The 115,343-nt window shown below is 54.0% G+C and carries 109 protein-coding genes, 7 tRNA genes and 1 pseudogene (2 of these 117 only partly in view); 67 read left to right on the forward strand and 50 right to left on the reverse strand.

The window, feature by feature from the left end; all coding sequences use genetic code 11:
- From phrB to J9880_RS01515, 3 genes are all read right to left on the reverse strand, one after another.
- Nucleotides 1-303, reverse strand: partial view of a deoxyribodipyrimidine photo-lyase gene (phrB, locus tag J9880_RS01505; protein ID WP_119826614.1) — the beginning only. 1,128 nt of this gene lie to the left of the window's left edge; 303 of the gene's 1,431 nt are visible here — the first part of the coding sequence; it begins with the start codon at nt 301-303; its stop codon lies beyond the left edge, outside the window.
- A gap of 10 nt (nt 304-313) precedes the next feature.
- Entirely contained in the window at nt 314-1,267 is a 954-nt protein-coding gene (locus J9880_RS01510; RefSeq protein WP_119826616.1) for a YbgA family protein, read from the reverse strand.
- Nucleotides 1,268-1,550: 283 nt separating this feature from the next.
- A complete protein-coding gene (locus J9880_RS01515) occupies nt 1,551-1,757 on the reverse strand; it encodes a YbfA family protein (protein WP_095921190.1) in 207 nt (68 codons plus the stop codon).
- Between the two features lie 303 nt (nt 1,758-2,060).
- Here J9880_RS01515 and J9880_RS01520 point away from each other — a divergent pair, with 303 nt between their 5' ends.
- The 6 genes from J9880_RS01520 to kdpE are packed head-to-tail and all read left to right on the forward strand — an operon-like array spanning nt 2,061 to nt 9,951.
- Nucleotides 2,061-2,150: a K(+)-transporting ATPase subunit F gene (locus tag J9880_RS01520; RefSeq protein ID WP_071823630.1), complete on the forward strand. Its 90-nt coding sequence runs from the start codon at nt 2,061-2,063 to the stop codon at nt 2,148-2,150.
- Nucleotides 2,151-3,839, forward strand: coding sequence for a potassium-transporting ATPase subunit KdpA (gene kdpA / locus J9880_RS01525; RefSeq protein WP_195816837.1), 1,689 nt, complete (start codon nt 2,151-2,153; stop codon nt 3,837-3,839). It abuts the gene before it with no gap.
- A 43-nt stretch (nt 3,840-3,882) separates the two neighbouring features.
- Nucleotides 3,883-5,949: a potassium-transporting ATPase subunit KdpB gene (gene kdpB, locus J9880_RS01530; protein ID WP_119826621.1), complete on the forward strand. Its 2,067-nt coding sequence runs from the start codon at nt 3,883-3,885 to the stop codon at nt 5,947-5,949.
- A gap of 33 nt (nt 5,950-5,982) precedes the next feature.
- Nucleotides 5,983-6,561, forward strand: coding sequence for a potassium-transporting ATPase subunit KdpC (gene kdpC / locus J9880_RS01535; RefSeq protein WP_195817015.1), 579 nt, complete (start codon nt 5,983-5,985; stop codon nt 6,559-6,561).
- A 7-nt stretch (nt 6,562-6,568) separates the two neighbouring features.
- Nucleotides 6,569-9,265: a two-component system sensor histidine kinase KdpD gene (gene kdpD / locus J9880_RS01540; RefSeq protein ID WP_232769996.1), complete on the forward strand. Its 2,697-nt coding sequence runs from the start codon at nt 6,569-6,571 to the stop codon at nt 9,263-9,265.
- On the forward strand, nt 9,262-9,951 hold the full coding sequence (kdpE, locus tag J9880_RS01545) for a two-component system response regulator KdpE (RefSeq protein ID WP_095921184.1): 690 nt from the start codon (nt 9,262-9,264) through the stop codon (nt 9,949-9,951). Before kdpD ends, kdpE begins: the two co-directional genes overlap by 4 nt.
- Here the strand turns inward: kdpE and J9880_RS01550 are convergent.
- From J9880_RS01550 to seqA, 3 genes are all read right to left on the reverse strand, one after another.
- Nucleotides 9,941-10,657: a PadR family transcriptional regulator gene (locus J9880_RS01550; RefSeq protein WP_119826625.1), complete on the reverse strand. Its 717-nt coding sequence runs from the start codon at nt 10,655-10,657 to the stop codon at nt 9,941-9,943. The two genes, kdpE and J9880_RS01550, sit on opposite strands and share 11 nt — an antisense overlap.
- Nucleotides 10,658-10,841: 184 nt before the next feature.
- Entirely contained in the window at nt 10,842-12,485 is a 1,644-nt protein-coding gene (pgm, locus tag J9880_RS01555; RefSeq protein ID WP_095921182.1) for a phosphoglucomutase (alpha-D-glucose-1,6-bisphosphate-dependent), read from the reverse strand.
- A gap of 25 nt (nt 12,486-12,510) precedes the next feature.
- The gene (seqA, locus tag J9880_RS01560; RefSeq protein ID WP_095921181.1) at nt 12,511-13,065 is read right to left on the reverse strand and encodes a replication initiation negative regulator SeqA; all 555 of its coding nucleotides are present in this window, start codon (nt 13,063-13,065) and stop codon (nt 12,511-12,513) included.
- 241 nt (nt 13,066-13,306) lie between these two features.
- Between seqA and ybfF the strand changes: the two genes are divergently transcribed.
- Nucleotides 13,307-14,089 (forward strand): esterase, encoded by a 783-nt coding sequence (gene ybfF, locus J9880_RS01565; RefSeq protein WP_232769997.1) that lies wholly within the window; start codon nt 13,307-13,309, stop codon nt 14,087-14,089.
- Between the two features lie 262 nt (nt 14,090-14,351).
- Nucleotides 14,352-14,633, forward strand: coding sequence for a LexA regulated protein (gene ybfE, locus J9880_RS01570; protein ID WP_015690259.1), 282 nt, complete (start codon nt 14,352-14,354; stop codon nt 14,631-14,633).
- A gap of 75 nt (nt 14,634-14,708) precedes the next feature.
- Here the strand turns inward: ybfE and J9880_RS01575 are convergent, their stop codons facing one another.
- On the reverse strand, nt 14,709-16,373 hold the full coding sequence (locus tag J9880_RS01575) for a methyl-accepting chemotaxis protein (protein ID WP_119826629.1): 1,665 nt from the start codon (nt 16,371-16,373) through the stop codon (nt 14,709-14,711).
- A gap of 421 nt (nt 16,374-16,794) precedes the next feature.
- Between J9880_RS01575 and fldA the strand changes: the two genes are divergently transcribed.
- Together fldA and fur are read left to right on the forward strand one after the other, a co-directional pair.
- Complete coding sequence (fldA, locus tag J9880_RS01580) at nt 16,795-17,322, forward strand: flavodoxin FldA (RefSeq protein WP_095921178.1); 528 nt, start codon at nt 16,795-16,797, stop codon at nt 17,320-17,322.
- Between the two features lie 313 nt (nt 17,323-17,635).
- Complete coding sequence (gene fur, locus J9880_RS01585) at nt 17,636-18,091, forward strand: ferric iron uptake transcriptional regulator (RefSeq protein ID WP_095921177.1); 456 nt, start codon at nt 17,636-17,638, stop codon at nt 18,089-18,091.
- A 130-nt stretch (nt 18,092-18,221) separates the two neighbouring features.
- Here the strand turns inward: fur and chiQ are convergent, their stop codons facing one another.
- The 4 genes from chiQ to nagE all read right to left on the reverse strand — a co-directional run bounded on the left by chiQ (nt 18,222) and on the right by nagE (nt 24,312).
- Nucleotides 18,222-18,557: a ChiQ/YbfN family lipoprotein gene (chiQ, locus tag J9880_RS01590; RefSeq protein WP_165497928.1), complete on the reverse strand. Its 336-nt coding sequence runs from the start codon at nt 18,555-18,557 to the stop codon at nt 18,222-18,224.
- 13 nt (nt 18,558-18,570) lie between these two features.
- Nucleotides 18,571-19,992 carry a chitoporin ChiP gene (gene chiP, locus J9880_RS01595; RefSeq protein ID WP_095921175.1) on the reverse strand — a complete coding sequence of 474 codons (1,422 nt, stop codon included), beginning with the start codon at nt 19,990-19,992 and terminating at the stop codon, nt 18,571-18,573.
- A 421-nt stretch (nt 19,993-20,413) separates the two neighbouring features.
- Nucleotides 20,414-22,084, reverse strand: coding sequence for a glutamine--tRNA ligase (gene glnS, locus J9880_RS01600; RefSeq protein WP_232769998.1), 1,671 nt, complete (start codon nt 22,082-22,084; stop codon nt 20,414-20,416).
- Nucleotides 22,085-22,275: 191 nt separating this feature from the next.
- Nucleotides 22,276-24,312, reverse strand: a complete 2,037-nt coding sequence (gene nagE / locus J9880_RS01605) for an N-acetylglucosamine-specific PTS transporter subunit IIBC (RefSeq protein WP_119827442.1) — start codon at nt 24,310-24,312, stop codon at nt 22,276-22,278.
- Between the two features lie 489 nt (nt 24,313-24,801).
- Here nagE and nagB point away from each other — a divergent pair, with 489 nt between their 5' ends.
- The 11 genes from nagB (at nt 24,802) to J9880_RS01660 (ending at nt 31,893) form a co-directional block, all read left to right on the forward strand.
- The gene (gene nagB / locus J9880_RS01610; protein ID WP_095921172.1) at nt 24,802-25,602 is read left to right on the forward strand and encodes a glucosamine-6-phosphate deaminase; all 801 of its coding nucleotides are present in this window, start codon (nt 24,802-24,804) and stop codon (nt 25,600-25,602) included.
- Between the two features lie 143 nt (nt 25,603-25,745).
- Nucleotides 25,746-26,885, forward strand: coding sequence for an N-acetylglucosamine-6-phosphate deacetylase (gene nagA, locus J9880_RS01615; RefSeq protein WP_119827444.1), 1,140 nt, complete (start codon nt 25,746-25,748; stop codon nt 26,883-26,885).
- 20 nt (nt 26,886-26,905) lie between these two features.
- Nucleotides 26,906-28,129, forward strand: coding sequence for a DNA-binding transcriptional regulator NagC (nagC, locus tag J9880_RS01620; RefSeq protein WP_095921171.1), 1,224 nt, complete (start codon nt 26,906-26,908; stop codon nt 28,127-28,129).
- 57 nt (nt 28,130-28,186) lie between these two features.
- The gene (locus J9880_RS01625) at nt 28,187-28,939 is read left to right on the forward strand and encodes an HAD-IIA family hydrolase (protein ID WP_095925081.1); all 753 of its coding nucleotides are present in this window, start codon (nt 28,187-28,189) and stop codon (nt 28,937-28,939) included.
- A gap of 360 nt (nt 28,940-29,299) precedes the next feature.
- Complete coding sequence (asnB, locus tag J9880_RS01630) at nt 29,300-30,964, forward strand: asparagine synthase B (RefSeq protein WP_095921170.1); 1,665 nt, start codon at nt 29,300-29,302, stop codon at nt 30,962-30,964.
- A gap of 228 nt (nt 30,965-31,192) precedes the next feature.
- A tRNA-Met gene (locus J9880_RS01635) sits at nt 31,193-31,269 on the forward strand.
- A gap of 8 nt (nt 31,270-31,277) precedes the next feature.
- A tRNA-Leu gene (locus tag J9880_RS01640) sits at nt 31,278-31,362 on the forward strand.
- Nucleotides 31,363-31,385: 23 nt separating this feature from the next.
- A tRNA-Gln gene (locus J9880_RS01645) sits at nt 31,386-31,460 on the forward strand.
- A gap of 70 nt (nt 31,461-31,530) precedes the next feature.
- Nucleotides 31,531-31,605, forward strand: a tRNA-Gln gene (locus J9880_RS01650).
- A gap of 92 nt (nt 31,606-31,697) precedes the next feature.
- A tRNA-Met gene (locus tag J9880_RS01655) sits at nt 31,698-31,774 on the forward strand.
- A 44-nt stretch (nt 31,775-31,818) separates the two neighbouring features.
- Nucleotides 31,819-31,893: transfer RNA gene (locus tag J9880_RS01660), tRNA-Gln, on the forward strand.
- Nucleotides 31,894-31,989: 96 nt separating this feature from the next.
- Here J9880_RS01660 and ubiF read toward each other — a convergent pair.
- A complete protein-coding gene (gene ubiF / locus J9880_RS01665; RefSeq protein WP_232769999.1) occupies nt 31,990-33,174 on the reverse strand; it encodes a 3-demethoxyubiquinol 3-hydroxylase in 1,185 nt (394 codons plus the stop codon).
- A gap of 187 nt (nt 33,175-33,361) precedes the next feature.
- Between ubiF and miaB the strand changes: the two genes are divergently transcribed.
- The 9 genes from miaB to J9880_RS01710 all read left to right on the forward strand — a co-directional run bounded on the left by miaB (nt 33,362) and on the right by J9880_RS01710 (nt 42,849).
- Nucleotides 33,362-34,786, forward strand: a complete 1,425-nt coding sequence (gene miaB / locus J9880_RS01670; protein ID WP_232770000.1) for a tRNA (N6-isopentenyl adenosine(37)-C2)-methylthiotransferase MiaB — start codon at nt 33,362-33,364, stop codon at nt 34,784-34,786.
- 337 nt (nt 34,787-35,123) lie between these two features.
- On the forward strand, nt 35,124-36,200 hold the full coding sequence (locus J9880_RS01675; RefSeq protein WP_232770001.1) for a PhoH family protein: 1,077 nt from the start codon (nt 35,124-35,126) through the stop codon (nt 36,198-36,200).
- Entirely contained in the window at nt 36,197-36,670 is a 474-nt protein-coding gene (ybeY, locus tag J9880_RS01680; protein WP_232770002.1) for an rRNA maturation RNase YbeY, read from the forward strand. Before J9880_RS01675 ends, ybeY begins: the two co-directional genes overlap by 4 nt.
- Before the next feature lie 99 nt (nt 36,671-36,769).
- The gene (gene corC, locus J9880_RS01685) at nt 36,770-37,648 is read left to right on the forward strand and encodes a CNNM family magnesium/cobalt transport protein CorC (protein ID WP_095921165.1); all 879 of its coding nucleotides are present in this window, start codon (nt 36,770-36,772) and stop codon (nt 37,646-37,648) included.
- Between the two features lie 7 nt (nt 37,649-37,655).
- On the forward strand, nt 37,656-39,185 hold the full coding sequence (gene lnt / locus J9880_RS01690; protein ID WP_232770003.1) for an apolipoprotein N-acyltransferase: 1,530 nt from the start codon (nt 37,656-37,658) through the stop codon (nt 39,183-39,185).
- Between the two features lie 439 nt (nt 39,186-39,624).
- Nucleotides 39,625-40,521, forward strand: a complete 897-nt coding sequence (locus tag J9880_RS01695; RefSeq protein WP_095921163.1) for an amino acid ABC transporter substrate-binding protein — start codon at nt 39,625-39,627, stop codon at nt 40,519-40,521.
- Nucleotides 40,522-40,706: 185 nt separating this feature from the next.
- The gene (locus J9880_RS01700; protein WP_095921162.1) at nt 40,707-41,447 is read left to right on the forward strand and encodes an amino acid ABC transporter permease; all 741 of its coding nucleotides are present in this window, start codon (nt 40,707-40,709) and stop codon (nt 41,445-41,447) included.
- A gap of 2 nt (nt 41,448-41,449) precedes the next feature.
- A complete protein-coding gene (gltK, locus tag J9880_RS01705; protein ID WP_095921161.1) occupies nt 41,450-42,127 on the forward strand; it encodes a glutamate/aspartate ABC transporter permease GltK in 678 nt (225 codons plus the stop codon).
- Entirely contained in the window at nt 42,124-42,849 is a 726-nt protein-coding gene (locus J9880_RS01710) for an amino acid ABC transporter ATP-binding protein (RefSeq protein ID WP_095921160.1), read from the forward strand. Before gltK ends, J9880_RS01710 begins: the two co-directional genes overlap by 4 nt.
- 48 nt (nt 42,850-42,897) lie before the next feature.
- Here the strand turns inward: J9880_RS01710 and J9880_RS01715 are convergent, their stop codons facing one another.
- The gene (locus tag J9880_RS01715) at nt 42,898-43,395 is read right to left on the reverse strand and encodes a zinc ribbon-containing protein (RefSeq protein ID WP_095921159.1); all 498 of its coding nucleotides are present in this window, start codon (nt 43,393-43,395) and stop codon (nt 42,898-42,900) included.
- Between the two features lie 267 nt (nt 43,396-43,662).
- Here J9880_RS01715 and leuS point away from each other — a divergent pair, with 267 nt between their 5' ends.
- The 14 genes from leuS to lipA all read left to right on the forward strand — a co-directional run bounded on the left by leuS (nt 43,663) and on the right by lipA (nt 58,645).
- Nucleotides 43,663-46,245 carry a leucine--tRNA ligase gene (leuS, locus tag J9880_RS01720; protein ID WP_095921158.1) on the forward strand — a complete coding sequence of 861 codons (2,583 nt, stop codon included), beginning with the start codon at nt 43,663-43,665 and terminating at the stop codon, nt 46,243-46,245.
- 14 nt (nt 46,246-46,259) lie between these two features.
- Nucleotides 46,260-46,907, forward strand: a complete 648-nt coding sequence (gene lptE / locus J9880_RS01725; protein ID WP_119826645.1) for an LPS assembly lipoprotein LptE — start codon at nt 46,260-46,262, stop codon at nt 46,905-46,907.
- Nucleotides 46,904-47,944, forward strand: a complete 1,041-nt coding sequence (gene holA / locus J9880_RS01730) for a DNA polymerase III subunit delta (RefSeq protein ID WP_119826647.1) — start codon at nt 46,904-46,906, stop codon at nt 47,942-47,944. Before lptE ends, holA begins: the two co-directional genes overlap by 4 nt.
- A 14-nt stretch (nt 47,945-47,958) precedes the next feature.
- Nucleotides 47,959-48,630 carry a nicotinate-nucleotide adenylyltransferase gene (nadD, locus tag J9880_RS01735; protein WP_119826649.1) on the forward strand — a complete coding sequence of 224 codons (672 nt, stop codon included), beginning with the start codon at nt 47,959-47,961 and terminating at the stop codon, nt 48,628-48,630.
- A gap of 206 nt (nt 48,631-48,836) precedes the next feature.
- Complete coding sequence (rsfS, locus tag J9880_RS01740; RefSeq protein WP_095921154.1) at nt 48,837-49,154, forward strand: ribosome silencing factor; 318 nt, start codon at nt 48,837-48,839, stop codon at nt 49,152-49,154.
- A 3-nt stretch (nt 49,155-49,157) separates the two neighbouring features.
- Nucleotides 49,158-49,628 carry a 23S rRNA (pseudouridine(1915)-N(3))-methyltransferase RlmH gene (rlmH, locus tag J9880_RS01745; RefSeq protein ID WP_112287631.1) on the forward strand — a complete coding sequence of 157 codons (471 nt, stop codon included), beginning with the start codon at nt 49,158-49,160 and terminating at the stop codon, nt 49,626-49,628.
- 38 nt (nt 49,629-49,666) lie between these two features.
- Entirely contained in the window at nt 49,667-51,571 is a 1,905-nt protein-coding gene (gene mrdA / locus J9880_RS01750; RefSeq protein WP_095921152.1) for a peptidoglycan DD-transpeptidase MrdA, read from the forward strand.
- A 6-nt stretch (nt 51,572-51,577) separates the two neighbouring features.
- Nucleotides 51,578-52,690, forward strand: coding sequence for a peptidoglycan glycosyltransferase MrdB (gene mrdB, locus J9880_RS01755; protein ID WP_095921151.1), 1,113 nt, complete (start codon nt 51,578-51,580; stop codon nt 52,688-52,690).
- A gap of 9 nt (nt 52,691-52,699) precedes the next feature.
- A complete protein-coding gene (rlpA, locus tag J9880_RS01760; RefSeq protein WP_095921150.1) occupies nt 52,700-53,848 on the forward strand; it encodes an endolytic peptidoglycan transglycosylase RlpA in 1,149 nt (382 codons plus the stop codon).
- A 170-nt stretch (nt 53,849-54,018) separates the two neighbouring features.
- Nucleotides 54,019-55,227 carry a D-alanyl-D-alanine carboxypeptidase DacA gene (gene dacA / locus J9880_RS01765; protein ID WP_095921149.1) on the forward strand — a complete coding sequence of 403 codons (1,209 nt, stop codon included), beginning with the start codon at nt 54,019-54,021 and terminating at the stop codon, nt 55,225-55,227.
- 125 nt (nt 55,228-55,352) lie between these two features.
- Nucleotides 55,353-55,616 carry a DUF493 family protein YbeD gene (ybeD, locus tag J9880_RS01770; protein ID WP_095921148.1) on the forward strand — a complete coding sequence of 88 codons (264 nt, stop codon included), beginning with the start codon at nt 55,353-55,355 and terminating at the stop codon, nt 55,614-55,616.
- A 57-nt stretch (nt 55,617-55,673) separates the two neighbouring features.
- The gene (lipB, locus tag J9880_RS01775) at nt 55,674-56,372 is read left to right on the forward strand and encodes a lipoyl(octanoyl) transferase LipB (RefSeq protein ID WP_095921147.1); all 699 of its coding nucleotides are present in this window, start codon (nt 55,674-55,676) and stop codon (nt 56,370-56,372) included.
- Between the two features lie 62 nt (nt 56,373-56,434).
- Nucleotides 56,435-57,373, forward strand: coding sequence for a YbeF family transcriptional regulator (locus J9880_RS01780; RefSeq protein ID WP_131692649.1), 939 nt, complete (start codon nt 56,435-56,437; stop codon nt 57,371-57,373).
- A 306-nt stretch (nt 57,374-57,679) separates the two neighbouring features.
- On the forward strand, nt 57,680-58,645 hold the full coding sequence (gene lipA / locus J9880_RS01785; protein WP_095921145.1) for a lipoyl synthase: 966 nt from the start codon (nt 57,680-57,682) through the stop codon (nt 58,643-58,645).
- Between the two features lie 91 nt (nt 58,646-58,736).
- Here the strand turns inward: lipA and tatE are convergent, their stop codons facing one another.
- Nucleotides 58,737-58,940 carry a twin-arginine translocase subunit TatE gene (gene tatE / locus J9880_RS01790; RefSeq protein WP_095921144.1) on the reverse strand — a complete coding sequence of 68 codons (204 nt, stop codon included), beginning with the start codon at nt 58,938-58,940 and terminating at the stop codon, nt 58,737-58,739.
- 258 nt (nt 58,941-59,198) lie between these two features.
- Between tatE and J9880_RS01795 the strand changes: the two genes are divergently transcribed.
- Nucleotides 59,199-60,263: a diguanylate cyclase gene (locus J9880_RS01795; protein ID WP_131692650.1), complete on the forward strand. Its 1,065-nt coding sequence runs from the start codon at nt 59,199-59,201 to the stop codon at nt 60,261-60,263.
- Between the two features lie 34 nt (nt 60,264-60,297).
- Here the strand turns inward: J9880_RS01795 and J9880_RS01800 are convergent, their stop codons facing one another.
- The 5 genes from J9880_RS01800 to J9880_RS01820 all read right to left on the reverse strand — a co-directional run bounded on the left by J9880_RS01800 (nt 60,298) and on the right by J9880_RS01820 (nt 64,947).
- Entirely contained in the window at nt 60,298-61,086 is a 789-nt protein-coding gene (locus J9880_RS01800) for an amino acid ABC transporter ATP-binding protein (RefSeq protein ID WP_095921142.1), read from the reverse strand.
- Entirely contained in the window at nt 61,083-62,066 is a 984-nt protein-coding gene (locus tag J9880_RS01805; RefSeq protein WP_131692651.1) for an amino acid ABC transporter permease, read from the reverse strand. The genes J9880_RS01800 and J9880_RS01805 overlap by 4 nt, the downstream gene beginning before the upstream one ends.
- Nucleotides 62,063-62,971, reverse strand: a complete 909-nt coding sequence (locus J9880_RS01810; protein ID WP_232770004.1) for an ABC transporter substrate-binding protein — start codon at nt 62,969-62,971, stop codon at nt 62,063-62,065. The genes J9880_RS01805 and J9880_RS01810 overlap by 4 nt, the downstream gene beginning before the upstream one ends.
- 180 nt (nt 62,972-63,151) lie before the next feature.
- Nucleotides 63,152-63,946 (reverse strand): deaminated glutathione amidase, encoded by a 795-nt coding sequence (locus tag J9880_RS01815; protein WP_095925080.1) that lies wholly within the window; start codon nt 63,944-63,946, stop codon nt 63,152-63,154.
- 44 nt (nt 63,947-63,990) lie between these two features.
- Complete coding sequence (locus J9880_RS01820; RefSeq protein WP_095925298.1) at nt 63,991-64,947, reverse strand: substrate-binding domain-containing protein; 957 nt, start codon at nt 64,945-64,947, stop codon at nt 63,991-63,993.
- 210 nt (nt 64,948-65,157) lie between these two features.
- Here J9880_RS01820 and J9880_RS01825 point away from each other — a divergent pair, with 210 nt between their 5' ends.
- Nucleotides 65,158-66,504: an aminotransferase class I/II-fold pyridoxal phosphate-dependent enzyme gene (locus J9880_RS01825; RefSeq protein WP_131692652.1), complete on the forward strand. Its 1,347-nt coding sequence runs from the start codon at nt 65,158-65,160 to the stop codon at nt 66,502-66,504.
- A 4-nt stretch (nt 66,505-66,508) separates the two neighbouring features.
- Here J9880_RS01825 and J9880_RS01830 read toward each other — a convergent pair whose 3' ends face one another.
- Nucleotides 66,509-66,931 carry a GNAT family N-acetyltransferase gene (locus tag J9880_RS01830; protein ID WP_232770005.1) on the reverse strand — a complete coding sequence of 141 codons (423 nt, stop codon included), beginning with the start codon at nt 66,929-66,931 and terminating at the stop codon, nt 66,509-66,511.
- A gap of 114 nt (nt 66,932-67,045) precedes the next feature.
- Here J9880_RS01830 and crcB point away from each other — a divergent pair, with 114 nt between their 5' ends.
- The 3 genes from crcB (at nt 67,046) to J9880_RS01845 (ending at nt 69,593) form a co-directional block, all read left to right on the forward strand.
- The gene (gene crcB, locus J9880_RS01835; protein WP_195816826.1) at nt 67,046-67,429 is read left to right on the forward strand and encodes a fluoride efflux transporter CrcB; all 384 of its coding nucleotides are present in this window, start codon (nt 67,046-67,048) and stop codon (nt 67,427-67,429) included.
- 310 nt (nt 67,430-67,739) lie between these two features.
- A complete protein-coding gene (locus J9880_RS01840) occupies nt 67,740-68,396 on the forward strand; it encodes a TetR family transcriptional regulator (RefSeq protein WP_232770006.1) in 657 nt (218 codons plus the stop codon).
- Nucleotides 68,397-68,405: 9 nt separating this feature from the next.
- Complete coding sequence (locus J9880_RS01845; RefSeq protein ID WP_232770007.1) at nt 68,406-69,593, forward strand: multidrug effflux MFS transporter; 1,188 nt, start codon at nt 68,406-68,408, stop codon at nt 69,591-69,593.
- 62 nt (nt 69,594-69,655) lie between these two features.
- On the opposite strand, the gene cspE is transcribed toward J9880_RS01845, so the two are convergent.
- The 5 genes from cspE to J9880_RS01870 form a co-directional block, all read right to left on the reverse strand.
- On the reverse strand, nt 69,656-69,865 hold the full coding sequence (gene cspE / locus J9880_RS01850; RefSeq protein WP_009636912.1) for a transcription antiterminator/RNA stability regulator CspE: 210 nt from the start codon (nt 69,863-69,865) through the stop codon (nt 69,656-69,658).
- Between the two features lie 176 nt (nt 69,866-70,041).
- Nucleotides 70,042-70,785: a DUF2076 domain-containing protein gene (locus J9880_RS01855; protein WP_232770008.1), complete on the reverse strand. Its 744-nt coding sequence runs from the start codon at nt 70,783-70,785 to the stop codon at nt 70,042-70,044.
- A gap of 184 nt (nt 70,786-70,969) precedes the next feature.
- Nucleotides 70,970-72,100, reverse strand: a complete 1,131-nt coding sequence (locus tag J9880_RS01860) for an ABC transporter substrate-binding protein (RefSeq protein WP_095925073.1) — start codon at nt 72,098-72,100, stop codon at nt 70,970-70,972.
- A gap of 192 nt (nt 72,101-72,292) precedes the next feature.
- Complete coding sequence (locus J9880_RS01865) at nt 72,293-74,380, reverse strand: prolyl oligopeptidase family serine peptidase (protein ID WP_232770009.1); 2,088 nt, start codon at nt 74,378-74,380, stop codon at nt 72,293-72,295.
- Between the two features lie 89 nt (nt 74,381-74,469).
- On the reverse strand, nt 74,470-75,483 hold the full coding sequence (locus tag J9880_RS01870; RefSeq protein ID WP_119826671.1) for a Ppx/GppA phosphatase family protein: 1,014 nt from the start codon (nt 75,481-75,483) through the stop codon (nt 74,470-74,472).
- Between the two features lie 313 nt (nt 75,484-75,796).
- On the opposite strand from J9880_RS01870, the gene J9880_RS01875 reads away from it, so the two are divergent.
- Nucleotides 75,797-76,042 carry a hypothetical protein gene (locus J9880_RS01875; RefSeq protein WP_095925070.1) on the forward strand — a complete coding sequence of 82 codons (246 nt, stop codon included), beginning with the start codon at nt 75,797-75,799 and terminating at the stop codon, nt 76,040-76,042.
- 75 nt (nt 76,043-76,117) lie between these two features.
- Here the strand turns inward: J9880_RS01875 and J9880_RS01880 are convergent, their stop codons facing one another.
- The 7 genes from J9880_RS01880 to J9880_RS01910 all read right to left on the reverse strand — a co-directional run bounded on the left by J9880_RS01880 (nt 76,118) and on the right by J9880_RS01910 (nt 83,618).
- Nucleotides 76,118-76,630: a cupin domain-containing protein gene (locus J9880_RS01880; protein ID WP_195816822.1), complete on the reverse strand. Its 513-nt coding sequence runs from the start codon at nt 76,628-76,630 to the stop codon at nt 76,118-76,120.
- 38 nt (nt 76,631-76,668) lie between these two features.
- Entirely contained in the window at nt 76,669-77,037 is a 369-nt protein-coding gene (locus J9880_RS01885) for a hypothetical protein (RefSeq protein ID WP_119826673.1), read from the reverse strand.
- A gap of 30 nt (nt 77,038-77,067) precedes the next feature.
- Complete coding sequence (locus J9880_RS01890) at nt 77,068-78,072, reverse strand: diguanylate cyclase (RefSeq protein WP_232770010.1); 1,005 nt, start codon at nt 78,070-78,072, stop codon at nt 77,068-77,070.
- Nucleotides 78,073-78,348: 276 nt separating this feature from the next.
- Nucleotides 78,349-78,744, reverse strand: a complete 396-nt coding sequence (locus J9880_RS01895) for a (R)-mandelonitrile lyase (RefSeq protein WP_095925297.1) — start codon at nt 78,742-78,744, stop codon at nt 78,349-78,351.
- A 146-nt stretch (nt 78,745-78,890) separates the two neighbouring features.
- On the reverse strand, nt 78,891-82,016 hold the full coding sequence (locus J9880_RS01900; RefSeq protein ID WP_232770011.1) for an efflux RND transporter permease subunit: 3,126 nt from the start codon (nt 82,014-82,016) through the stop codon (nt 78,891-78,893).
- Between the two features lie 18 nt (nt 82,017-82,034).
- A complete protein-coding gene (locus J9880_RS01905) occupies nt 82,035-83,186 on the reverse strand; it encodes an efflux RND transporter periplasmic adaptor subunit (protein ID WP_131692658.1) in 1,152 nt (383 codons plus the stop codon).
- A 96-nt stretch (nt 83,187-83,282) separates the two neighbouring features.
- Nucleotides 83,283-83,618, reverse strand: coding sequence for a helix-turn-helix domain-containing protein (locus J9880_RS01910; RefSeq protein WP_095925064.1), 336 nt, complete (start codon nt 83,616-83,618; stop codon nt 83,283-83,285).
- 321 nt (nt 83,619-83,939) lie between these two features.
- Here J9880_RS01910 and J9880_RS01915 point away from each other — a divergent pair, with 321 nt between their 5' ends.
- A complete protein-coding gene (locus J9880_RS01915) occupies nt 83,940-84,839 on the forward strand; it encodes a LysR family transcriptional regulator (RefSeq protein WP_095925296.1) in 900 nt (299 codons plus the stop codon).
- A gap of 200 nt (nt 84,840-85,039) precedes the next feature.
- On the opposite strand, the gene J9880_RS01920 is transcribed toward J9880_RS01915, so the two are convergent.
- Together J9880_RS01920 and J9880_RS01925 are read right to left on the reverse strand one after the other, a co-directional pair.
- Nucleotides 85,040-85,585, reverse strand: a complete 546-nt coding sequence (locus tag J9880_RS01920; protein WP_232770012.1) for a sugar O-acetyltransferase — start codon at nt 85,583-85,585, stop codon at nt 85,040-85,042.
- 77 nt (nt 85,586-85,662) lie between these two features.
- Nucleotides 85,663-85,821: pseudogene (locus tag J9880_RS01925) on the reverse strand (MFS transporter); the annotation flags it as partial.
- Between the two features lie 395 nt (nt 85,822-86,216).
- On the opposite strand from J9880_RS01925, the gene J9880_RS01930 reads away from it, so the two are divergent.
- Nucleotides 86,217-86,543 carry a hypothetical protein gene (locus J9880_RS01930; protein ID WP_095925062.1) on the forward strand — a complete coding sequence of 109 codons (327 nt, stop codon included), beginning with the start codon at nt 86,217-86,219 and terminating at the stop codon, nt 86,541-86,543.
- Between the two features lie 31 nt (nt 86,544-86,574).
- On the opposite strand, the gene J9880_RS01935 is transcribed toward J9880_RS01930, so the two are convergent.
- Together J9880_RS01935 and rfaQ are read right to left on the reverse strand one after the other, a co-directional pair.
- Entirely contained in the window at nt 86,575-87,714 is a 1,140-nt protein-coding gene (locus J9880_RS01935; RefSeq protein ID WP_232770432.1) for an O-antigen ligase family protein, read from the reverse strand.
- Nucleotides 87,715-87,794: 80 nt separating this feature from the next.
- On the reverse strand, nt 87,795-88,952 hold the full coding sequence (gene rfaQ, locus J9880_RS01940; RefSeq protein ID WP_232770013.1) for a putative lipopolysaccharide heptosyltransferase III: 1,158 nt from the start codon (nt 88,950-88,952) through the stop codon (nt 87,795-87,797).
- Nucleotides 88,953-89,340: 388 nt separating this feature from the next.
- Here rfaQ and J9880_RS01945 point away from each other — a divergent pair, with 388 nt between their 5' ends.
- From J9880_RS01945 to J9880_RS01955, 3 genes are all read left to right on the forward strand, one after another.
- Nucleotides 89,341-90,054 (forward strand): DUF2461 domain-containing protein, encoded by a 714-nt coding sequence (locus J9880_RS01945; RefSeq protein ID WP_095925059.1) that lies wholly within the window; start codon nt 89,341-89,343, stop codon nt 90,052-90,054.
- A gap of 97 nt (nt 90,055-90,151) precedes the next feature.
- Nucleotides 90,152-90,781: an ECs1377 family protein gene (locus J9880_RS01950; RefSeq protein WP_232770014.1), complete on the forward strand. Its 630-nt coding sequence runs from the start codon at nt 90,152-90,154 to the stop codon at nt 90,779-90,781.
- A 16-nt stretch (nt 90,782-90,797) separates the two neighbouring features.
- Entirely contained in the window at nt 90,798-91,142 is a 345-nt protein-coding gene (locus J9880_RS01955) for a DUF1294 domain-containing protein (RefSeq protein ID WP_095925057.1), read from the forward strand.
- Between the two features lie 2 nt (nt 91,143-91,144).
- Here the strand turns inward: J9880_RS01955 and J9880_RS01960 are convergent.
- A tRNA-Arg gene (locus tag J9880_RS01960) sits at nt 91,145-91,221 on the reverse strand.
- A gap of 146 nt (nt 91,222-91,367) precedes the next feature.
- A complete protein-coding gene (locus tag J9880_RS01965; protein ID WP_131692669.1) occupies nt 91,368-92,279 on the reverse strand; it encodes an L-lactate dehydrogenase in 912 nt (303 codons plus the stop codon).
- Nucleotides 92,280-92,464: 185 nt separating this feature from the next.
- On the opposite strand from J9880_RS01965, the gene folD reads away from it, so the two are divergent.
- Nucleotides 92,465-93,337 carry a bifunctional methylenetetrahydrofolate dehydrogenase/methenyltetrahydrofolate cyclohydrolase FolD gene (gene folD / locus J9880_RS01970; protein WP_095925051.1) on the forward strand — a complete coding sequence of 291 codons (873 nt, stop codon included), beginning with the start codon at nt 92,465-92,467 and terminating at the stop codon, nt 93,335-93,337.
- Between the two features lie 32 nt (nt 93,338-93,369).
- Nucleotides 93,370-93,588 (forward strand): ribosome-associated protein YbcJ, encoded by a 219-nt coding sequence (gene ybcJ / locus J9880_RS01975; RefSeq protein ID WP_095925050.1) that lies wholly within the window; start codon nt 93,370-93,372, stop codon nt 93,586-93,588.
- 84 nt (nt 93,589-93,672) lie between these two features.
- On the opposite strand, the gene J9880_RS01980 is transcribed toward ybcJ, so the two are convergent.
- Nucleotides 93,673-94,743, reverse strand: coding sequence for a DUF1176 domain-containing protein (locus J9880_RS01980; RefSeq protein WP_232770015.1), 1,071 nt, complete (start codon nt 94,741-94,743; stop codon nt 93,673-93,675).
- A gap of 253 nt (nt 94,744-94,996) precedes the next feature.
- Here J9880_RS01980 and J9880_RS01985 point away from each other — a divergent pair, with 253 nt between their 5' ends.
- Complete coding sequence (locus tag J9880_RS01985; RefSeq protein WP_232770016.1) at nt 94,997-96,172, forward strand: hypothetical protein; 1,176 nt, start codon at nt 94,997-94,999, stop codon at nt 96,170-96,172.
- Between the two features lie 52 nt (nt 96,173-96,224).
- On the opposite strand, the gene nudK is transcribed toward J9880_RS01985, so the two are convergent.
- Nucleotides 96,225-96,815, reverse strand: coding sequence for a GDP-mannose pyrophosphatase NudK (gene nudK, locus J9880_RS01990; RefSeq protein WP_095925047.1), 591 nt, complete (start codon nt 96,813-96,815; stop codon nt 96,225-96,227).
- A gap of 72 nt (nt 96,816-96,887) precedes the next feature.
- The gene (locus tag J9880_RS01995; protein WP_095925046.1) at nt 96,888-97,178 is read right to left on the reverse strand and encodes a winged helix-turn-helix domain-containing protein; all 291 of its coding nucleotides are present in this window, start codon (nt 97,176-97,178) and stop codon (nt 96,888-96,890) included.
- A gap of 331 nt (nt 97,179-97,509) precedes the next feature.
- On the opposite strand from J9880_RS01995, the gene acrD reads away from it, so the two are divergent.
- Complete coding sequence (gene acrD, locus J9880_RS02000) at nt 97,510-100,665, forward strand: multidrug efflux RND transporter permease AcrD (protein ID WP_095925045.1); 3,156 nt, start codon at nt 97,510-97,512, stop codon at nt 100,663-100,665.
- A gap of 177 nt (nt 100,666-100,842) precedes the next feature.
- Here the strand turns inward: acrD and ypfM are convergent, their stop codons facing one another.
- Nucleotides 100,843-100,902: a protein YpfM gene (gene ypfM, locus J9880_RS25170; protein ID WP_152328030.1), complete on the reverse strand. Its 60-nt coding sequence runs from the start codon at nt 100,900-100,902 to the stop codon at nt 100,843-100,845.
- Between the two features lie 199 nt (nt 100,903-101,101).
- Here ypfM and J9880_RS02005 point away from each other — a divergent pair, with 199 nt between their 5' ends.
- From J9880_RS02005 to J9880_RS02030, 6 genes are all read left to right on the forward strand, one after another.
- Nucleotides 101,102-101,485 (forward strand): ArsC family reductase, encoded by a 384-nt coding sequence (locus tag J9880_RS02005; protein WP_232770017.1) that lies wholly within the window; start codon nt 101,102-101,104, stop codon nt 101,483-101,485.
- A 1-nt stretch (nt 101,486) separates the two neighbouring features.
- A complete protein-coding gene (gene dapE / locus J9880_RS02010; protein ID WP_119826703.1) occupies nt 101,487-102,614 on the forward strand; it encodes a succinyl-diaminopimelate desuccinylase in 1,128 nt (375 codons plus the stop codon).
- The gene (locus tag J9880_RS02015; RefSeq protein ID WP_119826705.1) at nt 102,611-103,285 is read left to right on the forward strand and encodes a M15 family metallopeptidase; all 675 of its coding nucleotides are present in this window, start codon (nt 102,611-102,613) and stop codon (nt 103,283-103,285) included. The genes dapE and J9880_RS02015 overlap by 4 nt, the downstream gene beginning before the upstream one ends.
- A 10-nt stretch (nt 103,286-103,295) precedes the next feature.
- Nucleotides 103,296-103,481, forward strand: coding sequence for a YpfN family protein (locus J9880_RS02020; protein ID WP_095925041.1), 186 nt, complete (start codon nt 103,296-103,298; stop codon nt 103,479-103,481).
- Nucleotides 103,482-103,611: 130 nt separating this feature from the next.
- Nucleotides 103,612-104,892 (forward strand): ATP-grasp domain-containing protein, encoded by a 1,281-nt coding sequence (locus tag J9880_RS02025; RefSeq protein WP_232770018.1) that lies wholly within the window; start codon nt 103,612-103,614, stop codon nt 104,890-104,892.
- Nucleotides 104,893-104,894: 2 nt separating this feature from the next.
- Nucleotides 104,895-105,995, forward strand: coding sequence for a phosphoserine transaminase (locus tag J9880_RS02030; protein ID WP_131692673.1), 1,101 nt, complete (start codon nt 104,895-104,897; stop codon nt 105,993-105,995).
- Between the two features lie 82 nt (nt 105,996-106,077).
- On the opposite strand, the gene ypfH is transcribed toward J9880_RS02030, so the two are convergent.
- The 7 genes from ypfH to dapA form a co-directional block, all read right to left on the reverse strand.
- The gene (gene ypfH / locus J9880_RS02035) at nt 106,078-106,728 is read right to left on the reverse strand and encodes an esterase (RefSeq protein ID WP_095925038.1); all 651 of its coding nucleotides are present in this window, start codon (nt 106,726-106,728) and stop codon (nt 106,078-106,080) included.
- A 108-nt stretch (nt 106,729-106,836) separates the two neighbouring features.
- The gene (locus J9880_RS02040) at nt 106,837-108,822 is read right to left on the reverse strand and encodes a tRNA(Met) cytidine acetyltransferase TmcA (protein ID WP_232770019.1); all 1,986 of its coding nucleotides are present in this window, start codon (nt 108,820-108,822) and stop codon (nt 106,837-106,839) included.
- Nucleotide 108,823: 1 nt separating this feature from the next.
- Nucleotides 108,824-109,276: a DUF441 domain-containing protein gene (locus J9880_RS02045; protein WP_095925036.1), complete on the reverse strand. Its 453-nt coding sequence runs from the start codon at nt 109,274-109,276 to the stop codon at nt 108,824-108,826.
- A 115-nt stretch (nt 109,277-109,391) separates the two neighbouring features.
- A complete protein-coding gene (ypfJ, locus tag J9880_RS02050) occupies nt 109,392-110,267 on the reverse strand; it encodes a KPN_02809 family neutral zinc metallopeptidase (protein ID WP_232770020.1) in 876 nt (291 codons plus the stop codon).
- A 220-nt stretch (nt 110,268-110,487) separates the two neighbouring features.
- Nucleotides 110,488-111,201 (reverse strand): phosphoribosylaminoimidazolesuccinocarboxamide synthase, encoded by a 714-nt coding sequence (gene purC, locus J9880_RS02055; protein ID WP_015698209.1) that lies wholly within the window; start codon nt 111,199-111,201, stop codon nt 110,488-110,490.
- Between the two features lie 56 nt (nt 111,202-111,257).
- Nucleotides 111,258-112,337, reverse strand: coding sequence for an outer membrane protein assembly factor BamC (bamC, locus tag J9880_RS02060; RefSeq protein ID WP_095925034.1), 1,080 nt, complete (start codon nt 112,335-112,337; stop codon nt 111,258-111,260).
- A gap of 16 nt (nt 112,338-112,353) precedes the next feature.
- On the reverse strand, nt 112,354-113,235 hold the full coding sequence (gene dapA, locus J9880_RS02065; RefSeq protein ID WP_095925033.1) for a 4-hydroxy-tetrahydrodipicolinate synthase: 882 nt from the start codon (nt 113,233-113,235) through the stop codon (nt 112,354-112,356).
- A gap of 145 nt (nt 113,236-113,380) precedes the next feature.
- On the opposite strand from dapA, the gene J9880_RS02070 reads away from it, so the two are divergent.
- Together J9880_RS02070 and bcp are read left to right on the forward strand one after the other, a co-directional pair.
- Nucleotides 113,381-113,947 (forward strand): glycine cleavage system transcriptional repressor, encoded by a 567-nt coding sequence (locus J9880_RS02070; protein ID WP_095925032.1) that lies wholly within the window; start codon nt 113,381-113,383, stop codon nt 113,945-113,947.
- Nucleotides 113,948-113,972: 25 nt separating this feature from the next.
- Nucleotides 113,973-114,440: a thioredoxin-dependent thiol peroxidase gene (gene bcp, locus J9880_RS02075; protein WP_095925031.1), complete on the forward strand. Its 468-nt coding sequence runs from the start codon at nt 113,973-113,975 to the stop codon at nt 114,438-114,440.
- Between the two features lie 74 nt (nt 114,441-114,514).
- Here the strand turns inward: bcp and J9880_RS02080 are convergent, their stop codons facing one another.
- Nucleotides 114,515-115,343, reverse strand: partial view of an AI-2E family transporter gene (locus J9880_RS02080; protein WP_232770021.1) — the 3' portion only. Its footprint extends 236 nt past the window's final position; only the last 829 of its 1,065 coding nucleotides appear in the window; the start codon falls outside the window, past its right edge; its stop codon occupies nt 114,515-114,517.

Below are 115,343 nucleotides of genomic sequence, written 5' to 3' on the forward strand. Positions count from 1 at the left end.
AAACAGCGCATCGACATTTTCGGTTTTACAGAAATCCTTCAGCCAGTCCACGCTGCCCGCAAAATCATTGCACTGATGGTAATGCAGCGGGATACCGCGTTCCGCCAGCGCATGTTGCAGTGCCTGAAGATGCTGATAAATGAACATCGCCTGCCGTGGCGCCATTTCATGCTGCTTCCACTGATCCGGCGTGGCAATAAAAACAGCAATTACGCGGGCATGCGGATCTTCACAGGCAGCATGTAACGCGCGGTTGTCGGTTATCCGCAGATCATTACGGAACCAGACTAAATGCGTGGTCATAATTTTCCTTTTAATGTCCGTATCGAAGTTTTAAGGCTTCCGGGTAAGGCTCGAAATAACGCTGATCAGCCAGATAAGCATCCGGATATTCCGACATGTAATGTTTGAGCAACGTGATGGGCGCCAGCAGCGGCTGCACGCCCTGACGGTAGCGGTCGATCAGGCCCGCCAGCTCCTGACGCTGTGGCGAACTCAGCTGTTTACGGAAATATCCCTGCACATGCATCAGCACATTGGTGTGATTACGGCGCGTGGCTTTGTGACGCAGCAGGTTCATCAGCCGCAGGCGGTATTCGTCAAAGTATTCCTCGAGGGATCCCCACTCTGCCATCGCGGCGACAAAGCGCCCCAGTTCACGGTATTCCGGCTGAGAGTGGGCCAGCAACGTCAGTTTATAACGGCTGTGAAACGCCATCAGTTTGCCGCGCGTCAGGCCGCTTTCCCGCAACTGATTCAGTTCGAAAAGCGTAAAGACCCGTTCGACAAAATTCTCGCGCAGCACCGGATCGTTGAGGCGACCATCTTCTTCCACCGGCAGCCACGGATGCTGTTTCATCAGCTCAGCGGTATAAATCCCGACACCGGCTTTTTTGGCGTCTTTACCGTTGGCGCTGTACACCCGCACCCGCTCCATCCCGCAGCTCGGGGATTTCGCGCAGACGATGTAGCCGCAAAGACCGGCCAGCGGCGCCACACGTTTTTCCGCGTATTGCTGCATTTTTTCCGTAATGTCGATGCTCTCGTCATTACTGAAGCGCATCACCACACTGTCGTTCACCTTCACCAGCCGCAGCGCCGGACGCGGCGTCGGTAAGCCGATCGCCATTTCCGGGCAGACCGGTTCAAACCGCACATACGGCGCGAGTTGCTCCACCGCAAACGCCAGACGTTTATGCCCGCCATCGAAGCGGACATTTTCACCCAGCAGGCATGCACTGATACCTATCGGAATTGTTTTCATCATTGTCTGCGCCTTGCGTTGGAAGAAGAAAAGGAAGGCGGCATTGACTCATCACCTTCACGTATAACCTTAGCACAAGTTATACATAAAAATAATGTTGTACAGGTTTATCGACAGGCAATAAAAAACCCCGTCGGGAAAACGGGGTTTCTGGCTCCTCCCCCTGCGAAGGGGGAGGATGGGAGGGGCTTTAGCAGACCGAACAACGACTTACGCAGACTTCAAATCGTGTGTTTGACCTTAATACCCCACCCCAACCCTCCCCTTCGCAGGGGAGGGAGCTGAATTAATAAAAATCTTGTGTCGCCATTTCAGCGTGACTCAGCCACACCGGCTTATCGCTGGTTTTCATCCAGACGCGGTGTAAATAGCTGTAAAAACGGGCGCGGTCAGCGCGGAACAGCATGACCGGCAGTGCCAGAACACCGGCAGCAATAACAAAAGCGCGGCGGGCCAGTATGCGGGTCATGGTATATGGCGTGTATTCATTCATCGCGTTGCTCCTGTGAAATTTGGAAAGTTTTCGGAAACTGTAAGTTGCGAAAAATATACCGCAATTGATGAAATTTTACTACTCATCTGACCACTTAAAAGTGTAAATTTTCGCCAAATTCACCCTATTACTGTAATTGAGTTACAGAATGGTTAAATAAATACGCATTTTGAGTTTCTTTTGAGTTTCATTTTTGGTTATTTTTATACTTTTTTTACACGCACGAACCCTTTCTTTTCAGGATCTTTTCCCGCCTTTCCCTATTCTCGCCACAACATAAAAACACACCTGTGGAGGTGGATTGTGAGTGTTGGCGTAATCTGCGGCGCATTACTGGTTCTTCTGCTGCTCGGCTATCTGGTTTATGCCCTGCTGAATGCGGAGGATTTTTAAATGGCTGCGACCGGTTTCTTACTGATTGCCAGTTTTATGCTGGTGCTTTTGCTGCTGGCAAAACCACTGGGACACTTTATTGCTCAACTGATTGAAGGACAGCCCGGCGCATTTTTACAGCGCATTGAGAACGGCGTTTTACGTACCTCTGGCAGCAGCACGGCTGAAATGAACTGGTGGCAGTACGCGCTGGCGATCATGGTATTCAACATTTTGGGCATTATCGTGCTGACGGCCCTGCTGATGGCGCAGGGCGTATTGCCGATGAACCCGCAGCATTTTGGCGGGTTGTCCTGGGATCTGGCGTTCAACACCGCTGTCAGTTTCGTGACCAACACCAACTGGCAGGCGTACAGCGGCGAAAGCACGCTGAGTTATCTCAGCCAGATGGCCGGATTAACGGTGCAAAACTTCCTCTCCGCCGCCACCGGTATCGCCGTTGCCTTTGCGCTGATCCGGGCATTTGCGCGTCCTTCGGCGCAAACCATCGGCAACGCCTGGACGGATTTATGGCGCATTACGCTGTATCTGCTTTTGCCGGTCGCGTTTCTGCTGGCGCTGTTTTTCGTCAGTCAGGGCGTGCTGCAAAACTTCGAAGCCTATCAGCACATCACCACGCTGGAAGGCCTGCAACAGACGTTGCCGATGGGGCCGGTGGCCTCGCAGGAAGCGATCAAAATGCTCGGCACCAACGGGGGCGGCTTCTTTGGCGCTAACTCCGCGCATCCGTTTGAGAACCCGACTGCACTGACCAACATGGTGCAGATGCTGGCGATTTTCATCATCCCGTGCGCGCTGTGTTTTGCGTTTGGCCGTGTGGTCGGCGACAACCGTCAGGGTCACGCGCTGGTCTGGGCAATGTCGGTGATTTTTGTGGTGTCCGTGGTGGTGGTGATGTACGCCGAACTCAAAGGCAATCCGCACTTCACCGCGCCTGGCGTCAGCAGCAATTTCAATATGGAAGGCAAGGAAAGCCGCTTCGGCATTCTGGCTTCGGCGATGTATGCGGTCGTGACGACAGCGGCCTCGTGCGGCGCAGTCAACGCCATGCACGATTCCTTTACCGCGCTGGGCGGCATGGTGCCGATGTGGCTGATGCAGATTGGTGAGGTGGTGTTCGGCGGCGTGGGTTCCGGCCTGTACGGCATGCTGCTGTTCGTCTTGCTGACGGTGTTTATTGCCGGGCTTATGATAGGCCGCACACCGGAATATCTCGGTAAGAAAATCGACGTTTACGACATGAAGATGACGGCGCTGGCGATCCTGGTCACGCCGACGCTGGTGCTGCTCGGCACCGCACTGGCGCTGGTCACCGATGCCGGTCGTGCAGGGATTTTAAACCCCGGTGCACACGGTTTCAGTGAAGTGCTGTACGCCGTATCTTCCGCCGCCAATAACAACGGCAGCGCCTTTGCCGGGCTGAGCGTCAACACACCGTTCTACAACCTGCTGCTGGCAGCCTGCATGTTCTTCGGCCGCTTCGGGGTGATTATTCCGGTGCTGGCGATTGCCGGTTCACTGGTGGTGAAAAAGCGCCAGCAGGCAGGCAACGGCACCCTGCCCACCTCCGGCCCGCTGTTTATCGGTCTGCTGGTCGGCACCGTGTTGCTGGTCGGCGCGCTGACCTTTATTCCGGCGCTGGCGCTGGGACCGGTCGCGGAACATTTGCAGGTCTGGTCCGCACAGTAATGCTGCGTAACCCGTTGAACTGATGAATATAGAGACGAAAAAAATGAGTCGTAAACAACGTGCGTTATTCGAACCTCGCCTGATCCGCACTGCCCTGCTGGATTCGGTGAAAAAGCTGGATCCCCGCGTTCAGTGGCGTAATCCGGTGATGTTCGTGGTGTATCTGGGCAGTATCCTGACCACGCTGATCTGGCTGGCGATCCTGATGCATCGCACTGACGGCAGCGCGGCGTTTACCGGCAGCGTGTCGCTGTGGCTGTGGTTTACCGTGCTGTTTGCCAACTTTGCCGAAGCCCTGGCGGAAGGCCGCAGCAAGGCGCAGGCGCAGAGCCTGAAAGGCGTGCAGAAAACCAGCTGGGCGAAAAAAATCTACGAACCGCGCCCTGAATCGCCGGTGATCAAAGTCGCCGCCGATACGCTGCGCAAAGGCGATTACGTGCTGATCGAAGCGGGCGATACCGTGCCGTGCGACGGCGAAGTGCTGATCGGCGGTGCATCGGTGGACGAAAGCGCCATTACCGGCGAATCCGCACCGGTGATCCGCGAATCCGGCGGCGACTTCTCCTCGGTCACCGGCGGGACGCGCGTGTTGTCCGACTGGCTGGTGGTTGAGTGTTCAGCCAACCCCGGCGATACCTTCCTTGACCGTATGATTGCGATGGTCGAAGGCGCGAAACGCCGCAAGACGCCAAACGAAGTGGCACTGACCATTTTGCTGGTCGCCCTGACGCTGGTGTTCGTACTGGCGACGGCCACGCTGTATCCGTTCTCGCTGTTCAGCGTTAACGCCAGCCACGCCGGTATTCCGGTCACCATTACCGTACTGGTGGCGCTGCTGGTGTGTCTGATCCCGACCACCATCGGGGGCTTGCTGTCGGCCATCGGCGTGGCAGGCATGAGCCGCATGCTGGAAGCCAACGTCATCGCCACCAGTGGCCGCGCGGTGGAAGCTGCCGGTGATGTGGATGTGTTGTTACTCGACAAAACCGGCACCATCACGCTCGGTAACCGTCAGGCATCGCAGTTCCTGCCCGCGCCTCAGGTGACGGAACAGGAACTGGCCGATGCCGCGCAGTTATCGTCGCTGGCCGATGAAACGCCGGAAGGCCGCAGTATCGTGGTGCTGGCGAAGCAGCGTTTTAACCTGCGCGAACGCGATATTCATTCGCTGAATGCGACTTTCGTCCCCTTCTCCGCGCAGACCCGCATGAGCGGCGTTAACGTCGGTGAGCGCAGCATCCGTAAAGGTGCGGTGGACGCCATCCGCCGCCATGTGGAATCCAACGGCGGCACCTTCCCGAAAGCTGTCGATGGGCTGGTGGAAACCGTGGCGCGTAAAGGCGGCACGCCGCTGGTGGTCGCCGAGGGCGCGAAAGTGCTGGGCGTGGTCGAGCTGAAAGATATCGTCAAAGGCGGCATCAAGGAACGTTTCGCCGAGCTGCGCAAAATGGGCATCAAAACGGTGATGATCACCGGGGATAACCGGCTGACCGCTGCCGCCATCGCCGCCGAAGCGGGCGTCGATGATTTTCTGGCAGAAGCCACGCCGGAGGCCAAACTGGCATTAATTCGTCAGTATCAGTCGGAAGGTCGGCTGGTCGCCATGACCGGCGACGGCACCAACGATGCGCCCGCACTGGCGCAGGCCGATGTGGCGGTGGCGATGAACTCGGGGACGCAGGCGGCGAAGGAAGCCGGGAACATGGTCGATCTCGATTCCAACCCGACCAAGCTGATTGAAGTGGTACATATCGGTAAACAGATGCTGATGACGCGCGGATCGCTGACCACTTTCAGTATCGCCAACGACGTGGCGAAGTATTTCGCCATTATTCCGGCGGCGTTTGCGGCGACCTATCCGCAACTGAATGCGCTGAACGTGATGCATCTGACGTCGCCGTCGTCGGCCATTATGTCGGCGGTCATTTTCAACGCCCTGGTGATTGTGTTCCTGATCCCGCTGGCGCTGAAAGGCGTGAGCTATAAAGCCATGAGTGCCGCCGCGCTGCTGCGCCGCAACCTGTGGATTTATGGTGCAGGCGGTCTGCTGGTGCCGTTTGCGGGTATCAAGCTGATCGACGTGATCCTGACCGTTTTACATCTGAGCTGATTGTTGAGGAAGACCATTATGTCCGTTAAAAAAATGTCCTATGTGCGTCCGGCTCTGGTGATGACGGTGCTGCTGACGCTGGCAACCGGCGTGGTGTATCCGCTGCTGACCACCGGCGTGTCTGAGCTGGTGTTCCGCCCGCAGGCAATGGGGTCGCTGATCAAAGACAGCGGCAATAAGGTGATTGGCTCTGAGCTGATCGGGCAGAACTTTACCCGCAATGAGTATTTCCAGGGACGCCCGTCCGTTACCGCCGATTCACCGTATAACCCGCTGGCATCGGCGGGGAGCAATCTGGCAGCCAGTAATCCGGCATTGGATCAGGCGGTAAAAGACCGCGTGGCGGCGCTGCGCAAAGCCAATCCGCAAAGCCCGGCGACAGTGCCGGTGGATCTGGTGACCGCCAGCGGCAGCGGGCTGGATCCGCAGATTTCCGTTGACGCGGCGCAATGGCAGGCACCGCGCATTGCAGCCGCGCGCGGTCTGCCACTGGCGCAAGTGAATAAATTGATTGATGATAATACATCATCGCCGCTGATTGGTTTCCTCGGCCCGGACGTGGTTAACGTGCTCGGGCTGAATCTGGCGCTGGATGAACTGAAAGCTCAATAAGGATGATATGACTGACGATCGCCCCGATCCGGACAGCCTGCTGGCGCTGGCTAATGAGAAGCCCCGCGGGCAACTAAAAGTCTTTTTCGGCGCCTGTGCGGGCGTCGGGAAAACTTTTGCCATGTTGCAGGAAGCACAGCGTCTGCGCGCCACCGGCCTTGACGTGCTGGTCGGCGTGGTGGAAACCCACGGAAGGCAGGAAACGCAGGCGCTGCTGCCGGGGCTTTCTCTGTTACCTCCGAAACGCATACACCACCGTGGCCGTCAGGTGCAGGAGTTTGACCTCGACGCCGCGCTGGCCCGCCGCCCTGCCCTGATCCTGATGGATGAACTGGCGCACAGCAATGCCGCCGGTTCGCGCCATCCGAAACGCTGGCAGGACGTCGAAGAGTTACTCGATGCCGGTATCGACGTGTTTACCACCGTGAATGTTCAGCATCTGGAAAGCCTGAACGATGTGGTCAGCGGCGTCACCGGCATCATTATTCGCGAAACCGTTCCCGACCGTCTGTTTGATGATGCCAGCGAAGTGGTGCTGGTGGATTTACCGCCGGACTCCCTGCGTCAGCGCCTGAAAGAAGGCAAAGTTTACATCCCCGGTCAGGCCGAACGCGCTATCGAACATTTCTTCCGTAAAGGCAATCTGATTGCCCTTCGCGAACTTTCCCTGCGCCGCACCGCCGATCGCGTTGACGACCAGATGCGCGAATACCGCGACGATCAGGGCGTTAACCGCGTCTGGCATACCCGCGACGCGCTGTTGCTGTGTATCGGTCACGGCAGCGGTAACGAAAAACTGGTTCGCGTCGCCGCACGGCTTGCCGCGCGTCTCGGCTGCGTCTGGCACGCGGTATATGTGGAAACTCCGCGTCTGCACCGTCTGCCGGAAGGCCAGCGCCGCGCCATTTTGCATTCGCTGAAACTGGCGCAGGAACTGGGCGCGGAAACCGCCACGTTATCCGACCCGCAGGAAGAACAGGCGATTTTGCGCTACGCCCGTGAACATCGTCTGGGCAAAATCATGACCGGCCGCCGCCGTGAAAAACGCTGGAAGTTCAGCGCCAGTTTTGCCGATAAACTGGCGGATATCGCGCCGGATCTCGATCTGATCGTTGTCGGACTGGAAGATGCGCCGGTGACATCGCCGCGCAAAGAACAGGACTCCCGCACCTTCGCCGACCGTTTCAGCCGTCAGTTGTGGGGGTGTGCGCTGGCCGTGGCGCTGTGTGCGGTGATCACCGTGATGTCGCAATGGCTGGTGCCAACTTTCGATCAGGCCAATCTGGTGATGGTGTATCTGCTCGGCGTGGTGATCGTTGCGCTGTTTTATGGCCGCTGGCCGTCGGTGCTGGCGGCGGTGATTAACGTCGTCAGCTTTGATCTGTTTTTCGTGCAGCCACGCGGCTCGCTGGCAGTAACAGACGCGCAATATCTGGTGACCTTCGGCGTGATGCTGATTGTCGGCATTCTGATCGGCAATCTGACCGCCGGGGTACGTTATCAGGCGCGCATCGCCCGTCACCGTGAAAAACGCGCACAGCATCTGTATGAAATGTCCAAAGGGCTGAGCCAGTCGCTGACGCCGGAAGCCATCGCGCAAACCAGCCGTCACTTTATTTCTTCCAGCCTGAATGCCAAAACCGCCATTTTGCTGCCGCAGGAAAACGGCGAGCTGGCGCAACCTGCCGGTGAAATCACGGCGATTGTGGTGGATGACGCCATCGCCCGCTGGAGTTTCGATAAGAAACTGCCTGCCGGTGCGGGCACCGATACCCTGCCCGGCGTGCCGTATCAGCTGCTGCCGCTGGTGGCGTCGGGAGAGTCGCGCGGCCTGCTGGCGGTCGAACCGCCGAATATCCGCCAGTTGCTGGTGCCGGAACAACAACGCCTGTTGCAGACCTTTACCGTGCTGATTGCCAATGCGCTGGAGCGTCTGCATCTGGCCGCCCGCGCAGAAACGGCGCGGCTGGAAACCGAGCGCGAGCAACTGCGTAACTCGCTGCTCTCCGCGCTGTCCCACGATTTACGCACGCCGCTGACGGTGCTGTTCGGGCAGGCGGAAATCCTGACGCTGGATCTGGCATCGGAAGGCTCGAAGCACGCGCCGCAGGCCAGTCAGATCCGCCAGCAGGTGCTGAGCACCACGCGGCTGGTGAACAATTTGCTGGATATGGCGCGCATTCAGTCCGGCGGATTTAACCTGCGCAAGGAGTGGCAGTCGGTGGAAGAAATCACCGGCAGCGCGCTGCGGATGCTGGAACCGGTGCTGGCGCACGACAATATTCAGATCGATTTGCCGAAAGAAATGGTGCTGGTCAATTGCGATGCCAGTCTGATCGAACGGGTGCTGATCAATCTGCTGGAAAATGCCCATAAGTATGCCGGTACCGGCGCGACGATTGGCATCAAAGCCACTCCGCTGGATGAGTGGCTGGAGATTGAAGTCTGGGATAACGGCCCCGGTATTCCGGCCGGTGCTGAACAGACTATTTTTGAAAAATTCGCCCGTGGCAATAAAGAATCCGCCATTCCCGGCGTGGGGTTGGGATTAGCGATTTGTCGTGCCATTATTGAGGTGCACGACGGGCGGATCTGGGCGGAAAATGGCCCCGACGGCGGTGCGCGTTTTCGTTTCAGGTTGCCGCTCGAGGCGTTGCCGGAGATGGAAAGTGACATGGAATCAGACATCAACGAGGCATCGTGAGCGCATCCCCGGTAAATATTTTAATTGTTGAAGATGAAAAAGAAATCCGCCGCTTTGTGCGCACGGCACTGGAGGCGGAAGGCTTGCGGGTGTTTGAAAGCGAGACGCTGCAACGCGGGCTGATTGAGGCCGGAACCCGTAAACCGGATCTGATTATTCTCGATCTCGGTTTACCGGACGGTGACGGCCTGACGTATATCCGCGATTTGCGCCACTGGAGCGCCATCCCGATCATTGTGTTGTCGGCACGCACCCGCGAGGAAGACAAGATTGCTGCGCTGGATGCCGGTGCCGATGATTTTCTCACCAAGCCGTTTGGCGTCGGTGAACTGCTGGCGCGGGTTCGCGTGGCGCTGCGCCGTCATGCGGGCAGTTCGCAGGAAAGCCCGCTGGTGACGTTTGCGGATGTGACGGTGGATTTGATCAACCGGCGCGTACAGCGGAACGGGGAAGATTGTCATCTGACGCCGATTGAATTTCGCCTGCTGGCCGAACTGCTGGCAAACAGCGGCAAGGTCATTACTCAGCGTCAGTTACTGAGCCACGTCTGGGGCCCGAACTATGTCGAACACAGCCATTATCTGCGCATTTACATGGGGCATCTGCGTCAGAAGCTGGAGGCCGACGCCACCCGGCCGCGTCATTTACTGACGGAAACCGGCGTGGGCTATCGTTTTATGCCTTAGGTTCGTCAGCTTCCGGTCTGGCTTCGCCAAATTCGGCTTCCAGGCTTTCAGCCGCCTGCTGCAAAATCGCATTCACACGCACCACCTGCTCCGGCGTTAAATCCGCACGCATCATGTTGCCGCGCAGGGCGTGGCGCAGGCGGTGCATGGATTCATGAATGCCTTCCGCCAGGTTGTTTTCACGCGGACGCTGAGCGCCGGCCAGACGGGCAAAAATCACATCGACCGCCGCCTGATGCTGCGCCAGTTCCACTTTGCCCGCTTCGGTGATCTGATAACTTTTGCGGCCATTGCCGGTGGCGACAGGCTCAAGGAAATCCTGTTCTTCCAGCAGCGTCAGCGTCGGGTAAATCACGCCCGGACTCGGCACATACAGACCGGAAGAGGCTTCTTCGATGGCCTTGATCAGCTCATAACCGTGGCTCGGTTTTTTCGCCACCAGCGCCAGCAGCACACGGCGTAAATCACCGTGTTCAAACAGACGATGTACACCCCGCTCACCGCGCCCGCCACGGCGACCTTCGCCACGTCCGCGACGTTCGCGCCCTTCTTCTCCCCGTTCTTCACCGCGATGACGGCCGTCACGACGTAACGCATGGCGCTCGCTGTGATCACCAACATCAGATTCATGACGGCAATGACCGCGATGCCCTTCTTCCCGGCTACCGTGACCGCGATGGCGGCCTTCAAACATTTTGCTAAACATATTGTATGCCCTATTTAGATATATCGAATTATTTCGATATATCTAAACTAGATCGGTTTTCAGAAACTGGCAAGCGGAAAAACGCATTTAGATATATCTTTATTAACATCTGAACTTCCGGCAAGAAACGGGCAAAAAAAAAGCGCTGAATAATCAGCGCCTTTGATGTGAAGAAGAAAACAGCTTATTTCGCGTCGGCAAGGACTTTGCTGACGATTTCTACCGCTTCTTTCTCGATTTGTTCACGGTGTTCAGCACCGAGGAAGCTTTCACAATAGATTTTGTAGGCTTCTTCTGTGCCGGACGGACGTGCCGCAAACCAGCCGTTTTTGGTCATCACTTTCAGACCGCCAATGGACGCACCGTTACCCGGCGCGTTGGTCAGGCGGGCGGTGATCGGGTCACCGGCCAGGGTGTCTGCTTTCACCTGTTCAGGAGAAAGTTTAGACAGAGCGGCTTTCTGTGCGTGCGTCGCAGGCGCCTGAATACGGTTGTAGCTTGGTGCGCCAAAGCGGGCCGCCAGCTCGTTGTAATGTTCCTGCGGATTCTTGCCGGTGACGGCGGTGATTTCCGCGGCCAGCAGACACATGATGATGCCGTCTTTGTCGGTTGACCACGGTGTGCCGTCGAAACGCAGGAATGAAGCCCCGGCACTTTCTTCGCCACCAAAACCGAAGCTGCCGTCAAACAGACCGTCAACGAACCATTTGAAACCGACCGGCACTTCCACCAGCTTACGGCCCAAATCTTCCACCACGCGGTCGATCATCGCACTGGAAACCAGCGTCTTACCGACGGCAACGTCTTTGCCCCACTGCGGACGGTGCTGGAACAGGTACTGAATCGCCACCGCCAGATAATGGTTCGGGTTCATCAGACCGGCAGGTGTCACGATACCGTGGCGGTCATAATCCGGGTCGTTAGCGAAAGCCAGATCGAACTTATCACGCAGGGCCAGCAGACCGGCCATCGCCGATTCAGACGAGCAGTCCATGCGGATCACGCCGTCGTGGTCGAGATGCATGAAACGGAAAGTCTGATCGACTTCATCGTTCACCAGCGTCAGATCCAGTTTGTAATGTTCCGCGATACGCTTCCAGTATTCGATACCGGAACCGCCGAGCGGATCCACACCCAGTTTCAGACCGGCTTTCTGAATCGCGGCCATATCCACGATATCGGTCAGCCCTTCGATAAATGGCTGCACCAGATCTTTCGCCACCAGATGGCCGCTTTTCCACGCCTGATCGAGAGACTGACGTTTCACACCGGAAAGCTTAGCCGCCAGCAATGCGTTAGCACGCTTCTCGATTACCGAGGTCAGATTGGTATCTGCCGGGCCGCCGTTGGTCGGGTTATATTTGATGCCGCCATCTTCCGGCGGGTTGTGCGAAGGCGTGATGACGATGCCATCTGCCAGCGCGCCGCCGTTGCGGTTGTGGGTCAGGATGGCGTGAGACACGGCCGGTGTCGGCGTGAATCCGTTGTCTTCCTGAACAATGACATCCACGCCATTGGCGGTCAGCACTTCCAGCACAGAGATAAATGCCGGTTCGGACAGCGCATGGGTATCTTTACCCACGTAGCACGGGCCGGTGGTGCCCTGCTCTTTACGCACTTCAGCAATTGCCTGAGCAATCGCCAGGATGTGCGCTTCATTAAAGCTGTGACGCAACGAACTACCGCGATGGCCGGACGTGCCGAATTTCACCGCGTGTGCAGTGTTAGCCGGATCCGGTTGCAGAACGTAATACTGTGACGTTAACTGCGCCACATTGATCAAATCGCTTTGCTGAGCAGGTTGCCCTGCACGGGGGTGATTAGCCACTGGCGCTTCTCCCTTACGCTGAAATTTAGAGGGTGCCGCACACTTTGTCAGTCAGTTCCGCCGGGAACTGCATGAGCTGCATGATGTGTTCGATCATGCTGCGTTTGCGACCTGTGTTGGTATTCGTAATAACCCAATACGGCGTTCCGGGAACGTGTTTAGGCTTGGTATGAATGCCGTTTTGCAGCAGGGTTTGCTGGTCACCGGCAAAATAGGTCCGCGTGCGGCCGGTCAGAGAGTCGGTCGCCGTCGCAAATTCTTTCGGGTTGAGGGTATACAAGGTCGACAGGATCAGCATAAAGCGGTTCACCGCTTTGCTTTGTTCTGCGTATTCATCGGACAGCAGCAGTTCACGGACGGCGCGGACTTTATCACGCGACGTCGGCGCTGCGGCGGCGGCAGGTTTTTCCTGCGCGACAGTGCCGGCGATAACAGAAGGGGTCACTGGCGCGGCAGGAGCGGTCTGACCGGCAGTAAACTTCAACATACGGCGTAAAATATCAGACGCGCTTTCACCGATTGCTTGCGTATGGCTGGCAATATAGCGGTAGAGTTCTTCGTCAACCTCAATAGTTTTCATCTTTATCCAGTACTGTTTTTCTACTTAATTCATTCAAAAGGATTATACAAATTTCTACGCAGTAACAAACAGAGGAATTGCGCCGCGAAGCAAAATCCAGACAACTTCCCGATTTTGCTGCATGCTGACATCAACCCGCCGGCTTCCTGATAGACAAATCCCGCTCTGGCATCTGGCAGACACTTTCTGTTTTCAAAAATTATCCGCAAGTCATGATAACCTAATGAGATTGTTTATCTGTATGAACTTCGCTATGAAATTACATTATCGCCTGCAAGAAGCTGACGTCGCCGGCAGCACCGCCCTGCCGGTTTTACTGATCCACGGCCTGTTCGGCACCCTCGATAATCTGGGCATTCTGGCCCGCGACCTGAGAAAACAGCATAACGTGTTACAGGTGGATTTGCGTAATCACGGTCAGTCAGGACGCGCCGGCGAGATGTCTTATGCCGCCATGGCGCAGGATTTAGTGGAAACGCTGGATGAGGTGGGTTTCCAAAAAATCATCGTTATCGGTCACTCAATGGGCGGAAAAGCGGCAATGGCGCTGACGGCGCTGATCCCTGATCGCATCGAAAAGCTGATCGCCATTGATGTCGCGCCGGTGGATTACCACGTGCGCCGTCATGATGAGATTTTTGCGGCAATTAACGCGGTAACCGACGCCGGACTCCGCGACCGCACCTCGGCCACTGAGTGTATGCGTAAGTATATAAAGGAAGACGGCGTGATCCAGTTCCTGCTGAAATCGTTCCAGCAGGGAGAATGGCGTTTCAACGTGCCGGTGCTGCTGAGCGAATACGACACCATTACCGGCTGGGAAGAGGTGCCACCGTGGGATCATCCGGCGCTGTTTATCCGTGGCGGTTTATCGCCGTATGTGCAGGATGAATATCGCGATGCGATTGCCCGCCAGTTCCCGCAGGCCAAAGCGCATGTGGTGGCGGGAGCGGGTCATTGGGTGCACGCCGAAAAACCCGATGCGGTGCTGCGCGCTGTGCATCGTTTCATCGATGCAGCCTGAGGTTTAACATCCTGGGGATAAATTGTGCAAAAAGTCTGCACAACTTAGGAAGTTATCATGAAATCAGGGCAATCAGGCGTTGTGAACCCCAGGCGCGCCAGTGTATGATTGCGCGCTATAATTTTGCCACCCCGTTTTACTCACTGTGAGTCGCGGGGGGTAAATTGGGTCAGGGTTTCTTAGCCCGAAATGTGTGAAACGCTCGTCAGGAACCGGCTTGCCGTTTTCCGATGTAAAAACTTCCCTGGTTGTACCGCTACCTATGGCAAAAGAACAACTGGATCGCACGACGATTGATCTGTTCGCAGATGACCGCCGTCCTGGGCGTCCAAAAACAAATCCGCTATCCCGTGATGAACAGCTCAGGATCAATAAGCGCAACCAGTTACGCCGCGATAAAGCGAGCGGCCTGCGTCGCGTGGAGCTGAAAATGAACGCCGATGCTGTTGATATGCTCAATAAGCTGGCAGAAGAACGCAATATCAGTCGTAGCGAATTGATTGAAGAGATGCTGCTGTCGCATCTTAACGGTCATGAAGGCTGATTGAAAACGGGTAACCCTCTCAGGCTACCCGTTTGTTTTTTCTTAACTATTCCACGCTAACGCTTTTCTTCCCCCTCAGAACGTTTCCCAGTTTTCAGCACTTTTCGCCGAAAGCATGCCGGTATCCGGACGCAGTAATGGCGCGGAAATTGACTTCGCCGGACGCGATCCGACGCTGGTCACGCTGTCTTTCAGCTTGAACGTGGCGACGGCGTTGTTCAGCAATGACGCCTGTTCTTCCAGCGAAACCGCAGCCTGCGATGCCTGTTCCACCAGCGCGGCGTTCTGCTGCGTCACGCTGTCCATTTCAGTGACGGCCACCGCCACCTGGCTGATGCCTTTGCTTTGTTCATCAGACGCAGACGCGATTTCCGCCATGATATCGGTGACGTGCGTAATGGAACGCACCACTTCATTCATGGTCTGACCGGCGTTTTCAACCAGCCGCGAACCGCTGTCGACGCGGGAAACCGATTCGCTGATCAGCTGCTCGATTTCCTTCGCCGCCTGCGCACTGCGCTGTGCCAGATTGCGCACTTCGCTGGCGACCACCGCAAAACCCCGTCCCTGCTCGCCCGCACGCGCGGCTTCAACCGCGGCGTTCAGCGCCAGAATGTTGGTCTGGAAAGCGATGCTGTTAATGACCGACGTGATTTCGGCAATTTTCTTCGAGCTGCCGGAGATGTCTTTCATGGTGCTGACCACATCCGCGACGATATTCCCGCCGCGCTGCGCGGTACCGGAGGCTTCAATCACCAGCTGGCTGGCGTGATGCGCGTTATCGGCATTGTGTTTCACGGTAGCGGTCAGTTCTTCCATGCTGGCGGCGGTTTCTTCCAGCGCCGAGGCCTGTTCTTCTGTACGGGAAGACAGATCGTTGTTACCGGCTGAAATCTCTGACGCGCCCTGATAAATGTGGTTGGTACAGTTACGGATGGTTTGGACGGTATTCACCAGACTCAGCTGCATTAAGTTCAGCAACGGGATCAGCTTACCGGCACAGTTTTTACCGAACTCTTCCAGATAATGCGTCAGGTCGCCGCTGGCGATCACCGCGAAATGGTCGCGGATTTGATCCAGTGGTCTCACCAGCGCCATCACCAGATAACGGTCGGTCAGGAGTAAAATCACCAGCCCGATACCAAACGCCGTCAGCAAAATCACTTTGCCGATGGAGGTCAGATGGGTCGATTGACGTTGCGCCGCATCGAAATCAACGGCGATCTGGCCGCTGACGTTTTCCATGGACGCGCCAAAGCTGCGGCTCAGCGCAGGGACGGTTGAATTGGCGAGCTGGTTATAAGTCCCGATATCCTTGCTGCTCGCGGCGGCAAATAACGGCGTGACGCCCTGCGTGATCAGGTTGTCCCAGTTAGTGCTCAGTTCCTGAACGGCGGCTTCTTCCAGACCTGGATGCGGCGCTGTTTTAAAACTGGCCAGCGCCTGCGTCAGTCCGTCGAGGGATTGTTTCGCGGTATCAAAAATTTCCGGCCCTTTTGATGGGTCGGCCTGAAGCTGTGCGACGGCGCGGCTCAGGCGCGTCACGGTACGAAAATACTGATCATTACCTTTGTTGATCAGCGCCATATTGTTGACCAGCTCGGTACTGTTTTTGGTATTTTGCGTCAGCGTGTCAAGTGAGGAGACGGTGTAAAGGGAAACACCGGCCCACATGACGCAGAAGATGCCAAGAATCGTTAATAATGCGGCCCTGATGGTGATATTTTTTAAAAACTGCACGATATGCCTCTCTCGAAACAGGACTGTTTCTGGTCTGAGGATTGACGGGGATGCGGAGAATCAAGACAGGTAACCAGCAGGCAAGTGCCCCAGGACATGTTTGAACACCTCTCCGGGCATCGATTTCTTTATTATGTTGAGATTGCTCTCGCATCATCTATCGGCGGGATGTGCTCGAAATTTAGTATTGTGTCGACTTATTTCTCAACTTTGCTTTTAACCTCAATAAGTTTGAGGTTTATTGGCGGTTTTGGAAAACACACAAAGGCGATAACACTTTAAAATATTGCCCGATAAACTTATTTCCCAGTCAAGAAGGCGGCCGGAAGCATATTCTCCGCCTCGCGAGTTTGCTATCATCTGCATTATTATTGCCTGCGATGCAGGGCACTTCATTTAGAACAAGAGGTTAGGTAATCTTATGGCCGTTGTAGGTATCTTCTTTGGATCCGATACAGGTAACACCGAAAACATCGCAAAAATGATCCAGAAGCAATTGGGTAAAGATGTTGCAGAGGTGCATGACATTGCGAAGAGCAGCAAAGAGGATCTGGAAAAATTCGATATTTTGCTGATCGGCATTCCAACCTGGTATTACGGTGAAGCGCAGTGTGACTGGGACGACTTTTTCCCAACGCTGGAAGAGATAGATTTCGAAGGTAAGTTGGTCGCGCTGTTTGGTTGTGGCGATCAGGAAGACTATGCCGAATATTTCTGCGATGCACTGGGTACCGTGCGCGACATCATTGAGCCACGCGGCGCGGTGATTGTCGGTCACTGGCCAACCGAAGGTTACCACTTCGAAGCATCCAAAGGCCTGGCAGACGATAAGCACTTCATTGGGCTGGCAATTGACGAAGACCGTCAGCCAGAACTGACCAACGAACGTGTTGATGCCTGGGTAAAACAGATCACAGAAGAACTCAGCCTTTCTGAAATTATTGGCTAAAAACCCTGTTGGCCCTGAGGATTTATTCTACAATTGAAGGGCCAAACTATTACTGAAATTAACAATTTAACTGCTACAAAATTGTAACTTTCAGTCGTATCAAGGTACACTGAGTTCATCTGTTTTTTCTATCGATCAAGTCGTTGCATTCCAAATGTGACCGGCACTTTGTGATCTTTATTAACAGGCTGTCGTTGACGAGAATTGGCACATTTGCGTTAAACGAAGAGACTATACGAATAATTTTGTGCCGCCGATGCCACAGGCTGCATGCCTCAACTTGATTAGCACATAGTAACAGGACTGAATCCGCATGACTGACAACAACACCGCACTGAAGAAAGCCGGCTTAAAAGTCACGCTTCCGCGCCTCAAAATCCTGGAAGTGCTGCAAGCGCCGGAAGGTCATCACGTTAGTGCGGAAGATCTTTACAAGCAACTGATTGATATGGGTGAAGAAATTGGCCTGGCGACGGTTTACCGCGTTCTGAACCAGTTTGACGACGCCGGTATTGTCACCCGTCATAACTTCGAAGGCGGCAAGTCCGTATTCGAACTGACCCAGCAACATCACCATGACCACCTGATCTGTCTGGATTGTGGCCGTGTGATTGAATTCCGTGACGAATATATTGAAGGTCGTCAGCGTGAGATTGCTAAGAAACATGGCATCAAACTGACCAACCACAGTCTGTATCTGTACGGTCACTGTGAAGCAGGCGACTGCCGTGAAGATGACTCTTTGCATAACGATAAACCTGCGCTGTAATCTGCACGGGCTTTGACTAAATTAACCGCTGAAAAGCGGTTTTTTTATGTCTGCAATCTGGCAGAGGGCAGAGGCAAAAAACCCCGGCAAGCCGGGGTTTTGATTTCTGCATCCGTGTTCTGGTGTTGAGTTACTTTTCCGGTGCGTTATTCGCTCTGATTTCCTGCCAGATTTTCCCGCAATCGGCGGCAAAGGCCTGACCGTTTCCGGTTTTACGGGCGGTAAGGCAGCGCTGATAATCCACCACGCGCACTGTCTCCTGTTCTGCAAATTGCTGGTGTGCTTTTTCCTGTTTCAGCTTGTTGAGCATCACCTGACAGGATGCCAGTTTGTCCGCATCGCCTTCCGCCGTATTGATACAGGTCCGGTAATCTTCCCGCGTTTTGGAGATTTCTGCCTGATCAGCGGTAGGTGCACAACCGGCCAGAAGCACGGACGACATCACAATCATCAGTAATTTATTCATCGACATAACGACCTCAGAAAATAGTGAATGGAGCGATGACAATGAATTTCACGTCTTTTTCATCCTGGAATATGTTGCCGTACCCGCCACTCCAGCTCGGAAGATCAGAGTGGTTGTCGTATTGGGTGTAATGCAGTTTGAACAGCGTCCCTTTGGCGCGCCCTTCCTGAATGGTATACAGCGCATCCAGACTCCAGGCGCTTTCTTTCAGGCGCTGGCTCTGATCGTAGGCCGCATTGGTGCTCGGTTTGGCATCCCACGCATAGACGTACGAACCACCGACCGCGAAGCCCGGCAGATCCCATTTCGCCAGATCATAAAGCACGCCGGCATACACGGCTTTCTCACCGTTGGCGTTGAAGTCAGAACGGTTATCCCACCACACGTCAAGACGACCGTTTGAAGAGGAATAGGTCGGGGTCATACGTTGCAGGAAGTAACCCTGATTCCCTTCGGCCTTCACCATCGTCCCTTCCAGACGCCAGTTAAACTGACCGGTGGTATAGCCGAAAGTCAGCGCCTGCAGCCATGCCAGTCCGTCATACAGACTGTTCGGATCATTCTTGTCACTGATGCGATCTTCTGCACCATAGAACTGATAGCTGGTGGTCAGCGGATTGCCCATCAGATCAATTTTGTAAGAGGCCTTGGCAAAGTACTGATCAACATAACTTTCAGCCTGACCAAATGCGCCTTCCAGCACGAAATCATTTTTAAAATCGTATTTCGCCCCGACCGAGTGAAGATAAGAAACGCCGGTCTTTTTGTCATTCTGGCGGAAATCATCCATTTCCAGATGCCACGGGGATTTGTATTCGTCGGTCCACATGTAGGAGAAGCTCAGCTCACCCGGATCACCGAAATCATGTTTATATCCGGCTTCCGCACCGCGATAGGTTCCCGGCATAAAGCTCCAGTGTGGCGCGATCAGCGTTTGTCCGGTGGGCTGAATGTAACCCGCATGTCCCCAGAATCCGCCGTATTTGAATTTTCCGGCGGCCTTATACAGGCTGATGCCGCTTTTATCGCCGGAATAGTCTTCGTCGTACGCGCGGTTGCTGTTGGAGAAGGCGATTTCGTTGGGGTGTCCGCTCTCGCTGCTTTCGGCCATTTCAATTGCCGTGAAAGCGGCGATATCAATACCGAACATGTCCCAGGCATAGCCGGAAGAAAAGTCGAGGTTCAGGTTAGCGGTAGAATGGGAAAGGTTGGTTGTATAGTCTTTGTAGCTGTCACTCGCCGGATCCATGTCCTTGCGGTCACGTTGACGCTGCCAGTAATACACGCCGCCGGTCAGTGTCGAATCATCAATAAAGCCTGCCGCGTTGGCATCTTCAGCGAACATCATTCCGCCACCCAGTAGGGTGCCGGCCAGGGAATATATCGCAGGTTTCAGGTAAGCCGATCCCCTGCCCCTGTTACGGTGCTTGTGCATAGAGATTCCTCATGTTGACTAAAAAAACGAGCAAAACCCAAACGGGTATAAAAAGCGGCCGCCAGAGGCGTAACCGTATAAAACAGGTTTAGAGTATTTTTCGCGACGCGAATTATCAATGAGTAATTCATCATTGATCGCCGAAATATGACAAAGTGCACATAAAGATGAAAAAGTGTTACAGAGGGTCTCAGGAAAGAATTAAAGCAGTGGATTAACTAAATAAATAACGAAAACAAGCAATTAAATAAAATAACCTTACAGTTTAAACGTTTCAGCAATACAACAGCTCGCGCCGTATCGTTTAAAAAGCAAGCATAGGAAATACATTAATTCGCGACGAGAAACAAAACCCATTACGATTATCACAGGCAAAAAAAAACGCAGCCGGAGCTGCGTTTTATCATCTGACACTGAAGGCTTACACGACGGGTTTGCTTTCCCAGGTATCACGCAGGCCAACGGTACGGTTAAACACCAGATGTTCAGCTCTTGAGTAGCGGCTGTCGGCGCAGAAGTAACCTTCACGCTCGAACTGCAGGCTGATTTCAGCCTGTGCAGCCACCAGTGATGGCTCCACGAAACCGTGGGAAATCACCAGAGATTCCGGGTTGATGGTGGTCAGGAAATCTTCTGCCTGACCCGGGTTGGCGACGCTGAACAGACGGTCATACAGGCGGAACTCCGCCGGTTTGCCTTCTGACGCCGAAACCCAGTGGATCACGCCTTTCACCTTGCGGCCATCGGCAGGATCTTTGCTCAGTGTATCGATATCGTAAGAACAGAAGATCGTGGTGATATTGCCTTCTGCATCTTTCTCGATACGTTCTGCTTTGATCACATACGCATTGCGCAGACGCACTTCTTTGCCGAGCACCAGACGCTTGTATTGCTTGTTCGCTTCTTCGCGGAAATCTGCCTGATCGATATAAATCTCACGGGTAAATGGCACTTCGCGGGTGCCCATTTCCGGTTTGCTCGGGTGGTTCGGCATTTTCACCCTCTGCACGTCATCACCGGTAAAGTTTTCAATGATCACTTTAACCGGGTTGATCACCGCCATGGCGCGCGGTGCATTTTCGTTCAGATCGTCACGGATACAGGATTCCAGCGCCATCATTTCGACGTTGTTATCTTGCTTGGTGACGCCGATACGACGGCAGAATTCACGGATAGACGCAGCGGTGTAACCACGACGACGCAGACCTGAAACGGTCGGCATACGCGGGTCGTCCCAGCCTTCCACAATCTTCTCGGTCACCAGCTGGTTCAGCTTACGCTTAGACATGATGGAGTACTCGAGATTCAGACGGGAGAACTCGTACTGACGCGGGTGGCATGGAATGGAGATGTTATCCAGAACCCAGTCGTACAGACGACGGTTGTCCTGGAATTCCAGCGTACACAGCGAATGGGTGATCCCTTCCAGCGCATCGGAAATGCAGTGGGTGAAATCGTACATCGGATAGATGCACCATTTTTTGCCGGTCTGGTGGTGTTCTGCAAACTTAATACGGTACAGAACCGGATCGCGCATCACGAAGAAAGGCGACGCCATATCGATTTTTGCACGCAGACAGGCAGCGCCTTCGGCAAATTCACCGTTACGCATTTTCTCAAACAGCGCGATGTTCTCTTCCACTGAACGGTCACGGTACGGGCTGTTTTTGCCCGGAGACGTCAGCGAGCCGCGGTATTCACGGATCTGATCCGGTGACAGTTCGTCAACGTACGCCAGACCTTTGTTGATCAGTTCCAGCGCATAAGCGTGCAGTTGATCAAAATAGTCTGAAGAGTAGTGAATATCACCGCTCCAGTCGAAACCTAACCACTGGACGTCGTGTTTGATCGACTCAACGAATTCGATGTCTTCTTTTGCCGGGTTGGTATCGTCAAAACGCAGGTTGCACTGCCCCTGATAGTCTTGCGCAATGCCGAAGTTCAGGCAGATAGATTTCGCATGACCGATATGCAGATAGCCATTTGGCTCAGGCGGGAAACGGGTATGAACGGTATTGTGTTTCCCGGTCGCCAGATCTTCATCAATAATCTGACGGATAAAATTTGTTGGGCGGGCTTCAGCCTCACTCATTGTGCAATTCCTCTACGCAACATTGACTCTACGGATAACCGCTTATGTTCCAACAAGCCACGTCGGGAAACAACCGTTAGTTGCATAAAATCGTGGTTATCTCTGTGCCGTCTGTTCTGAAACAATAAAAAACGGGAAGAGATCGCTCTCTTCCCGTCAGGGGACTTTTCACTGTCAGCCGTTCAGAGACGTTATTTGCCCTGAATGTCGAACAGTTTGCTCTGACCGGCGACCACAGAACCGCTGGCCAGCGCAGTCACACCGGTGTAATCATCAATATTGCTGACCACAACAGGGCTGATCATTGAACGCGCGTGAGCGTTCAGGTAATCCAGATCCAGCTCGAGAACAGGCTGTCCGGCAGTGACCGTGGCCCCTTCTTCGACCAGGCGGGTAAAGCCCTGACCGTTCAGCGCAACGGTATCAATCCCCATATGCACCACGATTTCAGCACCGGAAGTGGTTTCCAGGCAGAACGCGTGATTGGTATTGAAGATTTTCACCACGGTACCGGCAGCAGGCGCTACCACGATTTTATCCGTCGGACGAATGGCCACGCCATCACCCACCGCTTTGCTGGCAAAGGCTTCATCAGGGACCTGATCCAGCGCCACGATGTCACCGGTGACCGGCGATACCAGCGTTTCTGCCACGGTTTTCACGCTGTTGGGTACAGCCTGAGGCTTGATTTCAGACACTGGCGCAGCCGGCGTCGCAGTAGCCGCAGCAATCGGGCCTGCATTCAGTGCCGTGCGCATCGCACCGGCAATGATTTCAGCACGGGTACCGACAATCACCTGCACGCTTTGCTTGTTCAGGCGGATAACCCCTGAAGCACCCAGACGTTTTGCCAACCCGTCATTCACCAGCGCGGAGTCTTTCACGTTCAGGCGCAGGCGGGTGATACAGGCATCAATACCGGTGAGGTTTTCTGAACCGCCGATGGCACTGATATAACGACGTGCCAGAGCAACCGTTTCGTCGCCTTTATTGCCCGCAGATTCCACATCAACGTCATAACCGTCAGTTTCGTCACCGGCAACCGCCAGCTCACGACCCGGCGTCAGCAGGTTGAATTTCTGAATGGTGAAACGGAACACCACATAGTAAATCACGAAGAACACCAGACCCTGAGGGATCAGCATGTACCAGTGAGTCGCCAGCGGGTTACGGGAAGACAGCACCATATCCACCAAACCTGCGCTGAAGCCGAAACCGGCAATCCAGTGCATGCTTGCGGCGATGAAGACCGAAATACCGGTCAGCACGGCGTGGATAACATACAGAACCGGCGCAACGAACATGAAGGAGAATTCCAGCGGTTCGGTGATACCCGTGAAGAAGGAAGCGAAAGCGGCAGCCATCATGATACCGGCAACTTTTGCCTTGTTTTCAGGACGTGCGCAGTGGTAAATCGCCAGCGCCGCACCCGGAAGACCGAACATCATGATCGGGAAGAAGCCCGCCTGATAACGACCGGTGATACCCACAACCGCTTTACCTGCCTGGATAGATTCCTGGCCGCCAAGGAAGTTAGGGATGTCGTTAATGCCTGCCACGTCAAACCAGAACACGGAGTTCAGGGCGTGATGCAGACCGACCGGGATCAGTAAACGGTTGAAGAAAGCATAGATACCGGCACCGGCAGAACCGAGTTGCTGGATGTGCTCACCGAAGGTCACCAGACCGTTGAAGATCAGAGGCCAGACATACATCAGAATGAAGGCAACGATGATCATCAGGAAAGAGGTGAGGATCGGCACCAGACGACGACCGCTGAAGAAAGACAACGCTTTCGGCAACTCAACGTGGCTGAAGCGGTTGTACAACTCAGCGGAAATGATACCGACTAAGATACCGACGAACTGGTTATTGATTTTACCAAATGCCGCCGGCACCTGGTCTAACGGGATCTTCTGAATCATTGACACGGCTGCTGGCGAACACAGCGTGGTCAGCACCAGGAAACCGACAAAACCGGTCAGTGCAGCCGCACCGTCTTTGTCTTTGGACATGCCATACGCCACACCGATCGCAAACAGTACGGACATGTTTTCGATGATAGCGGAACCCGATTTAATGAAAAATGCCGCCAGTGCATTGTCTCCACCCCAGCCCACAGGGTCGATCCAATAACCGACACCCATAAGAATGGCGGCGGCTGGCAACGTAGCGACTGGCACCATCAATGCCCGGCCAATCTTTTGTAAATAACTCAGTATATTCAACATTCCCCCTACTCGCCCGTAAGCGAATCACCTAAGTAGTTTAATTAGTATGTTTACTACCTTTTACATTTACCGTTCCGATTTAACCAACTGCGATTGCGAGTGTAAAAAGATTATTTCGTATCGCAAATTAAAACCTCTCTTTTTGTGAGAATCGTCACCAAAAAGAGGTCATAACATGCCATTACACTGGTCAAGACACCAAACTTATTTTATCATTAAAAAAATCCAGACGGCATTGTGCCAGTCATAAACCGCTGCGGTGGTTTACGCTTAACAAGACCGCCTTTGAACCGACGAACTTCGTTTTTGCTTTGACTACGGATATCCGCAGTCCCTGACCTTGCAGGAAGGCGGCAATCGAGTGGATCCCGATGAGCTTACACAGGTAAGTGATCCGGGTGAGCGAGAGCAGCCAACGCCCCTGCAACGTCAAGAACAAAGGATATCAACAGTATATTCAATATTCTGAAAAACTAGAGGTATGTGATGAGACTTATTCCTTTAAACACCACCACTGAAGTTGGCAAATGGGCTGCACGTCATATCGTTGAACGTATCAATGCTTTCAAACCCACTGCCGACCGCCCGTTTGTTCTGGGCTTACCTACCGGTGGTACCCCGCTCGAAGCGTATAAACATTTAATCGCCATGCATAAAGCAGGCCAGGTTAGCTTTAAGCACGTTGTTACCTTCAATATGGATGAATATGTTGGTCTGCCGCAGGAACACCCTGAGAGCTATCATACCTTCATGTACAAAAACTTCTTTGACCACGTTGATATTCCACGCGAAAACATCAATCTGCTGAATGGTAATGCGCCAGACGTCAACGAAGAATGCCGCCAGTACGAAGCAAAAATTAAGTCTTACGGCAAAATTCACCTGTTCATGGGTGGCGTGGGCAACGACGGTCATATCGCATTCAACGAACCGGCGTCTTCTCTGGCTTCCCGCACCCGCATCAAAACCCTGACGCATGAAACCCGCATCGCGAACTCACGTTTCTTCGACAACGATGTCTCCCAGGTGCCAAAATACGCCCTGACCGTTGGCGTGGGCACGCTGCTGGACGCAGAAGAAGTGATGATTCTGGTGACCGGCCACGCGAAAGCGCAGGCGCTGGAAGCGGCGGTAGAAGGCAATATCAACCACATGTGGACCATCAGTTGCCTGCAATTGCACGCAAAAGCCGTTATGGTGTGCGACGAACCGTCCACCATGGAACTGAAAGTCAAAACTGTTAAATATTTCCGCGAGTTAGAAGCGGAAAATATGAAAAATCTTTAATTAACTGAGTCCCCGAAAGCATTTGAGTTGCAGCAAGGCGGCAACTGAACGAATCTCCGCGAGCTTACTGAAGTAAGTGACCGGAGTGAGTAAAGGTAGCCAACGCCGCTGCGGCTCAAAGGATAAAGGGGAATGGGGGCATGATGTACGCATTAGTGAACTGCCGGGTTTATACCGGTCATGACGTTCTGGATAACCACGCGGTAGTGATTGCGGATGGCAAAATCGAACGTGTCTGCCCGGTGAGTGAATTGCCGGCGAATGTGGAAACCCGCAGTCTGGACGGCGCCATTCTTGCCCCCGGATTTATCGATCTGCAACTGAACGGTTGTGGCGGCGTGCAGTTCAACGATTCACTGGAAGCGATTTCCGTGGAAACGTTAGAAATCATGCAGAAAGCCAATGAAAAATCGGGCTGTACCAGTTTCTTACCGACGCTGATCACCTGTAGCGATGACTACATGAAACACGGTATCAGCGTGATGCGTACCTATCTGGAAAAATATCCGAATCAGGCGCTCGGTCTGCATCTTGAAGGGCCGTACCTCAGCCCGGAGAAAAAAGGCACGCATAATCCGGCCTTTATTCGTCTGCCAGACAGCGCCATGATCGATTTCCTGTGCGCCAATGCGGATGTCATCAGCCAGCTGACGCTCGCGCCAGAACAGGTTGAAGCGAAATATATCCGCCAGTTGCGCGACGCCGGTATTGTGATTTCCGCAGGCCACTCAAATTCAACTTACGCACAGGCGCGTGAAGGTTTCGCGGCCGGTATCAGCTTCGCCACGCACCTTTATAATGCAATGCCTGCCATCACCGGCCGTCAGCCTGGCCTGATTGGTGCAATCTTCGATACGCCGGAAGTCTATACCGGAGTGATTGCTGACGGCCTGCACGTCGACTGGGCGAACATCCGCAACGCGAAAAAGCTCAAAGGCGAGAAGCTGGTGCTGGTCACTGACGCCACTGCGCCCGCAGGTGCGAATATTGATGAGTTCATTTTTGCCGGTAAAACAATATACTACCGTGACGGACTCTGTGTGGACGAAAACGGAACACTGAGCGGCTCTGCCCTGACAATGATTGAAGCGGTGCAAAACAGCGTCGAACATGTCGGGATTGCGCTGGATGAAACGCTGCGTATGGCATCGCTTTATCCGGCACGCGCCATTGGTGTTGACAGCCAACTGGGCAGCATTGAAGCAGGTAAAGTCGCCAACCTCACCGCGTTCACTCATGATTTTAAAATCACAAAAACTATCGTTAATGGTGACGAAGTTTAATTGAGCGGATAACAGCATTGATGACAACTGGCGGACAGCAGGCACAAATCGGCAACGTTGATCTGGTTAAGCAGTTAAACGGCGCGGCGGTTTACCGCCTGATTGACCAACAAGGTCCCATCTCGCGCATTCAGATTGCCGACATGAGTCAGTTAGCGCCCGCCAGTGTGACCAAAATTACCCGACAATTACTTGAGCGCGGGCTGATTAAAGAAGTCGATCAGCAGGCTTCCACCGGTGGTCGCCGCGCCATTTCTATCATCACAGAAACCCGCCCTTTCCATACTATCGCCGTGCGTCTTGGCCGCCATGACGCAACGATTACGCTCTACGATCTCAGCGCCAAATCACTGGCGGAACAACATTACGCCCTGCCGGAACGCACTCAGGAAACGCTGGAGAACGCGCTCTTTGAGGCCATCCGTCAATTTATTGAGCTGAACCAGCGCAAGATCCGCGAACTGATTGCCATTTCCGTCATCCTCCCCGGTCTGGTGGATCCGAATAAAGGTATCGTGCGCTACATGCCGCATATCAGCGTCGGCGCATGGAAATTAGTGGATGCGCTGGAAGCAAAATTTAAAGTCACCAGTTTTGTCGGTCACGATATCCGCAGTCTGGCGCTTGCCGAGCACTACTTCGGTGCAACCCGCGACTGTCAGGACTCCATTTTGGTTCGTTTACACCGTGGTACCGGCGCCGGGATCATCGTTAACGGGCAGATTTTTCTCGGCAGTAACGGCAACGTCGGTGAAATCGGTCATATCCAGATCGACCCACTGGGCGAACGCTGTCATTGCGGAAATTTCGGCTGTCTGGAAACCGTGGCCGCGAACGCCGCCATCGAAAACCGCGTGCGCCATCTGCTGACACAAGGCTACGCCAGTAAGCTCAGCCTCGATGACTGCTCTATTTCCGCGATCTGCAAAGCAGCCAACCGCCACGATGCGCTGGCGACGGAAGTGATTGAACACGTGGGCCGCCAGTTGGGCAAAGGCGTGTCGATCGCGATAAACCTGTTTAATCCGCAAAAAGTCGTGATTGCCGGTGAAATTACCGAAGCGGATAAGGTCCTGCTTCCGGCCATTCAGAACTGCATTAATGCGCAGGTTCTGAAAGATTTCCGCCGTAATTTACCGGTTGTGACGTCAGCCCTGAATCATCAGTCAGCCATTGGCGCATTTGCCCTGGTCAAACGGGCGATGCTCAACGGGGTTCTGTTACAGCGCCTGATGGAAAACTGAGGCGTGCTATAGTATCTGGCTGTCAGAAAGGGGACTGAAAATGTGGGTTTGGAAATCATGACAATAAAGAACGTAATTTGTGACATTGATGGCGTGCTGATGCACGACAATACCGCAGTACCCGGCGCCGATCGTTTTCTGGCCCGGATCCAGGAACAGGGAATGCCTTTGGTCATTCTCACGAACTACCCTTCCCAGACAGCACAGGATCTGGCAAACCGCTTCGGCGCCGCCGGTCTCGACGTCCCTGAAAGTGCCTTTTTCACCTCTGCGATGGCGACTGCTGATTTCCTTAAACGTCAGGAAGGCAAAAAAGCCTATGTCGTGGGTGAAGGCGCGCTGATCCACGAACTGTATAAAGCCGGTTTCACCATTACCGATATCAACCCTGATTTCGTGATTGTTGGCGAGACCCGTTCATACAACTGGGACATGATCCATAAAGCCGCGTATTTCGTGGCAAACGGTGCGCGCTTTATCGCCACCAATCCTGATAATCACGGGCACGGTTTTGTCCCTGCCTGTGGCGCATTGTGTGCGCCAATCGAGAAGATTACCGGCCGCCAGCCATTCTACGTCGGCAAGCCAAGCCCGTGGATTATCCGCTCGGCGCTCAATAAAATGCAGGCACATTCCGAAGATACCGTCATTGTGGGCGACAATCTGCGTACCGACATTCTGGCAGGCTTTCAGGCAGGTCTGGAAACCATTCTGGTGCTGACCGGCGTGTCCACCCTCAATGATATTGAAGGTATGCCTTTCCGTCCGACATGGATTTACCCTTCCGTGGCCGATATCGACGTCATTTAATCTTTTTCCTAAGCATTTGAAAACGAGCCCGGATTGCTATTCAGGCTCGTTTTTTTTCGTCTTGCTGACTGATTTTTATCCACTTTTCCTTTTTTTTGAATCCTCGTCAATTTTTCACGCTTAAATTAATAATCCACTAATAAAATCATCATAAAACTGAGGATTCGTTAAAGATCACCGGTCATCAACCAACTATTTATCAGAAGAGCGTTAAACCGCTTGCACAACATAGGGGTTATGACGCATTTTCATAGTCAGCAACGCAACAACGCCGACTGAAATTGCAGGAACGGCAACGTTGATCCTCATTCGTAATCATAAAAATGACAGCCAGAGAAACGTCGTTAGGGAGAAAGTAATATGTGTTCAATTTTCGGTGTGCTCGATATCAAAACTGACTCCGTCGAGCTGCGCAAAAAAGCGCTGGAACTGTCGCGCCTGATGCGTCACCGCGGACCCGACTGGTCCGGTGTGTTTGCCAGCGATAAAGCGATTCTGTCGCATGAGCGTCTGTCCATTGTCGACGTGAACAACGGCGCACAGCCTCTTTACAACGCAGCACACACTCACGTTCTGGCTGTTAACGGCGAAATCTACAACCATCAGGCCCTGCGTGCTGAACTGGGCGACAAATATGCGTTCCAGACCGCGTCTGACTGCGAAGTCATTCTGGCGCTGTATCAGGAAAAAGGCCCGGAGTTCCTCGATGAACTGCAAGGCATGTTCGCCTTTATTCTGTATGACACAGAAAAAGACGCCTACCTGATTGGCCGTGACCACTTAGGCATTATCCCGCTGTATATGGGTTATGACGAACACGGCAACATGTATGTGGCGTCAGAAATGAAAGCGCTGGTGCCGGTTTGCCGCACCATCAAAGAATTCCCGGCAGGCAGCTATCTGTGGAGCCAGGACGGTGAAATTCGCGAATACTACCAGCGCGACTGGTTTGACTTCGAAAACGTCAAAGACAACGTCACTGACGCAGCCGCGTTGAAAGATGCGCTGGAAGAATCGGTGAAAAGTCACCTGATGTCTGACGTACCTTATGGCGTGTTGCTGTCCGGTGGTCTGGATTCCTCCGTGATTTCCGCCATCACCAAGAAATTTGCCGGTCGCCGTATCGAAGATAAAGATCAAAGCGAAGCCTGGTGGCCGCAGTTGCACTCCTTTGCTGTCGGTCTGGAAGGTTCACCGGATCTGCGTGCCGCGCAGGAAGTGGCAAACCATTTGGGCACCGTGCACCATGAAATTCATTTCACCGTGCAGGAAGGTCTGGATGCGATCCGTGACGTGATTTATCACATCGAAACTTACGATGTCACCACGATCCGTGCCTCCACTCCGATGTATCTGATGTCGCGTAAAATCAAAGCGATGGGCATCAAGATGGTGTTGTCTGGCGAAGGCGCAGACGAAGTGCTGGGTGGCTATCTGTATTTCCACAAAGCGCCAAACGCCAAAGAATTCCATGAAGAAACCGTGCGTAAATTGCTGGCGCTGCACATGTATGACTGTGCGCGTGCCAACAAAGCGATGTCCGCCTGGGGTGTTGAGGCCCGCGTACCGTTCCTGGATAAAAAATTCCTCGACGTCGCCATGCGTATCAACCCGAAAGACAAGATGTGCGGCAACGGCAAGATGGAAAAACATATCCTGCGTGAATGTTTCGAGTCTTATTTGCCACACAGTGTGGCATGGCGTCAGAAGGAACAATTCTCTGACGGCGTCGGTTACAGCTGGATCGATACCTTAAAAGAAGTGGCATCCCAGCAGATCACTGACCAACAGCTCGAAACGGCGCATTTCCGCTTCCCGTACAACACGCCGACATCAAAAGAAGGCTACCTGTACCGGACGATTTTTGAAGAACTGTTCCCGGTTCCAAGCGCCGCAGAATGCGTGCCTGGCGGCCCGTCAGTGGCCTGTTCTTCTGCGAAAGCCATTGAGTGGGATGAAGCGTTCAAAAACATGGACGATCCTTCTGGCCGTGCGGTTGGCGTGCATCAGTCCGCTTACAAATAAACGATTTACCGGTCAATCTCCTTGTTGAAAACGGGCCTTCTCAGGCCCGTTTTTTTATGCGTAAAGCCAGTAAAAATAATGTCTTTTGCCCAATTAATCACCAGAGTGGTTATAAGCCAGACAAATGGACGCCATCAGGCCTTTTTCTCCAAAAAAGGTGTTGACGCAAAACGGTCATATACGCATAATGCGCCCCGCAACGCCGATGAAGGTTGCGCGAAAAAAGATGGCTACGTAGCTCAGTTGGTTAGAGCACATCACTCATAATGATGGGGTCACAGGTTCGAATCCCGTCGTAGCCACCATCTTTTTTGCGGGAGTGGCGAAATTGGTAGACGCACTAGATTTAGGTTCTAGCGCCGCAAGGTGTGCGAGTTCAAGTCTCGCCTCCCGCACCATTTCATAGAGTCGGCAGCACAGTTGGGGTATCGCCAAGCGGTAAGGCACTGGTTTTTGATACCAGCATTCCCAGGTTCGAATCCTGGTACCCCAGCCATTTTCTTACCTTTCGCATTGTTGTTCTGATGTGATTGTGAGGAAAATCCAATTTGAAGAAGTTGTACTGTTGGGGTATCGCCAAGCGGTAAGGCACTGGTTTTTGATACCAGCATACCCTGGTTCGAATCCAGGTACCCCAGCCATACTTCTTTGTGTATAATTGGTAAGCACTTGAAATTTATTATTAAGTTAGTTAAATTAGTGCTTGAAGTTTTGAAGTAAGTCAGTAAAATTTGGCTACGTAGCTCAGCTGGTTAGAGCACATCACTCATAATGATGGGGTCACAGGTTCAAATCCCGTCGTAGCCACCATTTTACTTGCAGTACACTGCTCAAAAGGTAGTGAGAAACAAAATTGGGGTGTCGCCAAGCGGTAAGGCTCTGGTTTCTGATACCAGCATACCCAGGTTCGAATCCTGGCACCCCAGCCACATTAAGAAAGCCCGCCTCGTGCGGGCTTTCTGCTATTTGTCGTTTAGTCAGCAAAAAAAAGGCAAACCAATATTTCGCGGTTTGCCCGGAACACATTAAATCCCTAAGGCATATTTCAGGGCTTTGGTCTTCAGCCCCCCGGCACGCTGTGCCGCCATCAGCGCAAGATTTCGCAAGGCTTTTACCGGCGGCAGGTCATTGCTGAACGCGGTATAGAACAAATCCATGCCGCTTTGCATCAGTAAATTGTCCAGACGGCGCTGACGCTGATAACGTAACAACACTTTTTCGCTGCTCCACGCTTCATCATGATCACGCGCCTTCTCCAGTACGGATAACAAGGCTTCCACGTCACGGTATCCCAGATTCACGCCCTGCCCTGCCAGCGGATTGATGGTATGCGCCGCGTCCCCTACCAGCGCCAGCCCCGGTAACACGTACCGCTGAGCGTGACGGCGTACCAGCGGGAAGGCACCGGCATTGAGCGCCTTCACCGCCCCCAGCCGTGCGGGGAAAGCCTGCATCACTTCTGACGTGAGCTGCTGCATATTCAGGGTTTTCAGATAACGGATACGCTGCGGACTGTCATACCAGACCAGAGATGCCTGATGGCCGGAAAGCGGCAGGAATGCCCGCGGGCCGGAAGGGAAAAACTGCTGCCACGTCACATCCTGATCCGGTGTGGCGGTCTCGACATTGATCAGCATGCAATGCTGGCGGTATTCCCAGCCATCCACACCAATCCCGGCCAACTGCCGCACCAAAGAATTTGCGCCATCGGCAGCCACCACCAAAGGTGCGCGCAATAATTCCCCCGTGGTCAGTTGCAGTGACCAGGTTTTATCATCGTGTTGCAAAAGATGGCGTAACTTTGCCGGACAAAAGCGGGTCAGACTGGAGAATGCGTCGAACTGCTGCCACAACGCAGCCTGGAGCACCGGGTTTTCTACCATAAACCCGAGTTCAGGCAACCCCAGCGATTGCGCGTCAAACTTCACATCAGAGCCATCCACTTCCCAGGTTTCCAGACGGCGGTATGGCACCGCGCGCATTGCCGCTACCGCATCCCACGCACCCAGCTTTTGCAGGAAGCGCACAGAGGCGCAACCAATGGCAGAGATACGTAAATCAGTGGGAGCAGAGGGATCAAAGACAGCGGGTTGTGCATTTTCCACCAGCGCGACCTGTAGCCCCTGTTGTGCCAGCCCCAGCGCGGCGGCGGCACCGACCATGCCTCCCCCGACAATTACTGCATCAAATGTCTTCTCAGAATGATTCATTTTATTCCGGCTTTCTGTTCAGTTCATTATGCGAAGTGTACCGGATTTTTGTGCCCGCATCAGGGTCTAAGCTGCTTTCCTGCACTGGTCAGCACCGGAGGGAGAGTTTACAATAGCGCCCCAGAACCATGCTATGCACTGCGGCACTGCCGATCTAACGTTCCCCGTATTGAGTACTGACACGCTGATGACTAAAAAACTGCACATAAAAACCTGGGGCTGCCAGATGAATGAATACGATTCATCCAAAATGGCCGATCTTCTCGACAGCACCCACGGTTACCAGCTGACGGATAACGCTGAGGAAGCAGATATTCTGCTGCTGAATACCTGCTCGATCAGGGAAAAAGCACAAGAGAAGGTGTTCAGCCTGCTCGGACACTGGAAGTTACTTAAGAAGAAAAACCCGGACATCATCATCGGCGTCGGTGGCTGTGTCGCTTCACAGGAAGGCGAAATGCTGCGCAAGCGCGCGCCTTGTGTCGATATCGTCTTCGGCCCGCAAACCCTGCACCGCCTGCCGGAGATGGTGAATCACGTCCGTGGCACCAAAAGCCCGGTAGTCGATATCAGCTTCCCTGAAATTGAAAAGTTTGACCGGCTGCCGGAACCGCGCGCCGACGGTCCGACCGCTTTTGTCTCCATCATGGAAGGCTGCAACAAATATTGCAGCTTCTGCGTCGTGCCTTATACGCGCGGTGAAGAAGTCAGCCGCCCGTGCGATGACGTGCTGTTTGAAGTGGCCCAACTGGCCGCGCAGGGCGTACGTGAAGTCAACCTGCTGGGCCAGAACGTCAATGCCTATCGTGGTGACGCGTTTGATGGCGGCGTCTGTACCTTTGCCGAATTGCTGCGTCTGGTCGCTGCCATTGACGGTATCGACCGAATCCGTTTCACCACCAGTCATCCGGTGGAATTTACCGACGACATTATTGACGTCTACAAAGACACGCCTGAAGTGGTGAGCTTCCTGCATTTGCCAATCCAGAGCGGTTCAGACCGTATTCTGACGATGATGAAGCGCCCTCATACGGTGCTGGAATACAAATCCACCATCCGTAAGCTGCGCGCCGCGCGTCCTGATATTCATTTCAGTTCCGATTTCATCATCGGTTTCCCCGGCGAAACGAATGATGATTTCGAGCGCACGATGGATTTGATCGCCCAGGTGAATTACGACGTCAGTTTCAGCTTCATCTATTCCTCTCGTCCGGGGACACCTGCCGCCGATATGGTGGATGATGTCAGCATGGACGAGAAGAAACAGCGTCTGGCGCTGTTACAGGACCGGATCACTCAGCAGGTTATGCGTTTCAGCCGCGCCACGCTGGGCACCGTTCAGCGCATTCTGGTGGAAGGGACATCCCGCAAGGACATTATGGAACTGACGGGCCGTACCGAATGTAACCGCGTGGTCAATTTCGAAGGCACGCCGGATATGATTGGTAAGTTCGTGGATGTCGAGATTGTCGATGTCTATGCCAACTCACTGCGCGGTGTGGTTGTCCGTACCGAAGAACAGATGGCACTGCGTCTGCATGAATCGCCGCAATCGGTCATTAAACGCACCCGTAAAGAAAATGAATTGGGCGTTGGAATGTTTCAACCCTGAATCATCAGAATGATGCATGACCTGATCTCGACAGGGCGCTACGGCGTCCTGTTTCTTTTGAGATTTTCGCTAATACCTTCATCCCAAGGGTTTAATTTTCCAGCAAAGGCCGCATATCCGGATGAAGGTGCCTGCAACTGCCGCCACGACGCAGCATATTTTGCCAAGGGCATGTATTATTAACTCAGGTATGGTTGACGGCTGAAAGCAGTAATCAGCCGGGTGTTTCATAAAACGTACCCGCAATAATTCGGGTTGCAGAAACGCGGCAAATTCGGGTGAGTGAATGCAGCCAACGCCTCTGCAGCGTGAAGTATGAAGGGTAAACTGGTCCCAAGTGACCCAAAGGATTCGTTTGAACGTTGTAACACAAGAGCTTTTACTGGAGCCCGAAGACAACCAGCGTTTGCTGAGCCTGTGCGGGCCGTTTGATGACAATATCAAACAACTGGAACGCCGGTTGGGCGTTGAAATCAACCGTCGTGATAACGCGTTTAAATTGGTCGGTAAGAGTCTGCCTGTTGCGGCAGCCGCCGACATCCTGCGTGATTTATACGTAGACACTGCGCCGCTGCGCGGTGAAATCCAGGATATCGATCCTGAAAAAATCCATCTGGCGATCAAAGAAAGCCGGGTGCTGGAACAAACGGCCGAAAGCGTGCCGGATTTCGGCAAGGCCGTCATCATCAAAACCAAACGCGGGATGGTGAAGCCGCGTACGCCAAATCAGGCGCAGTACATTGCCAACATTCTCGACCATGACATCACCTTCGGCATTGGCCCTGCGGGTACCGGTAAAACCTACCTCGCGGTGGCTGCTGCCGTCGATGCGCTGGAACGTCAGGAAGTGCGCCGCATTCTGCTGACCCGTCCTGCGGTAGAAGCCGGTGAAAAACTGGGCTTCCTGCCGGGCGATCTCAGCCAGAAAGTGGATCCTTATCTGCGCCCGCTGTATGACGCCCTGTTTGAAATGCTTGGCTTCGAGAAAGTGGAAAAACTGATTGAGCGCAACGTGATTGAGGTCGCCCCGCTGGCTTACATGCGTGGCCGCACCCTGAACGACGCCTTTATTATTCTTGATGAAAGCCAGAACACCTCTATCGAACAGATGAAGATGTTCCTGACCCGTATTGGCTTTAACTCCAAAGCGGTGATCACCGGCGACGTCACGCAAATCGACTTGCCGCGCCATCAGAAATCAGGTTTGCGCCATGCGATTGAGGTGCTGTCCTCCGTCGAAGAACTCAGTTTCAACTTCTTCCACAGTGAAGACGTGGTGCGCCATCCGGTAGTTGCACGCATCGTTGTCGCCTATGAGGTCTGGGAAGAAGAAGACCAAAAACGCCGCGATGCCATTGCCGCAGAGCGTAAACAAGAACATCAGTCCAACGCCACACAACAGGTCAGTCAATGAATACGGTAATCCTCGATTTACAAATTGCCTGCGAAGATGCAGCAGGTTTACCGTCAGAAAATGACTTTCAGAAATGGCTGGAAGCGGTGTTGCCGCAATTCCAGGAAGAATCGGAAGTGACCATCCGTCTGGTCGATATCCCTGAAAGCCATGAGCTTAATATGACTTATCGTGGCATGGATAAGCCGACCAACGTGTTATCCTTCCCGTTCGAAGCACCTCCGGGTTTGGAGATGCCGCTTCTCGGTGACCTGATTATTTGTCGTCAGGTCGTCGAGAAAGAAGCGAAAGAGCAGGAAAAAGACCTTCTGGCCCACTGGGCGCATATGGTGATCCACGGCAGTTTGCATTTGCTGGGCTATGACCATATCGTTGACGAAGAAGCCGAAGAGATGGAATCGATTGAAACTGAAATCATGCAGGGCCTGGGTTATCCGGATCCGTATATTTCAGAGAAAGAAGATTACTGAGTATCGCAGTCAACTCGCTTAACGCCTGCCTGATAAGGTTTTAATCCGCAGGCGTTTCGCATAATTTTCACTAACCACGAGTAAAAAAAACCAAACGCCATGAGCGATGACCATTCACAAAATAGTGACAGCCCCAGTCCCAAGAAGGGCTTCTTTTCCCTTATCCTTAGCCAGCTTTTTCACGGTGAACCTAAAAACCGTGGTGATCTGGTTGAGCTGATCCGTGATTCAGAACAAAACGATCTGATCGACCCCGATACCCGTGACATGCTGGAAGGCGTGATGGATATCGCCGAGCAGCGCGTCCGGGACATCATGATCCCGCGTTCACAAATGATCACGCTTAAACGCAATCAGCCGCTGGAAGAGTGCCTCGATGTGATCATCGAATCCGCACACTCACGCTTCCCGGTGATCAGCGAAGATAAGGATCACATTGAAGGCATCCTGATGGCCAAAGACCTGCTGCCGTTTATGCGCTCAGCGTCTGAGCCATTCAGCATCGATAAGGTGCTGAGAACCGCAGTCGTGGTTCCTGAAAGCAAACGCGTTGACCGCATGCTGAAGGAATTCCGCTCCCAGCGTTACCATATGGCGATTGTTGTTGATGAATTTGGCGGCGTCTCCGGTCTGGTCACTATCGAAGATATTCTCGAACTTATCGTCGGCGAAATTGATGATGAGTACGACGAAGCGGAAGATCTGGATATCCGCCAGCTCAGCCGCCATACCTATACCGTCCGCGCGCTGGCACCGATTGAAGATTTCAATGAAGTGTTCCAGACCCATTACAGTGACGACGAAGTCGATACCATTGGCGGTCTGGTGATGCAGTCATTCGGCCATTTACCGGCACGTGGCGAAAGCATTGAAATTGACGGTTACCTGTTCAAGGTTGCGATGGCAGACAGCCGCCGTATCATTCAGGTTCACGTAAAAATACCGGACGACGCGCCGCAACCGATACTGGAAGAATAATTACTCCATGGCAATTGCCTCTTTATATCAACGCCAGCGGGTTCGCGCCCTGCTGGCGCTCTTTTTCGGTGCCTGTGGCACGCTGTCATTTTCCCCTTATGACTTCTGGCCTGCGGCGATTATTTCGCTGTGCGGCTTGCTGGCATTAACGCTGGATCGCCGCCCGGCGCAGGCCGCGCTGCTCGGCTTCTTCTGGGGAATGGGGCTGTTTGGCAGCGGCGTCAACTGGGTGTATGTCAGCATCGCCACCTTTGGCGGCATGCCTGAAGCCATTAACCTTTTCCTTGTCGTTTTGCTGGCGGCCTATTTGTCGCTGTACACGATGCTGTTTGCGGGCTTGTTCAGCAAACTGTGGCCAAAAACCACCTGGTGGAAACTGGCACTTGGTGCACCGGCATTGTGGCAAATAACCGAATTCCTGCGCGGCTGGGTACTGACCGGTTTCCCGTGGTTGCAGTTTGGCTACAGCCAGATCGACGGCCCGCTGAAAGGTCTTGCGCCGATCACCGGCGTTGACGGCATTACCCTGTTACTGACCTCGCTGAGCGGTCTGATTGTGTATGCCGTCCGCCAGCGCCGTTGGACGCCGGGGATCGTTGCCGTCGTCATGCTACTGTTGCCATGGCCGCTGCGTTACATCCACTGGTATCAGGAACAGCCGGACAAAACCGTCGATGTGGCGCTGGTTCAGGGCAATATTCCGCAATCCATGAAATGGGATCCGAAAGCGCTGGAAAGTGCCTTACAGACCTATCTGGATCTCAGCCGTCCGTACGTCGGCAAATCCAGCATGATCATCTGGCCGGAATCAGCGATTTCCGACATTGAGTCCGATCAGCAGGGTTTCCTGAGCATGGTGGATAATATCTATCGCGCACACGGCACCCAGCTCATTACCGGCATTATTGATGCCCGCCGTAATGAAGAAGGCATGAAGGTCTATAACAGCGCCATCGTGCTCGGCGGTGAACAGCCGTATCACTATCCGGACGAGAATCGCTTCAACAAACACCATCTGGTGCCTTTCGGTGAGTTCGTGCCGCTGGAAGCCCTTCTTCGCCCGCTGGCACCGTTCTTCGATTTACCGATGTCCGGGCTGACCAGCGGTGAATACGTGCAGAAACCGCTGTTTGTCAGCGGACTCAATCTGACCACGGCGATTTGTTATGAAGTGGTGTTTGGCGAACAGGTGCGTGACAATCTGCGTCCGGACACCAATTTCCTGCTGACGATTTCCAACGACGCCTGGTTCGGACATTCGATTGGTCCGTGGCAGCACTTCCAGATGGCGCGTATGCGTTCACTGGAACTGGGCCGCCCGTTACTGCGCAGCACCAATAACGGCATTACCGCTGTGGTGAATGCTCAGGGTGATGTGACCCATGAAATCCCGCAGTTTACCCGTCAGGTGCTGAACGTGAAGGTCACGCCAACGACCGGTATGACACCTTACGCCCGCGCTGGCTGGTGGCCGGTGTGGTTTGCTACGCTTGTCATGGCGGCGGTTGCGCTGTGGCTGGCTCGTCGCAAATCCTGAGTCATGCCCTTTCTTCGTTAACACAGGCACCTTTTGGGGTGCCTGTTCTTTTTTGTCGCACCGCTTATCGCCCTCCTCTGCCCCTCCCTTTTACCTGCTGTTGATTGTCACAACTGCCGCATTAAGCCCTGCCGATTTAACCGCTTATGAAGTTAAATCAGGCCATCTGGCACGACTCTTGCTACATCTGATTGAAAGATATCTGTTTAGTGATTTTTTTTGACGTCATGCATCATTTTGATACAAAAAGGCTGCTCCTCATGCACTTTATCAGTGCATAGCCATTTGATTGCTTTGATTTGGTGCGCGTCTCGTCTCAAAAAAGAAACAATATGGTTTCATAATATTCACATTCAGCTATTTTCTAGCTTCATATGACGAGGCATTAGTACTTTCTGATCCCTGAGTTTGGATCCCTAATGACAGCAAGGAGTTGGACATGCAATTGCGCAAATTGGCGTTATCAGTACTGTTGGCAAGCGTTACCGTAAGCAGCTTTGCTCACGCAGAAGAACTGACCGGCACCCTGAAAAAAATTAAAGACAATGGCGTTATCGTTGTGGGTCACCGCGAATCCTCAGTGCCATTCTCCTACTACAACAATGAACAGAAAGTCGTCGGTTACTCACAGGACTATTCTGACGCCATCGTTGATGCAGTGAAGAAGAAACTGGACCTGCCAAACCTGCAGGTCAAAATGATGCCAATCACCTCACAAAACCGTATCCCGCTGCTGCAAAACGGCACCTACGATTTTGAATGTGGTTCAACCACCAACAACCTGGAACGCCAGCAACAGGCGGCCTTCTCAGACACCATCTTCGTGATCGGTACGCGTCTGCTGGTGAAAAAAGGCTCAGACATCAAAGATTTTGCTGACCTGAAAGGCAAGACCGTGGTGGTGACCTCCGGGACAACCTCTGAAGTGTTGCTCAACAAGCTCAACGAAGAGAAAAAACTGGAAATGCGCATCATCAGCGCGAAAGACCACGGTGACTCTTTCCGTACACTGGAAACTGGCCGCGCCGTTGCCTTCATGATGGATGACGCTCTGCTGGCGGGTGAACGTGCGAAAGCCAAGAAACCAGACAACTGGGAAATCGTCGGCACACCGCAATCCAAAGAAGCATACGGCTGCATGATGCGTAAAGACGATGCGGAATTCAAAAAACTGGTGGATGACACCATTGTGAAAGCTCAGTCCTCGGGCGAAGCCTCTAAATGGTTTGAAACCTGGTTCAAAAAACCGATCCCTCCGAAAAACCTGAACATGAACTTTGAATTGTCTGATGACATGAAAGCCCTGTTCAAAGCGCCTAACGATAAAGCGCTGTAAGAAATACCAGACAGACGGGTATAACCAAGAGAAGTGTAGTTAAAGTATAAGGCTGGCCCACCAGCCTGTGATGATGCAGACCGGATGCGGGGTGGTCGTTCCCCACCCCGCGTTTTCCTCTTTTTATTCACGCGGATTACGTCATCACTCAGAGGGTAATTTATTACCCGTTTTACGGAGTTTTTATGTCAATAGATTGGAACTGGGGCATCTTTTTGCAACAAGCCCCCTTCGGTAATACCACCTATCTGGGCTGGATTTGGAATGGATTTCAGGTCACTGTCGCATTGTCGATTTGTGCATGGATTATCGCCTTCTTCGTCGGCTCTCTGTTCGGTATTTTACGTACCGTCCCCAACCGTATTCTCTCAGGCATTGGTACCTGTTACGTCGAACTGTTCCGTAACGTGCCATTGATTGTGCAATTCTTTATCTGGTATCTGGTGGTGCCTGAACTGCTGCCTGAAAATATCGGCATGTGGTTTAAATCCGAACTGGCGCCTGACGTGCAGTTCTTCACCTCATCCGTGATTTGCCTTGGCTTGTTCACCGCCGCCCGCGTGTGCGAACAGGTACGTGCGGCGATCCAGTCCCTGCCCAGCGGACAACGCAACGCCGGACTGGCGATGGGCCTGACGCTGCCGCAAACCTACCGCTATGTGCTGTTACCCAATGCTTACCGTGTGATCGTGCCGCCGATGACCTCAGAGATGGTCAACCTGGTGAAAAACTCCGCCATCGCCTCGACCATTGGTCTGGTCGATATGGCCGCACAAGCCGGTAAATTGCTGGATTACTCGGCGCATGCCTATGAATCATTCACAGCCATCACCGTTGCTTATGTCCTTATCAATGCCGTCATCATGCTGCTGATGCATTTCGTAGAACGTAAAGTCCGCCTGCCGGGCAACATGGGAGGGAAATAAGCATGCATGAATTTGACTGGAGTTCTATTGGTCCCGGCCTGCCCTATCTGTGGCAAGGCATGGTCATCACGCTGAAGATCACGTCGCTGGCGATTGTTGTCGGTATTTTGTGGGGAACCTTGCTGGCGGTCATGCGCTTATCAACGTTCAAACCGCTCAGCTGGTTTGCCTCGGCGTACGTCAATGTGTTCCGTGCCATTCCGCTGGTGATGGTGCTGTTGTGGTTTTATCTGATTGTGCCGGGCTTTCTGCAAAAAGTGCTCGGGCTGTCGCCTAAAACCGATATCCGCCTGATTTCTGCGATGGTGGCGTTTGCCCTCTTTGAAGCGGCCTATTATTCAGAAATTATTCGTGCCGGGATCATCAGCATCGCGCGCGGCCAGTCCTCCGCCGCTCTGGCGCTGGGCATGACCCAATGGCAATCCATGAAGCTGGTTATCCTGCCGCAGGCTTTCCGTGCCATGGTGCCATTACTGCTGACGCAGGCCATTGTGCTATTCCAGGATACCTCGCTGGTGTATGTACTGGGCCTCGCAGACTTCTTCCGCAGTGCCTCTAACATTGGCGACCGTGACGGTACGCTGGTGGAGATGGTGCTGTTTGCAGGACTTATTTACTTTGTTATCAGCCTTTCCGCTTCCTTGCTGGTGCGTTATTTGAAGAAAAGGACCGTTTCATGATTTCACTGAAGAATGTTTCTAAATGGTACGGGCACTTTCAGGTGCTTACCGATTGCAGCACCGAAGTTAAAAAAGGTGAAGTTGTGGTGGTGTGCGGGCCGTCAGGCTCCGGGAAATCGACGCTGATCAAAACAGTTAACGGACTGGAACCTGTCCAGAAAGGCCAAATTCTGGTCAACGGGACGCCGGTCAATGACAAGAAAACCAACCTGGCGCAACTGCGTGCCAAAGTCGGCATGGTTTTCCAGCATTTCGAACTGTTCCCGCACCTGTCTATCATCGATAACCTGACGCTGGCGCAGGTCAAGGTATTGAAACGTGATAAAGCGGCAGCGAAAGATAAGGGCCTGAAGTTATTAGATCGCGTCGGTTTATCCGCCCACGCCAATAAATTCCCCGGTCAGCTTTCCGGTGGTCAGCAGCAGCGTGTGGCGATTGCCCGTGCGTTATGCATGGATCCGATCGCCATGTTGTTTGACGAACCGACGTCAGCACTGGATCCGGAAATGATCAACGAAGTGCTGGATGTGATGGTTGAACTGGCCAACGAAGGCATGACGATGATGGTCGTGACCCACGAAATGGGCTTCGCCCGTAAAGTGGCCAACCGCGTGATTTTCATGGATGAAGGCAAGATTGTGGAAGATCGGAATAAAGACGATTTCTTCAATAATCCGGAATCCGATCGTGCGCGTGACTTCCTGGCGAAAATCCTGCACTAAGACATTGAAGAACACCTGCTCCGCGTCTGCGGGGCAGGTTGCTGAAGTTTAAGGTTCGAACGGACGGCGTGAGAATTCGGTGTTGCCACATTTCGGGCATTTGCTCAGAATTTCCGGCGTATATACCGCCAGGTGGAAATGACAATTTTCACACACCAGATTTCCTAATCCGACCACTTCCCCGCTGTGATAAATCCCGTGATGGCTCACATCCTTGAACACTTCTTTCCATTCAAGCTGGGTTTTATCGGTCATGTCCGCCAGCTCTTTCCACAAACTCTCTTTAATCACCCGCAGGAAGACACTGTCTGTGCCGTCATCTTCCGCCACTGCCTGCTGGCTTTCTTCATAACTGCGGGCAAATTCATGCAAATCGCGGCGTACTGCTGAGGTTAACTGCTCAATCTGGATTTCCGTCAACTTGCCCTCTTCCTGCAACCTGACGCGGGCATCCTGCACCAGCGCGCTGATATCACGTTCCCCATTTTTTATCCGTTCGGTCAGTGATGTCACCAGCTGACGGTAAGATTGCGTAATATTGCTCATATTTCCTCTCCTTGAACTGTCATAACCATTTTCACGGCGGGAGCGCACTGTCTTTATTTTAGTCGTAAATCCCTGATCCGTGGCGCAGATTATCCCGGGCTGGCTCGCAGATTATGAATATTGCGCCAGAAGAGGACAGAAATCCCCTTTAGCCTTCGCTGAGTGTTGTTGCGCCAACCCCTTATCAGCTATGCTATGCGGATCTTTTGATTAAAACTTTTTGAGCTACAGGCGTAGCTGTTTTCACTCACAGGACCACCGGCCGCCATGCAAGAGCAATACCGTCCAGAAGACATCGAGTCACACGTTCAGCTTCACTGGCAAGAGAAGCAAACCTTCAAAGTTACCGAACAGCCTGGTAAGGAGAAATATTACTGCCTCTCCATGTTGCCTTACCCGTCAGGTCGTCTCCATATGGGACACGTGCGCAACTACACCATCGGTGACGTGATTTCCCGTTATCAGCGCATGCTCGGTAAAAACGTCCTGCAGCCTATCGGCTGGGATGCATTCGGCCTGCCGGCTGAAGGTGCTGCGGTGAAGAACAACACAGCCCCTGCGCCGTGGACTTACGAAAATATCGAATACATGAAGAACCAGCTTAAATTGCTGGGCTTCGGCTATGACTGGGATCGTGAAGTCGCGACCTGTAAGCCTGACTATTATCGCTGGGAACAATGGTTCTTCACCAAGCTTTACGAAAAAGGCCTGGTTTATAAGAAGACCTCCGCTGTGAACTGGTGTCCGCACGACCTGACCGTTCTGGCGAACGAACAGGTGATCGACGGCTGCTGCTGGCGCTGCGATACCAAAGTTGAGCGTAAAGAAATTCCTCAGTGGTTCATCAAAATCACCGATTACGCCGATCAGTTGCTGAACGATCTGGACACGCTGGAAAGCTGGCCGGAGCAGGTGAAAACCATGCAACGTAACTGGATTGGCCGTTCCGAAGGTGTGGAAATCACTTTCGACGTGGCTGACAGTGACGAAAAAGTCACGGTTTACACCACCCGTCCTGATACCTTCATGGGCGCGACCTATGTTGCGGTGGCTGCGGGTCATCCGCTGGCGCAACGGGGCGCACAGAACAATCCTGCGCTGAACGATTTTATCGACGAATGCCGTAACACCAAAGTTGCCGAAGCAGAAATGGCAACGATGGAGAAAAAAGGGATGGCAACCGGTCTGTATGCAATCCACCCGCTGTCTGGTGAGAAGCTGCCAATCTGGGCTGCCAACTTCGTGCTGATGGAATACGGTACCGGCGCAGTGATGGCCGTGCCAGGCCACGACCAGCGCGACTGGGAATTCGCCACCAAATACGATCTGCAGATCAAGCCGGTTATCCTGAATCTGGATGGCAGCCAGCCTGACGTCAGCGCAGAAGCGATGACGGAAAAAGGCACGCTGTTCAACTCAGGTGAATTCGATGGTCTGAACCACGAAGACGGTTTCAATGCCATTGCCGATAAACTGGTTGCTCAGGGTGTCGGTCAGCGCAAAGTGAACTATCGCCTGCGCGACTGGGGCGTCTCCCGTCAGCGTTACTGGGGCGCACCTATCCCGATGATCACGCTGGAAGACGGCACCGTTATTCCGACACCAGAAGATCAGCTGCCGGTTATTCTGCCGGAAGATGTGGTGATGGATGGGATCACCAGCCCGATTAAGGCCGATCCTGAGTGGGCAAAAACCACGGTTAACGGTATGCCGGGTCTGCGTGAAACCGACACCTTCGACACCTTCATGGAATCCTCCTGGTATTACGCGCGTTACACCTGCCCGCAATACGACGAAGGGATGTTGGATCCGGCAGCGGCCAACTACTGGTTGCCGGTCGATCAGTATGTCGGTGGCATCGAACACGCCATCATGCACCTGATGTATTTCCGCTTCTTCCACAAACTGATGCGTGATGCCGGTCTGGTGGACTCTGACGAGCCTGCCAAGCGTCTTCTGTGTCAGGGTATGGTGCTGGCGGATGCCTTCTATCACACCGGCAACAACGGCGAACGTATCTGGGTTTCCCCGACGGATGCCACTGTTGAGCGTGACGAGAAAGGCCGCATCACCAAAGCCACCGATCCGCAAGGTCGCGAGCTGGTTTATGCCGGCATGAGCAAGATGTCCAAGTCTAAAAACAACGGCATCGACCCGCAGGTCATGGTGGACAAATACGGCGCTGATACGGTGCGTCTGTTTATGATGTTCGCTTCTCCGGCAGAAATGACGCTGGAATGGCAGGAATCCGGGGTTGAAGGGGCGAACCGCTTCCTGAAACGTGTCTGGAAACTGGCTTACGAACACACAGAAAAAGGCCCGGTTGCTGCTCTGGATGTGGCTTCACTGAATGAAGCGCAAAAAGATTTGCGTCGCGACCTGCACAAAACCATCGCCAAAGTGACCGATGATATTGGCCGTCGTCAAACCTTCAACACCGCGATCGCTGCGGTAATGGAACTGATGAACAAACTGGGCCGCGCACCGCAAGAGACCGAACAGGATCGCGCGTTGTTGCAGGAAGCCCTGCTGGCCGTCGTCCGTATGCTCTATCCGTTCACGCCACACGTTTGCTTCAGCCTCTGGCAGTCACTGAAAGGCGAAGGCGACGTGGATACTGCGCCGTGGCCTCAGGCTGATGAAAAAGCCATGGTGGAAGATTCCAAACTGGTGGTTGTACAGGTGAATGGTAAAGTGCGTGCTAAAATCACCGTAGCCGCTGATGCTACCGAGCAACAAGTGCGCGAGCGTGCGGCAGAAGAACATTTGGTCGCAAAATATCTGGATGGGGTTACGGTTCGCAAAGTAATCTACGTCCCGGGCAAACTGCTTAACCTGGTGGTAGGTTGAGTCAAGGAGGATCTGTGCGACATCGTATAGTGACACTGCTGCTGACCGCAGCAGTGATGGTTACCGCAGGCTGTGGCTTCCATTTACGTGGAAAAACCAATGTGCCTGACGAACTGCGAACTATCGTTCTGGACAGTTCGGATCCTTATGGTCCGCTGACACGTAATATTCGTACTCAGTTACGTCTTTCCAATGTGACCATCGTTGATGATCCGACAGGTCTGCGTAAGGATATTCCGTCACTGCGTATTGGCAGGGAAGCGACGGGGCAAACGACCGCTTCAATTTTCCAGGATGGTAAAACCGCTGAATATCAAATGAAGATGAGTGTCAATGCGACAGTCCTGATGCCGGGTAAAGACATTTATCCGATTCATGTGACCGTGTTCCGTTCATTCTTTGACAACCCGTTAACGGCGCTGGCAAAAGATAACGAGCAGGACATCATCAAAGAAGAAATGCGTCAGCAGGCGGCACAGCAGCTGATCCGTAAACTTCTGACGGTACATGCCTCAGAGTTACAGAAATCGGAACAAGTCGATGGCAAAGTCGAAGTGATTACGACGGGTTCATCGGCCAGCCAGGCTTCTGATGCGGCTACCACCACGTCGTCTGATACGTCCGTATTATCAACGACACCGGCCAGCACTTCCGCACAATGATCCGAGTTTATCCGGAACAACTTGCCGCGCAGCTCCGTGAGGGGCTGCGCGCTTGTTATTTGCTGTGGGGAAATGACCCGCTGCTTCTCCAGGAAAGTCAGGACAGCATCCGTAAAGCGGCTCAGCATGCTGACTTTCAGGAGCATTACACCTATGTGCTCGACAACCATACCGAATGGGAGTCGATCTTCAGTATCTGCCAGGCACTGAGTCTCTTTGCCAGCCGTCAGACACTGATGCTGATCCTGCCTGAAAACGGCCCCACGGCGCCGATGGCAGAACAGTTATTGAAACTGACGACCCTTTTGCATGAGGATATCCTGTTACTGTTGCGCGGAACTAAGCTGACCAAAGGGCAGGAGAACAGCGCGTGGTTTAAGGCGCTGAGTGATAAAGGCGTTTTTGTCAGTTGTCAGACACCTGAACAGGCACAACTTCCGCGCTGGGTGACCCGCCGGGCCAAAGAGTTGTCCCTTGAGCTTGATGAGCCAGCCAATCAGCTTTTGTGTTATTGCTACGAAGGTAACCTGCTGGCATTAGCGCAGTCTCTGGAGCGTCTTTCCCTGCTCTATCCGGATGGAAAACTCACGCTGCCGCGCGTCGAAGAGGCGGTCAATGACGCTGCACACTTCACGCCGTATCACTGGCTGGATGCGATCCTTGCCGGAAAAAGTAAACGTGCCTGGCATATTTTACGACAGCTGCAACAGGAAGACAGCGAACCGGTTATTTTGCTGCGCACCGTGCAACGCGAACTTCTGATGCTGCTGAATCTGAAACGCAAAATGGACACCACACCGCTGCGCACGCTGTTTGATCAGCAAAAAGTCTGGCAAAACCGGCGCGCGCTGGTGACGCAGGCTTTGCAACGTTTGTCGGCTGAGCAACTGTCGCTGGCGGTGCGTTTACTGACGCAAATGGAAATCACCCTGAAGCAGGATTACGGTCAGTCCGTATGGTCTGAGCTGGAAAGCCTCTCCATGTTATTGTGCGGCAAACCGTTACCCACCCTGTTTACCGGTTCGGATTTGTATTGAAGCAGGAGAACAGTATGCCGCAGAGCACTCCACATTCCCCTTCTGCATCGCTGCTGGCTTTTTTTGGCGGAACCTTCGATCCCATTCATTATGGTCATCTGAAACCCGTTGCCAGTTTGGCAGAACAGGCCGGATTTGAACGTGTGGTTCTGTTGCCCAATAATGTTCCTCCACACCGCCCGCAGCCTGAAGCAACACCCCAACAGCGTCTGGAAATGGCCAGACTTGCCGTGGCGGGTAATCCGCTGTTTACCGTGGATCCCCGCGAACTGGCGGTTGAAACGCCCTCCTATACCATTGAGACACTTGCAACGTTACGTAAAGAACATGGCGATAATTGCCCGCTGGCGTTTATCATTGGCCAGGATTCGTTACTGACGCTTCACAAGTGGCATCGCTGGGAGTCGTTACTGGATTTCTGTCATATCGTGGTGATGGCGCGGCCGGGCTATCAGGAGCATCTTGATACACCGGCACTTCAGCACTGGTATGACACGCACCGGGTGACTCATCCCGATGCGCTGAAGCAAAAACCGGCCGGATTCATTTATCAGGCCAATACACCGCTGCTGGATATTTCGGCAACTGAAATTCGTGCGCGCCGTCATGCGGGGCTTGATTGCTCAGATTTGCTGCCTTTCGCCGTTGAACGCTATATAGAATCACAGGGCTTGTACCGCCAGTAGCTAACGCGTGCTATACTGCGCCGCTTAATTTCGGCTCCCGATAACGCTGCGAAACCAACCAATACAATGTATTGATTATTCACTGTTTTCAGCTGTTTTCCGGACAACCGCTATGTTTATCCATCATGAGATTGCCCGTTGCTTCGGTGCCACACCGGCGATCATCTCGTGAGGTCAATTGTTTCAAACATCCCCAGGGGGAACCTTTGCAAGGTAAAGCGCTCCAAGATTTTGTTGTCGATAAAGTCGATGACCTGAAAGCACAAGACATCATCGCGATTGATGTTAAAGGTAAATCCAGTATTACTGACTGCATGATCATTTGCACCGGCACCTCAAGCCGCCACGTCATTTCTATCGCCGGACATCTGGTTGAAGAAGTGAAAGCGGCAGGTATGGATGCGATGGGTGTGAAAGGCATTAACGAAGCCGACTGGGTCGTGGTTGATCTGGGCGAAGTAATTGTCCATGTAATGCAGGAAGAAAGCCGCCAGTTGTATGAGCTTGAGAAACTCTGGGGCTGATGCGTGAAGCTGCAACTTGTCGCCGTCGGCACAAAAATGCCTGACTGGGTACAAACCGGTTTTAACGATTATCTGCACCGTTTCCCTAAAGACATGCCGTTTGAACTGACTGAAGTTCCGGCCGGAAAACGTGGTAAAAATGCAGATATCAAACGCATTCTTGAAAAAGAAGGCGAGCTGATGCTGGCTGCCGTCGGTAAGGGAAATCGCATTGTGACGCTCGATATTCCGGGCACACCGTGGGAAACCCCGCAACTGGCGCAACAACTGGAACGCTGGAAACAGGACGGGCGCAATGTCAGCCTGTTAATCGGCGGACCGGAAGGGTTGGCGCCGGCCTGTAAAGCCGCAGCGGAACAGAGCTGGTCGCTCTCGCCGTTGACACTTCCTCACCCGCTGGTTCGGGTTCTGGTCGCGGAAAGTCTTTACCGCGCCTGGAGTATTACCACTAATCATCCATACCACCGCGAATAACGGGTGGTGAATGTCAGCAACATGAATTAAGTAGTGGGATGAAAATAGATCGTAACCCTTTTCGCGACTATACGGCTGAATCAGCCCTCTTTGTGCGCCGTGCACTGGTGGCGTTCATCGGCATTCTGCTACTTAGCGGCGTCTTAGCCTTTAATCTCTATAATCTGCAAATAGTCCGTTTTCAGGATTACCAAACCCGTTCTAATGATAACCGTATCAAGCTGGTGCCCATCGCGCCCAGCCGCGGGATTATCTACGATCGCAATGGCACCCCGCTGGCCCTGAACCGCACCATTTACCAGCTGGAACTGGTGCCGGAAAAAGTGGACGATTTGCAGGCCACGCTTGAAGGTCTCAAGCCGATTGTCGATCTCACCCCGGAAGATATCGATAACTTCAAAAAAGAGCGCCAGCGTTCACGACGCTTTACCTCTATTGCGGTCAAAACGGCCCTGACGGAAGTTCAGGTCGCGCGTTTCTCCGTCAATCAGTTCCATTTCCCCGGCGTTGAAGTCAAAGGCTATCAGCGTCGCTATTACCCGTACGGTTCTGCACTGACGCACGTCATCGGCTATGTGTCGAAAATCAATGATCGTGACGTTGAGCGTCTGGATAAAGATGGCATTCTGGCCAACTACGCCGCCACACACGATATTGGCAAGCTGGGCATCGAGCGTTATTACGAAGACACGCTTCATGGCAAAACAGGCTATGAAGAGGTTGAGGTCAATAACCGCGGGCGCGTCATCCGCCAGTTGCACGAAGAGCCACCGCAGGCCGGTAAAGACATTTACCTGACCATTGACCTGCCGTTGCAGAAATACATTGAAGAATTGCTGACCGGCAGCCGTGCCGCCGTCGTGGTCACCGATCCGCGCGATGGCGCGATCCGTGCGCTGGTCTCCAACCCGAGCTATGACCCGAACCTGTTTGTGGATGGCATATCGAGCAAAGATTACAGCGGCTTGTTAAACGATCCGAACAAACCGCTGATCAACCGGGCGACGCAGGGGGTTTACCCGCCAGCGTCGACGGTGAAACCCTATATTGCCGTCTCCGCGCTCACCTCTGGCGTGATCACCAAAAACACCTCCCTGTTTGATCCGGGCTGGTGGCAGTTGCCGGGTTCTGATAAACGCTACCGTGACTGGAAACACTGGGGGCATGGCCGCCTGAACGTCACCAAATCCCTTGAGGAATCGGCCGATACCTTCTTCTATCAGGTGGCCTATGATATGGGCATCGACCGGCTGTCAGAATGGATGGGCAAATTCGGATACGGTCATTACAGCGGCATCGATTTGTCGGAAGAGCGCAGCGGCAATATGCCAAACCGCGACTGGAAGTTTAAACGCTTCAAGAAACCCTGGTATCAGGGTGACACCATTCCGGTGGGGATCGGTCAGGGCTACTGGACCGCAACGCCAATACAAATCATGAAAGCGATGACCACCCTGATTAACGACGGCAATGTGAAAACGCCGCATTTGTTGCTGAGCACGAAAGTGGAAGGGAAGCAGGTCCCTTATCAGCAGCAGGAAACCACCCAGATTGGGGATATCCATTCCGGTTACTGGGAAATTGCCAAAGACGGCATGTACGGCGTGGCTAACCGGCCGAACGGCACCGCACGCAAATATTTTGCCGATGCCCCTTACAAAGCAGCGGCAAAATCCGGTACCGCACAAGTTTACGGTTTGAAAGCCAATGAAATCTATAATGCGCATAAGATTGCTGAGCATCTGCGCGACCACAAACTGATGACCTCGTTTGCCCCGTTCGACAAACCTACGGTGGCGGTGGCTGTCGTTCTGGAGAACGGCGGTGCAGGTCCGGCAGTGGGGACGATTTCGCGGCAGATACTCGACCATATTTTACTGGGCGACAACACGACACAATTACCGGCTGACGCGCCTGCGCCGCCGGGAACCGAAGGTGATTAACCGTCAATGACTGAGAACCAACAAAAAAGATCATTGTGGTCGAAAATGCATATCGACCTGACGATGCTGCTGATCGTGCTCGCCCTGCTGACGTACAGTGCGTTCGTGATGTGGAGCGCCAGCGGTCAGGATATGGGCATGATGGAACGTAAAATTGGCCAGATCCTGATGGGTCTGGTGATCATGCTGATCATGGCGCAAATTCCGCCGCGCGTGTATGAAAGCTGGGCACCGTATCTGTATATTTTCTGCGTCTTCCTGCTGGTGCTGGTGGATGCTTTCGGCAGTATCAGTAAAGGCGCGCAACGCTGGCTGGATCTGGGGATCATCAAATTCCAGCCGTCGGAACTGGCAAAAATCGCCGTACCGCTGATGGTCGCGCGTTTTATCAACCGCGATGTCTGCCCGCCCTCCCTGAAAAATACCGCGATTGCGCTGGCACTGATCTTCATCCCTACCCTGCTGGTGGCCGCACAGCCCGATCTGGGTACGTCGATTCTGATTGCCGCCTCCGGTTTATTTGTGCTGTTCCTTTCCGGTATGAGCTGGAAACTGATCGCCGTTGCCGCCCTTCTGGTTGCCGCGTTTATTCCAATCCTGTGGTTCTTCCTGATGCATGATTATCAGCGCGACCGCGTCATGATGTTACTGGATCCGGAAAGCGATCCGCTGGGTGCGGGCTATCATATTATTCAGTCGAAAATTGCCATCGGCTCAGGCGGACTTTCCGGTAAAGGCTGGCTGCACGGCACCCAGTCACAGCTGGAATTCCTGCCTGAACGTCATACCGACTTTATCTTCGCCGTGCTCGCCGAAGAACTGGGGCTGATTGGCGTACTGGTGCTGCTGGGACTGTACTTATGTCTCATCATGCGCGGTCTGGTGATCGCCGCCCATGCGCAAACCACGTTTGGCCGCGTGATGTCCGGCGGGCTGATGCTGATCCTGTTCGTTTATGTGTTTGTTAACATCGGCATGGTCAGTGGCATTGTCCCGGTAGTTGGGGTACCTTTGCCTCTGGTCAGCTATGGCGGGTCAGCACTCATCGTGCTAATGGCAGGGTTTGGTATCGTCATGTCGATACATACTCATCGAAAAATGTTGTCGAAAAATTTATAGAGGTGAGCAATGCGTAAGGAGTGGCTTGGAGCTGTCATTATCGGTTTGCTGTTAAGTGGCTGTGCCACTGACGATGTTCAGCAACAACAACCGGCACCGCAGCAAGCCTACAACGGCCCTGTGGTAGAAATCGGCGGGGCTGATCCGCGTTACGAACCTTATAATCAGGGCACGATGCAGGATTATACCGTTAACGGTAAAACCTATAAAATCATCAAAGACCCGTCTAACTTCTCGCAGGTGGGACAAGCAGCCTGGTACGGTCAGGAAAATGGCGGCAATATGACCGCCATCGGCGAAGAATTCGACCCTTCTGCCATGACCGCCGCGCATCCGACCTTGCCAATCCCAAGCTATGTGCGTGTCACTAACATGGCGACCGGCCGTATGCTGGTGGTGCGTGTGAATGACCGTGGCCCTTACGTGCCGGGCAAAATTATTGATTTGTCACAGGCGGCGGCCGATCGTCTGAATCTGACCAACAGCACCAAAGTCCGCATCGATTTTATCAACGTGGCACCTGACGGCACCCTGTCCGGTCCGGGCACGATTGGTACGACCGTTGCCAAACAATCTTACGCTTTGCCGTCACGTCCAAGTTTAGGTGCCAGCAGCATGGGCACACCGACGCTGAGCGCTCAACCGGTCGATACCTCAGATGTCCGTCCGATCAGCAACAGCACCCTGAGCAATCCGAATGCTGCGCCTTTAACCAATGACGAAGATAACAACGGCACCGTAGCCTCTGCGCCAGCAGCGACCACGATGTCCGGTAGCAGCGGCGGCGGCTTTCTGAGCGCTCCCACTCCGCTACGTCAGGGCGTGTTAGAAGGCAGTGAACCGGTGGCTGCGCCCGTCGCCGTCGCCAGTGCCGCACCGGTAGCCGCGTCTGCGGCCTCCGCAGCGCCCGCGCATACCACCGCCATCCCGAGCTCAGGTTTTATGGTGCAGGTTGGCGCGCTGAGTAACCCGCAGAATGCACAGTTGTGGCAAAAAAGCCTCAGCCAGCGTTTCTCCGTGCCGGGGAAAGTGCAGGCCAACGGCAGCACGTACCGCGTCCAGCTTGGTCCGTTCAGCACCCGCCAGCAGGCCGAACAGCTGAAACAGCGACTGGCCAGCGAAGCCCAGCAGCAGTCCTTCGTCACTGCCAGCATGTAATCTGAATACGGGGCTGCGGCCCCGTTCTTATAAGTGCTCTGGCTTATAAGGACTTTGTCTTATAAGTAAAAGTCAGTAAGCGCCGGTAATCGAAGATGTCTGACTTATGACTCTTCTGCTATAGTGGCGCACGTTTATCACTTACTCCCACGGATGTTGTTGTCCCGATCATGAAACTTGTAAATACTTCACGTTTAGTCAAAAGCCTCGCATTTGGCACCGTCATCACTTTTAGTGCAGCGTCCGCCTATGCCGACGATGTTAATTTAAAAACAATGATCCCGGGCGTTCCGCAGATTGATGCTGAAGCCTATATCCTGATCGACTACAACTCCGGCAAAGTTCTGGCAGAAATGAATGCCGATGCACGCCGTGATCCGGCCAGCCTGACCAAAATGATGACCAGTTATGTCATTGGTCAGTCCATCAAAGCCGGAAAAATCTCGCCAACAGACATCGTCACCGTCGGTCAGGATGCCTGGGCAACCGGTAATCCGGTGTTCAAAGGCTCTTCCCTGATGTTCCTCAAACCTGGCGATCGCGTCCCGGTTTCTGAACTGAACCGCGGCATTATCCTGCAATCCGGTAACGACGCCTGCGTGGCAATGGCTGACCATGTCGCCGGCAGTCAGGATGCCTTCGTTGCCATCATGAACAATTATGTGAATGCCCTTGGCCTGAAAAATACCCATTTCGGAACTGTTCACGGTCTTGATGCAGAAGGTCAGTACAGCTCAGCCCGCGATATGGCGCTGATTGGTCAGGCATTGATCCGTGATGTACCGGACGAATACGCCACCTATAAAGAAAAAGAATTCACCTTCAACAATATCCGCCAGATGAACCGTAACGGTTTACTGTGGGATAACAGCCTGAGCGTTGACGGCATCAAAACCGGTCATACGGAATCAGCGGGTTATAACCTGGTGGCTTCCGCGACAGAAGGCCAGATGCGTCTGATCTCTGCGGTGATGGGCGGTCATACCTACAAAGGCCGTGAAGTTGAAAGTAAAAAACTGCTGACCTGGGGCTTCCGTTTCTTTGAAACCGTTTCTCCGCTGAAAGCCGGTAAAGAATTTGCCTCTGAACCTGTGTGGTTCGGCGATACCGACCGCGTTGCACTGGGTGTTGAGAAAGATGCTTACCTGACGATCCCACGCGGTCGCATGAAAGATCTGAAAGCCAGTTATGTGCTGAACACGCCGGAACTGCATGCGCCGTTGCAGAAAAATCAGGTGGTCGGTTCAATCAACTTCCAGCTTGATGGCAAAACCATTGATGAGCGTCCGCTGGTGGTCATGAACGAAGTGAAAGAAGGCGGTTTCTTCGGTCGCATCGTGGATTACATCAAGCTGATGTTCCACCACTGGTTTGGCTAAGTTGCCTGCTTGAAAAAGTTTGCAACGATCCCCATATAATCGGTATAGATTATGGCTCCCGCTTCGGCGGGAGTTATACTTTCAGAGACTACACTAAATACGCTGTACAACACGCTGGAGTGCACATGAAAACCAAACTGAACGAACTGCTCGAATTCCCTTGCACCTTTACCTACAAAGTAATGGGCCTGGCACAACCCGAGCTGGTGGACCAGGTTGTGGAAGTCGTGCAACGCCATGCGCCTGGCGATTACAATCCTCAGGTAAAACCGAGCAGTAAAGGGAATTACCACTCCGTTTCTATTACGATCACTGCCACCCACATCGATCAGGTCGAAACCCTGTACGATGAGCTGGGCAATATCGAAATTGTCCGCATGGTGCTGTAAGCCCTTTCTGACCGACCCGCGCGAGAGCAAGCCTGTCGCGCGTTTCTCCCTCCCCTGATGACGATAACTGCCGTGCAATCACAAAATCCGCAAGAACGTATCGTACTGCGCCAGCTTGGCCTGCAACCTTATGAGCCGGTTTCTCTGGCGATGCACCATTTCACTGAACACCGCAACGCCGACTCGCTGGATGAAATCTGGCTGGTTCAGCATCCGCGCGTCTTCACGCAGGGTCAGGCGGGTAAAGCAGAACACGTACTGATGCCCGGTGACATTCCGGTGATTCAGAGCGACCGTGGCGGTCAGGTGACTTATCATGGTCCCGGCCAGCAGGTGATGTATGTGATGGTCGACCTGAAGCGGAAGAAATTGGGTGTCCGTCAGTTAGTGACCGCTATCGAACAAACGGTTGTCGATACGCTGGCCCATTTTTCCATTGATGCCTATCCGCGCGCCGATGCACCGGGCGTCTATGTTGACGGTAAAAAGATTTGCTCGCTCGGGCTGCGCATCCGCAAAGGCTGCTCGCTGCACGGTCTGGCGCTGAATATTGATATGGATCTGGAGCCTTTCCACCGTATCAATCCCTGTGGTTACGCCGGTCTTGAAATGACACAAGCCAGCCGCGAAAAACCGGGACTGACCGTGGATCAGGTGATGCCCGTACTGGTGAAATCGTTCAACCATCGTCTGGATTACCAGCAGGTTGATTATCTCCCCTGGCAGCTTGAACATTACGCCCCTTCCGCGCCATGACGTTGATTCTGACGCGCTGACGCGTAAGCCGGGAAAGCCCTTCACACTGACAGGAATGTTTTATGGATGATAACGATATTAATGCCAGTCTGAACAAGCTTCGCAATCTCGACCTGAATCTGCTGACTGTTTTCGAGGCGGTCTATCTGCACAAAGGCATTGTGCATGCTGCGAAAGCACTGAATCTGACGCCATCGTCGGTCAGTCAGTCTATTCAGAAATTGCGTAATACCTTTCCTGACCCGTTGTTTATCCGCAACGGTCAGGGCATCAGCCCGACGGCGTATGCCAACAATCTGCATACGCATATCAGCCAGGGACTGAATGCCATTCTCACCGGTCTGGATTTCTCTCAGGACAATGATAAATCCCGCGTTCTGACCATCAGCTGTTACCCTTTCGCCGCACTGATTACTTTTCCGGTGATCCTGAAAGTCCTGGAAAAAATCAATATCAACTACTCGCTGAAACATCTGCCGCTGACGGATCCCGAAGAGACGCTGGTGCAGCACCGTGCGGATTTGGTGATCGACACGGGGCCGCTGTTCAACAGCACGCTTAAAGGCATCCGGCTGATGTCGGACAGCACGGTTTTTGTGTGCAGAAAAAACCATCCGACGCTGAGTAAAACCCTGAGTGTGGAACAGGCGCTGACCACGCCACAAACCATGCTGATAACCGATGCCAGCGAACTCAGACGCATGCAGTTTGAGATCAGCGAAGCCCTGCCGGAGCGCCCTGTCGCCTTCACCAGTTATAACGGGATCAATATTCTTTCCATGGTGTCCGGCACCGATTTGCTGGGGATCCTCCCCCGGAAAATGGTCGAACTCTTCAAAGACACTTTCCCCGTTGAGATCCTCGAATGCGAAGTGCCGTCGCAGTCATACGACATCATGATGTATTACAACAAAATGGTCAGCGGCGATAAGACGCTCAGCATGATTATCGACGCCATCAGTCAGGCATTCGCGGCACTGGAAAACCCTCCGGCGGAATAATGCTCGCTGCGAAAAAATATTTACACACCATTAACACCCTCTGTCGGGTGACCCTGAACTGATATAAAAACTAATATTTTCAATAAACTAACGTCAGTTACTGGTCGTTTTTTCGAGAATTATTCTTATTTAACGTTAAAAAATTGCAGCATTTAGCACATCCGGCCATGACGAAGGGCTGAACGTAGGGATGCTTCAATGATATAATTTCCGCATTATTTCTACTTTTTTTGATGAATCAGCCAGTTCATTGAATGTCCTGAAAAAACTCGGGTATCGAGTGACAAACCTGGAAGCTGCAAGATTATGAGTAAACCGATTCAGATGGAACGCGGCGTTAAATACCGCGATGCAGATAAGATGGCGTTAATTCCGGTGAAAACCGTGGTCAGTGACCGGCAGGAAATGTTACGTAAGCCGGCATGGATGAAAATCAAATTGCCTGCCGACTCAACGAAAATTCAGGGCATTAAATCCGCATTGCGCAAGAATGGCCTGCATTCCGTTTGTGAAGAAGCCGCCTGCCCTAACCTTTCCGAATGCTTTAACCACGGCACCGCGACCTTCATGATCCTGGGCGCTATTTGTACCCGTCGCTGCCCGTTCTGCGACGTGGCACATGGCCGCCCTACCGCACCAGACACCAACGAGCCGGAAAAACTGGCACAGACCATCTCGGATATGGGGCTGCGTTATGTGGTGATCACCTCGGTTGACCGCGATGATCTGCGCGACGGCGGTGCTCAGCACTTTGCTGATTGTATTACGGCAATCCGCGCGAAAAACCCGACCATCAAAATCGAAACGCTGGTGCCGGATTTCCGTGGCCGTATGGATCGTGCGCTGGACATCCTGAATGCCAGCCCGCCGGATGTGTTCAACCACAATCTGGAGAACGTGCCGCGTGTTTACCGTCAGGTTCGTCCGGGCGCTAACTACGAGTGGTCGCTGACCTTGCTGCAACGCTTCAAAGAAGCGCATCCGGAAATCCCGACCAAATCGGGTCTGATGGTGGGTCTGGGTGAAACCAACGAAGAAATCATTGAAGTGATGCGCGACCTGCGTCGTCATGGCGTGACGATGCTGACCCTCGGCCAGTACTTACAGCCAAGCCGCCATCACCTGCCGGTGCAGCGTTATGTCAGCCCGGAAGAGTTTGACCAGATGAAAGAGGCGGCGATGGAAATGGGCTTTACCCATGCTGCCTGCGGTCCGTTCGTGCGTTCTTCTTACCACGCCGACCTGCAAGCCAAAGGTCTGGAAGTGAAGTAATATCTCGTTACGACTTCGTCGCAAAACAAAAAAGGTTGTTCGCAAGAACAACCTTTTTTATGCCCGGAAAACGTGAGCGAATAAGCAAGACTCAGTCTTTGTGCTCTACGCGCTCAGCAGGTTTTTCTTCTGCTGTGGTTTTTTCAGCCGGCGCCGGGTCATCATTCATGGCTTTCTTGAAGCCACGCAGTGCCGCGCCCAGGTCGCCGCCCAGAGAACGCAGTTTGCTGGTACCGAACAACAGAACGATCAGCACGCCGACCACCAACAATTTAGTAATACTTAGACCTTCCATACATACCTTCTTTACACTGAGTGCTGGAAAACAGCAGTGACAATTTGCCGTTATTAACGGCCATTCGCGACGTTAATACAACCCGAAAATGTAACAGAACGGATCCAGAACTGTGCGCATTGTGACCAGAGTGAGCTATTATGAGCGTGAACAGCACGCTCATAAAGGACTTCTGTCTTTATTTACCGCAAAACCGCGTCAAATTTGATTTCGACCAGATTTACTAGCCCGGGTTAACACACCCTGTAATGAGAACCGATGCCGAAAAAGCTTCATACGACTCTGGTTAACGATACTCATCATTCCGGACTGCGTTTCGCGAAACGGACTTATCTTCCCCGCATCGTCGGAATGGGCACAGGATGCTTCTGTGTCGGTTCGGTGATGATTGAACAGACGACGCCGGGCTGGCTGTGGTTGCTGCTGTTCCTCAACGGATTCATCTGGCCGCACATCGCGTACTGGAAAGCCAGACGCTCATCCGCGCCTTTCAAAAGTGAGATCCACAACCTGCAGGGGGATGCCATTTTCGGCGGTCTGTGGATTGCCGTCATGGGCTTCAACGCCCTGCCCTCGGCGACCATTTTCGCCATGATGGGCATGAACAATATCTCTGCCGGAGGCAAAACTTTGTTCTTCCGCTGCGTCATCGCGCAGGTCACGGTCGCGCTGTCGGTCTTATTCCTCGCTGACCTTCCCTTCCGCCCGGAAACCACTCCGTTCCAGCTGTATCTTTGTCTGCCGATGATCATGATTTACCCGATTTTCCTCGGCAACGTCACCTACCGGACATCGCGCCGTCTGGCGGAACATAAGCAGGCGATCATGCAAATCAGCGTCCGTGATGGTCTGACCGGTTTGTATAACCGCCGTCACTGGGAATCTCTGCTGCAAAATGAGCTGGAAAGCTTCCGCCGTTACCGGCACAAAACGACGCTGATCCTGATCGACATCGATCACTTCAAGGCGATTAACGATAACTACGGCCACAGCGTCGGCGATCAGGCGATTATTTTGCTGGCGCAGGAGCTACAGCAAACCATGCGTACGGCGGATATTATCGGGCGTTTCGGCGGGGATGAATTTGCCGCGATCCTGCCGCACAGTACCCAATTGCAGGCAAAGCGGGCGATGGAGCGTCTGCAAAGCCGTCTGGCAAACAGCCTGTTCCCGCAGCATCCGCAATTGCAGATCCACATCAGTGCAGGTATTGCTGAATGCGATGACGCGCAGGAAACGCCGACACACTGGCTGAATGCCGCCGACCATGCCTTATATGAGGCGAAAAAAAACGGGCGAAACCGGGTCGAACTGGCGGGATAACGCCCCGCCCTCCCGGTTTCAGCCCGCCGTCAGATCAGATAAAACGGCTCAGAAATGCCTGGGTTCTCGGATGCTGCGGATTGACTAACACCTCATCCGCCGCGCCCTGTTCGACCACCACACCGCGATCCATAAACACCACGCGGTCTGCCGCCTCTTTGGCAAAACCAATCTCATGCGTCACAACAATCATCGTCAGCCCCTGCTGCGCCAGATCCCGCATGGTGCCCAGAACTTCGCCCACCAGTTCAGGATCGAGCGCCGACGTCGGCTCATCGAACAACATCAGTTTAGGCTTCACCGCCAGCGCGCGGGCGATAGCCACACGCTGTTGCTGGCCGCCGGAAAGATGGCGCGGATAGGCATCGGCTTTATCGCTCAGTCCCACTTTTTGCAGCAGTTCACGGGCATACTTTTCCGCTTCCTGACGGCTTTCCTTGTGGACGCCCACCGGGGCTTCAATGATGTTCTGCAACACGGTCATGTGCGGATAAAGGTTGAATTGCTGGAACACCATACCGATATCGCGGCGCTGACGCGCAATCGCCCGTTCAGACAATTTATGCAGCCGTTCGCCACGCAACTCATAACCGATCTGCTCACCGCCGACCATGATCGAGCCGCGATCGATATCTTCCAGATGGTTAATGCAGCGCAGGAATGTCGATTTACCGGAGCCGGACGGCCCGAGGATCACCACCACCTCGCTGGGTTTTACCTCCAGATCGATACCTTTTAAAACCTCGTTATCGCCATAACTTTTGTGCACATTACGGGCCACCACCAGAGAAGTCTGGGCGGAGTCAGCGGATATTTGACTCATAAGTCCTCCTTTCGGGCCAGGCCGGGTGAATTAATGATCGGCACCGCTTTATCTTCAGTCGTGTTCTGACGCCGTTTGACATTAGGTAACGTCCGGCGCGTGCCACGGGAATAATAACGCTCAATGGCGGACTGACCGAGGTTGAGCAAGGAGGTGATAAACAGATACCAGATCACCGCCACCATCAGCATCGGCACCACTTCAAAGGTGCGGTTATAGACGGTTTGTACGGAATACAGCAAATCCCCCATGGCGATCACGCTGACCAGCGACGTGGCTTTAATCATGCTTATCAGCTGGTTGCCGGTCGGCGGAATGATCGAGCGCATGGCCTGCGGAATGATGATGCGGCGTAACGCGCGACCCCGGCTCATGCCAAAGGCTTGTGCGGTTTCCGCCTGACCGTTATCCACCGACAGCAAACCGGCACGAATGATTTCCGCCATATAGGCCGCTTCATTGAGTGCCAGACCGGCAATCGCGGCCGTCAGCGGCGTGATCAGATCATTGGTATTCCAGCTCATGTATTCCGGGCCGAACGGGATCCCCAATACCACACGCGGGAACAGCGTCGACATGTTGTACCAGAACAGTAACTGCACCAGCAGCGGCGTACCGCGGAAGAACCAGATATACAGCCCCGCCAGTCTGCGCAGCAACATGCTGTCAGACAACCGGGCGATAGCCAGCATCAGCCCGATGAACACGCCGAGCAACATCGACACCACGGTCAGGCCGAGCGTGACGCCCAGACCTTTGATCACCGACCCTTCCGTAAACCACTGCGCGACAACGTGCCATTCAAAATTCTCGTTGTGCGACACCGCCCAGATCACATCGGCGGCAATCAGCAGCACCACTATCCAGGCAATCCAGCGGCCGTAGTGACGCGGTGCGTGGGAAAACTCAACGTTACGTCGTGGATCCTGCGTATAGTCGTCCTTGACTGCCGGCGTTGAACTATACGTTTTATCAGTCATTTAGCCTGCGCCTTTGCCAGGTTGATGCCCGGAGCATAAATCATATTGCCTTCCAGCCCCCATTTTTTCATGATGATGGCGTACGTGCCGTTATCGAACAGTTTCTGATAACCGGCAAGAATGGCATCACGTACCGGTGAATCTTTCGCGACCACCGTGCCCTGGAAAATATCGCCAAAGCCGTTGGATTTGCCGGTGCCGGTCAGTTCGAGCTGGCCGTTGGCTTTTTCCACAAAGTACGTCAGCGGGGCCTGAGAAGAGAAGAACGCATCGGAACGGTTAGAACGCACGGCCAGAATCGACGTCGGCTGATCAGAGAAAGATTGCACGGTGACCGCCGGTTTGCCGTCTTTGACACACACCTCAGACTGCTTGCGGATCACCTGCTCAGCCGAGCCGCCCGCCATCACGGCAATGCGTTTACCGCAGGTGTCATCGAGTGAATTGATTTTTTCCGGGTTACCTTTACGCACACCGAACACCACGTACTCTTTGACGAAATCGATGAAATCATTTTTCGCCTGACGGTCAGGGTAGTCGCCAATCGGGCCGATGCCCATCTGATAGCGTCCCGCAGCCATTCCGCTGAGAATGCCTGACAGGCCGCTCACAGAAGCATGCTCAATTTTGACACCCATGACTTCCGCCAGCGCGTGGGCCAGATCGGCACTCGCCCCGTCCAGACCGTTGGCACCGGTCACGATTTCATACGGAGGGAATGAGCCATTGTTCACAGAGGTCATCACACCTGATTTCTGAATATCCGCAGGTAATTTAGCGTGGATCGCCGGATCCATCGTCTGAGTCGGGATCGTCACATTTTCAGCAGCAAAGGCGTTTATGGAAGATACGGAAAGTAATGCAGCGGTCAGCACAGCAGCCTGACGAAGTTGTTTTGCCATCATTCTCTTATTTCCTCTGTGTAAAAAGTCGGTCTGTGAGTTTATGAATGTTGTGGTTTTATAGTGAGTACCTTCCGTGGCGAATTTCCGGGTAGTTCTTTTTCATCGTTCACGCGTTCCCTGGTGAGGGCGCGGTACTGCCTGAGCGTTAAGGCAGCCGTTGAGGACCGGCTGCACACAGGCTCAGTCGTGACGCAGTTGCGGCAAACCAAAACGGCGGTTCGCCAGCACCGGCAACACTTTTCTGGCATGCGCCAGACGATCTTTCTCCAGCTCGGCAAACACCAGCGCCGGGGCTTCTGCTGCGCGGGCAATGGCCACACCCAGCGGATCGACCACCATGCTGTTGCCGATATTGCGCTCGCCACATTCGCCCACGGCCACCATATACGCGGTGTTTTCCAGTGCGCGTGCCGTGACCAGCACTTCCCAATGCATTTCTTTCAGCGGGCCTTTCACCCACGCGGCGGGCAGTACCAGAACGTCGGCCCCGTCGAGCACCAGCCGGCGCGCCAGTTCCGGGAAACGGACGTCATAACAGGTCATCAGGCCGACGTTAAAGCCCGCAACATTCACCAGCGGCGGAACGTCGTCCCCTGCGGTGACGTTTTTTGATTCCTGCGAGGAAAACGCATCGTAAAGATGCAGCTTCTGATATTCAGAAATAATCTCGCCATTACGGATTGAAATCAGGACGTTATAGGCACGACCTTGCGGAGCGGGCGTATGCACGCTCATCATGGTGGTCATCTGATTACCGCGACTGGCCGCCAGCAACTGGCTGACGAACGGGCCATCCAGCGGTTGCGCCGCTTTCAGTACCAGATCCGGATCGGTGATATCGCGTGCCAGAATACCTTCCGGCAGCACCAGTAAATCCACGCCCGCTTCCAGAGATTTCGCCATCAGTGAAAGACAGGTTTCCACGTTCGCTTCCCATTCGCGGGAAACGGCAAACTGACCTAATGCAACTTTCATTTTTACTCCCCTGTCGCTGAGTATGAAACGCGATTGGTTAAGTGTTACTGAGCAAAGTTCGGGAACAACTCCTGCGGCGTCAGGCGGTTGGCCGTCAGCCCCTGAGCATGCAATTCCTGCGCAAAATCGTCGATCATCTTTTCATTGGCGGCGAAACCGTTTGCGTTCCAGTCCGCCGGTAAATCCACCACCGTGCGGCGCAGATCGTCCAGCAACCATGGCGTGGTGTCGGCGTATTTTGCGCGCTTGTCCATCCACATCTGATAAGAGCGATCGATGATGTCGCTCAGCGCCTGCGGCAGCCACGGATGTTCTTCCGCCAGCGCCGGTTTGATCGCCAGCAGGTGAATGCCGGGGATGTAACCGACGCGGTTAAAATAGGCCAGTTCGGCAGCGCGGAAATCCGGCTGGAACTGACGGAAACCGGAATCCGGCTTAAAGAAACCGTCAGGCATAAACGGCGTAAATACCGCGTCCAGCCAACCTTCCTGCAATAATTCCATCATCGGACGCTCTTCCGGCACCGCTTCGATACGCCCTTCACGGCCAAAACCGGCCAGACGATCGACAATCGGATGCGATGCGGTCAGGCGGCCGACATACCAGTTAGCGTCTTCGATGCCCACACCTTCCAGCGCCAGCAGCGTGCGGGTCCAGGTATTGCCTGAATCCTGCCAGCCGGTCAGGCCGATACGTTTACCGGCCAGCTGAGAAAGTTCGGTCAGCGGGCTGTCTTCGCGGGTGATGATGCAACGCTGACGGAAGCCGCGCATCAGGAAATGCGGTATCGCCAGCAGATCAGATTCGCCCCGCGCACGCCCTTGTGCATAACGGCTGAAAGAGACTTCACCCGCATCGTATTTGTCGCTGGTGCCAAGGTTATCGACCAGCGTGCCCACACGGTCTATCTCAAGATTAAACCCTTCCGGTTTAAGATCGCCTAACGCCAGCGGCGTAAAATAATCCCAGTCACGAACTGCCAGCCTGATGGTAATCGTCACATCTTTCCCCTTAAGTGTCAGCATGGTTGATATGCAGAAAAACAACGGTGCGTTTACAAATTTTCCTGAAAACACACCCATTTCTTTCACGAAGGCCCTCATCTTTACGGCAATGTGATTATTTTATCGCCTCCGTTGGCTAAGTTTGATACTAATGGCATAAATTAATATGTACAATAGAATCTTTGTTACTGGACAAAAGGCGAAAAAATGGCAGAAAACCTCCTCGAAAAAACGCTGGATGCGCAATGGTTAGCCACCCGGTTACAGGATCGTTCCATGCGGGGAATTGCGATTGAAACAGCGGCGATGATCCGATCCGGCGTGATCGAGATTGGTACCCATCTGCCTGCGGTGCGTGAACTGGCGCAGGCGCTCGGGGTCAGTCCGGCCACGGTTTCTGCCGCCTGGGGGCAGTTGCGACGTCAGAAAGTGATCGCCGGACGCGGGCGTAATGGCGTCTGGGTATGTGGCGATATGCTGTCGCCGCGCCCGGCCCGCTTTGAAAAAATCGGTAATTTTGGCGAGCATATTATTGCCGATCTGGCGCTGTCATCGCCCGATCCGGCGCTGCTGCCCGACCTGCGCGACGCCATGCAGCACGGTGTCGGCGCGGATAACCTGAACAGCTATCAGCGTGAGGCCATCGCCCCGTCGTTGCTGGCAGCGGCAAAACAGGACTGGCCTTACGATGCCCCGGCGTTTATGAGCGCGGACGGTGGATTTGACGGCATGAACCTGACGCTGCAAACCCTGCTGATGCAGGGTTCGGTGGTGGCGATTGAAGACCCGACCGCCACCCGTCTGCTGGATATGCTGGATAACCTGGGGGCGCAGGTGATCCCGGTGAAGTGCGACGAATTTGGCCCCACGCCGGAATCCCTCAGTCAGGCGCTGCTGAAAAATCCATCCGCCTTTATTTTTCAACCGCGCACGCACTCGCATTGCGGCCATGCCCTCAGCGCAGAACGTTATGCTGCGCTGGCCGATATTCTCAGCCAAAGTCATACCCTGATTATTGAAGATGACGGCATCGGTCAGTTGTCGCGTTACGCCCCGCTCAGTATGGGCAGCCGGTTGCCGGACCGCACGGTGCATGTCCGTTCCTATTCGAAAGCTTATGGGCCGGATTTACGTCTGGCGGTGATTTCGGGATCAACGGACTTAATCAAACAAATCAAATCATTCCGTAACTTCGGGGCGGGCTGGTCGAGCCGTATTTTGCAGGAGGCACTGGCGTGGCTGATCAACGATCCAAAGACGCAGGAAGGCATTGCGCACGCCAAAAGCGTGTATGCACAGCGCCGTAAAGCCATGTCCGATGCCCTGCGTATCCGTGGCGTCACTATCCCGGAACGCGACGGGCTGGCGATGTGGATCCCGGTGCCTTCAGAGCAGTTCGCACTGGTGACCATGGCCGCACGCGGCATTGCGGTGCTGCCCGGCGAGCGCAGCCGCATCGGGCCGGGGCAGTTTATCCGTATCAGTACCAGTCAGGTAAAACCGGAGCAGGTTGACCTGATCGCCGACGCCATTGTGCTGGCGCTGGATGCCTGATCACTCAGCATTTTTTGAGCAGATATTTGGGGGATTCTTCGTACTGCGCCCGCGCATAAAAATGGTGGGCGCGGAAGCGGCGGGTATGGCTGTGAACTTCCATGCGGTCGCAGCCACGTTCTGCCGCCAGACGTTCGGCTTCATCCAGCAATGCCTGGCCGATACCGCCGCCACGCGACAGGTCGCTGACACACAAATAGCTGATGCGACAAAATTCTCCGGCCAGCGCGATCTGCGGAATAAAATGCAGCGAGATGAACCCGACGGCTTTCCCGTCCGCTTCGGCGACCAGCAGACGGCTGTCCGGGTTTGCCGCCATTTTCACCACCCGTTCCGCGATCGCTTCCGGCGTATTGGGATAATCCAGATCGCCCAGTAATTGCGCCAGAACCGGCGCATCGGACGCCATACCTTCTCTGATCAACATGCCTTTATCCTCGTAAAATGTTGTTTCAGTCTCACGGCTACACAAGCCTGAATGCGCGGGGTAAACTTAGCGCCCGGCCCTTGGCGAATTCATCTGTTTTTTTAAGGCATTCCTATGTTTAGCACCTTACTTGCAGTCTTTATTGGTGGCGGTATTGGCAGCGTTGTGCGCTGGTATGTCAGTCTGAAAATGAACGGCATCAGCCCGGTGCTGCCAGCCGGTACGCTGACCGTCAATCTGGTCGGTGCCTTTATCATCGGTCTGGGTATCGCCATTTTCACCCGCCTGACTCATATCGATCCGGTGTGGAAACTGCTGATCACCACCGGTTTCTGCGGCGGCCTGACCACGTTTTCCACCTTCTCGCTGGAAGTGGTGTACATGCTTCAGGATGGCCGCTTCGGTGCCGCCCTGCTGAACATGGCGCTGAATCTCGCCGGTTCGCTGGCCATGACCTTACTGGCCTTTGCGCTGGTCAGCTGGTACAGCGCGCACTGATCTTAATGTTTCCTTCATGTTCCATACCGATAATAGCCTCAATTCATGTCAGTTTATAAATTGAGGTTCCTATGTTTTCTGCTCCAAAAACGTCTTCTGAATTCCTGACTGTCGCCCTGTGCCTCTTCACTGTCATGGCCTTTTTGCAGGCTTATCTGTCATAGCGGCCCCGCAAAGTGACGCGGGTCAGGCTGAAATGAAACGTCACTTTTTATTCCATTCATAATACAAATATTTACCTGTCTCTCCATATTGCCTATAATTGAGAATGATCGTTCACAATCATTATTGGCAACCGACCAGGTATCTCATGCTTCCCCCACAACAATGCACCAAAGACGCGCGCATCAGCGCACGACGCGACCAGATCATTGCCGCCGCCCGCCTGTGTTTTCGCAAACACGGCTTTCACGGGGCGGGGATGGCTGAAATCGCCAAAACGTCACTGCTGAGTGTGGGGCAAATTTACCGGTACTTTGCCAATAAAGACGCGATCATCGAGGAAATTGTCCGGCGCATCGTGATGAAGAAAATCCGTCTGATGACCGGCAATGCGCATAATTTGCAGCAGGTCGCCCATAATCTGGCGTACCGGCGGATCGGCAATTTGAGCGCACCTTATAAAGAAGAACAGTGCACCGAACAAAAAGAGCAGGCAGAAATTGACCACGCGCTGATGCTGGAAGTGGCCGCAGAAGCCACCCGCAATCCCGCCGTGGAAAAAATCTGGCGCGACTCTGAAAAACAATTGTTCAACGAAGCAAAATCTCTCCTCAGTGCCACTTTCCCGCAGTTTTCTGATGCCGAAATGACGGCGAAAGTGGAGTCTTTAGCGGTGATTTGTGAAGGCACCGCATTTCGTCGCATGACAACTGTTCACGCCGACGCGGAGCTTCTGGAAGCCTTATACCATCGCTACTTTCAGGATCTCTTCGAAACGGATTTAACCACCAGCAAAGCGGAATAAACATTTACCATGAGCGCTCATCTGCAAGAAAAACGCCTCGGTTATGCCCTGGTCCTCGGCTCACTCGCCGCTCTCGGACCTTTATGCACAGATTTATATTTACCGGCGCTGCCGGAAATGGCGGGCGACCTGAATACGTCGACGGCCAGCGCGCAGCTCAGCCTGACCGCCGGTTTACTCGGCCTCGGTTTCGGCCAGTTGCTGTTCGGCCCGCTGAGCGATCGCTATGGCCGTATGCGCCCTTTATTGTGGTCACTGGCCTTATTGCTGGCCGCCTCTGTCTGGTGCGCGGTAGCGCAGGACATCAATCAGCTGATAGTCGCCCGTCTGTTACAGGGCATTGCCGGTGCGGGCGGCGCGGTACTGTCGCGCGCCGTGGCCAGGGATCTGTATAACGGGCATGAACTGACCCGGTTTTTTGCCCTGCTGATGCTGGTGAACGGGCTGGCGCCGATTGTCGCGCCGGTGCTGGGTGGCGCGATGCTGAACTGGATGAACTGGCGGGGCATATTCGGCGTACTGGCCTTAATCGCCATTTTGCTGTTCAGCTTCTCCTCGCTGAAACTGCACGAAACCTTAGCGCCGGAACGCCGGGCGCAGGGCGGGATCCTCAGCATGTTAGGCTCGGTATTTGGCCTGCTGAAACACCGTCCGTTTATGGGTCTGTGCCTGACGCAGGGCTTTATCATGGCGGGGATGTTTGCCTATATCGGTGCATCGCCGTTCGTTCTGCAACAGATTTACCATCTCAGCCCGCAGATGTTCAGCCTGTGCTTCGCCATTAACGGTATCGGACTGGTGATTTCCGCGCAGGTCTCAACCCGCCTGAGCCACCGTTTCGGCGAAATGGCACTGGTCAAAGCCGGTTTATGCATCGCGGCCATAGCCTCGGTGGCGCTGGTGATTTCCGCCAGTCTGAATGCCCCGCTGGTCATGCTGCTGATCCCGCTGTTCTTCTCGGTGATGGTGATCGGCATTATCGGCCCGAATGCCGGGTCGCTGGCGATGCAAAGTCAGGGGAAAAATGCAGGCAGCGCCTCGGCTCTGCTGGGCGTGTGTATGTTTGCTCTGGGCGCGGTTGCGGTGCCGGTGACCGGCTTTGGCAGCCATCCGGCGTTGTCGATGGGGCTGACGATCCTCGGTTGCTACGCCATTGCCATCCTGATGTTTGTCACGCTGGTGCGTAAAGCAGAATAACGCTGGCGGATAACAGGCAAAAAAAAACCCGCTTCGGCGGGTTTTTTAGAATTCGGCTAAAGTCAGATAGCGATAACGTTAGCAGCCGACGGGCCTTTGGCACCATTGGTGATTTCGAACTCTACGCGCTGGCCTTCAGCAAGGGTTTTGAAACCGTTGCTGGAAATAGCAGAGAAATGAACGAAAACATCTTTGCTGCCATCTTCAGGGGTAATGAAACCAAAACCTTTTGATTCATTGAACCACTTAACGCTACCTTTAATCTTAGACATCAAACTTACCTTTACGTGAATGTTGGACACAAAATGTGTGTCAAATACAGTACAGCAACAGATTTAACTTTTGTCCAGAATTCTGATAGCAATAAGCGATAAACCTCTCACTCCTGGCATTTTGTTGCCGTTTTCTGCTGCCAGATTGGCCTTCTGAATCGTATAACATCAGTCAGTTAGAAAAACGAATCGTCGTCGTTGTTGAAATCATCCGTATCAAAGTCGTCATTTCCGAAACCCAAATCAGCATTGTCATTACGCAGTGACGCGTCTTCCCACGACGGCTGATTGCTATCGAACCCCTGACTGTTATCGAGGAAGCTGCTGTCGGCAGGATTGAGATCCTGCACCGGCGGTTCTTCGATAATGTTGACGATTTCCTGCGGCTGGCTGTGGTGGAACATGCCGGTCAGCATATCCGCCAGCACCACACCGCCCGCCACGCCTGCGGCGGTACGCAATGCGCTGCCCAGAAAACCCGGCTGCTGAGGTGCAGCCTGTGCCGGTGCCTGCTGTTGCGGCTGTTGGGCATATTGCGGCTGTTGTGGCTGAGCCCCCCATCCCTGCGTGCCGGGGATCGGCTGGCTGCCCTGTGACGCCGGACGTTGCGGCGCAGGCTGTGACGCACCGCCGCCAAACAACCCGGCCAGGAATCCGCTGCTTTGTGGTTTGGCGGTCTGCGCCTGCTGTTGCAGTTGTTCGACCTGCTGTTGCAGTTCCTGCGCCTGAGCGTTCAGTTTGGTCAGCGCGGCTTCCTGAATAATCATCGCCTGCGCCATGTAATACGGGGCAGACGGCTGCTGACGAATATGGGCCTGAATCACACGTTCAGCTTCCGCATCACGCGGTGCCGTATTGGACTCAGCCTGTTGCAAGCGACTAAAAAGCCCGTCAATTAAACGCTGTTCTTCAGATTGCATAAATTCACCTTGTTGATGTGTCGTACCACGCCAGTCGGCGTTATGCAGATACAGTAATACAGTTAGATTTTTGTATGAATTAACGGAGTGTCAACAAATGTGACGGAGGTAAAGTTTGTGCAGAAGGCATACCACGGGGGTTGAAAACCCGCCTGCGTGACCACAGACGGGCAGGTCTCAGGGCTTATTTTTTCGCAGACCAGCCGAGGATCAGATCCTGATCCGGCAGATTGGTGTAGTTGCGCACGATATCGTGGTAAGTCTTCGCCGGATCGACGTTTTTAAACTGCTGCGGATAGATAAACTTCGCCAGATATTCCATCCCGACAATGTTGTACGGGTGGTTGTAGAACTGGTGATAAATCGCATACACGCGTTTGTCGCTGACGGCCGGGATCTGCGCCACGCCGGTACGGTGAGTCAGTACCGCGGCTTCTTTATCAATGCTGGCTTCATCTGCGCCATAACCGAATGGCAGAATATGCGTCACGGAACCGCCTTTCGGACGCGCCGAGCCGGTCATGATGTACACGTCTGGCTTCATGCTGATCACCTGCTCCAGCGAAACCGTGCCCGATGCGCCCGGCAGCAATGTCGAGCCGATGTTATTGGCGCCAACCGCCTGGATCAGTTTGCCCCAGCCCGCGTTACCGTGGGTAAAGCAGCAGGAATCATCGCGACCGGCAATCGGCTCAATGAACACATTTGGCCTGGTTTTAACGGCAGACACCGCTTTCTGAATAGCGTCAAAATGCTGGTTATAGAAGGTGGTATAGGCGCGGGCATTGTCTTCCTGATCCATCACCTGGCCGAGCAGTTCGATGCTCGGGGCGGTATTTTTGGCCGGATCCAGTTCGTAATCCAGGAACACCACCGGAATATGCAACGCCGCCAGTTTATCCAGCACGCCTGCCTGCGCCAGCGAATCTTTCGCACGCAACTGCGCCACCATCAGATCCGGTTTTTTGGCGATCACGGTTTCCAGATCCACCTGCCCTTTATCGCTGAATCCCATATCAAGGATTTTAGCGGATTCCGGCCATTTGCTTTTCAGCATGTCCCAGGTGCCGCTGTCGGTTTTTTTCAGCAGGTTATTCCAGGCCACCACATGCTGGAACGGGTTGGCTTTGTCCAGCACGGCCAGCGCCAGCAGATCACGGCCATCCTGTAAAATTACCCGTTGCGGGGCTTTATCGATCGTGACTTGCTGGCCGGACATATCCGTCACAGTCAGCGGATAGGTGGTGGCAAAACTGGCAAAGGAAGTGGCCATCAGGCCGGCAACTGACAGCACGCGAGCGGTGTTCTTTAACATGCGATTACCCGAAAATGAGAATGAATAAGAAATGATTTTGATAATTGTTATCAACTGAAGCCGAAATAATAAACAAGGAATGATTAGCGGGGCAACGTTTTTACGGTGATTCAGCGCGGATAAAACATGTCGAAATATGAACGGGATACCGCGAGGGTATCCCGTTCAGGGTCAGTCAGTGGCTTAACGTGCTCAGTGGCGGCGGAGGGTATGCATCAGGAATTCACTGACCATCACACGCTTAAAAGCCGACTGTTTTTTGTCAGCAGCGGCGCTGTGACCACCGTCGGTATTCTCGTAGAACCAGACATCCGGGATGCCCAGCGCCTGCATTTTCGCTGCCATTTTACGCGCATGGTCAGGTCCGACGCGGTCATCGCTGGTGGCCGTCGAGAACAGCACCGGCGGGTATTTTTTTGCCGGATCGATATTGTGATACGGCGAAAATTCGCGGATAAACGCCCACTCTTCCGGTTTCTGCGGGTCGCCGTATTCCGCAATCCACGACGCGCCAGCCGAGATTTGCGTATACCGGTACATATCCAGCAGCGCCACCTCACAGACAATCGCACCGAACAGTTCCGGGTAGCGCGTCAGCATATTGCCGACCAGTAAACCGCCGTTGCTGCCGCCCTGCGCCGCCAGATGGGCCGGAGACGTGATCTTACTGGCGATCAGCGCCTTCGCCACGGAGGCGAAATCTTCATAGGCGCGCAGACGTTTTTCCTTCAGCGCCGCTTTGTGCCATTCCGGCCCGTATTCGCCCCCGCCGCGGATATTCGCCACCACAAACACGCCGCCGCGATCCAGCCACGACACGCCACTGACGCCGAGATAATACGGGTCAAGCGAGACTTCAAAACCGCCGTAGCCATAAAGCAGGGTCGGATTTTTGCCGTCGTACGCCACGTCTTTGCGGCAGACCACGAAATACGGCACGCGGGTGCCGTCGTCGGAGACCGCGAAATGCTGGCTGACCTGATACGCTGACGCGTCAAAATGCGACGGATCTTGTTTCAGCAGTTCGGCTTCCACCTCCGCGCCGTTATCCAGATTACCAAGCGACAAACTGGCCGGTTGCAGGAAGCCACTGACACTCATGAAATATTCATTGGTGTCGTCATCCACGCCCCACGCATTGATTTTGCTCAGTTCCGGCACGTTGCCAAACGGCTGACGCTGCCAGCCGCCGTCTTTTGGCGTCAGTACTTCCAGCCGGTTGGACACATCGCGGGTGATGCTGAGAATAATGTGATCACGGGTGTAAGAATAACCGTTGAGCTGGTCACGGGTTGCCGTGACGCCGCTGAGGGAAGCATGAGCAGAAGGCATAAACAGCGGCTTCAGCGTACGATCACCGGCCATAAAGGCATCAAAATTCATGGTCAGCAGCGAACCGGAAGGCCAGCTTTCACCGTTTACCTGCCATTCGCTGGAAGGCTGGATCAGGATCCATTCCCGCCAGGTACTGAATTTGGCATCCGTCGGCAGATCGATTTTGACCAGGTCTTTGCCGTCATCAAGCAGGAACACTTCGCGGTGATAGAAGTCGATCACCCGAACGACGTAACTGTGCTCGAAGCCTTTCATGGCATCGCGATAACCCGCCGCCAGCATGTCGGTTTTCTCCGCGCTGAATACGGTGTCCGCGTCAGAGAGCGGCGTACCGCGCTGCCAGATTTTGACGATGCGCGGGTAACCCGAATCAGTCAGGGATCCTTCTCCAAAATCGGTCGCGACAAATAAATGGTCGCGGTCAATCCAGCTGATACGGCTTTTCGCGACCGGCAGACAGAACCCGCCGGGAACGAAATCCTGAGTGACTAAATCAAACTCGCGCACTTCTGATGCATCTCCCCCGTCGGGTGAGAGCATTAACAATGCACGGTCAAAATCCGGCTTCAGATTCAGGAAGCCATGAAACACCCAGTCCTTGCCTTCGGCTTTGCCCAGCGCATCAATATCCAGCACGGTTTGCCATGCCGGTTGTGCTTTGCGGAATTCATCCAGTGTGGTTTTACGCAACAACCCTTTTGGATTCTGCGCATCCTGCCAGAAGTTGTACCAGTCATGCCCGCATTTCCACACACCGGGGATGTGATCCGGTGAGTTCAGACCTTCCAGCACTTTCTCCCGCAACGGTTCGAAGTCCTTGCCCTGCGTAAAGGCTTTCAGCGTGATGGCATTTTGCCCGCGCGCCCATTCCAGCGCTTTTTCGTTGCGTAAACCTTCCAGCCAGATGAAATCATCCTGCGGCGGGGTCATTGAGTCAGTTGTCATATCATTCTGCTCCTTCAGTGAAAACAGCCGTTCTTAAAAGGGTCTTCTGAATAAACGCTAAGCGCAGTGTCGCGCATCGTTTACCGGATTTATTGCACCAGGATGCCCTGGATCAGGCTGGCTTTGACAATCGTCACCTGCGGGATATTCAGCGCCTGCATAAAACCTTCCACCAGCAGCAAATTACTGACATCCGTGGCGCGGTATTCGCCCGTAAGTTCGCTGTCCCCTTTCCATACCTGATTTTTCGACACGCGTTCAACATCGGCCAGCGTGTAGGTATTGTCCTTCGGATGCAGCTGATCTTTCAGCGAAAAACCGTGCACACCGCCGATTCCGATCACCCGGCGGGTTTGCGCATCCTGTTTGATTTGCGGGCTGACGTGCGTGCGGGCGTAGAAATTCACGTAACGCAGAACCGTATTGCGCAGCGAGCCAATCGGGTTGGGCGAGGCGGCTTTATCCAGTGCCTGATTTTTCAGTACGCTGATAATGAATTCTTTTAACGTCACAGACGCCAGTCTGCCCTGATAAATATCCGTCACCGGCTGACCATTTTGCTCACGCAGGGCCGTCATTTGCATCGAGCCTCCGCCGATATCCCAGACCAGCAGATCCTGATTTTTAATGGTGTTGTCATGCAGCGCCGCTTTCGCCGACAGGAATCCCAGCTCCGCTTCCTGCTCCTGAGAAATCACCCGCAACTGGATGTGCGTCTGCTGATTGAAACGGTCAATCACCTGCTGACCGTTGGCCGCCGAACGAAACACGGCCGTGGCGACGCCGGTAATGCGCTGCGGATGGAAAGTGCGGGCTTTATCGACCATCTCTTTCAGCGCCGTCACGCCTTGCTGTTGCATGGCTTCGCTGATGTGGTTGTTGCCGGATTTGCCCAGGTCGTCATTAAAGCCCAGCGGCCGTTGGTCTTCATACAGCACTTTTCCCAGCTGATGCTGGCAAATATCCACCTGCGCCACCTGAATTTTGGTGGTACCGGATCCCATGTCAATTCCCGCGCGGGTTTCGATACATTGACTGGCCAGCGAGGAAAAGGTGCTTAACGCGAACAGCGTACCGAGAAAACCCTTCATCCAATAATGCATGTCGTCCTGCCCCTGAAAAATATAAGAAAAGTAGAAAGCACTCAGGAATACCCGCTTTATAGCGTTGAGTTCAAGTCTTTTTAATTTCCGTTTACGCTCTGAATAACCTTTCTAAAAGAGTGAGATCTCGTTTAATTAATTCATTCTGCGATCCGTACGCAAGCCCGTCTTGCTTTTTGTGAGTCAGTTCAAGCATTCAAATAACAGGAACGCCTATAAAGAAATCATTACTTTGTCATGACAAAAAATGACAGGGATTTGAGGTAGAAAAGGGAAACGAAAAATCAGGCAGCCACAGGAAAGGAGTGAGAATATGGAATGGAAAATCATAGACATCCTGAGTATCCCGCAAACCGGACTGAAATATATCTGCATTCAGGCGTTTAAAAATCTGAAGCTGATCTTGTCCGTGGATAATGATTTCACCCTGCACACCGGCGATACCTTAGAGATCACGCCGGAGGGCTATTCACTGAACCGTCATCAGGCGCAGAGCCTGAAAATTCACCGCATGATGCCGTATTGTCAGCAACGCTGGCAGTCGCTTTCGGTGCAGTAAATGTGTGTAATCAGACATCTTGAATAGAAAAGCCGGTATTCAGAACACCGGCTTTTTTCTTACGTTTTCCGGCGGTCAGTCAGACGTTTTATTGTGCTCACGTCGCCGGTCAGAAATGCCGTCATGGTCACCGAATTGCTGCTCAGGCACATCCCGCCAGCGGTCTTTGCGCGTCGCTTCGTATTCCTGATTCAGCGGATAATAAATCCGGTTTTCCGGTTTATTCGCCTCGCCCACCACCAGCAGACGAATTTCCTCGTCCGTATTATTGATAAAGGTGTGGCAGATGCCGGTTCCGTGCGGAAACCCCACGGCATCGCCCGGTTTAAGCCGGTGCAGGTGGCCGTTGATCCAGGCATCCGGCGTGCCTTCCAGCACGTAGACAAACTCATCTTCTGAACTTTCTGCGTGCGCGTAACAGGTACGCCGCCCCGGCAACAAACGTTCGTGGTGAATGCCAATTTTCGTCAACCCGAGCGCCCTGCCAAGCGGCGCGCCGAAGGACATCCGTTCGTCATCACCGGCATAACCGCTGTCATCCGGGCTTTCGAGTTCGCGCCAGTGACGGATGAAATCAGGTCTTTCCATGTGCATGTTTCCTCGGATAAAGGGACGACGTCTCAGTCTCAGTACAGCGACGGTGACGGTGACGTGGTCGCCGGTTGCAGCGAATACGGGCTTTGCTGCGTCTGAGACGTCTGTTTCGGCAGGCAGGCAAATCTTATGTGCACCTTCTCGCCATCATTACTTTCGCCCAGCGTCTGGAATTTACCGGTACAAAACGTGAAGATTTTTTTGTAGGTATCCGCACGGCGCTGACGTTCAAGAATTGAAAAAACGGACGTGGTATAGCTCGCCTCGCCTTGCGCAAACGCCGCATCATAATTCGCCGGACGATAGGTTTCGTCTCCCACCGGCTTATCAATCGATGAACATCCTGCCAGCACACCCGCTATGGCTACCGCTGCTACCATCATTATTGTGATATTTTTCATTGATCATCCAGGATAAACGGTGAATTCACTTCATTGTAGCTGAGCCGCGAGTTCCGCCCGGCCCACACTGCCAATACTGTTCTTGCCATTTTTTTTGACGTTCACTAATGCGCGCTCTGCCGCCGCCAGCCACTGATTGTAATTCTCATGATGTCTGGACGTCGCCACCCCGATACTCAGCGAGCACTGGAAACCCGAGTCTTGCGACAAACGGATCTCCGAGGTTTTCAGTAATAACCGGTAACCCACGGCATAGGCTTCCTCTTCGGAAACCCCCGGCAGGATCACCACAAATTCATCGCCGCCCAGAATAGCCGGGAAATCATTTTGCCCGGTTTCATGGCGCAAAATCGCTGACACGGATCGCAATACATAATCCCCCGCCTCGCGCCCGAATAAGTCATTCACCATCTTAAGATCATCCACGCCCAATACCATCAGGCAGGATAAATCATGTTTCGAACGTTCAAATTCCAGCATCAGCCGCCGGTCAAGTAAACGCCGGTTTGGCAGCCCGAGAAACGGATCCATCAGCGCCGCCTTTTCCAGCTCATGTTGTTTATCGCGCAGCTTGCGGGAGATGGAATAATTGGCGGCGCTGAAGGCAATAATATAAATAGTCGACAGCGGCAGCGTCAGCCACAGCGTCCGGTCGGTGACGACGGGATAAAAAGGCATTCCCGCCGCCAGCCAGCAAAGGAGAAAACCAGCGCAATAAAACAGCGCGGCACGGCGCAGCAAATGCCAGCCACCGGCAGAGAAACGGTCGGCAATCAGAATAGACGTAATAATGGCCGACGGCAGCGGGCACACGCCCATCAGCGCCACCCATGCGCCGCCTGCGATGGCGTCAAACGCCAGATTTCTGAACTCGGCCTGATTAGGATGTTTAGCGCGATGGGAAATCAGCATCGCGACATGCGGCCAGACAAACGCATTCAGCGCCAGCAGACATATCGGTATCCAGGAAACCTGTCGTTCGAGCAGAACGGAAAGCACCGGAAAAAAGCAGAGGAAAGTGCCGAGCATGCGCATTAAATACATTCGCTTTAAAAAGCGATCCGAACGCTCACGCACGAGACTCTCACCCGGAGAATAATAAGGCATACCGATACGACTCTGTAGTTGATGTCTGTTTATATTAGTCGAGTTAGTGATTACAGGGCTACAGAAAGCGGCGGTTTTAATGCGTCGAATAACGGGGCTTTTTAACCGTAAATAAAACAGGTGAGCGGTTAGCCCGATAATTTAGGATAAAAAAACGGCCACCCAAAGGGCAGCCGTTTGCAGACATTAACGTGTGACTTGGCATTATCTGGAATACTGCGCGTCCGTCACTTTTTCCATCCACTCTACCGGGCTGCCGTTCAGGGATTCGGCAATCGCGATGTGCGTCATGGCATTCTCAGGGGTTGCGCCGTGCCAGTGTTTCACCCCTTCCGGGATCCACACGATATCGCCGACGTTCATTTCACGGATTTCGCCGCCCTCTTCCTGTAACCAGCCGCGACCCTGCGTAATGATCAACGTCTGACCCAGCGGATGGGTATGCCAGGCGGTACGGGCGCCCGGCTCAAAGGTCACGGTCGCCCCGCCCACACGGGCAGATTCGGTGCCGCTGAACGGCGAGTCGATACGCACCTTACCGGTGAAGTAACTTTCAGGACCGTTCTGAGAAGGCACAGAACCGCTTCGGGTAATTTTCATTTTGTCAGTCATTTCATTCTCCGCTGCGGCAACCGCCGCTGGAATAGTCATCGTAATACAGACTGTAGCGCCATTCGTTTGTTGCGACTATATAGCTGAATACGCAAGGAGCTATGAATTAAACTCATTAATAGCCCCTTCCGCCCTTACTCTTCGCTCTGGCCGGGCGTCCCGGCGAAACGCCGGCGCACCACCACGAAGAACACCGGCACAAAGAAGATGGCCAGTAACGTGGCGGAAATCATCCCGCCCATCACGCCGGTTCCGACCGCGTTTTGTGCACCGGAACCCGCGCCGTTGCTGATCGCCAGCGGCAGGACCCCGAGGATAAACGCCAGCGACGTCATCAGGATCGGCCGCAACCGCATCCGCACCGCGTCAAGCGTGGCTTCCAGCAGCGGTTTGCCTTCTTTCAGCATCAGATCATTGGCGAATTCCACGATCAGAATGGCGTTTTTCGCCGCCAGCCCGATGGTGGTCAGCAGGCCGACCACGAAATACACATCGTTATTCAGCCCGCGCAGGCTGGTCGCCAGCAACGCGCCGACCACGCCAAGCGGAACTACCAGCATCACCGAGAACGGGACCGACCAGCTTTCATACAGTGCCGCCAGACACAGGAACACCACAACCAGCGAGATGGCATACAGCGCCGGTGCCTGTTCACCGCTCATGCGTTCCTGATACGACATGCCGGTCCAGTCATGACCCATCCCCGCAGGCAGTTTCCCGGCCAGTTGTTCCATCAGCGCCATGGCTTCGCCGGAGCTTTTACCCGGCGCAGGCTGCCCGAGGATCTCCAGTGAAGACAGTCCGTTATAGCGTTCCAGACGCGGCGAACCATACACCCATTTCGCCGTCGAGAAGCTGGCAAACGGCACCATTTTCCCGTTAGTCGCGCGCACAAACCAGTTATTGAGATCGTCCGGCATCATGCGGTAAGGCGCATCACTCATGACATACACTTTTTTCACGCGGCCATTATCGACGAAGTCGTTCACGTAACTGCCGCCCCAGGCCGCCGACAAGGTGGTGTTGATATCCGACAGCGATAACCCCAGCGCCCTGGCTTTTTCCTGATCAATTGTCACTTTGTATTGCGGCATATCTTCCATGCCGTTTGGCCTTACCGCCATCAGCACATCCGGATGCTGCGCTGCCAGCGCCAGCAACTGATTACGCGCCTCAAGCAGTTTCTGATGCCCCAGATTGCCACGGTCGATCAGTTCAAAATCGAAACCGGTGGCATTGCCCAGCGCGATAATCGGCGGCAGGTTGAACGCCACGACGGTGCCGTCGAGGATTTTTGAAAACGCCGCGTTGGCACGCTGAACGATCGCCGTCACGTTGTTGGCGTCACCGGCACGCTCGCGCCAGTCTTTCAGGCCGATAAAGGCGATACCGACGTTTTGCCCGCGTCCGGCAAACCCGAAACCGTTAACGGTGAGGACATTCGCGACATTACGTTTTTCGTCATTCATATAGTGTGCAGTGATGGAATCGAGCACTTTCTGCGTCCGCTCCTGCGTGGCACCCGCCGGTAAAATGGCCTGCGTCGCCAGCACGCCCTGATCTTCATCAGGTAAAAACGAGGTCGGCAGGCGCATAAACATCACCACCATGCCTGCCACAATCAGCAGATAAATGACGATGTAACGCCCGGTACTTTGCAAAATCCGCCCGACCGAGGACGTGTAATGCTGCGTACTCTGCTCAAACTTACGGTTGAACCAGCCAAAGAAACCGGTGGTTTTCCCGTGGCTGCCCTGCGCCACCGGTTTAAGCAACGTGACGCACAATGCGGGCGTCAGGATTAATGCCACCAGCACCGACAAGGCCATCGCAGACACAATCGTTATCGAGAACTGACGATAAATCACGCCGGTGGTGCCGCCGAAAAAGGCCATCGGCACAAAAACCGCCGACAGCACCAGCGCGATACCCACCAGCGCGCCCTGAATTTGCGCCATCGATTTTCGTGTCGCCGCTTTGGGCGACAGACCCTCTTCGGCCATCACGCGCTCAACGTTTTCCACCACCACGATCGCATCATCCACCAGCAGCCCGATGGCGAGCACCATGCCGAACATCGTCAGCGTGTTGATGGTAAAACCGCAGGCGGCGAGAATGCCAAACGTCCCCAGTAACACCACCGGCACGGCAATGGTCGGGATCAGCGTCGCCCTGACGTTTTGCAGGAACAGGAACATCACCAGAAACACCAGCACAATGGCTTCGAACAGCGTTTTCACCACCTCATTAATCGAGATTTTGATAAACGGCGTGGTGTCGTAGGGATAGACCACCTGCAAACCGTCCGGGAAGAACGGCCGCAGTTGTTCCAGTTCGGCGCGCACCGCCGCCGCCGTATCCAGCGCATTGGCTCCGGTCGCGAGCTGGATCCCCAGTGCCGACGCCGGTTGCCCGTTAATTTTCACCACGAACTGATAATCTTCCCCACCGCGCTCAATGCGGGCAACATCGCGCAGCCGCACCTGCGAACCGTCGGCATTCACCTTCAGCAAAATGTCGCCAAATTCTTCCGGTGAGATCAGCCGCGTTTGCGCGATGAGCGAGGCATTCAGTTGCTGTCCCGGCACCGGTGGCGCACCGCCGATTTGTCCGGCGGCAACCTGCGCATTCTGGGTGTTCAGCTCGCTGATCACATCCACCGGCGTCAGCTGATAATTATTCAGTCTGGCCGGATCCAGCCAGATACGCATGGCGTATTGCGAACCGAAGATCTGCGTATCCCCCACGCCGTCGATACGGCTGATCGGATCTTTAATATTCGAACCGACGTAGTCCGAAATATCCTGCTGGGTCATGGTGTGATTACTGTTCACAAAACCGACCACCATCATAAAGGTGCTGGACGATTTACGGACGGTGATCCCCTGTTGCTGCACTTCCGACGGCAATAACGGCGTCGCCAGTTGCAGTTTGTTCTGCACCTGAACCTGCGCGATATCCGCGTCGGTGCCGGTTTTGAAGGACAGCGTCAGTTGCAGCGTGCCCGACGAATCGCTGGTTGAGGACATGTACATCAGCCCGTCGAGGCCATTCATGTTTTGCTCAATCACCTGCGTCACGGAGTTCTGCAACGTGGTGGCATCCGCGCCCGGATATTGTGCGCGGATCTGGATCGCCGGTGGCGCTACGCTGGGATACTGTTCGACAGGCAGATTAATGATTGAGATCGCCCCTGCCAGCATGACGATAATGGCGATCACCCAGGCAAAAATAGGCCGATCGATAAAGAATTTAGACATGATTTCCGCGTTCCCTGATTAAGACCTGGCTGGCTGTTCGTGGGCAGAAACAACATCACCCGGTTTGACTTTTTGTACGCCGGACACCACCACGCGCTCGCCCGCTGCCAGTCCTGACAGCACCTGCCACTGATCGCCAAAGGCTTTGCCTGTGATGACATTTTTCAGTGCCACTTTGTTATCCGTGCCAACCACCAGCGCCGTCGCATCTCCCCGCGGGTTGCGGGTAATCGCCACCTGCGGCACCAGTAACGCCGACGGAGCAACGCCCTCTTCAAGCCGCGCACGCACGAACATTCCCGGCAATAACCGGTACTGAGGGTTCGGGATCAGCGCGCGCAAGGTGATGGAGCCGGTGGTTTCGTCCACCGTCACGTCGGAGAATTCCAGCGAACCTTTCGGCGCATACGCGCTGCCGTCAGAGAGCAGCACGGTAACTTCAGCTTTGCCTTCCACCTGACGCAGCTGGCCGCCGGACATTTCCTGACGCAGACGCAGGAATTCATCCCCCGACTGCGTGACATCGACATACAAGGTATCGAGCTGCTGAACCGTCGCCAGCGCCGTGGTTTGGGCGTTTTGCACCAGCGCGCCTTCGGTGACGGAGGAGCGGCCAATACGCCCGGAAATCGGTGACGTCACACGGGTATAACCCAGATTGATACGCGCGGATTTCACCGCCGCTTTTGCGGCAACCATTGCCGCCTGCGCCTGTTGCGCCGTGGCCTGCGCCTGATCGAAATCCTGCTGACTGATGTAATGCGTGCCGGTCAGCGGACGGTAACGGTTCACCGTGGTGACGGCGATGCGCGCACTGGCTTCAGCCTGTGCCAGTGCGCCCAGCGCGTTATCCAGCGTCGCCTGATAGGGCGCGGGATCAATCTGGTACAACGCCTGTCCGGCAGTCACATCGCTGCCTTCGGTGAAAAGACGTTTTTGTATGATGCCGGAGACCTGCGGGCGCACTTCTGCCACCCGCAGCGCCGAGGTTCTGCCCGGCAATTCGGAGGTCATATTCAGCGGTGCGGTGCTGAGTTTCACGACATTGACGTCAGGTAATGCAGGCTGGCCCGACGCGGCGTTTTTACCGCTGTCACAGCCGGCAAACACTACACTCCCGGATAAAAGACAAAGCACTGCCAAAGGCCTGATGCGCCCCAAATTATTCATGGTTTCCCACCTCAATATTCCCATCTGGTTATTCACTCAATCAGTGAATTTGCGTTAAATAAAAACAAAATCAAAAAGTACGTCAGTAATTAATCATTACGCAGGTTGTGACTGATGCATTCTGCGATATGCCTGCGGCGGCAAATGGTATTTGCGCGAAAAGGTGCGGGAAAAAGATTGTTGCGAGTCGTACCCGTACTTAAAGGAAATATCAATTACCGCATTTTTTGTGTGGAGAAGTTCATTCGCCGCTAATTCGAGTTTTCTGTCGCGAATATAATTGCCCAGCGTTTCACCGATGACCTGCTGAAACATTCTTTGTAAATGCCATTTTGAATAGCCTGATTTTTCAGCAACATCGCTGATTTTCAACGGCTTATCAATATGTTCATCTATCCACCCGATCAGGGAGTCAATAACGTCTTTATGCATCACAAGCGTCCTCTTAAAAATAGCGTAATGAGTGCGCGATTCGACACGGGATCACACGTGGTTTGTTTTCAAACGGCAGCTGATTTCAATCGGAAACTGAAAATGACAGCAGTGACAGAGGCGTGGATAAGATTAAATGTGACCGGGATAGTCATCACTCTTATGGGGCGATAATAGCATCCGGAATACGCGGTAATAAGACGCTAAATTATGATTGCCGTTATGAATCTCATTCACTAATCCGGCATCAATAGGCGTCGCTTACGAAAGATGAACTGATTATAATCCGCTCAGTAATGGGTAATGACAATCGGAACCGGCATGTTAAAAGAGAATTTCAACGATTTAATTTCTTTCCTCGTCGTGGCGAGGGAGCGCAGTTTTACCAAAGCGGCGGCAAAACTGGGGGTTTCACAATCGGCACTCAGTCATTCAATCCGGGGTCTGGAAGAACGGCTGGAGCTGCGGTTGCTGACCCGCACCACCCGCAGCGTTGCCCCGACGGAAGCCGGTGAAAAAATGGTCGCCAGCCTCGGCCCGCGCTTTGCAGAAATAGAATCTGAACTGGAGGCGTTAAGCGAGATGCGCGAACGCCCGGCAGGGAATATCCGCATTACCGCCGGCGAACACGCGGTGGATTCCATCCTGTGGCCGGTATTAAAAAAATTCCTCGCCGAATACAGCGATATTAATATCGAAATCATTCTGGATAATGCGCTGACAGATATTGTGACAGGCCGCTTCGACGCCGGAATTCGTCTCGGGGAACAGGTCGCCAAAGACATGATCGCCCTGCGTATCGGGCCTGAAATGAGCATGGCGGTGATCGGTTCCCCCGCGTATTTCGCCAGGGAAGGTATTCCCTTAACGCCGCAGGAATTACAAAGCCACCGCTGCATCAATATGCGTCTGCCGACCATGGGCGGGATTTATGCGTGGGAATTTGGTCAGGATGGACGGGAATTAAAAGTACGCGTCGACGGACAGTTAACTTTTAACAGCCTGCGGCAGAGAATTGATGCGGCGGTTAACGGCTTCGGTCTGGCGTATGTGCCGGAAGATTCCGTGGCATCGGACATCGCCAGCGGAAAGTTAATACGGGTATTGCAGGACTGGTGTGAACCTTTCCCCGGCTATTATTTGTATTATCCCAGCCGCAAACAACACACCACCGCGTTTGCTTTATTGCTGGATGCGCTGCGATATAAAGAACCGTCATAACGATCACTATTTGATCAAAACCCCCAAAAAGTGTGCTGATACTTATTTCAGGAAGATAATTAATTGATTTAGATTACATTGTGTTTCATGCTGTGCGCACTTTAAGAAATATTGTACTTTTTGCATTTGCAGCCCGCCTGGAGCGGGCTTTTTTATGTCTTGTTTCTCAAAGCATGAATATTTTTTGATTAGGAATTTCTTTAACGAATGACGCGACAGGGATTGCCGCAGGCCACCGCCCCCGCCGGAACGGATCGCGTGACCACGCTGCCCGCCCCGACAGTACAGCCATCACCCAGAGTGACGCCCGGCAGAATGATACACCCTCCGCCGATCCAGACATCGTTACCGACAGTCACCGGCCGCGCGCTGCCGATATGTTCACGACGTATCTCAATATCCAGCGGATGTTGCGCCGTATAAATTTGCACATCCGGGCCAATAAAAACGTTATTGCCTATGGTGACCGGCGCGCAATCGAGTAAGACAAAGTTAAAATTAATAAAGACATTATTTCCGAGCACGGTATTGATACCGTAATCAATGCGCATGCCTTTTTCAAAATGCACATTACTGCCCACCTGACCAAATATTTTTCTGATCAGTGCGTCCTTTTCTGCGGTTTGTCGTGCGCTCAGCGCATTAAACGCATCCACTTTATCGCGGGTCTGATAACGAATTTCACGTAATTCCTCATCATTGATCTGATAATCCAGCCCGCTGGTCATTTTCGTTAGCTCACGCATATACCGCTCCCTGATGATTGTTTGCTTTGCGGATAACCATTTTTCCGCACTTACTGCCCGATATCGCGCAGCTTCTTCCCTGCCGCGCCGATATTGTCCATCAACGTCAGAAAAGTTGCGCCGATCATCATAGTAAAGATCCCGTTGGTGGTGGTCGAGCAGGTGATATCAAAATCGCGACGTTGTAACGGCTGGATTTCAGAACATAGGATCCACACCACCGGCGCGGCGCTCATCATCGCCGCAAATGACCCTGGTATTTTTCAGCGGATACTCCGCCATTTTTGCCACATCGATTGCTTTTATACTGCTCTTTGCGAGACGTCTTCCACATCTGAATACAACTCCCTGTAAATGCATCCAGCCTGTTTCTTTGTTCCGGCGGCAGGAATAAAGTCTCCCCGCTGCGGCAAAATCCGCAGCCGGAATTAGCGTTCCGAAAGACATAACTAGGCGACATTGTGTAATAATGCCGCGCACTTTGATTCACTCTAAATAATGGTGGCTCAGGTGGGGGCTTCGAAAGAAGCACCGGTTTTCCTAGTGTGTCCGGTACGCTAACCCCGTCTGAGCTGCCACCCAAGTTTAGCGTCTTGTGTTGCAGTCATTTAATCATCTAGGAGCTTTTAAAATGACGAACACCGAAACTGCATTAACAGAAAACTCAATTACCGTCTTCCGCTCACTAATCGCAGAGCTGGAATTCAGTCACTTTGAAGATGCCCAGCTTTACGATCTCAGCGCGCTGGCCTCAGACTCTGCCGAAGGATTGTGTCATGGTCTGCTTTGCCTGAGCGAAGGGCTGGAGAATGGCGAGATCGTCCCGCCGGAAGGTATCCCGCAGATCAGCGCCTATCTCAAGGCGACCGCGCATTTAGTGCCGGTGCTGTTTGAGCTGAGTGAACGGGCGAATGACGGGCTGGCAAAAGGCAGAGCACCGTCTGTTTTCACCCTGTAAGCGTCACGGTCAGCATGAAGGCAGGAACAGGCTATTCCTGCCTTCGCTTCATGCCCTTCCCCGCCAGCACCGCCGCCATCACCATAAACAAATGGCCTTCCGCTGAATCGAGCAGGAAGGCGTTGAATAAGTGGCAGGCCATATAGGCAGTGAGTACCGCGATCATCAGGTTGCGGATGGCGACCGGCTGCCGCCAGGCTTCGCGGTAGCAATACGCCATCCAGACAAGAAACAATGCCAGCCCCGTCAGGCCGGACTGTACGGCTTCCAGCAGATACTGATTATGCGGATTATTAACCTGATAACCGGTATCCGGATTGCCGTACCAGAAACTGCCCGCGCCGTTCCCGAACCACGGCGAGTGTTTTATCAGCCGCAGCGATTTCTGGACAAACGCCGTGCGTTGCCCCATCGATGTTTTGCAGGCGTCGTAAGCATCGCCACCGGTCAGCGACAGACAATGGTGTATTTCTGCCACGCCGAGCACCACGCGTTCCGCCGCACGGTTGGGAATCAGCAACACCACGCAAATCACACACACCCCGCATGCCATCACGGCCAGACGCTGACGCCATCCCGAAGACAGCCACAGCCAGACGCCGGTGCCGACGACCAGCGCGACATAACCGGTGCGGCCTAATACCAGAAACAGCACGTCATAACTGGCCAGCACGACCAACACAGCATAGCCCGGTCGTCTGATCCCCCGATGGGCAAAGGCCCTCGACAGCCACAGCAGCGCCGCCAGCGCCATAAAGAAATTCTGCGTGATGTGCAGTTTAAAAACCGTCGGGTTCAGCGGACTGATGTGCCCGAACGACAGGGGAAGAAGACCGGCCGCCAGACTGAGCAGCAATATCACGCCGTTTGCCAGTAAAAATCCGCTGACAAACCGGTTAAACGCCGCCGGGACGTTAAGGAAAAACAGCGCCAGCGGCAGGACATACAACAGCTTTTTGTACTTCTCCACCATCTCCGCGCCGTAATCCTGCGGTTGCAGAAAAACAGAACAGGCCAGCAGAGTGAACATCAGCGCAGGCAACCACACCAGCGGATGCCGGATGAGTCTGCGCAGATTTTTCCCGTCACGCTGCCAGAGAACACATAACAAAATGCTCCCCAGCGCAAGATGCATCAGGGCATTGGAGACCGGCAACGACACGCCCAGCATAAAAGCCGCCGCGTTATCCGGTCGGATAAGATGACGACGGGCAGTGGAAGATGCAACAGCAGGAACGGGTGGGATCATGATCAACTCATTTCAGGTAAACAATTTTGTGATGTTGCCGGGCGGATCACCGGTGCGTTGAGCAATGCCAGACGGCGGGAAACCGCGGTAATCACATCCGCCACCGGAATGGCATCGAGGTATCGCTCCGCCGTACCGGTATCAATGTCCTCCGGCGACGGCAGCGGACGATAATTGCCTGCCCAGATCAGCGTGTGAGGTGCCTGCCAGGGATGCCATTGTCTGAGATTGCTGGGGCCAAACAGGACAACAGAAGGTGTTTGCAGTGCGGCGGCCATATGCATCGGCGCGGAGTCCACGCCGATAAACAATTTGGCGCGGTCAATCAGTACCGCCAGTTCAGGCATGTCCAGTTTTCCGGCCAGATTGATAATGTCCTGCGGATAAAGACAGCCATCAAGGATCTGCCGGACAGTGTCGCGTTCTCCGGCGGAAGGGCCACCGGTGATCACCACCTTTTCGCCACGCTGCATCAGGTGATCAATCAGTTTGCTGTATGAAGCCATCGACCAGTTTTTGAATGCCCAGCGTGCAGACGGCTGGATCACGATATAGTCGGTAAGCGGTGTTTTCCCGCACAACCGCGCCAGATGATCAACGTCTCTCTGCCGGCAGGCCATCGTGACATCCGTGACCTTGTCGCGTAATGCCAGCGGCTGCAAAATGCTCAGGTTATTCATGACGGTATGTTGCGAAGCGTGCCGGGCGGTATCCACCAGCGCCGAGTGGCAAAACCGCCATAAAAGATTGTCACGCCGGGGATAACGAAAACCGATGCTGAATTTGGGATGAAGCTGGTAACAGTAAAATGCCGCCCGCCATTGATCTGACAGGTTGAGGATCAGATCGTAATGCCGTCCGCGCAAACTGTTCAGCAGCGCCCTCTCGCCGCGATATTGCTGCTTCAGCCCCTGTTGTTTCAGCGTCCGGTCAACGGTATAGGTGAGGTATAACGCCTTATTTCCCGCCAGCATCACCTCCGTACCGCCATACACCAGCACATCAATCAGGGCGCGCGGATAGTTCGCTTTTAATGTGCTGATTAAGGGCGTGATCAGTAGCACATCACCAAAATGGCGGAGTTTTATCACCAGAATACGTGCCGGCGGGTCACGGTCCGGCAAGTCAGGGGAAAACACGATTTCTTCTCTGATGTCCATTTCAGTATCCATTCCGTCATGTCAAAAAAAGCGCAAAGCAATACCTTCCGACAGCCATCGAAATAATGTGAATCTCATAAGGTAAACACTTAATAAAGCGCGGCGATCTTATCGGCATAGAAAACAAAAAGATAATTGGTTAAACAGATCGAATTGATCAGACTGATCGGTGAAAACGATCAATCCATTACTCTTTATATGGGTTTGTGTAACGGAATGATTTAAGAGGAATGTTTAACGGTAAGCGGCGGGAGGATCCACGCGCTGGCCTCAGTTCGCTTTGCGAAAGGTTTTCCAAATCTGTTGGCTTTTCGGCAGGCACCGAATAGGATCTGGCGTCAGGATTACCCTTATTTTCCACATTGGCAGTGATAAAGGTTCATCAATAATGACGACTCAGACATCTGGAAAGACGGCTCCGGCAGGGGCAATTTTTAGCGCCGACGGTTTGCAATTTCTCAATAAGCTCGCCCGGAACAACACCCGTGACTGGTTTAAAGCGAATCAGGATGAATACGAGAATACGCTGAGAACGCCCGCGCTGAAGTTTATCGAACACATGCAACCAGAGATTGTTGCCATTTCCCCGAGACTGACTGCCGTGTCTAAAAAAGTGGGCGGCAGCCTGATGCGCCCGCAACGCGACAGCCGTTTCAGCAAAGATAAAACGCCTTACAAAACCAATGTCGGCATTCAGTTTCGTCATTTTCAGGGGAAAGATGTTCACGCGCCCGGCCTGTATGTGCACATCGCCGAAGACGGTTGTTTTATTGCCGCAGGGATCTGGCATCCGGAATCGAAAGCGTTAAACGCAATCCGCGCCTGTATTGATGAGAATCCCAATGCTTATCAGAAAGCCCTGAAGACATTGCACGATAACGGTTTTGTGATGGATGGCGACAGCCTGAGCCGTCCGCCAAGAGGCTATGATAAAAACCATCCGCTGTTAGCTGAATTAAAACGCAAAGATTTTATCGCAATTAAAAACATCGCCTTTGAAGAGTTGTGCCGGTCGGATGTTGTTGAGTTTTGTGCTGAGCAGTTCAGACATTGCGCGCCGTTAATGGCTTATCTGTGTTTTGCCCTTGAGCTGGATTTCTAACGCCTCACGGTCAGGCTTTTTTGAAGGCTTCCGGTGGTGACCTGCCGCTGGTAAAGTAAACAACCGATACTGAAATGTGACCAGAAGGGAATTCGGTGTGACCGGACGCATTGATTACCAGATTGAAAAATATCGTTTTACTGAAACCACTGAATCCCCTCGCCTTATCCAGCAATGGAAAGATGTGATTGCCGAATGTCAGGAGAATAAGGCGGGTGCAGAGGAGCGTCTGCGAATTGCGCTGCTGAACGTCGATTACGTCACCAGCTTTGAGCTTCCTTTCCGGCTTCTGCTGACCCGGGCACCGCAGCTCATTGACCGTGTGCGCGATGAGTTGCAACTCAGCCAGAAAAACGTCCTGTTTAATGGCAAGCGTTTCGGCTGTGTTTACAGTCTGAAAATGGATCTGGGCGGGATACCGGACGAATTTCAGTACCATCTTGCCACCCGTATCCGGCGCATTAACGCAGCAGGCATCAATGAAGCCCCTTACCGGCAGATAGCGCAACAAACCAAAGCACCACGCGATCGTCTCCGGTTAGCGCTGGAAGCCGGGCTGGAGGTCAATCCTCTGGACGGCCTGTTCTGGTTCGGGCTTCAGCGTATTGCCGCAGATGTCCTCCGGCTGAGAAAAACGGGGATGCCGGTCGCCACCTCTGAGATTGAAGTATTTGACACCCTGACGGGGACGACAAGGCCGGTTCCGGCGTACAGGCTGAAAGTGTAGATATGCTGTCACTACGATGAATTTTAAGAATATTGTTTATCTGCTGTTAGCCTTAGCCGCTGCGGGCAGCGCATGCTTACCGCATCCGTTTGTGATGTGGTTCCTGATCGTCAATCTGCTGACGCTGGTGTTCTACGGTATAGACAAGCGGGCGGCATATAAAGCGAGAAGCAGGGTGCCGGAATTTACCTTGCTGCTGCTGGGTGTTGCCGGTGGCTGGATGGGAGCGATTGCCGGTCAGCAGCTTTTTCGGCATAAAACACAAAAACAGCCCTTCAGAACCTGGTTCGCCATCAGTGTGATAGTGAATCTGGTGATAGTGGCGGGTGTGAGCTGGCTGATGAGAGATTTTTTTCTTTGAAATGGTACGCCCTACAGGGCTCGAACCTGTGACCTACGGCTTAGAAGGCCGTTGCTCTATCCAACTGAGCTAAGGGCGCATTGCGTGTCCCTTTCGGGAGCGTTGCGGGTTCGGATTATACGGGCAGACCGGGATGAGTCAATGGCTTTCGAACTCACTGCTTAATGCCTGAACAATTTGCAGATATTCCCGGGCTGCCTTGCAACGTTATGTGATCAGTATCGGCTATTTTTCGGATTTCAGCGCGGCAGCAATAACCCGCGCAGACGCATGATAAGCCACACCTTCGTAAGCCGTCAGTTCCGGTTGCAGCGTCTGTACGATGCCTTTTTTGCCGATAACGGCAGGCTGACCGATATAGACGTTCAGTTCTTCATCCAGAGCAGACACGGGATAAATGCTGTGTGCATCGGACAAAATCGCATCCACCAGCCGCGCTGTTGCCGTCGCGATACCAAAACTGGTCCAGCCCTTCCCCTGCAAAATCTCCCAGCCACCGCCGCGTACGGCATCGTCCATTTTTGCCCAGTCGACGTCACGATCGCCCGCCAGCTCCGCAACCGGACGGCCGCCGAGCGTCACGGTGCTCCAGGCGACAAACTGTGATTCGCCGTGCTCGCCCATCACATAGCCGGTCACGCTTTTCGGATCGACACCGAAAAACTCGCCGACCACACGTTTCATGCGCGCGGTGTCCAGCGACGTGCCGGTGCCGAACACCTGCGTATCCGGGAAGCCGCTGGTCTGCTGAATAATCTGGGTAATGACATCGCACGGGTTGGTGATATTAACAATCACGCCGCCAAAGCCGCTGGCGACCACGCGGGGAATGACCTCACGCACGGCGGCGCGGGTCTCGGCGAGTTCTTCGAGACGGTCTTCGCGCAGTAAGGTTTTCGGGCCGACGGCGATCACCAGCACATCGGCGTCATGCAGTTCGTGGTAATCATTGGCAATCACCTGCACCCGGGAGGCTGTCAGCGAGGCCATATCGCGCAGTTCCAGCGCCTGACTGGCCGCCTTCGGTTCATTTTCATCCAGCAAGACAATCACGTCACACAAGCCCTGCGTGACCAACGAGAATGCAACGTCAGCGCCCACATGGCCGGCACCGATGATCCCCACTTTGCGTGTCATTTATCGCTTTCCTTATGATTTAAAAAGAGTCATCTCTAAAATAGACACTTTTTTCGCCACTGTCTCAGGTTAAATTCTCACCCGCCCGTCATAAGTTATTCGCATTCAACGCCTGACAGCGTGCGCGGCTTCTGACAAAATAGGCGCATCCCCCTGCATTTATTAATTGATGGATTTTATCCCTGATGGCAGCAAAGATTATTGACGGTAAAACGATTGCGCAGCAAGTCAGAAGCGAAGTTGCGGCGCGTGTTCAACAACGACTGGCAGAAGGAAAACGTGCGCCAGGGCTGGCCGTGGTGCTGGTCGGTGAAAACCCGGCGTCACAGATTTATGTCGCCAGCAAACGCCGCTCATGCGAAGAAGTCGGGTTCATCTCGCGCTCTTACGATTTACCGGCCACCACCACTGAAGGTGAGTTGCTGGATCTGATCGAAAAACTCAATAACGACAGCGAAATCGACGGCATTCTGGTTCAGCTTCCGCTGCCTGCCGGTATCGATAACATCAAAGTGCTGGAACGTATTCACCCTGACAAAGATGTCGATGGCTTCCACCCGTATAACGTTGGCCGTCTGTGCCAGCGTGCGCCGACGCTGCGCCCTTGTACGCCGCGCGGCATTGTGACGCTGCTGGAGCGTTACGGCATTGATACCTTCGGGCTGAACGCTGTGGTGATCGGCGCGTCCAATATTGTTGGCCGTCCGATGAGCATGGAACTCCTGCTGGCTGGTTGCACAACGACCGTCACCCACCGGTTCACCAAAAATCTGCGCCATCATGTTGAGAACGCCGATCTGGTGGTGGTGGCGGTCGGTAAACCGGGCTTTATTCCCGGCGAATGGATTAAACCGGGCGCGATTGTCATTGATGTCGGTATTAACCGTCTGGAAAGTGGTAAAGTTGTCGGCGATGTGGAATATGATGCCGCCGCTGAGCGCGCTTCCTTTATCACACCGGTGCCGGGCGGCGTTGGCCCGATGACGGTCGCGACGCTGATTCAGAATACCTTGCAGGCGTGCGAGGAATATCACGACATCAGCGCCAGTAAGCCTTAAACAATTTGCACTACACAATAAGTCAGGAACACATGGAAACTTTCTTTCTCGAAAAACACCCGCACGTAGAACTGTGCGACCTGCTCAAATTTATGGGCTGGTGTGACAGCGGCGGTACCGCGAAAGCGGTGATTGCTGAAGGCCAGGTCAAGGTCAACGGCAAAGTTGAAACCCGTAAACGCTGCAAAATCGTTGCTGATCAGAACGTTGAGTTCGCCAGCAACAAAGTCGTGGTGAAAGCGTCCGCGTAATTTTACGCCGACGATGCACTGCAAAAGAAAATGCCCTGCAAGCGAAAGCTCACAGGGCATTTTTTTATCCTCAGCGCGGGCGCCTTACTGCTGTGTCACCCACAACACCGGCCATTCGCCGCCGCTGCTGTAGCCGTCACAGGCTGGCTCTGAAGCAAACGCCGCCAGCCGGAACTGTTTACCATCAAACACCCAGCGCGAGGAGACGCCACAATCGCCGACACCGCGCCCTTTATCGTACGTGGAGAGCATGCCGGTTTTCGGGTCAAAGTCAGCGTTAATCAGTTCCGGCGCCCCGTCGTCTTCGCCCAGTTTGAACGGCATGGTCAGCGCCAGATCGTCCATTTTATAAGGGGCCTGACGCGAGACCAGAAAACCTAACGCATAGAGGTTATAGGCGCCCATGTCGCAGTTGACGGTCATCAGCGCCTTGTCATTGCTCAGGGCAAAAATATGCACTTCGCGTTCGGAAGGGTCGAGACTGCAATCGTTATTTTCAATGGTCGTCGCGGCATTCTGGGTAATGGCTGAAATCTCAGAGTCAGATAACGCATGCGGTTCACTGAAACGCGGAAGCACTGGTGTCGCCGGGATCGGCGGAACGCTGCTGGCAGGTTTTGAGCCGCGGCTTATCCACGCCGTTTTGCTGCCGACGCGCCCCTGCTGTGCATCAATCGCCAGCAGCGCGGCTTTGATGCCTTTCAGGGAAATCGCCGGTCTGACCGGCTGAGACGGATCCGTTTTACCCGCCAGCTGGATACTGCTGCCTTCGCGGATCGCGGCGATGAAATCATTCACCACCAGACGGTTAGTGGTGGACAGGTGTTTTTTGCTGACATCCCATTCGCGGTGATTAAAGCTCAGCGTTTTACCGTTCATCTGCAGGCGGTTAGCCACCGGCGCTTCCGTCGTCTGTTCCTCACTGTTGCGCTGGAAATCAATGCTGACCGAGGCTTTGCCCTCCGGTCCGGCTTCACGGGTAATTTTCATCACCAGTTCCTGCCCGTCCTGTGAATTGCGGGCGGTACAGTGATTCAGGTTATCGCAGCTCAGTTGCCAGTCGTTATACATCGCCTGCAACGGCTCGGCCTGTGCGTTAAAAGCCAGCATTCCGGCCAGCAGGCATAAAGGGGCGGTTATCCATCTGCACATCATGATTTTCAGCTCTTTTCGACATTATCTTTCTGATAATAGCGTAACCGTCGCCACGACACTGCCAACAATGCAGCATTTTTTATTCGAAATTAGAAAGAGATACCCGGCCGGATTTGTTTTTTCGCAGACAATAATTTTTCATGACATATCAAATCCCAGAATGGTGACGCAGGGAAACTTTCAGTACACTGGCTGAGCCTATAACAAACAATAATGGCGCAAAGGATAAGATTCTTTTCTCTGGGAGATGCGGATGAAGTTATGGATATGGCTGATAGCGGTGCTGTCACTGCCCGCGCTGGCTGAAGAGCCGCCGCTGGTGTACACCGGTACGCTGGGCAAAACCAGCATTGTGATCGAACTGGATTTAAACAAACCTGACGAGGTCACAGGCCGTTATTTCTACCAGAAATACCGTCTGGATCTGCCGCTGAACGGTGCACTTGACGGTCAGGATCTGAAACTTCAGGAAGGGCTGGATGATTTTGACGATACGCCGCGCCCTGAACTTTCACTGACGAAAGATGAAAACGGCGGCTGGCAAGGCAGCTGGACTAACCCGCAGGGCAAAACATTACCTGTGACGTTGAAACCGGCGCAACTCCCGGCGACGGCGGCGGACGACGGGTATCTCAGTTCGCTGATCCACACCGATCCGTACGAGTATTTGCGTTTATCCGCACTGGAACTGAAAGCGGGAAAAAGCGAAAACTTTATGGGTTATCAGTTGCAATGGTGGACTGAACCGCAATCGAAAATCAGTTTCTTTGAGATTATTTCCGGTTATCCGGAAGCCAGCCTGCCGGCGATTAATCAGAAACTGCGCGCCCGTCTGTGGCAGGAAGTCAGTGGCTGGCATGCCTGTATGCTCGGCGCGAGCCGTTTTGGTCAGGGCGAGTACCGGCAGACCGTCACGCCGGAATACCTGAGTACCGACGTGGTCAGCATCAGCGTATTTACGACTTATGACTGTGGCGGTGCGCATCCTGATTTCGGTGAAGCTCCCGTCAATCTGAATGCGAAAACCGCTGACACCCTGACGCTGGAAGACGTGGTCTGGGTCGGCGAAGGCGCGCCGTTCCATTATCTGAACACGGAAGATCACGCGCTTACCGGCAAAAACGATGTCGATTTCGACACCTTTGCACAATACCGCGAAAAGGCGTGGGCGCCGTGGCTGGTCAAACAACTGACCGCCGCCTATCCGCAGCAGATGAAGAAACCGACTGAAGAAAGCGATGATGATTGCGACTATTCGGATCCGTCGGTGTGGCAGTTCCCGGCATGGTATTTCACGCAAAAAGGGCTGTATTTCGATCCGACCTTTGCCCGTGTCTTACGCTCATGCGAAAGCCCGGAATGGTCCGTACTGCCGTGGTCAGCCATGAAAGGTCATGCAGGCAGTACCGCCATCAACATGGAACACTGAGACAACAAAGGCACCGCCGGTGCCTTTTTCTTTGGTACGTTTCGCGACTCTTTTATGCCAGCCAGCCCTGAATCTGCGCGTATTGCAGCAGCATGATGGTTTTGCCATCTTTGATGCGACCGTCTTTGATCATCGCCAGTGCCTCGCTAAACGGCACTTCCAGCACGTCGATATCTTCGTCTTCCACCCCGCCACCGGCGTTCTGACGCTGTGACTCATCGTATTCTGCCGCAAAAAAATGCACGATTTCGGTCACGCTGCCCGGCGACATATAAGCTTCAAACAGTTTATCGACCTTGCCCACCGCAAAACCGGTTTCTTCGATGGCTTCTTTACGGATGCAGTCTTCCGGTGAATCGTTATCCAGCAGACCGGCGCAGGTTTCCAGCAACATACCGGTCGGGTTGCCGTTGACGTAGGTCGGCATACGGAACTGTTTGATCAGCAGCACGGTTTTTTTAGGGCGGTTATAGAGCAGGATGGTCGCGCCGTTTCCCCGGTCATACACTTCGCGGGATTGCGGCTGACGTTCGCCATTACGTTTGATTAAATCGTAGGTGTATTTGCGAAGAACATACCAGTTATCAGAGAGTAACTGGTTTTGAACGTTTTCGATTCTGGATGACTTGCCATCAGATGACATAAAGCGTGCCTCCGCTCAGAAGTGGTGAGAGAAGCCAGACATCATAGCGGCATTACACCGCGTCCGCCAGATTCAGCCGTGCTCAATCGCACGCAGAAGCTGTTCGCGGTGACGCTCAATCCATTTTGCATCCAGCGGCCCCCAGCTTGAGAGCTGATAGTAACCGTCATTGTTACGCACGCCCTGCTGGATAAATTCCAGTTCGACGCCCATTCCCGGCAGCGCTTTCAGCACATCCTGCAAGGTACGACGCGGCCAGCCGGTGATTTCCATCAGTTTCGGGACGTTCGGTTTTGGCTCATTATCCAGCAGCCAGCAAAGATAGAGACGGCGGGCGAATACCGAATTTAACATCAAACTCATCTGAACGGCTCCAGTGTGGGATAGACGACTGCGTGTCATAAAAAAGCAGGCAGTGAAAGCGTAGACGGTTTCAGCGAACCCGTCTGAGAGATAACCCTGTGTGCGGGGAGGCTTTTTTACATTATCTCCTTTATTTCTCCACGTTTTATGCAAGATGAACAGGTAAAGTGCATTGACGTAGAATACTACTCTAACACTTGCTCAGTCCCGCCGGGACAGTACCGCCTCTGAGAAGACACCGTCTCAGGGGATTTTTTTGTCAGATTCTGACGTTCTGTTTATTTGCTGATGTTAGTCACTCCCGCCTGAGTGACAACGAGGTTCCTGAAGCATGGCTAACTTTTTTATCGATCGCCCAATCTTTGCCTGGGTTTTAGCGATCATCATTTCGTTGTCCGGCGCACTCGCGATTTATTTTTTGCCGGTTGAGCAATATCCCGATCTGGCGCCGCCGAATGTCAGGATCTCCGCCACCTATCCCGGCGCATCAGCACAAACATTAGAAAATACCGTCACGCAGATTATCGAGCAGAACATGACCGGCCTCGATAACCTGATGTACATGTCCTCGCAAAGCAGTAACGACGGTAAATCACAAATCACCCTCAGTTTTACCGCCGGAACCGATCCGAATGAAGCGTTGCAACAGGTGCAGAACCAGCTGCAACAGGCACTGAAACGTCTGCCGCAGGATGTGCAGACCCAGGGCGTGACGGTGTCGAAAACCGGGGATACCAACCTGATGATGGTGGCGTTTGTTTCCACCGACGGCAGCATGGATAAGCAGGATATCGCCGACTATGTGGCCTCCAATATTCAGGATCCGCTGAGCCGCGTGCCGGGCGTCGGCAGCATCGATGCTTACGGTTCACAGTACGCCATGCGTATCTGGCTCGACCCGGACAAGCTGAATAATTACCAGCTGACCACCGCCGATGTGGTCACGGCAATTAAAGCGCAGAACAGTCAGGTGGCGGTCGGCCAGCTCGGCGGTGCGCCGTCGGTGGATTTTCAGGCGCTGAATGCCACCATTAACGCGCAGTCGCAGTTACAGACACCGGAACAGTTCCGACAGATCACGCTGAAAGTGAATCAGGACGGTTCGCAAGTCAAACTCGGCGATGTCTCCACCATTGGCCTTGGCGCAGAAAACTACAGTCTGCTCAGCCGCTATAACGGACAGGCCGCGTCAGGGATGGGCGTCAAACTGGCGTCCGGTGCCAACGAACTGCAAACCGATAAACTGGTGCGCGCCCGTCTTGAAGAACTCTCGCATTATTTCCCGCACGGGCTGAAAGCCGAAGTGGCGTACGAAACAACGCCTTTCGTGAAAGCGGCGATCACCGATGTGGTGAAAACGTTGTTTGAAGCCATCGTGCTGGTGTTCCTGGTGATGTATTTGTTCCTGCAAAACTTCCGCGCGACGCTGATCCCGACGATTGCCGTGCCGGTGGTGTTGCTGGGCACCTTCGCCGTGCTGCATCAGTTCGGCTACAGCATCAACACCCTGACGATGTTCGCGATGGTGCTGGCGATCGGCCTGCTGGTGGACGACGCCATTGTGGTGGTGGAAAACGTCGAGCGCGTGATGAGCGAAGAAGGTCTCAGCCCCAGAGAGGCCACGCGAAAATCGATGGGGCAAATCCAGAGTGCGCTGGTCGGTATCACCATGGTGCTGTCGGCGGTGTTCGTGCCGATGGCGTTCTTTGGCGGCACCACCGGCGCGATTTACCGCCAGTTCTCCATCACCATTGTCTCCGCGATGGTGCTGTCGGTCTTTGTCGCCCTGACACTGACCCCGGCGCTGTGCTCAACCATTCTCCAACCCATCGCGCAGGGACATCATCACGGCAAACGTGGCTTCTTCGGCTGGTTCAACCGCATGTTTGACCGCAACGCCCGTCGCTATGAAAACGGTGTGGCGCGGGTGCTGCGTAACAGCCTGCGTTACATGCTGGGCTATGCCGCGCTGGTCGCGGCGCTGGCGGTCATGTTTATCAAGTTGCCGACCTCATTCCTGCCGCTGGAAGACCGGGGTGTGTTTACCGTTCAGGTACAGCTTCCGCCAGGCTCAACGTTGCAACAGACGCAAAAAGTGGTGGAAAAGGTCGAGAAGTATTTCCTGACCGACGATAAAAAAGATGTGCTGTCGGTGTTCTCCACCATCGGTGCCGGTCCCGGCGGCAACGGCCAGAACGTCGCCCGAATGTTTGTGCGTCTGACCCCGTGGGATGAACGCACCGGCGCTGACGACTCCTCCTTCGCGCTGATCGAACGGGCGACCAAAGCCTTTAATAAGATCACCGAAGCCCGTGTTATCGCCAGCAGCCCGCCCGCCATCAACGGCCTCGGCAGCGCCACCGGCTTTGATATGGAATTGCAGGATCACGCCGGACTGGGGCATGACGCGCTGATGGCCGCACGCGATCAGTTACTGGACATGACGTCGAAAGACAGCAACCTGACCCGCGTCCGTCACAACGGTCTCGATGACAGCCCGCAGTTGCAGATTGATATCGATCAGGTGAAAGCGCAGGCCCTGGGCGTCGCCATCGCCGATATCAACAGCACGCTGAGCACCGCGTGGGGCTCAACCTACGTCAATGACTTCGTTGACCGTGGCCGCGTGAAGAAAGTCTACGTGCAGGCCGGCGCGCAATACCGCATGTTGCCGGACGATATCAACCGCTGGTATGTGCGCAATTCCGCCGGCACCATGGTGCCCTTCTCGGCGTTTGCCACCTCTTACTGGCTGACCGGCTCGCCACGTCTGGAACGTTACAACGGCTATTCCGCGCTGGAAATTGTCGGTGAACCGGCGACTGGCATCAGCAGCGGGACAGCGATGGATGATATGGAAAAACTGGTGGCTAAATTGCCGGTGGGGATTGGTCTGGAATGGACCGGTCTGTCGTATCAGGAAAGGCTGTCTGGCTCACAGGCACCGGCGCTGTATGCCATTTCGCTGTTAGTGGTCTTCCTGTGTCTGGCCGCATTGTATGAGAGCTGGTCCATTCCGTTCTCCGTGATGCTGGTGGTGCCGCTCGGCGTGCTCGGCGCGGTGATTGCCACCTGGATGCGCGGGCTGGAAAACGATGTGTATTTCCAGGTCGGGATGCTGACCATCATCGGTCTGTCGGCGAAGAACGCCATTCTGATTGTCGAGTTTGCCAATGATCTGAATGTACGCGGAAAAGAGTTGCTGGAAGCCACCCTCGAAGCCTCCCGAATGCGTCTGCGACCGATCCTGATGACTTCGCTGGCCTTCGTGTTTGGCGTACTGCCCATGGCGACCAGTATGGGTGCCGGTTCGGGCAGCCAGCACGCAGTAGGGACCGGGGTGATCGGCGGGATGATTTCGGCCACCGTGCTGGCGATCTTCTTCGTGCCGCTGTTCTTTGTGCTGATCCGCCGTCGCTTCCCGGGTAAAACGCCTCATCCGGTGATTGCCGATATCGTGGAAACCGTGCCAGACGGCCACAAATAACGGCCAACAAAAAAGGCGTTAATGTGAATTAACGCCTTTTTTATTATTGATTTACTGGCTGTGAGAATCGTCGCTAAATAGGACGTAATGGTCTTCCTGAACAAACGCTTTTTATAATGACGTGCTGACAGTGAGAATAAATCGTTTCTTTGCTTTGTCGGTAACGATGTGGGGCAATTACGCTTTCAACATACGGTCGATAAAGTCTTTCCAGTTGCCTAACTCTTGCTCTAACATTTTACTCCCCTTGATTGGACGCGGGCATTATACGTCTAATTTTTGACCGTGTAAAAACGCCGTTATTATTTTTTAAGCACGATCACAATCCCGCCCCGTCTGGATCCCGCCGGCGTTTTGCCTCATTATGTGTCTTATCCTTACGCCCGTTAACAGACGGGGGAAAAGTTCTTATTTTACTGACAGGTTACGTTTTTCTATGGCAACGACTTCCGCTCCAGGTTCTTTTATTCTCTACGGCATAAAAAATTGCGATACCGTTAAAAAAGCCCGCCGCTGGCTGGAAGAAAATGCGGTTGACTACCAGTTTCATGATTACCGGGTCGAAGGGCTGGATGACGCGTTGTTGCAGACCCTGTTGAACAAACAAGGCTGGGAAGCGATGCTCAACACCCGTGGCACCACATGGCGCAAACTTGATGACGCCACGCGCGCAGCCTGCGATAACGAAGCCAGCGCCAAAGCCGTGATGCTTGAACAGCCCGCAGTCATCAAACGCCCGTTTTTACTGGCTCCGGACGGCCAGTCTCTGCTGGGATTCAAACCCGAAAGCTATCAGCAATTCCTTGCACAGGTGAAATAACATGAGTTGTCCGGTTCTCGATTTAGCCCAACAGTTAATCCGCCGCCCTTCCCTCAGCCCGGACGATGCAGGCTGTCAGGACATTATGATTGCCCGCCTCGAAGCCATTGGTTTTCACGTTGAGCCGATGCATTTTGGCGATACGCTGAATTTCTGGGCAACCCGTGGCGAAGGCCAGACGCTGGCTTTCGCCGGACACACCGACGTCGTGCCAACCGGCGATCACAAACTGTGGGTCACCGGCCCGTTTGAACCGACCCTGCGCGACGGCATGTTGTACGGTCGTGGCGCGGCAGATATGAAGGGTTCACTGGCGGCGATGGTGGTGGCAGCGGAACGTTTTGTCGCCGCGAACCCGAATCATCAGGGGCGTCTGGCGTTTCTTATCACTTCGGATGAAGAAGCCAGCGCCGTCAACGGCACCGTCAAAGTGGTTAACGCGCTGATGGCACGTCACGAGCGCCTCGATTACTGTCTGGTCGGCGAGCCTTCAAGCACCACCCGCGTCGGTGATATCGTCAAAAACGGCCGCCGCGGTTCCATGACCGCTAATCTCCACGTTCATGGCGTTCAGGGCCACGTCGCTTATCCGCATCTGGCAGATAATCCGGTACACCGCGCGATGCCTGCGCTGAACGAACTGGTGGCGACCGTCTGGGATAATGGCAACGAATTCTTCCCGCCGACCAGCATGCAAATCGCCAACATCAACGCCGGTACCGGCAGCAATAACGTCATTCCCGGCGAACTCTATGTGCAGTTCAATTTCCGTTTCAGCACCGAACTGACCGATGACATCATCAAACAGCGCGTGGCGGAATTGCTGGATCGCCATAACCTGCAATACACCCTGAACTGGGTGGTGTCCGGCCAGCCGTTCCTGACATCACGCGGTGCGCTGGTGGATGCCGTGGTCAATGCCGTGCGTCACTACAGTGAAATCACCCCGGAGCTGCAAACCACCGGCGGCACTTCCGACGGGCGTTTTATCGCACTGATGGGGGCGCAGGTGGTCGAACTGGGGCCGGTCAACGCCACCATCCACAAAATCAATGAATGCGTCCATGCCGCCGATTTGCAGGTGCTCAGCCGCATGTATCAGCGCATTATGGAACAGCTGGTCGCATGATCAGCCCCGAAATGCTGACCGGGCGCTCTGCCGCGCATCTGGTGACTCTGGGAGACGGCCCGCACCGCTTGCAGCAAGACGCGGCGCTGGCATTCGAAAAAATGCGTCAGGCCGCCCGTCAGGCCGGATTTGATTTGCAACCCGCCAGCACCTTTCGTGATTTCGATCGGCAACTGGCTATCTGGAATGGCAAATTTCGCGGCGAGCGACCAGTATTAGATAAGAACAGTCAGCCGGTGGAGATCAGCTCACTGACCACACCGGAACGTTGTGAACTGATCTTGCGCTGGTCGGCGTTGCCGGGCGCAAGCCGTCACCACTGGGGCAGCGATCTGGATGTGTACGATCCTTCGCGCTTACCGGCGGGTCAGTCCCTGCAACTGGAGCCGTGGGAATATGAAGAAGGCGGATATTTTTATCCGCTTAACCAATGGATGACAGCCCACATGGCGGAATTTGGTTTTTACCGGCCGTATGCCAAAGACCGTGGCGGCGTGGCTGTCGAGCCGTGGCACCTGAGTTTTCGTCCGCTGGCGGCGGAGTGCGAGAGATTGCTCACTCCGCAGGTATTAATCAGCGCCTGGGCCGGGAAAGACGTGGCCGCCGCTGACTGGTTAGCCCGTCAGATGCCGGTCCTGTTCCCGAGATTTATCGCCCTCTTACCCCTTTAAGGAGCACACCATGGAGTGGATTAAAGATTACTGGTGGATCGTTCTGATCATTCTGGTCGGCATGTTCATCAGCGGCATCAAAGAGCTGAACCGCGTAGATGTGAAGAAATACCTGAAAGATAAACCCGAAATCCCGCCACATCGCGACAACAATGCGCAGTGGGATGACGAGGATGACTGGCCAAAGAAAAAGTAATGTCCCTGCGGTAATTCCTCTGCGTTAATCAATATTAGTCGGCGGGTAATGTAGCCATTCTCCGCCGATTGACTTTCTCTCCTCCCGTTATCATGCAACGTGAAACCGATGCACGGAGAGAACAAGTCCTTTGCAAACACTACACATCCCCCACCCTGATCAGGCCGTGTCTGGCGATCCCGACACGTCGCAATTTCTGGGGCTGGCACCTTTTTTACGCATGAGTATTGCGGGCGACGAATGCACGGCCATCGCGCAGGATCTGGTGACCCGCGCTCAGCAAAATCCTGACGACGCCGTGCTGTGGATGAATCTGTCCACCGTCATGCTGTGCCTGCAACGCACCGAACTGGGGCTGACGATCCAACATCAGGCGCTGGCGATGCAGCAGGTTTATACCCTGAACGCCGCGCTCAGGCCCGCCAAAGTCCGCGTGCTGATGCTGATGGTGCCCGGGATCTTGTCGGCCAATGTGCCGCTGGATTGCCTGCTGGAAAACAGCGACGTCGAGCTGATTTATTACTACATCACGGCGGATGCGCCGTTCGAAGCGCCGATCCCTGAACACGATTTGCTGATGGTGGCGATCAGTGCCACTGACGACAATCTGTTCCTGTTACAGCAGCTTGAAAATGTCACCCGTCAGTGGCCGGTGCCGGTGATTAACGCGCCGCAGCATATTCCGAATTCTGAACGCCATACCGCCAGCCGCCTGTTGCAGAACAAGCCGGATCTGGTGATTGCACAGGCGCATCCGGTGACGTTTTCGGCGCTCACGGCGGTTGCGGCAGGCGAAACCAGGCTGCGAGATACGCTGGCGGACAGCGATTATCCGGTGATCCTGCGCCCTGCGGGTTCGCACGGCGGTCACGGTCTGGAAAAAATCACCCGCCGGGAAGAACTGGCGGACTACCTGACCCGTGTACAGGTGGACGATTATTTTCTGTCGCAGTTTATCGATTACAGCAATGAAGACGGCCAGTTCCGCAAGTACCGTATTTCGCTGATCGACGGCGTGCCTTACGCCTGCCATATGGCGATTTCCTCTCACTGGATGGTGCATTACGTTAACGCGTTCATGTACGAAGACCCGAAAAAGCGTGAGGAAGAAGCCGCATTCCTGAATCACTTCGCCGCATTCGCCCGCCGTCATCAGCAGGCATTACAGGCGATTTACGACACCACGCAGCTCGATTATCTCGGCATCGATTGCAGCGAAACCCCGGACGGCGAATTGCTGGTCTTTGAAATTGATCCGGCAATGGTCATCCACGCGATGGATCTGGAAGTGATGTTCCCGCACAAACAAATCCATATGAATAAAGTTAAAACAGCATGTCGCGATCTGTTGTTATCCCGTGCCTTTGCGCACACCGACACATCAGCTGATGCGTTAAAAGGACAAGCATAAACATGATTTCACGTAACGCCCTGAACTTCTCCGGTGGCCCCGGCGCATTGCCGGAAGTCGTTCTCGCACAGGTTGAAGCGGCGATCAAAGAAGTCCCGGAAGTGGGCCTGTCGATCCTCGGCATCAGCCACCGTTCAGACTGGTTTGCTTCCATTGTGGAAGAAACTGAAAACAACATCCGCACCCTGCTCGGGTTGTCGAAAGATTTCCATATCCTGTTCCTGCAGGGCGGCGCGACGCAGCAGTTCTCGATGGTGCCGATGACCTTGCTGCGCGGTCAGAAACATGCCGCAGAATATCTCGATACCGGTTACTGGAGCAGTAAAGTGGTCACCGAAGCGCGTCGCGAAGGGCCGGTAAAAGTGTTGTGGAGCGGCGAGTCATGCGGATTTAACCGTCTGCCCACGGACGACGAACTGGCGTTTTCGCCGGACGCGCCGTATCTGCATTACGTCTCGAATGAAACGGTGGAAGGCTTACAGTTCCAGCGTGTACTGGGCCGTGACGATGTTCCGCGCGTCTGCGATATGTCCTCTGATTTCCTGTCCAAACCCTGCGATGCCAATAAGTTTTCGGTGATCTACGCCCACGCGCAGAAAAACATCGGCCCGGCGGGCGTCACCATCGTGCTGGTGCACGATACCGTGGTGAAAGCCTCTTCCGATGAACTGCCGTCATTCCTCAACTACCGCCGTCAGGTGGAATCGCATTCCAACCTCAACACGCCGCCGGTGTTTGCGATTTACGTGGTGCTGCTGGTGACCCGCTGGTTACTTAACGATGTCGGCGGTCTGGACAATATGGAACAGACTAACCGCCATAAAGCCGAACTGTTGTACGCCATGCTGGATAACAGCGACGGTTTCTACAATGGCTGGAGCAGCAAAGCGGACCGTTCACAAATGAACGTCGCCTTTAAACTGCCTGATGAAACGCTGGAGAAGAAATTCCTGGCGGAAAGCCATGAAGCCGGTTTCTCGGGGCTGGCGGGTCACCGCGCAATTGGCGGTATCCGTGCGTCTATCTACAACGCCCTGTCGCTGCCAGCGGCTGAAAAGCTGACGAACTTTATGGATGATTTCATGCGGAAAAACCGCGCGTAACCGCCATCCGGCAGACATAAAAAAACGCCCCCCGGTTGTGATGCAACCGGGGGGGCGTTTCTTTTTAAAAATCTCGACAAAATCAGCGCAGATGTGATTTCGGCTCATAATTCTGTAAATGAGCAATGGCGGTGTTGATCATATGCGAATCCAGTCCGTGGGCCATACCGGCCTGCAAATCCAGAGTACAGTCACAGCCCAGAGACTTCAGACGTTCTGCCGCACTTTTCGACTGGAACGGATTGATCACCGGATCCTGCTCGCCATGAATGAAATGCACCACCGTACCGGCGGCAATCGGTTTTTCAGGCAGGGATGAAAAACGGCCGCTGAACGCGATAATGCGCGACGCCAGATGCTCTTCCACTTTCGTCGATTCCAGCGCCATGATGGTGCCCTGCGAGAAGCCGACTAAGGTGGTGTGCTCCGGCGTAACACCGGTTTTCTGCTGCCAGTCACGGACAATCTGCACAAACGCAGGCATCGCGGCATCCACACGCGGCTGACGGTTTTGTTCGGTCACGCCCTGTACGGAAAACCACTGGAAACCCCGGCCAAAATCACAGATATCCGGACTGCCGACGCTGATCACCTGCGCCTGCGGAAAGGAAACAGCGAAAAACTTACCGATTTCCCCCATGGAAATCGGGTTATCACCCACGCCATGAAACAATAAAATCAGCTGGTTAGCCCTTTCTTCCGGCTGCTGGACGATAATCTGTTCTGAGCTCATGGCTCTCTCCCGTTGTCGATGTATGGGTTCACTATACGCCGCCTGCCGGTCAGTGAAATCGGGTTTTATTGAACGAGTCTTTCCATTTTTTGCAATGAAACCGCGGCGTTATCCGGCAATGCCCGCCTCGTTCAGCGCCTGCTGCGCTTCCTCACGCCAGCGCGACACCAGCGCCTTACGCCCGGAAAGCCGCAAACGTTGCACGATATCGGCCACGCTTTGCCCCTGTTGCAGAGACGCGCGCAACGCGGTCAGCGGCAATGCGCTGTGCAGCAATACGCGGTTCAGCGCAGGCAGGCTGCTTACCAGCGGACGATGCGCACAGGCAAAACCGCTCAGTTCACGCCAGTCCGCCGCATCAGGCTGCGTTTCCCCGCCGGGATCCAGCGGCAGGGTTAACGCCACCTGCGGCGCCAGCCAGCGCCAGTCACGGTTGAGCTGAGATTCTGCACTCTCTGCCAACGCCCGCCCCGCCGCACTCAGCGGTAATATTGCCATCGCGGCATAACATCCGCTGCTCGCTTCTTTCTGCATGCTGATGCGCACCAGCCGGAATCCGGCCTGTTGCCACAATGCCGCCAGTTCCGGCGTATAGCCAAAACTGACTGACAGGAAATCCAGCCCTGCCTGCTGCGCACGCTGTTTTTGCTCTGCTAACAACTGCCGGGCAATGCCCTGACGGCGAAACGCCGGATGCACCGCAATCCGGCTGACACGCCGCGAATGCATCACGGCCGCCTCCGGGAAACCCGCATGGGCAGCCAGAGACTGCGCCACCAGATTGCCACGCGGACGTCGCCTGCCCGCCCAGACGTCCTGCGCCAGTGCCGGACTCAGCCCGCCTTCATCCACCAGCCACAACGCGCCGGTCAGTGTGCCATCCTGTCGTGATGCGCTAAACGTCATGCCCGGCGCATCCAGCAGACGGCGCAGATCCAGCGGTGACGTGCGGTAATGCGCGCTGGTCAGCAGCCCGTAGAAATCCCGCAACAGCGCCGGTTCGCTCAGCCAGTCGTCCGCGTTGATCGGGACTATTTCCGGGAGCCCGACTGTTTTCTGCGCATCGGGCAGGTGCTCGTCAAACAGCAATAATTCGCTGATCAGCGGCTCAAGCGTATCGGAAGATGACCAGCGGACCGGTGCGCTCAGACGCAGGTCATGCCACTGCGGCAAAGACGCACAAAATTTCAGTAAGAATCCGCGCCCGGTGCCTTCGTAACCTTCCACCGTGGTGGTCAGCAATACACGCGGAAAAGCGGCAATCATCTCTGTCAGCATCGGGGCGGGGATCGCGGCCGCCTCATCAATAATCAGCCAGTCAGCGCCGGTCACCGCCCCTTCGCGGCACAGCGACAGCAACGCATCGGGCGCGATAAAACGCGCAGAGTCTGCGGGCTGATTAAGTATCTGGCTGGCCGACGCCTTAGCCGGGGCCGTCACCCAACAGGTGCCCGGCCACTGGCGGATCAGCATGCCCGCCAGCGTCGATTTGCCACGGCCACGCGGCGCGGTCAGTACCCACACGCCGGATTGCGCCTGCATCAGCTGATGCAAAATCTGCGATTGTCCCGGCGTCGGCTGGCCGTCGGGCGGCTGCCAGTCCGGCGCATCAGGCAGGGGCGCGATGTCGCACGATCCCCCCTGACGGCAGATCGTGACGCTGTGGTGGTGTTCCAGCAATGACTGGAGACGGCGGATAAAACGCGGCGTCGGGATTGCCTGTGGCTGTTCGCTCCAGCGCAGGCTGTCGGCGTCAGGCTGATCTGCCCAGACCAGCCATGACGGCACCAGCAGGATTAGCCAGCTTCCGGCTTTCAATGTGCCTGACAAAGCCGCCAGCGCTTCCACGTTCAGGCCGTGACGGGCATCAAACACACCGTGCAAAATATCCTGTCCGAGCAGGGTGTGCGCCGCAGAGGGCGCGCAGGAAGTGACATCAGCGGGGGGTGAATCGCTCAGCCAGCGCCAGTCGCCGGGGTGCCGGGCAGAAAACAGCACGGCCTGTTGTTCACACCACTGCGCATCGCCACTGAACACCAGCACACGCCGGACGCCCTGACGCTGCATCTGTTGCTGTCGCGACGTCGCTGACATATCAGGTTTTCCCGACAATCATCGATAACAGACCGGCAGCAATCAGCGGCCCGACCGGCACACCTTTAAACAGCGCCACGCCGAGCACGGTGCCCACCAGCAAACCCGCCACCAGATGCGGCTGCGTGCCCATCAGCGTCAGGCCGCGTCCGCCCAGCCACGACACCAGTACGCCGACCAGAATGGCGGCTATCGATTTCCAGTGGAAGAAGGAGTGCACGACGGTGCTGGCACTGATTTTGCCGCTGGCAATCGGTGCCATCACGCCAATGGTCAGAATAATAATGCCGATGGTCAGGCCGTATTTTTCTATCCACGGGAAAAAGCTGTTCAGCGGGGTGATGCGTACCGTGAGAAGGAAAAACATGGCGAGAGTGACGGCGCTGTTATGGCTGATAATGCCCAGTCCGGCGAAGACAAGTAAGATCAAAAGGGTTGGATCGAGAAAAGCCATGGCGTTCCCAGCGGTTCAACATGAAAGATAAAAGAGAGGCTCAGGGAGCCTCTCTGGATCGGTCATTGATTATTGAACAGTTTTTCGCAGCAGACCAGAGCTTATTGCCACTTAATCAGCGGCTGGCGAAGGTGTTGCACTGGTCAGGATTGCCGGTATCAAACCCGCGTTTGAACCAGGTGTAACGCTGCTGCGACGTGCCGTGGGTAAAGCTGTCCGGCACGACGCGGCCCTGACTTTGCTGTTGCAGCCTGTCATCGCCAATGGCCTGTGCGGCATCCAGCGCTTCTTTCAGATCACCCTCTTCCAGAACATTTTGCTGCTGCATTGCGTGTCCCCAGACCCCGGCGTAACAGTCAGCCTGTAATTCCATTTTGACTGACAGCTGATTCACCGCGGCCTGCGATGCGCCCTGTTGCAGCTGGCGGACCTTACGCTCGGTGCCCAGCAGATTCTGCACATGGTGGCCCACTTCGTGCGCCACCACATACCCCTGGGCGAAATCACCGCCCGCGCCGAGCTTATCCTGCAATTCCTGATAGAAAGAGAGATCGATATACACCGTGCTGTCCGCCGGGCAATAGAACGGCCCCATCACCGACTGACCGGTGCCGCATCCGGTGCGGGTCGCGCCACGGTACATCACCAGTTTCGGCTCGCGGTAAGTCATGCCCTGCTTCTGGAAAATCTCTTTCCAGGTGTCTTCGGTCGAGGCGAGGATCACTGAGGTAAATTTTGCCTGCTCGTCATCTTTCGGGCTGATGGATTGCGACTGCGTTTGCTGCTGCATGCCGCCGGACTGGCCGCCGTCGATGAGCGGCGTCAGGTCGATGCCGTAATATCCGGCCACCAGTACCACGATGATGATCACGATGCCGCTTTTGCCACGGATAGGCAGGCGCATTCCTCCGCCGCCTGAACCGCCACCGTGAGATCCCTGTCCGCGTCTGTCTTCTACATTGTCGCTTTCACGACGCCCTTGCCAACGCATACTCCACCTCCAGACTGTTTTTTTAAGACTAGCCAGCGCACACGGTTAATACCATCCGCGAAAGGACGTAATTTTAGTGACGAAGGGATTAAATGAAAGGAATCAGTGTGAAAACAGCAAAATTAAATGCAGGGAAGAGAACGGGTGACGGAGGCCATCACCCGTTAAGTGCGCACCGCGTAAACGATTGCGCAGTCTGGCTAAAAAAAAGAAACCGGGCTTAGTCCAGTTTCACACCGATACGGTGAGCGACTTCTTCATACGCTTCGATCAGGCCACCCAGACTCTGGCGATAACGGTCTTTGTCCATCTTGTTCAGGGTTTCTTTATCCCACAGGCGGCTGCCGTCTGGTGAGAACTCATCACCCAGCACCACTTCGCCGTTGAACAGACCGAATTCCAGTTTGAAATCGACCAGGATCAGGCCCGCATCGTCAAACAGTTTGCTCAGCACGTCGTTGGCTTTGTAGCTCAGCTCTTTCATGCGCGCTAGGTTTTCTTCGTTCACCCAGCCAAAGGTCTTGCAATAAGATTCGTTGACCATCGGGTCGTGCATGGCGTCGTTTTTCAGGAACAAATCGAACAACGGCGGGTTCAGTTCCAGACCTTCTTCAATGCCCAGACGTTTTACCAGCGAACCAGCAGCACGGTTACGGATCACGCATTCAACCGGGACCATATCCAGTTTTTTCACCAGCACTTCGGTGTCAGACAACAGGCGTTCCATTTGGGTTGGAATACCGGCTTCTTCCAGCTTAGCCATGATGAAATGGTTAAATTTGTTGTTAACCATGCCTTTACGGTCGAACTGCTCAATACGCTGACCATCCAGTGCTGACGTATCGTTACGGAACTCCAGTACCAGCAGGTCCGGGTTTTCGGTGGTGTAGACGGTTTTCGCCTTGCCGCGATACAACTCAGCTAACTTTTGCATCTTTACTTACTCCAGTGGAAAAAACAGATGTAAAAAGGGGCCGTAGCCCCTTGGTATTATTTTGCACTACTCTGGCTAAACGCGGCCTGCATGACCGCCACCATCGCGTCGTTCTGTGACTGGCTGAGAGCATGTCCTTTCGGATCAAGGAACTGCAAGCTACTGCGGTTGTCGAGGTCGCCAACCTGAAGTTTGTAATCACCGGAGCTGAGGCCCGGATCTTTCGCACCCAGTGTCTGCCACGCATCGTCATTCAGCGGTTTATAGCTGACGGACAATGTGCCTTGCGGACGGCTGCTGTCGGTCACTTTCATACCCGCTTTGGTCAGGGCATTTGGCAGGCGATCCCACACAACGCCGTAGTTAGCACGGACAATCAGCACTGGCAGACCGGTATCATCGGCACCGCTTTGCACGTCAATTTCACCCACACGACGGTTGTCGAGGCGAGCCTGCGTATCCTGCTGCACTTTATCCAGGCTGGCCGTGATGGAGTTCATCATCTGGCTGTTGTAACGCTGGATTTCAGCAGAAGACGTCACCGGTTTGTCCTGCTGTTTCAGTTCAAGCGTTTTCACGGTCAGGGCTAACTGGTAGCTCTGCTGTTTCACGCTGACCTGATAACGGCCCTGATACTGGAAGTCTTCATCCGCACGATTCCAGTCGATGAAATCGGTGGTCAGCGTCTGGTTAGCGTCATCACGGCTGGCAATTTTGAAGTTATTTTGCTCAACGGCTTTGACAACGTTGTTCCACAGATCACGGTTCTGCGCGGTGTTTTCCAGCAGCACGGTGCCACTGTCGCCCGCGAACTGAGTCTGGGAACCGCTCAGCAACGCCAGCGGCTGGGACGGCGGACGAATATCGAGCTGTTTGCCGACCGCGCCCTGCATTGCGCCAGCCTGAATATCATAGGTACCGTTCTGCACAGGCAAAATCATCCCTGCCGGTGCTTTCAGCTCATGCAGAGCTGCTGCGTCCAGATAGGACTCATCGCCGCTTACCTGGCGTTTGTAACGTTGATCGCTTGAACAGGCGGCCAGCAGCATGATCAGGGAAACCCCGACCACTTTCGCTACGGCTGTTTTCTGCAATCGGGTCATCTGGAAACTATTCTTGTCAAATAAAGAGGCCATCAAATCTTCCTAAGAGTTACAGCAAACCGGCGCTTTTTAATGCTTCTTCCACGACCGGACGGGCAGCATCTGTTAACGGCGTCATAGGCAGACGCATCGTATCGGTTGCCATCAAACCCAGTGCCTTACAGGCCCATTTCACCGGGATTGGGTTTGCTTCTACAAACAAATTCTGATGCAACGGCATCAGGCGCTGATTCAGGCGACGCGCTTCGGCAAAGTTGCCAAGGGCAGCCAGTTCACACAGTTGTGCCATTTCACGGGCAGCGACGTTGGCGGTCACAGAGATAACGCCTTTGCCACCGAGCTGCATAAAGTCCAGTCCGCTGGCGTCATCGCCGCTCAGCAGAATGAAATCTTCATCATCAACCAGCACTTGGATCTGACTTACACGACTTAAGTTCCCTGTTGCTTCTTTAACAGCAACAATATTCTTCAATTTTGCTAAACGCGCGATGGTCGGCGGCAACATATCGCAGCCGGTACGTGATGGCACGTTATAGAGAATTTGCGGCAGAGAGGTGTTTTCAGCGATGGCTTTGAAATGCTGATACAGCCCTTCCTGAGTCGGACGGTTGTAGTATGGGGTGACTGTCAGGCAGCCCACAACGCCACTTTTTTCAAAACGTTGCGTAAGAGAAATCGCTTCAGCGGTGGCATTGGCCCCGGTGCCTGCGATAACAGGAATGCGCCCATCGGCCAGTTCCAGCGTCTGTAAGACCACGTCACCGTGCTCTTCATGGCTTAACGTTGCCGACTCACCGGTCGTGCCCACGGAAACGATCGCCGCAGTACCACTGGACACATGATAATCAATCAGTTTTTTCAGACTCGCGCGATCGACAGCACCTTTGGTGTCCATCGGCGTAACCAGTGCAACAATACTTCCCGTAAACATTGACCTTCCCCTCCACAAACAGGTCACTCATGGTACTTTTGACACCACTGCAAAAGCAAGCAATCAACGAGCGGTAACCGCTTGTCCGGCGGTTTTTTTTATGTTTACCTTGGGAATACTCCCAAGCACGACAGGAAGACCCATTTTGCCGCAGCCACAACAACATTATCTGGTTATCACCGCCTTAGGTGCCGATCGTCCCGGTATCGTGAACACCATTACCCGTCAGGTCAGCAGCTGCGGCTGTAATATTGAAGACAGCCGTCTGGCCATGCTCGGGGATGAGTTTACGTTTATCATGCTGCTGTCCGGCAGCTGGAACGCCATTACGCTGATCGAATCCACCCTGCCGCAAAAAGGCGCGGAGCTGGAATTATTGATCGTGATGAAACGCACCAGCGCCCATGAGCGTCCGCCGATGCCTGCCACGGTGTGGGTGAAAGTGGAAGTGAAAGATTCCCCTCATCTGATCGAACGTTTCACTGATTTGTTCGATACTCATCAGATGAACATTGCCGAACTGGCGTCCAAAACCCGTCCGGCGGATGCCACCACGCCCGCGCAGTTATCGATTCAAATCACGGCGCACAGCGCGGCCAATACCGACCCGGCAATTATTGAGCAGGCGTTTCATCAGCTATGTACAGAACTGAATGCGCAAGGCAGTATTAACGTCGTCAGTTATTCTGAGAATGAAGATAAACTGCAGTAATCGCTAAGAGATACGGAGAAAGACAATGAGCCCACTGAAAGCCGGTGATCCTGCGCCGCAATTTAGTTTACCCGACCAAGACGGTGAACAAATTAATCTGGCCGACTTCCAGGGACAGAAAGTCCTGGTCTATTTCTATCCTAAAGCCATGACTCCAGGTTGCACCGTGCAAGCCTGCGGTCTGCGCGATAACATGGATCAGTTGAAAAGTGCCGGTGTAGAAGTGCTGGGGATCAGCACCGATAAACCGGAAAAACTGTCGCGTTTTGCTGAGAAAGAACTGCTGAACTTCACCTTGCTGTCCGATGAAGATCATCAGGTTTGCGAACAGTTTGGCGTCTGGGGTGAAAAATCCTTTATGGGGAAAACCTACGACGGCATCCACCGCATCAGCTTCCTGCTCGACGGCACGGGGAAAGTGGAAAAAGTCTTCGACGACTTCAAAACCACGAATCACCATGACATCGTGATGGCCTATCTGAACAATCAATAAGCCTGCACAGCCCGATGGCAGAGACAAAAAAAGCGCAGACGCGCTTTTTTTATTGGGTGCGGTAAGCGAAAAAATCAGGCGGTTTCGTTCAGCGATTCATCCGGCCAGACGTGAACCACGGCTTTGACCAGCGTCGCCAGCGGTATCGCAAAGAACACGCCCCAGAATCCCCACAACCCGCCAAACACCACCACGGATAAGATAATCACCAGCGGATGCAGGTTCACCGCTTCGGAGAACAGCAGCGGCACGATCACATTGCCGTCCAGCCCCTGAACCACCAGATACGCGACAATCAGCGTCCAGAAATCCGCGCCAAGTCCCCACTGGAACATCGCCACAATCACCACCGGAATGGTCACCAGCATCGCGCCGATATAAGGGATCAGGACCGAGACACCGACCAGCACCGCCAGCAGCAACGAATAATGCAAATCCATCACCACAAACACCAGATAGGTCGCCACGCCGACGATGATCATCTCCAGCACTTTGCCGCGAATATAATTGGTGATTTGCTGGTTCATCTCCACCCACACCTGCCCGGCCAGCCCGCGGTCGCGCGGTAAAATGCGGCGTACGGCATTGAGCATCTGCTCCTTATCTTTGAGCAGAAAGAACACCATCATCGGCACCAGAATCAGGTAAATCGCCAGCGTCAGTAAACCCACCAGCGACGCCAGTGAATATTTCACCACCGACTCGCCCAGTCCGGAGAGTTTGCTGCGCATGTTTTCCGCCATCATGTCGATGATGCCCGCGTCCACCAGCGCCGGATAACGCTTCGGCAGCGTGGCGGCGAAATCATAAAAACGGTTGAGCATGCTCGGTAAATCGGTCATCAGGTTCACGCCCTGCTGCCAGGTCACCGGCGCGATGACGAACATGCCGAGCAGTAAAATA

The organism is Rahnella victoriana, from assembly GCF_021276285.1.
GTDB lineage: Bacteria > Pseudomonadota > Gammaproteobacteria > Enterobacterales > Enterobacteriaceae > Rahnella > Rahnella victoriana.

Bases quoted from the DNA above. Each gene is read 5' to 3' on its own strand.
- bcp (WP_095925031.1), top strand. From the start codon at position 113,973: ATGAGCCCACTGAAAGCCGGTGATCCTGCGCCGCAATTTAGTTTACCC.
- dacA (WP_095921149.1), top strand. From the start codon at position 54,019: ATGAAACTTGTAAATACTTCACGTTTAGTCAAAAGCCTCGCATTTGGC.
- lipB (WP_095921147.1), top strand. From the start codon at position 55,674: ATGACGATAACTGCCGTGCAATCACAAAATCCGCAAGAACGTATCGTA.
- chiP (WP_095921175.1), bottom strand. From the start codon at position 19,992: ATGCACAAGCACCGTAACAGGGGCAGGGGATCGGCTTACCTGAAACCT.
- J9880_RS01800 (WP_095921142.1), bottom strand. From the start codon at position 61,086: ATGAGTCAAATATCCGCTGACTCCGCCCAGACTTCTCTGGTGGTGGCC.
- acrD (WP_095925045.1), top strand. From the start codon at position 97,510: ATGGCTAACTTTTTTATCGATCGCCCAATCTTTGCCTGGGTTTTAGCG.
- J9880_RS01985 (WP_232770016.1), top strand. From the start codon at position 94,997: ATGAAGTTATGGATATGGCTGATAGCGGTGCTGTCACTGCCCGCGCTG.
- J9880_RS01885 (WP_119826673.1), bottom strand. From the start codon at position 77,037: ATGAAAAATATCACAATAATGATGGTAGCAGCGGTAGCCATAGCGGGT.
- ubiF (WP_232769999.1), bottom strand. From the start codon at position 33,174: ATGAATCATTCTGAGAAGACATTTGATGCAGTAATTGTCGGGGGAGGC.
- J9880_RS01810 (WP_232770004.1), bottom strand. From the start codon at position 62,971: ATGATGGCAAAACAACTTCGTCAGGCTGCTGTGCTGACCGCTGCATTA.
- J9880_RS01710 (WP_095921160.1), top strand. From the start codon at position 42,124: ATGATTTCACTGAAGAATGTTTCTAAATGGTACGGGCACTTTCAGGTG.
- J9880_RS01510 (WP_119826616.1), bottom strand. From the start codon at position 1,267: ATGATGAAAACAATTCCGATAGGTATCAGTGCATGCCTGCTGGGTGAA.
- J9880_RS02020 (WP_095925041.1), top strand. From the start codon at position 103,296: ATGGAGTGGATTAAAGATTACTGGTGGATCGTTCTGATCATTCTGGTC.
- nagB (WP_095921172.1), top strand. From the start codon at position 24,802: ATGAGACTTATTCCTTTAAACACCACCACTGAAGTTGGCAAATGGGCT.
- J9880_RS01920 (WP_232770012.1), bottom strand. From the start codon at position 85,585: ATGCGTGAGCTAACGAAAATGACCAGCGGGCTGGATTATCAGATCAAT.
- J9880_RS01805 (WP_131692651.1), bottom strand. From the start codon at position 62,066: ATGACTGATAAAACGTATAGTTCAACGCCGGCAGTCAAGGACGACTAT.
- asnB (WP_095921170.1), top strand. From the start codon at position 29,300: ATGTGTTCAATTTTCGGTGTGCTCGATATCAAAACTGACTCCGTCGAG.
- J9880_RS01625 (WP_095925081.1), top strand. From the start codon at position 28,187: ATGACAATAAAGAACGTAATTTGTGACATTGATGGCGTGCTGATGCAC.
- J9880_RS01910 (WP_095925064.1), bottom strand. From the start codon at position 83,618: ATGCATAAAGACGTTATTGACTCCCTGATCGGGTGGATAGATGAACAT.
- kdpC (WP_195817015.1), top strand. From the start codon at position 5,983: ATGTCCTATGTGCGTCCGGCTCTGGTGATGACGGTGCTGCTGACGCTG.
- lnt (WP_232770003.1), top strand. From the start codon at position 37,656: ATGGCAATTGCCTCTTTATATCAACGCCAGCGGGTTCGCGCCCTGCTG.
- kdpA (WP_195816837.1), top strand. From the start codon at position 2,151: ATGGCTGCGACCGGTTTCTTACTGATTGCCAGTTTTATGCTGGTGCTT.
- seqA (WP_095921181.1), bottom strand. From the start codon at position 13,065: ATGAAAACTATTGAGGTTGACGAAGAACTCTACCGCTATATTGCCAGC.
- chiQ (WP_165497928.1), bottom strand. From the start codon at position 18,557: ATGAATAAATTACTGATGATTGTGATGTCGTCCGTGCTTCTGGCCGGT.
- rfaQ (WP_232770013.1), bottom strand. From the start codon at position 88,952: ATGGACATCAGAGAAGAAATCGTGTTTTCCCCTGACTTGCCGGACCGT.
- miaB (WP_232770000.1), top strand. From the start codon at position 33,362: ATGACTAAAAAACTGCACATAAAAACCTGGGGCTGCCAGATGAATGAA.
- J9880_RS01780 (WP_131692649.1), top strand. From the start codon at position 56,435: ATGGATGATAACGATATTAATGCCAGTCTGAACAAGCTTCGCAATCTC.
- J9880_RS02015 (WP_119826705.1), top strand. From the start codon at position 102,611: ATGATCAGCCCCGAAATGCTGACCGGGCGCTCTGCCGCGCATCTGGTG.
- dapE (WP_119826703.1), top strand. From the start codon at position 101,487: ATGAGTTGTCCGGTTCTCGATTTAGCCCAACAGTTAATCCGCCGCCCT.
- J9880_RS02045 (WP_095925036.1), bottom strand. From the start codon at position 109,276: ATGGCTTTTCTCGATCCAACCCTTTTGATCTTACTTGTCTTCGCCGGA.
- corC (WP_095921165.1), top strand. From the start codon at position 36,770: ATGAGCGATGACCATTCACAAAATAGTGACAGCCCCAGTCCCAAGAAG.
- nagC (WP_095921171.1), top strand. From the start codon at position 26,906: ATGACAACTGGCGGACAGCAGGCACAAATCGGCAACGTTGATCTGGTT.
- J9880_RS02030 (WP_131692673.1), top strand. From the start codon at position 104,895: ATGATTTCACGTAACGCCCTGAACTTCTCCGGTGGCCCCGGCGCATTG.
- J9880_RS01550 (WP_119826625.1), bottom strand. From the start codon at position 10,657: ATGTTTAGCAAAATGTTTGAAGGCCGCCATCGCGGTCACGGTAGCCGG.
- ypfJ (WP_232770020.1), bottom strand. From the start codon at position 110,267: ATGCGTTGGCAAGGGCGTCGTGAAAGCGACAATGTAGAAGACAGACGC.
- leuS (WP_095921158.1), top strand. From the start codon at position 43,663: ATGCAAGAGCAATACCGTCCAGAAGACATCGAGTCACACGTTCAGCTT.
- fur (WP_095921177.1), top strand. From the start codon at position 17,636: ATGACTGACAACAACACCGCACTGAAGAAAGCCGGCTTAAAAGTCACG.
- kdpD (WP_232769996.1), top strand. From the start codon at position 6,569: ATGACTGACGATCGCCCCGATCCGGACAGCCTGCTGGCGCTGGCTAAT.
- nudK (WP_095925047.1), bottom strand. From the start codon at position 96,815: ATGTCATCTGATGGCAAGTCATCCAGAATCGAAAACGTTCAAAACCAG.
- ybfE (WP_015690259.1), top strand. From the start codon at position 14,352: ATGGCAAAAGAACAACTGGATCGCACGACGATTGATCTGTTCGCAGAT.
- J9880_RS01860 (WP_095925073.1), bottom strand. From the start codon at position 72,100: ATGTTAAAGAACACCGCTCGCGTGCTGTCAGTTGCCGGCCTGATGGCC.
- J9880_RS02040 (WP_232770019.1), bottom strand. From the start codon at position 108,822: ATGTCAGCGACGTCGCGACAGCAACAGATGCAGCGTCAGGGCGTCCGG.
- bamC (WP_095925034.1), bottom strand. From the start codon at position 112,337: ATGGCCTCTTTATTTGACAAGAATAGTTTCCAGATGACCCGATTGCAG.
- J9880_RS01815 (WP_095925080.1), bottom strand. From the start codon at position 63,946: ATGAAAGTTGCATTAGGTCAGTTTGCCGTTTCCCGCGAATGGGAAGCG.
- J9880_RS01700 (WP_095921162.1), top strand. From the start codon at position 40,707: ATGTCAATAGATTGGAACTGGGGCATCTTTTTGCAACAAGCCCCCTTC.
- J9880_RS01870 (WP_119826671.1), bottom strand. From the start codon at position 75,483: ATGCATTATTGGATGAAGGGTTTTCTCGGTACGCTGTTCGCGTTAAGC.
- J9880_RS01915 (WP_095925296.1), top strand. From the start codon at position 83,940: ATGTTAAAAGAGAATTTCAACGATTTAATTTCTTTCCTCGTCGTGGCG.
- ybeD (WP_095921148.1), top strand. From the start codon at position 55,353: ATGAAAACCAAACTGAACGAACTGCTCGAATTCCCTTGCACCTTTACC.
- J9880_RS01890 (WP_232770010.1), bottom strand. From the start codon at position 78,072: ATGCGCATGCTCGGCACTTTCCTCTGCTTTTTTCCGGTGCTTTCCGTT.
- J9880_RS02005 (WP_232770017.1), top strand. From the start codon at position 101,102: ATGGCAACGACTTCCGCTCCAGGTTCTTTTATTCTCTACGGCATAAAA.
- J9880_RS01515 (WP_095921190.1), bottom strand. From the start codon at position 1,757: ATGAATGAATACACGCCATATACCATGACCCGCATACTGGCCCGCCGC.
- J9880_RS01830 (WP_232770005.1), bottom strand. From the start codon at position 66,931: ATGTTGATCAGAGAAGGTATGGCGTCCGATGCGCCGGTTCTGGCGCAA.
- J9880_RS01980 (WP_232770015.1), bottom strand. From the start codon at position 94,743: ATGATGTGCAGATGGATAACCGCCCCTTTATGCCTGCTGGCCGGAATG.
- mrdB (WP_095921151.1), top strand. From the start codon at position 51,578: ATGACTGAGAACCAACAAAAAAGATCATTGTGGTCGAAAATGCATATC.
- J9880_RS01795 (WP_131692650.1), top strand. From the start codon at position 59,199: ATGCCGAAAAAGCTTCATACGACTCTGGTTAACGATACTCATCATTCC.
- J9880_RS01715 (WP_095921159.1), bottom strand. From the start codon at position 43,395: ATGAGCAATATTACGCAATCTTACCGTCAGCTGGTGACATCACTGACC.
- dapA (WP_095925033.1), bottom strand. From the start codon at position 113,235: ATGTTTACGGGAAGTATTGTTGCACTGGTTACGCCGATGGACACCAAA.
- J9880_RS01825 (WP_131692652.1), top strand. From the start codon at position 65,158: ATGGCAGAAAACCTCCTCGAAAAAACGCTGGATGCGCAATGGTTAGCC.
- ybeY (WP_232770002.1), top strand. From the start codon at position 36,197: ATGAATACGGTAATCCTCGATTTACAAATTGCCTGCGAAGATGCAGCA.
- J9880_RS01955 (WP_095925057.1), top strand. From the start codon at position 90,798: ATGAATTTTAAGAATATTGTTTATCTGCTGTTAGCCTTAGCCGCTGCG.
- cspE (WP_009636912.1), bottom strand. From the start codon at position 69,865: ATGTCTAAGATTAAAGGTAGCGTTAAGTGGTTCAATGAATCAAAAGGT.
- J9880_RS01895 (WP_095925297.1), bottom strand. From the start codon at position 78,744: ATGAAAATTACCCGAAGCGGTTCTGTGCCTTCTCAGAACGGTCCTGAA.
- rlpA (WP_095921150.1), top strand. From the start codon at position 52,700: ATGCGTAAGGAGTGGCTTGGAGCTGTCATTATCGGTTTGCTGTTAAGT.
- purC (WP_015698209.1), bottom strand. From the start codon at position 111,201: ATGCAAAAGTTAGCTGAGTTGTATCGCGGCAAGGCGAAAACCGTCTAC.
- kdpB (WP_119826621.1), top strand. From the start codon at position 3,883: ATGAGTCGTAAACAACGTGCGTTATTCGAACCTCGCCTGATCCGCACT.
- folD (WP_095925051.1), top strand. From the start codon at position 92,465: ATGGCAGCAAAGATTATTGACGGTAAAACGATTGCGCAGCAAGTCAGA.
- lipA (WP_095921145.1), top strand. From the start codon at position 57,680: ATGAGTAAACCGATTCAGATGGAACGCGGCGTTAAATACCGCGATGCA.
- J9880_RS01855 (WP_232770008.1), bottom strand. From the start codon at position 70,785: ATGCAATCTGAAGAACAGCGTTTAATTGACGGGCTTTTTAGTCGCTTG.
- nadD (WP_119826649.1), top strand. From the start codon at position 47,959: ATGCCGCAGAGCACTCCACATTCCCCTTCTGCATCGCTGCTGGCTTTT.
- crcB (WP_195816826.1), top strand. From the start codon at position 67,046: ATGTTTAGCACCTTACTTGCAGTCTTTATTGGTGGCGGTATTGGCAGC.
- J9880_RS01845 (WP_232770007.1), top strand. From the start codon at position 68,406: ATGAGCGCTCATCTGCAAGAAAAACGCCTCGGTTATGCCCTGGTCCTC.
- J9880_RS01995 (WP_095925046.1), bottom strand. From the start codon at position 97,178: ATGAGTTTGATGTTAAATTCGGTATTCGCCCGCCGTCTCTATCTTTGC.
- J9880_RS01840 (WP_232770006.1), top strand. From the start codon at position 67,740: ATGCTTCCCCCACAACAATGCACCAAAGACGCGCGCATCAGCGCACGA.
- glnS (WP_232769998.1), bottom strand. From the start codon at position 22,084: ATGAGTGAGGCTGAAGCCCGCCCAACAAATTTTATCCGTCAGATTATT.
- ybcJ (WP_095925050.1), top strand. From the start codon at position 93,370: ATGGAAACTTTCTTTCTCGAAAAACACCCGCACGTAGAACTGTGCGAC.
- mrdA (WP_095921152.1), top strand. From the start codon at position 49,667: ATGAAAATAGATCGTAACCCTTTTCGCGACTATACGGCTGAATCAGCC.
- J9880_RS01945 (WP_095925059.1), top strand. From the start codon at position 89,341: ATGACGACTCAGACATCTGGAAAGACGGCTCCGGCAGGGGCAATTTTT.
- J9880_RS01930 (WP_095925062.1), top strand. From the start codon at position 86,217: ATGACGAACACCGAAACTGCATTAACAGAAAACTCAATTACCGTCTTC.
- tatE (WP_095921144.1), bottom strand. From the start codon at position 58,940: ATGGAAGGTCTAAGTATTACTAAATTGTTGGTGGTCGGCGTGCTGATC.
- nagA (WP_119827444.1), top strand. From the start codon at position 25,746: ATGTACGCATTAGTGAACTGCCGGGTTTATACCGGTCATGACGTTCTG.
- fldA (WP_095921178.1), top strand. From the start codon at position 16,795: ATGGCCGTTGTAGGTATCTTCTTTGGATCCGATACAGGTAACACCGAA.
- gltK (WP_095921161.1), top strand. From the start codon at position 41,450: ATGCATGAATTTGACTGGAGTTCTATTGGTCCCGGCCTGCCCTATCTG.
- J9880_RS01865 (WP_232770009.1), bottom strand. From the start codon at position 74,380: ATGACAACTGACTCAATGACCCCGCCGCAGGATGATTTCATCTGGCTG.
- J9880_RS01880 (WP_195816822.1), bottom strand. From the start codon at position 76,630: ATGGAAAGACCTGATTTCATCCGTCACTGGCGCGAACTCGAAAGCCCG.
- ypfH (WP_095925038.1), bottom strand. From the start codon at position 106,728: ATGAGCTCAGAACAGATTATCGTCCAGCAGCCGGAAGAAAGGGCTAAC.
- J9880_RS01935 (WP_232770432.1), bottom strand. From the start codon at position 87,714: ATGCTGGGCGTGTCGTTGCCGGTCTCCAATGCCCTGATGCATCTTGCG.
- J9880_RS01965 (WP_131692669.1), bottom strand. From the start codon at position 92,279: ATGACACGCAAAGTGGGGATCATCGGTGCCGGCCATGTGGGCGCTGAC.
- J9880_RS01695 (WP_095921163.1), top strand. From the start codon at position 39,625: ATGCAATTGCGCAAATTGGCGTTATCAGTACTGTTGGCAAGCGTTACC.
- holA (WP_119826647.1), top strand. From the start codon at position 46,904: ATGATCCGAGTTTATCCGGAACAACTTGCCGCGCAGCTCCGTGAGGGG.
- ybfF (WP_232769997.1), top strand. From the start codon at position 13,307: ATGAACTTCGCTATGAAATTACATTATCGCCTGCAAGAAGCTGACGTC.
- J9880_RS01875 (WP_095925070.1), top strand. From the start codon at position 75,797: ATGGAATGGAAAATCATAGACATCCTGAGTATCCCGCAAACCGGACTG.
- J9880_RS01900 (WP_232770011.1), bottom strand. From the start codon at position 82,016: ATGTCTAAATTCTTTATCGATCGGCCTATTTTTGCCTGGGTGATCGCC.
- J9880_RS01905 (WP_131692658.1), bottom strand. From the start codon at position 83,186: ATGAATAATTTGGGGCGCATCAGGCCTTTGGCAGTGCTTTGTCTTTTA.